The organism is Anoxybacillus sp. PDR2, from assembly GCF_009834045.1.
GTDB lineage: Bacteria > Bacillota > Bacilli > Bacillales > Anoxybacillaceae > Anoxybacteroides > Anoxybacteroides rupiense.
In genome coordinates this window covers 2,213,573-2,328,915 of sequence record NZ_CP047158.1, presented here as the reverse complement: position 1 = coordinate 2,328,915, position 115,343 = coordinate 2,213,573, and the positions used below count along the sequence as shown (strand labels likewise).

The following is a 115,343-nucleotide window of genomic DNA, read 5'->3' as shown; positions in this document are numbered from 1 at the left end:
TGAGTTTGTGGGGCTGATCCCGGTAAGTTTTTTGCTTGTCATTGTTGTGTATGTCCTCTTCCATATTTTCTTAACACGAACACAGACAGGGCGTTATATTTATGCGATTGGCGGCAATCCTGAAGCTGCGCGCTTATCGGGAATTAATGTCGACCGAGTGTTGATTATTGTTTATGCGATTAGCGGTTTCATGGCGGGCCTTGCCGGTCTTGTTATGGTAGGGCGCGTGAATTCAGCTTTTCCTCTTGCTGGACTTTCTTATGAGCTTGATGCGATTGCGGCAGTCATTATCGGTGGTGCCAGTTTTCTGGGGGGAGTTGGTACTGTATGGGGAACATTAATCGGAGCGCTGATTATCGCTGTTTTAAGAAATGGGCTGAATCTCTTGAATGTTTCCGCTGATTTCCAAATGACGGTGATTGGAGCGGTCATTATTGCCGCTGTATTTGTTGATGTGCTTCGCCAACGCAAAAGCAAAAAAGCTTAATTGTTTGCTAATTGGAATGTTGATAAAAGATCATGCTTTCACAAGATTATGAAGTAAAGGGAAATGGGGGAATTTTGGATGAAAAAGAAAATTCGGTTATTCAGCGTAGCCGCTGCGCTCATTGGTATGGTTCTTTTAGCTGGATGCAATAGTGGTCAAGAAGCAAATGGAGGTGAAAATACAGAGCGAGTCGCTGTTGTTTTGAAAACGTTATCAAGCCCTTACTGGAAGTACGTTGAGGCTGGAGCGAAAGCGGCTGGCAAAGAGCTTGGGATCGATGTGACCGTTGTTGGACCCAACTCAGAATCTGAAGTGATGCAGCAAGTGAATATGATTGAGGATCAGTTAAGCCAATCGCCTGGTGCCCTTGTCGTTTCGCCGACACAGCCTGATACAGTCGTCCCGGTGTTAGAGGGGGCCAATGTTCCCGTTCTTCTTATTGACACAGATGCCGATCTTAAAAATAAAACAAGCTTTATAGGTACGGAAAACTATGAGGCTGGATATGAAGGAGGAAAACTGCTTGCCTCCATGCTGCAAAAAGGGGACAAAGCCGCGATCGTTTCAGGTGCGCTCGGAAATACGGCGACAGATGAACGCGTGAAAGGAGCCAAAGCCGCTCTTAAAGAAGCAGGGATCGAGGTTGTTGCTGAACAGCCTGCCGATAGCGATAAAACAAAAGCGATGTCCGTTATGGAAAATATCCTCCAGAAAAATAATGATATCAAAGGTGTATTTGCGGCCAATGATGATATGGCGCTTGGCGTGTTGCGCGCTGTTGAGGCAAAAGGGTTAGATGTTAAAGTGATTGGTACTGACGGAACGCTAGAAGCGGTCGAATCGATTTTAGCCGGAAAGCTTGCCGGTACGATTGCGCAAAGTCCATATGACATGGGCTACGAAGGAGTGAAAAACGCATTAGCCGCCATCAAAGGCAAAAAAGTTGAAAAACGCATTAAAAGCCGCGTTGAGGTGATTACAAAAGAAAATGCACAAGAAAAGCTAGAATTTCTTAAAAAGATAGTAGAGTAGTCCATACGAATGATTTAACCGGCGGTATTCCTTCATGGTAAAATGAAGAAAAAGGACTGTCTAAGGAGTTTGAACTAAATGAAGCCGACGATTTATGATGTAGCGAAAAAAGCGGGTGTCTCGATAGCGACAGTATCGAAAGTCGTGAATAACACAGGAAATATTAGTGACCGAACGAGAAAAAAAGTCATGAAGGTCATGCAAGAGCTTGAATACCAGCCGAGCAGCTTAGCGGCGGCATTAACAGGCAAAAGGACATTTACTATTGGTGTCCTTGTCCCGGATATTGCCAACCCGTTCTTTGCCGAGGTGGCGAGAGCTTTAGAAAATTATGCTCGGGAAACGGGATATGCGATGATTTTATGCAGTACCGATTACCAAAGAAAACGAGAGCAAGATTATCTTGAACTGCTTATGAAAAAACAAGTAGACGGCATTATTATTGCGACAGAGCCAAAAGATTTGAGCGCTTTTCGAAAGCTTCAGTCCAGACATATCCCGTTTTTAATGTTTTCGATCGACCATCTTGCTTTATCTTCGCATGTTGTCACGACGGACGATATTAGAGGAGGATACCTTGCCGGGCGTTATCTGCTGGATAAAGGACATCGCCGTTTGGCGATCATTGCCGAATTAAGCCGTCCGAGCGGACGGTTGAGATTGGAAGGCTTTAAACAAGCTCTTTCCGATCAGGGAATTGAATTAGAAAGCCCATTCATTATTGATGCCATCTCTAAAGTGGAGGATGCCAAGCTGGCATCGCAAAAGCTGCTTCATTTACCAGAAAAGCCTACCGGTGTTTTTGCGACTACCGATTTAATCGCAGTGGTTTTTATGAACGAAGCTCGAAAGCTTTACGTGCAGGTTCCGGGAGACATTTCTGTTATTGGCTTTGATAATACGATACATGCCGAAATTGCTGATCCTGGTCTAACAACCATTGCACAGCCAATCGATGATCTGGCCCGCTATGCGGTCTATAAGCTGCTTGAGTCAATTGAAAAACCAGAAATGCCTGGACATCGGATTATGCTGGCCCCTGCTTTAGTAGAACGGCAATCGGTAAAAGACCTAAATGATCAAAATTCGTGACCTCTTTTGCTTCTCAAATCGTGAATGTTAGAAGAGCAAGGAGCAACAATGAATAGGAAAGCTGCTTTTTGGTTCAGACCCATTTTGCAAAGCAAACATGTGGAGTTCGTTTGGTGCCATAGACAAAATAAAAAAGCTTCCCACCCAAACGAACTCTCTTATCGATGCTTTCTACAATGGATTAGGGATGAAGAACCAGCTTGAAAGGAAGAAGGGATGGACTGTCCAAGCAAGGCGGTTTCTGATGTTTTTAAGGCGAGTGCCTGATGGTAGGCGCACAACCTTGCTTTCAGACTGCTTCATAGTTTCGCGCAGAAAGTAAAGCGCTTAACTAAAAAAGTGAAAAAATCTAGAAAGTGAATGTTAAAAAAATTTAAAATTAACTTGATATTATGCAAAAAATCGTATAATAATAGTAAGTAAAGCGCTTAACTTTATTTCGGGTTAGATGTCCGTATCTTTACTAAGAGAAAGGAAGATTCAGGCGATGGGATTGACGGTAGGAATCATTGGCGCAGGGAGAATCGGCAGATTGCACGCAGATCATTTGCGCTTCATTTCACAAGTTCGAGTCAAGAGTGTTTCAGATGTTGCAATTCATCATCTGAAATCGTGGGCGAAAGAGAGACAAATCGAGGTGCTAACAGCGGATTATCGCCAAATATTAATGGATCCAGACATTGATGCGGTGTTGATTTGCTCTCCAACGAATACACATGCCACGATGATTAAAGAAGCGGCTTTAGCAGGAAAGCATATTTTTTGTGAAAAACCGATCAGTTTTACATTAAGAGAAACAGAAGAGGCACTGGAAGCTGTTGAAAAAGCTCAAGTGAAGTTTCAAGTTGGATTTAACCGCCGATTTGATCCGAATTTTCGGAAAGTCAGGGATCTTGTGCAAAATGGAACGATTGGCGTTCCGCACATTTTACGTATTACATCAAGGGATCCTAAGCCGCCCAGCATGGACTACATCAAGTCGTCAGGTGGGCTTTTTATGGATATGATGATTCATGATTTTGATATGGCGCGCTACATTATGGAAAGTGAGGTGGTGGAGGTGTCTGCTTACGGGGCCGTGCTGGTTGATCCCGCCATCGAAGAAGCGGGAGATATTGATACAGCTGTCGTCACTTTAAAATTTGCCAACGGCGCTCTTGGTGTGATTGATAACAGCCGCCAAGCTGTCTATGGATACGATCAGCGACTTGAGATATTTGGAAGTAAAGGATCGGCATTGGCTGATAACCATCGCCCTACGACCGTTGAAGTCTCTACTTCTGAGCACGTGTCCAAGGATAAACCGCTGTATTTTTTCCTTGAGCGCTATACACAAGCCTATATGAATGAAGTATCAGAATTTGTAAGAGCTATTCTTACCAACCAGCCTGTTATTTGCAGCGGCTTTGATGGCTTACAAGCCCAACGGATTGCCGAAGCGGCAAAAAAATCGTTGGAAGCTGGTATCCCTGTGAAGCTGGAAGCGGTAAATTCCGCTGCCTCTGTCTAATCGTTTTTAGGGACTATGCGAAGAAAGGAGGAAAATAGTATGAATCTACTAACCTTTCATCAAGATCGTCCACTTGATCTCATCGCGGTCGGCCGGTTGTGCATTGACCTCAATGCGAATGAAATCAATCGCCCAATGGAAGAAACACGAACATTTACGAAATACGTTGGCGGTTCTCCTGCCAATATTGCGATTGGCTTTGCACGGCTAGGCCAAAAAACCGGATTTATCGGAAAAATCGCGAACGATCAAATGGGACGCTTCATTTTGGATTATTTGCAGAAAAACGGCATCGACACAAAAGGGATCGCAATCGACCGTACGGGGGCTGTAACGGGTTTAGCGTTTACCGAGATTAAGAGCCCGGAGGATTGCAGCATTCTAATGTATCGTGATAATGTCGCAGATTTGAAGCTTCACCCATTGGATATTGATGAAGATTATATTAAACAATCAAAGGCGCTACTCATTTCCGGTACCGCCCTTGCGCAAAGTCCATCACGTGAAGCCGTGTTTCTTGCATTGGAATATGCCGTAAAGCATGGTGTGACGGTTTTCTTTGACCTTGATTATCGTCCATATACTTGGACGGATGAGGCAGAAACGGCAGTTTATTATAATTTGGCTGCTGAAAAATGTGATGTCGTGATCGGCACTCGCGAAGAGTTTAATATAATGGAAAAATTGTTGAATGGAAAAGAGGCCCATGATCATGATACAGCTTCTCGCTGGTTTTCGTTCCGCGCTAAAATGGTCGTCATTAAACATGGAGGAGCAGGCTCGATTGCGTATACTAAAGACGGAAAATCTTACCGCAGCGGTATTTTTCGCACCAATGTATTGAAAACATTTGGCGCTGGCGATTCCTATGCCTCTGCCTTTATCTATGGCTTAATGAATGGAAGGGACGTTGCCGAAGCGATGAAGCTGGGGAGCGCGTCGGCTTCGATTGTGATTTCGCGTCACAGCTGCTCTGATGCGATGCCCACTCTTCAAGAGCTTCAGCATCATATTGAGACGGCTATTTATGAGCCTGCTCTATCATAGGATCTTTGTTTTGAATATTCGGGAATTTTAAGGGATGAAAGGAAGATGGTATCGCATGAAAATAACTGTAAAAAGCTTAAAAAACTACATCGGCGGGGAATGGGTCGAATCTGTTTCCAATCGAACAGAGGTTGTATACAACCCAGCAACAGGTGAAGAGCTGGCGATTGTTCCACTTTCCACAAAAGAAGAAGTAGACAAGGCCGTTCAAGCGGCACACGAGGCGTTTCAAACATGGTCTCAAGTTCCCGTTCCAAAGCGCGCTCGTCTTCTTTTTAAATATCAGCAGCTTCTCGTGGAGCATTGGGAAGAGCTAGCGCGGCTTGTGACCATAGAAAACGGCAAAAATTACGATGAAGCCTATGGGGAGGTGCTTCGCGGGATTGAATGCGTGGAGTTTGCGGCAGGAATCCCAACTTTAATGATGGGCAAGCAGCTTCCTGATATCGCAACAGGGCTTGAATCTGGCATGTACCGTTATCCGCTTGGAGTAGTTGCCGGTATTACGCCGTTTAATTTTCCAATGATGGTGCCGTGCTGGATGTTCCCGTTAGCGATTGCTTGCGGCAACACTTTTGTATTAAAACCATCGGAACGCACGCCGCTTTTAGCGCAACGTCTTGCCGAGCTGTTTGAAGAAGCCGGTTTTCCTAAAGGGGTATTAAACATTGTGAATGGTGCGCACGATGTCGTCAACGGATTGTTAGAGCACAAGCTGGTAAAGGCGATTTCGTTTGTCGGCTCTCAGCCGGTGGCTGAATATGTGTACAAAACAGCGGCAGCCAACTTGAAACGCGTGCAAGCTCTTTCCGGGGCGAAAAACCATTCGATCGTATTAGCCGATGCCAATTTGGAACATGCGGCCAAACAGATCATCAGCGCCGCTTTCGGTTCTGCTGGCGAACGCTGCATGGCGACTTCGGTTGTCGTGGTGGAAGAGTCTATTGCTGATAAATTCATAGCAAAATTGAAGGTGGAAGCCGATGCGATCCAAATCGGAAATGGTCTTGACAAAGGAGTGTTTTTAGGTCCGGTGATTCGCCAAAGCCATAAAGAGCGCACCATTGGCTATATCGAAAAAGGAATTGAAGAAGGAGCCACACTGGTGCGTGATGGCCGCAAAGACGCCGCTGTAAACAAAGAAGGTTACTTTATTGGTCCGACGATTTTTGAAAACGTTACGCAAGAGATGAAAATTTGGCAGGATGAAATTTTTGCCCCTGTTCTATCCGTTGTACGTGTAAAAAATTTAACAGAAGCGATTGAGTATGCGAATGCATCACCGTTCGCCAATGGCGCTTGCATTTTCACGGATAGCGCAGCCGCGGTCCGTCAGTTTCGTGAAACTATTGATGCAGGAATGCTTGGCGTTAATATCGGGATTCCTGCGCCAATGGCCTTCTTTCCGTTTTCAGGCTATAAGGACTCTTTCTATGGAGATTTACATGCAAACGGTACGGATGGTGTTGAGTTCTACACGAGAAAGAAAATGGTGACAGCTCGTTATATGAAATAACGAAACTATTAAAGGAAGAGATGGGATGGAAATTCGTCTGTGCCATCTCCTCTTTCTTTTCGTTGTTTGTGATCAGCGTGGGATGGATTTTATAGAAGCGAGAGGAGGATTAGAACAGTGGGAACCGTTCGTTTAACAACGGCACAAGCGCTTGTTAAATTTTTGAATAACCAATATATCGAATTTGATGGAAAGCAGCAACGATTTGTAAAAGGCATTTTTACGATTTTTGGCCACGGGAATGTGCTTGGGCTTGGCCAGGCTCTTGAAGAGAATCCTGGCGAATTGAAGGTATACCAGGGACGGAATGAACAAGGGATGGCCAACGCGGCGATCGCATTTGCCAAGCAAAAGCATCGGAAGCAAATGATGGCAGTCACTTCGTCTGTGGGACCCGGAGCGGCGAATATGGTTACTTCTGCTGCTACAGCAACAGCCAACCATATCCCAGTTCTGTTGCTTCCTGGCGATGTATTTGCCACCCGCCAACCGGATCCTGTTTTGCAGCAAATTGAACAAACGCATGATTTATCGATATCTACAAATGACGCGTTCCGCGCAGTAAGCAAGTGTTGGGATCGTGTCTGCCGCCCAGAGCAGCTGATGTCTGCGATGCTGAACGCCATGCGCGTATTAACCGATCCTGCAGACACGGGTGCTGTCACGATTGCGCTTCCTCAAGATGTTCAAGGAGAAGCATGGGATTTTCCTGAAAGCTTTTTCGCCAAGCGTGTGCATCGGGTGGAGCGCCGCCAGCCGTCGATGGAAAGCCTTCACGACGCGGTCAAGCTGATTCGTTCCAAGAAACGGCCTTTGCTCATATTAGGTGGCGGTGTTCGCTACTCAGAGGCCTCGGATGCTTTTGTAGCGTTTGCAGAAAAATTCCATATTCCATTTGCAGAAACACAAGCTGGAAAAAGCGGCGTGGAGAGTAGCCATCCGCTTAATCTTGGCGGCATAGGCGTGACAGGGAATTTAGCAGCCAACACCATTGCTAAGCAGGCGGATTTAATTATTGGAGTCGGTACCCGTTTTACGGACTTTACAACCGCTTCTAAACATTTATTTAGCCACGCAGATATCATCACGATCAATGTTTCCGAATTTCATGCCGCAAAATTAGATGCAGTGAAAGTCATTGCCGATGCCAAAGCTGGACTTGAGGCCATCAGCGCGGCACTAGGAAACTATGTTTCTGCCTATGAAAATGAAATCGTTGAAGCGAAACAAAAATGGGCGAATGAGTTAAACCGCCTTTATTCGGTTGCTTATCGCGAGAATTTTAAACCGGAAATTGCGGGGCATATCGATGAAAAACTGCCTGAATATAAAGAAGCATTTGGCTCCGCCTTAACGCAAACGAGCGTGATCGGAAGGATTAACGAACAGATTGATGATGATGCCATCATTGTAGGCGCTTCAGGCAGTTTGCCTGGTGACCTGCAGCGAATGTGGGTATCGAAAGCTCGCAACACGTATCATATGGAATACGGTTATTCTTGTATGGGTTATGAAATTGCAGGTGCATTTGGCGTTAAGCTCGCTGAACCGGATAAAGAAGTGTATGCAATGGTGGGCGATGGCAGCTTCCTCATGCTTCATTCCGAGCTTGTGACGAGTTTGCAAGAAGGAAAAAAAATAAACATTGTCTTATTTGATAATTCTGGGTTCGGTTGTATTAACAATCTCCAAATGGAAAATGGCATGGGCAGTTTTGCTACTGAATTTCGCAAACGCAATGCCGAAACAGGACAACTTGATGGCCCGATCATCACGATCGACTATGCAAAGGTCGCAGAAGGATACGGATTGAAAACTTACACCGTTCGCACAATGGAGGAGCTGGAAGAAGCGATAGCGGACGCGAAAAAGCAAACGGTCAGCACGCTCATCGATATTAAAGTGTTGCCGAAGACGATGACGCACGGATATGACTCTTGGTGGCATGTCGGTGTGCCCGAAGTATCGGGCAAAGAAGGCATCGAAGCGGCTTACCGAAAGAAAGAAGTCCATCTTCAATTAGCTCGTAAGTATTAAACAATATATGTTCAGATAGAACAATCGACATCGTGGTTATATCGTTTGAACGATTCGAGGAAAACAGGAGGAGAACATGTTTACCGAAAACAAAGTGAAGCTTGCTATTGCGCCGATCGGCTGGACGAATGACGATATGCCCGAGCTTGGCGGTGATATTCCATTCGAACAGTGCATTAGTGAGATGGCGCTTGCCGGTTTTATCGGTTGTGAGGTTGGCCATAAGTACCCGCGTGAGATAGAAGTATTAAAAAAAGCGCTGGATTTAAGGGGACTAAGGATCGCAAGCGCTTGGTTTAGCGCGTTTTTAACCTCTAAACCATTTCAGGAAACCGCAGAAGCGTTTAAAGCCCATCGTGATTTTTTATATGCGCTGGGCGCAAAGGTCATCGTTGTTTCAGAACAAGGGAACAGTATCCAAGGCCAAATGGAAGCGCCGCTATTTGAAAACAAACCGGTGTTTACAGAAGAAGAATGGAGTTGTTTAGTGGACGGTTTACATCGTCTTGGCGACTTGGCAGCGGAGAAAAATATGAAAATCGTCTATCACCATCACATGGGAACAGGTGTCCAAACAACGGAAGAGATAGACCGTCTAATGGGGGAAACAGATCCCAAAAAGGTTTCGCTTCTTTATGATACGGGGCATCTTGTGTTTTCTGGAGAAGATCCTTTACATGTTTTAAATAAGTATATCCATCGTATCCACCATGTTCACTTAAAGGATGTGCGAATGGAGATAGTCCATAAAGTTCGCGAAGGGAAAATGAGTTTTTTGCAGGCGGTCAAAGCGGGGGTGTTTACGGTACCGGGAGATGGCGCGATCGACTTTCAGCCGGTGTTTGCGGCACTAGCTGCCGCCGGATATGAAGGATGGCTGGTGGTGGAGGCGGAGCAGGATCCATCTGTCGCCAACCCGTTGGAGTATGCGTTAAAAGCCCGGCAGTACATTCGAGAAACATGCGGTTTATAAAAGGAGAGGGACCATGACATTAGTCAGGATGAAAGAAATCTTAACTCATGCCGAAGAACATCATTACGGTGTTGGGGCTTTTAGTGTTGCCAATATGGAAATGGTCATTGGGGCCATTCGGGCAGCGGAAGAGCTTCGTTCTCCACTTATTTTGCAAATTGCCGAGGTGCGTCTGAAGCATTCTCCGTTGTCTATCATTGGTCCGATGATGGTAGCCGCGGCGAAAGCGGCCCAAATTCCGGTAGCGGTTCATTTTGATCATGGCTTAACGGAAGAGAAGATCCGCGAAGCACTGGAAATCGGTTTTACATCGATTATGTATGATGGCTCTCATGATGAACTCGAAAAAAATATCGCGGAGACAAAGAAAATGACGGCGCTTGCTCGAAGGTACGGGGCCACTGTAGAAGCGGAGCTCGGCCAAGTAGGCGGAAGTGAAGACGGTTCGGTTGATCTTGAAATATTGCTTACTTCTGTAGAAGAAGCGAAGCGTTTTGTTGCGGAAACCGGAATTGATGCACTTGCCATAGCGATTGGCAATGCGCATGGAATGTATAAAGGGGACCCGTGTTTACGCTTTGATCGTCTAGAGGAAGTTGATCAAGCGGTCGAGATTCCGCTTGTGCTTCATGGAGGTTCGGGAATTTCTGAGGATGATTTTCGCAAAAGTATTAATCTTGGAATCCGAAAGATTAATGTGGCAACGGCAACCTTTCATAACGTTGTAAATGCTGTAAACACTGGTCGCCCTTTTAGCGATTATTTTTCTTATCATGAACGTGTGATTGAAGCAGCAGCTGAAAGTGTGAAGCGCCATATGCGAATGTTTCAAAGTGTCGGACGTGTATAGGAGGTCTGTTGGGCGTATGTATGAAAAACTTGGAGAGTTAAAAGAAGGATATACCATGATTACGGATATGAAAAGCAAGCATCCTGATATGCTACAGGATATCGGGATTTATGTGCTATCTGCTGGCAAAGTGGAGCGGCTTTTTGATGAGGAAAAAGAAGCGGCCATTCTTCTTTTGGAAGGGGATGTCCGTTTGGAATGGAATGGCTTTTCTCGCGAGGTCAAGCGCGACAGCGTATTTACTGAATCTCCTTGGTGCCTTCACGTTCCTAAGGGGATAGAGGTCAAGGTGACAGCGCGGACGAAGAGCGAAGTGCTTGTGCAAAAGACGGATAATCCCAATAGCTTTGAACCGAAATTATATACCCCAGATGATTGCGAAAGTATAGTGGCGGGGGAGGGAGTATGGAACGGAACGGCCGAGCGTGTGATCCGCACCATTTTTGATTACAATCATGCCCCTTATTCTAATTTGGTCATCGGTGAAGTGATTTCGTATCCGGGCCGCTGGTCAAGCTATCCGCCCCATCATCATGATCAGCCGGAGGTGTATTACTATCGCTTCGACCGGCCGGCAGGCTTTGGGTGTGCGATGGTCGGCCCACACGCCTATCGTGTCGAGCATAACAGCTATATAACGATTCCTGGAGGCATGGATCACCCGCAGGCAACCGCGCCAGGCTATGCCATGTATTTCTGCTGGATGATTCGCCACCTAGACCATCATCCTTGGACAGATCGGATCATAGAGGAAGAGCATAAATGGCTTCTTGATCCCCATGCCAAAATTTGGCCGAAAAAATGATCAAACATAAAGCAAATAAGCCTGCGAAGGTTTTGAACCGTTCGCAGGCCTTTTATATTTACGATGCTTTGAACATCATAGAACCGCTTTTACTGAAGAAGCATCTAAACGTTCTCACTACAATTTTAAGCAGTCTTTAAATATGGAATTCTTAAAATTATAGGCAAGTTGATTTTTTGTTATATTCTATTATCTTCCTTTCTGTTCATGGAACTTCTTCGTTTACTTCCATATTATCCGAAAAGCTTCTATTGGCCGCAGGGAATAGCATATATAATGAATCGTTTTAGGAATCAGTAACAAAAGACTCTATCGTTTCCCTGCTTTTAAAACAGCCTACGGCTCTGATATTTCAGAAAGACCGAATGGAAAACGCCGCTGCGAGACAATCAATTTTTTACTAAATCTATGAAAAAAGATTTGTCGTCGACCTCCAATAGCGCACAAACCCCGGGGGATCGACGACACATGGCCAGTCATCAAAAACCCTACAGCCATAAGGAAAAGAAACGATTGATCGAATTTTAAGATAAGTTTATAATAACATTGTATCCATTTTCCAAATGTTGATTTTATCATAATGTTTGGGGTTTTTATCTTAACTATGAGGGATTGAAACGCGGCTGCAAACGGTGAAGGAACCAACTCAGACGATGAGGTTTTTATCTTAACTATGAGGGATTGAAACCCCCGCTATCATTGAATATTTTCTTTCATGATCGCGTTTTTATCTTAACTATGAGGGATTGAAACTCTTGCACACAAAGAAAAATTCACAGAAGAACAATGTTTTTATCTTAACTATGAGGGATTGAAACAACAATTCTTTTGTTTCCCTATCAAAATCAAAGTTCATGTTTTTATCTTAACTATGAGGGATTGAAACTAGGTATCTTCAACTGTATTGACGGAATAAGCATTTTCGTTTTTATCTTAACTATGAGGGATTGAAACTCAAGAACGAAGGGAGGAATGATGGTTGGAACGACAGTTTTTATCTTAACTATGAGGGATTGAAACTTCTTGATATGAAAGGTGGCTTGGAATTCGGCCGCTGTTTTTATCTTAACTATGAGGGATTGAAACACAATCCAACCACTGCCCCATTCACGTTCAGCAATGGTTTTTATCTTAACTATGAGGGATTGAAACTGGGGGATGACGCTTTATAGGTTTTGAAAAAAAGTCGTTTTTATCTTAACTATGAGGGATTGAAACTTTCGAGCACCTTGGCACGAACAAGTACTTTCAGAGTTTTTATCTTAACTATGAGGGATTGAAACGCACCTGCTTCGAAACCTTTATTCCATGCTGCCATGAGTTTTTATCTTAACTATGAGGGATTGAAACGAGGGAAAGCTTGTAAATATTGGCGATGATATCGACGTTTTTATCTTAACTATGAGGGATTGAAACCACCGCTACCAAAAAAGTAGTTTGTTGATATATCCGTTTTTATCTTAACTATGAGGGATTGAAACTCTTCCAGCAATACTTTGAGTAGCAATCGATCTTTTGCGTTTTTATCTTAACTATGAGGGATTGAAACCGGACTCTCCCCCCAGGTTCTAATCCACCATTTCTGTTTTTATCTTAACTATGAGGGATTGAAACACAGTCCAACATCCGTTGTAGTCTTCAGCCAGTTGAGTTTTTATCTTAACTATGAGGGATTGAAACTTAAATACATGAGAGAAAAAGGATTTAAGAACGGAGTTTTTATCTTAACTATGAGGGATTGAAACTTGCAGAGCCGATTTTAAGAGGTGTTCCGTTTAACGCGCGTTTTTATCTTAACTATGAGGGATTGAAACATAGTTGGTCGATTTACAATGAACCCATAAGCTGAAACACAAGGAGGCGATAAATAAGTTATACTGAGGACATGGAGAAGCGGAATCGATATACAGCAGGATGTAAGACGAAGGTCGTACTGGAAGTGCTGAGGGAAGAGCAGACGGCAAATTGAGCGCGATGGAATAATGATTTGTCCCTATCTTGAATTATGTCTTTGCTTAAATAACATGCTTGGACGGCGCGCATCTGCACCGCCCGCTTCACTGTTCATAAAAAAGAATCGCTTTCGTGAACTCGGTAAAGTCGGTTAGATGGTGATCAAGTATTTTTTGCAAAATGGTCAAATTAATCTCCTGGTAGTCGTGAACAGCGATGTTTCTAAATCCGACCATCGCTTTCATTTTTTGTGAAAGAAAAGGAGTGATGATGCCGTGCTGTTCTAAAAGAGAAAAAGCGTCTCGACTGTTTTGGGGGAGGCCTAGCTTTTTCTGTGCGACCATGTGCATCGCCAGGCCGATGCTTGCTTCACATGCTCGTTGGAGATTTAAGATCATAGAGTCTTGCTTCGTGTAGTTTTCTAAATTTTTCGGGTTGTTCTCATATTCTTCGTGAATGCGCTTTATGCACCGCTCGATCACGCTAATTTTATTTAAAATGACATCATTTTTCATAAACCGACCCGCTTTCATTAATGTTTCGCAAGATTTCCGTGCGTTCTTCATTCAATTTTGCGTACATCTTCAAGGCTCTCCATTCATATTCGGCTTTTTTCTGTTCATTTGTACAATAGATGACTTTGCCATTGCTGACCACTTGCGCCTGAAACACGGTGCTTGCTTGTTTGAGGTCCACAAGATCGACGTCCCGGTGCAGCCTGGATGCCAATTCTTGCGCAACCATAAATCGTTCATAATGATCCAATTGTTTTTGGTCGCTGAGAAAAGCGATATCAATGTCGCTGTCTTGATGAACATGTCCTGTAACCGTTGATCCAAACAAATAAATCAAATATGGGGACACTGTTTCGATCAACACTTCAATAATGATTGGCTCGATCTGTTCCGTCAATACCGTCCCTCCTTTTCTTCGTCGCAATCCGGGTCATTTTCTTTCATTATATTACTTTTTATTTCCTGCCTCAAACTTTGCGTAAAACGATAGTTTAACGAAAAATTCTCCTCAAGTTTCTGGCTTAAAAGTGAAGCCCCTTAGTCCGGTGTTTTATCATCTTCCCTTGTTTTGCAATCCCCCTTTAAGTTTGGGAACAATCATTCATACCCTCTTCTCTTGTTTTCTTATATAATGAACTGTAGATGAGCAAATTCGCTAACATAAATTGACAACCAAACAAAAAAGGAGACATGAACCCGATTCCTTGATTAGAATAGATGTGCCACCAAACCATTCACAAGGAGGTTTATGTCTCATGAATAGACTAGCGCATCATCAAGGAATTCACAAGTTTTTCACGACGTTGGGGTTAGCGCTTTATTTCTCGAAACGGTTCTGAAGCATCTCGTTCACATGGTAGATGCGATGATCACGAAAGGTTGTTCAGGAACGTTGACCGATCTTCATCATGAGAGTTTTCATCCGAATCACCGCACGACACTGAGCCATTTTTTCACGAAAAGTCCGTGGGATGAAGAAACATTGCTTCGCCAACTCCGGCAATGGGTGCTCCATCGTGTCGAACGCAGCGCGAAACGAGAGAATCACCCTTTTTTGTTTCAATCGCAACGCCCATATCGCTATAAGAAGGATGGCGTCTAGGCATGCGGCGCCCTCGATGCTGACAAAGGGATGGGAAGGTTGAAAGTCCAGCAAATATGCGGGTAAAAAGTTGCTGTCGTTCGGTTCAAGCATGTGCTTGAGCAAAAAAGTTTTATTTTTGTTTTCCTAGCGTGGCGGTTGGAAATAAAGGAGAGAGCAGACAATAATGAAAGGTGGGGACTTGTCGGTAAAAAATGTGAAACTTTTCTTTTGTTCGTACGTATAAAACAAGTAGCGATACATAAAAGGAGGGGCATCATGAATGGGACTTTGATTGCGACAGCGGCCGCTATGGCTTTTTATGCGGCGGGGTTATTATTCGTTGTCCTGTTTTCTTCTGTGAAAAAGGTACGGACGTTGAAACTGGGGGCTATTCTTTTTGTGGGCGGTTATGTAATCACGGCCGTTATTTTTTATTTTCTGATGCCGACGATTACGGTTCCGAACATGCTGCTGGCGAATTTAATGACGGCCGGCGTGCTCTTGCCGCTGCTGCTCTATGCGGTCCGTCCCGATCAAAAATTTGAAGCGCGCGTGGCCACTCCCATTATGTTTCTTTTTGGCTTGGGGTTGGTTGGGCTGCTGGTGACGTTTGTGTTAGGCTTTACCGCATTGGGGACGGCCCACGAAACCATCACCTACCAAGAAAAAGACGAGGCTGAACCGCTTTCGAAGGAAGAGACGCCGATTGCGGTCGCTCCGGAGTTTGCTAGAAATAAAATTCAAAAAGCGATGAGCGTCGTTCCCAACACGCAATTTTTTGATTTAGGAAAATTGCAGGTGCAAAAAGTGAATGGAGAAGTCGTTTATGTGGCTCCGGTCGAGTTTGCGGGATTTTGGAAATTTTTAAGAGGGCAAGAAACAGCCGGATATTTCACGATTTCCGCGACAGATGTGAGCGGGCAGCCACAGTTTCATGAAAGTCCGATGAAATATACGAATTCCAGCTATTTACACCGCTATATTCAGCGGGTCATTTACAATGAATATCCGCACTATATTCAAAGCGGGGAGGCGCAAATCGAAGTCGACGATAATGGGAAACCATGGTATGTTCAAACAGTATACCGGCCGCTTCATTTTACAAACCGGCCGGATTTTGATGAAATCAAGGTGGTTGTCATCGACCCGGAAACAGGGAAAATGGAAATGTACGATACGGAGAAAGCGCCGGAATTTATTGAAGGCTCAGTTAGTTCCGAGATGGCGACGATGGAAAACCATTATTTTGGGAAGTATGTCCACGGCTGGCTGAATAGCGTGTTTGGGAAAAAAGATGTCAAAATTCCGAATAAATCGGGCACCGAATCAGAAGTGACGCCGATTTTCAACAACAAAGGGGAAATGCTTTATTTTACAGATATGACATCACCTAAAGAAAACATTGATTCGGCTTTAGGGTATACATTGATTGATGCGCGAACGGGCGAACTTGTTTACTATAACGGTGAAAAAAACAACGGGATCATGGATAGTGAAGGGGCAAAACAAATTGTCAATAAAGAATTTCCAGAGAAAAAATGGGAAGGTTCCATGCCTGTTCTTTATAATGTCGACGGCCATCCAACGTGGATCGTCAATGTGCTTGATCCGAATGGTTTGTTGAAACAATATGCCTATATTAAAGCGAATGATTCCGATTTTGCCGTTTTTGGCGATACGGCGAAGGAAACATTGGACGCCTACCGCATGGCGCTGATGCAAGATCCGGGAAATATCGGCGCGACGGAAGAAACGGTAACCGAGCCGGTGGAAGGAGTAGTCAGCCGCGTTTCTGTCACTTCTTCTGAAAAAGGGCAGGTTGTCTATTTCTTACTGGAAAATGACACCACCATTTATATTGTCAATGCGAGCAAGTTTCCGCTGGCTATTTTCTTAGAAAAAGGCGACCGCATTAAAGCAAGGGCACAAGTGTTGGATAATGAAACGGCCACGATCGAAGACTTGACGATTGAAGGATTGACAGGGGCTTCCAGCGCAAGATAGAAAAACCGCAAATTTCTCACAGGTGCTTGTCCGTTTGGATTGCCCAAGCTGGACGGCACCTTTTATATCCGCCCGTGGGCAACAAAAAGGATGGCACTTTGAAAAAACCGAAAAATTCATTGACAGAAAAGTGTTTGCGGGCATTCTTTTTTTCGGCAGATCGAAGGCTTAAACCGTTTAAAAACCTCCTTTTTCCAACAAGCTTTTTAATCGCCGAGGCCGTCCTGATGGTTGATATGATCCCCTTATAGTAGACAGAAAAAAGAAAGCCAATTAATCTGTCTACTATGGAGGGGATTTTTCTATGGGGAAAATACGAAAAACATATGATGCAAAGTTTAAAAAGAAAGCCGTGGATTTATATTTAGAAGAGAGCATGGGATACAAAACGGTGGCGAAAGAATGGGGGATTAGTCCTTCCATGGTACGTCGATGGGTGAAACGCTATGAACAGGAAGGAATACAAGGTCTGGAGGAAACCCGGGGCAAAGCGAAAGGACGAAATAAAGGAAGACCGAGAACTCGCCAGAAGATCCTGAAACGAAAATCAAACGTCTTGAGACGGAAGTAGAAATGCTAAAAAAGCTCTTAAAGATGTGAAAGGGGGAATGGAAGTAGTAACAGCTCACAAGAAGTTCGCGATCATTCAAGAAATGGCCGAGTGTTACGGTTCGATTCAACTATTATGTGAAATAGCAGGCGTGTCTCGAAGCGGATATTACAAGTGGGTAAAACGATAGGAACGCCCTTCTCAGAAGCACTTGGAAGACGAGCAGCTAAAGGAAAAAATCCAAGAGTGCCATGAAGAAGTGAAAGGAATCTATGGGTATCGGAGAGTCCAAGTTTGGCTGAAACGGAAACACAAACGGGATATCCAACCATAAACGAGTACAAAGGCTGATGAGGGAGATGGGAATCCGGACGGTGATTCGGAAGAAACGGCCTTATTACGGAAAGAAAGAGCCTTATGTGATTTCGGACAACCATCTAAACCGAGATTTCCATGCGTCAAAGCCAAACGAGAATTGGGTGACGGATATGACCTATTTAATTTTTAATGGGCCAAAGCTCTATTTGTCCGCCATTAAAGATCTATACAACAATGAAATCGTGGCCTACCATATCAGTCAAAGAAATGACATCAAACTGGTCATCGACACGCTAAAAAAGGCCATAAAAAAAACGGAATGTAAATGGACTCCTCCTCCATAGTGATCAGGGGTTCCGGTATACATCCCATCAATACAACAACCTATTAAAAAGATACAATATAAAGGCCAGTATGTCCAGAAAAGGAAACGGTTTAGACAATGCCTGCATAGAAAACTTCTTCCACCATTTCAAGGCCGAGTGTTTCCATCTGTACGCTTTCCGCACGTTCGAAGAAGTGAAGGATGTCGTACACAAATATATTCGTTTTTATAACCACCATCGTTTCTAAAAGAAATTACACAACCTGAGTCCTTATGAATATCGGACTCAGGCTGCTTAAATGTGCTTTTTTATTCCTGTCTACTTGACAGGGGTCACTTCAATACACGGTTGCTCTTTTTATTTTTTTATAAGGAAGATGGTTTAATAAAGTTTATCAAAGAGAGTGCGTTTGATCTGACCTACAAAGAATCAAACTCTTTGCTTCCAGTTTGTTTTGAAATAGTTGATGGATTGGGATGTTTATTTTCTTTTGGGGAGATGGGGAATGAAAAGTCAATCTGTTATCGGGGGCATTGAGAAGCTTTCGCAGTTGAGTTTAGATTTTCATAATGATCTTATGATTTTTCTTTCAGCACTGAGAAAGGCGAGATCATGCTGGACACATCTTGCTGCGGTTGGCCCAAGCAGATAAATGATAGATAAGAAGGCTGATTCACTGAACAGTTCGATCATGAGGGGTTCGATTGGTTCTGTCAACTCCCTCTTTTTTGCGCGATTATATGATTTTTTTACTTCGAAGGAATGGCAAAATCCCCTGTTCAACTCTATTGGCGGAATGAACAGGGGATGACAAGCTTACAGCGGGATTTTTCTTCATTTTTTCGCTCCGTTTCATTCATTGACTCAGCATCATTTGAATTTGCTCAGGTGTTAAATTATGAATAAATTCAATTGGATCAATCGCTTGAATTCCAAACTCCTCGCATTTTTCCAAATATCGTAGATAAGCTTGTTCATACATTTCCATCTGATGCTGTCCCCCTTTTTGTCGTTTGTTTGCTGTTGTTTAGAGATAGCGGCTCTGTTATTCTTCCTGTTGGCTCATGCATTTTTCGCATTCATATAAATAGGATTCGCGCTGTTCTACAATTTCTTCCCTGCATTCTTGGCATTGCTTTGGCGGTAACGGATGGAATGTTAACATGCTGGTAGCTCCCTTCCTGTTTTCAATTTGTTGATTATATTGTATTATAACAGATATCAAAAATCAATATCTGTTATATAATTAATTTAAAAATTTTTTGCCATCTTGATCTTCAAAACAAAGAGATGCATGAAGTTTTGAAGGACAAATCCCCTGAAGCTTTGTTACTCGTAAAACAAAAGAAAGTCCACATATTTGCTGTCCAGTCTCAAGCCTTAGCAGACACGATCCGTTTTCCGCATTTTTTTGCCGTGTTGAATGTTTGTAAAAAGAGTGTAAGGCTTGTTATTTTTGTTTATATTTACTGTAAATTTAAACATTATTGGAATAAAAAACCTTATAATGGTATCGAAGAGGCCCAGATATATAGGGTCTATAAAACCATGGGGGGAATGGCGATGAAAGCAAAGCAAGCGTTATTACTCAAAGTGGGGGCATCATTATTAACCATTATGCTATTGGGAGCATGCAACAATGAAGAGGATCAACCAGATAATGGAACGAATCAGACAGAAGAAACGGACGAAAATACAGAGCAGTCAGAGGATAATCAATAAACAAACGGAAAAGGCGGCTATTTTCTTTTAGCCGCTTTTTTCATCGAACGATTGAAAAAGGGGGTTCAAATGATCATGGTTAGGTGAAGCGAGGGAACCATCGGCTCAGAAAAAAATTTACAATTTATTCGCATTCCCTCAACATTTCTGTTTTAATCTGAAGATGTAGCACTTTCTTTAAAAAGGAGTTTGACGCGCGATGACAAAGCTTTTACAGCAGGCTTACACGTTGGAATGTCGCATGTTCCGAACCATTAATCGTTATTTTGACTGCCAATGGCTCAATATTTATTTTCGATTGGTTACACATGTTGGCGGCGCCACTTTTTCGATTGCCGCTGTGCTGCTGGCGATGATTTTCTTTGAGCAGGAGTGGCGCATGACGGCGGTTGCCAGCGCGTGTGCTTTAGCCGCCAGTCACATCCCTGTTGCTGTGATGAAGCGCCTCTATCCGCGGCCGCGGCCATACGTTGTTTTATCGGAAGCAAAGGTATATGGTCCGTTAAAAGATCATTCATTCCCTTCTGGGCATACAACAGCTGTATTTGCGATCGTCATTCCATTTGTTTTCGCATTGCCTGTTTTGTCGTTTGGTCTTTTACCGATTGCTTTCAGTGTGGCCATTTCTCGAATTTATTTAGGGCTTCATTATCCTTCTGATGTTTTGGCTGGCTGTTTGCTTGGAACAGCTGCCGGTGCGTTTGCTTTTTACTTGCTTCTTTAAATGCTGAAGAGGAGGGGCTCGCATGAGAGTTGCGCTTTTTACGGATACGTTTGTGCCTGAAATCAATGGTGTGGCGCGGACATTAAAGCGCCTAACCGATTTTTTTGAAAAGAAAAACATCGAATACAAAGTGTTTGCGCCGGAAATCCCAGATTACCCGTTCTTTCATTCCCGCATTCACCGCTTGAGCAGCTTTCGTTTCTTTTTATATCCGGAATGCCGTGTGGCCGTTCCGAATGTATTGCAAATGAAAGCGGAGCTACAAGCTTTTCAGCCTCATCTTATCCACGTTGCTACCCCTTTTAACATCGGGCTTTGCGGTTTGCATTATGCAAAAAAAATGCAAGTTCCCCTAGTCGGATCATACCATACAAATTTTGATCACTATTTGCGTTATTACGATTTACAATTTCTCTCGAATTTTTTCTGGCGCTACATGCATTGGTTTCATCGTTCAATGCAAAAAATCTTTGTTCCATCACAGGATACAATAGAGCAATTAAAGCGGCGTGGCTTTACGAATTTGCATCTTTGGCCACGCGGGGTTGATTGTTCACTGTTTCATCCTTATTATCATCAGCGTGAAGTGAGAGAAAAGTATAACATTGATGAAAAATATCTTCTTGTTTATGTTGGCAGAATAGCGGTAGAAAAAGATGTCCAGCTTTTGCCTGAAATCGCTAAACGTCTGCCGGAATCATTACGGGATCACGTTCACTGGCTGGTGGTCGGCGATGGTCCGTTAAAGGAGGAGATGCAGCAGCGTGCACCAGAACGTATGACCTTTGTTGGCTATTTGCAAGGAAGCGACTTAGCGAAAGTGTACGCGGCGGCCGACTTATTTGTGTTTCCGTCGGCGACGGAGACCTTTGGAAATGTCGTGTTAGAATCGTTAGCGAGCGGTACGGCTGTGATTGGCGCCAACAGCGGCGGTGTGAAAAGCATTATGCAGCACGGAGCATTCGGCTATTTATGTGAGCCGGGAGCGATCGATGAATTTGCGGCTGCCATTGTCCGCTTTCTGTCAAACGACACACAACGAAAACAAATGGAGCTTGCGGGGCGCGCCTATGCACTCACCCAAAATTGGGAGGTTATTTTCGAAAACTTAATTTCTGAATATGAAAAAGTATGGCGCCACCATGCGGAGAGGCTACATGCATAGCGTGTGGGGAGACAAACAAAAGAATAAGTTTATATACTTTCGATTCATTACAAACTCAAGATGTATTGATATCACTAGCGATGTTTATTTTATGTGTTTTCCGCAACTGATCAAGATCAGGGTTAATTTGCCAGTTTGGCTTCATGCACAGAAGGATGACAAGCTTCTGATGAAAGCTGTCGTCGACCTCCAATGCTGCTAAAATCCCTAGGAATCGACGACAGTTTATTTTTATAAAAAATCTTGGCACAATCAGCAATTGCCCCCATTTCTGATTTTCGCTATAATAAAACCAACCATTCCACCCAATGAGAGAAACACGGCAACATCAACATTTTTTTGGGTTTGTATCTTAACTATGAGGGATTGAAACAAATATATCGATGGTTATTTTGAAACAGAAAGAGCGGTTTGTATCTTAACTATGAGGGATTGAAACTCTTCGGGTGTCATCTCTTCCAGCACCTTTGCGTCTTGCGTTTGTATCTTAACTATGAGGGATTGAAACAGGTTTCGTTGGTGATAAGTAGGTGCAAACATAGAGTTTGTATCTTAACTATGAGGGATTGAAACGATCACTTAATTTTGTGTTTAGACATTCAAGCAAAAGTTTGTATCTTAACTATGAGGGATTGAAACTGTGAAAGATGTTCAGCGCCAGGAAAAATTGTGCATCGTTTGTATCTTAACTATGAGGGATTGAAACCGTTTGAAGAAGCCAATGAGTTAGTGAAAAAATACGTTTGTATCTTAACTATGAGGGATTGAAACTCGTTTTGGTCACCGATGAGGATTAACGCTGTACGCCTGTTTGTATCTTAACTATGAGGGATTGAAACCTTTTTCGGTATCCACTCGTACAAGTCGTCGATGTGACGTTTGTATCTTAACTATGAGGGATTGAAACTATTTTTACACGAAAATATAGAAGATGCTTGGGACACGCGTTTGTATCTTAACTATGAGGGATTGAAACGATTACACAAATCTATACTTTGATGCGGAGCAACCGTTTGTATCTTAACTATGAGGGATTGAAACAAAAATCTAACCCATTCGCAATATCACTTTCTCGGGTTTGTATCTTAACTATGAGGGATTGAAACTGCGGAAGCAGATAGAATACTAGAGAGCGGCGAATATAGTTTGTATCTTAACTATGAGGGATTGAAACATGCTAAATGTGAGTTCCTGCGATTCGTCAGATGGGTTTGTATCTTAACTATGAGGGATTGAAACATAAAAATGATTGTTGATTTAGAAGGGAGAATGATGTTTGTATCTTAACTATGAGGGATTGAAACACAGGTGATGCGAATACAACAATATCCGCATTTTGAGTTTGTATCTTAACTATGAGGGATTGAAACAATATGCTTGCGAGGTTATTGAATACCACTCCAAACAAGTTTGTATCTTAACTATGAGGGATTGAAACTCGACGGTAGGGAACAATCTTCGCGAAGTTGGTCAAAGTTTGTATCTTAACTATGAGGGATTGAAATGACATCAAATTGGTCATCGACACGCTAAAAAAGGCTATAAAAAAAACGGAATGTCAATGGACTCCTCCTCCATAGTGATCAAGGATTCCAATATACATCCGTTGATACAACAACGTGCTAAAAAAATACAATATAAAAGCCAGTATGTCCAGAAAAGGAAACGGTTTGGACAATGCCTGCATGGAACACTTCTTCCTCCATTTCAAGGCAGAGTGTTTCCGTCTGTACGCTTTCCGCACGGCCGAAGAGGTGAAGGATGCCGTACACCAATCTATTTGTTTTTATAACCCTCAACGTTTCTAAAAGAAATTAAATAACCTGAGTCCTTATGAATATCGGACTCAGGCTGCTTAAATGTGCTTTTTTATTCCTGTCTACTTGACAGGGGTCTCTTCACCTTTGGAGTGCTTTTTATTTTAAGAAGGTGGCGGGGAAGGGAACGACATTTACGGAAGCGGTATCGAATTCCTCCTTCTCGCATCCATGGTTCGCTGGGGACGTGGATGAAATGCTTGCATAAACGTATGATTTTTGTAAAATATCAACTAGAATGCCATTTGTTTTATGGAAAGGACAACGTCGGGCTTCGATGATGAGGAAGCCTGTTTTTTGTTGGGCGATAGGTGGCTTCAAAAGTGGCATTGGAGGGTGGACATGATGATTGAAGTTCAGCATTTGCATAAATCATTTCGCGTTCATGTTCGACAGGCGGGGTGGCTTGATGCGGTTCGCCATTTATGGAAGCGGCAGTATCAGGTAGTCGAAGCGGTGAAAGATATTTCATTTACCATTCCAAAAGGAGAAATTGTTGGATTTTTAGGCCCGAATGGAGCAGGGAAGACAACGACGATGAAAATGCTGGCTGGGCTGCTTCACCCGACATCGGGAAAGATGAGTGTTGGGGGATTTGTTCCGTTCGAGCAGAGGCCGGAGTTTAAAAAAATGATGAGTTTGGTGATGGGACAAAAAAGTCAGCTGATTTGGGATATTCCGCCCATGGAAACTTTTTTAGTCAATAAGGCGATTTATGAAATCGATGACCGCATCTTTCGTCGGACGCTTGATGAATTAGTGGAGCTGTTGGAGCTGCAGCCGCTGCTAACAAAACAGACGAGAAGCCTGTCGCTTGGGCAGCGGATGCGCTGTGAACTGGCTGCGGCTTTATTGCACCGGCCGGCCATTTTATTTTTGGATGAGCCAACGATTGGCCTTGATGTCCATACACAGGAAAAAGTCCGGCGTTTTATTGCGGAATATAATCGCGAGCACCAAACGACCATTTTATTAACATCGCATTATATGGGAGATGTGACTGCACTGTGTGACCGCATTATGATTATTAACTACGGCCAGCTGATTTATGACGGAGAATTGTCGGTGTTAACGGAAAAGCTGGCGCCATACAAACGGCTTGAGGTTCGCTTTTCTGAAGTGCCGAATGCGCGCTGGGAAGATTATGGGGAAGTGGCAGAAATCGAGGACAGCCGGGTGGTATTGCGGGTTAATCGCGAGAGGGTAGCTGAAGTGTCGGCGCATTTCTTGCAGCATTTCCACGTTCATGATATTAACATTCAAGATCCGCCGATGGAAGAAGTGATTACGCGCGCCTTTCAGGAGGAGTTATCCCATGGTTCGTAAATATGCTGCTCTTTTACGGATGAAGTACATGGAAATGCTGGCTTACCGCCTAGCTACGATTGTATGGATGACCGGGGCTATCACTCAGCCCTTGATTACGATGGCTGTTTGGATCAACATTGATCCATCGCAAAGCGATGCGTTCTTTTTTTACTTTATGGCCGTGATTTTTGTAGAAAGAATGACAAGTGCATGGGATGTTTGGGAGCTCGATCGCGAAATTCGCGAAGGGACATTTTCCAACTATATCATCCGGCCGTTGCATCCGATCCATTGGGCGATTGCGGAGAATGTAGTGTATAAGCTATTGTTTCTTGTTATCTTAATACCGATATGGGCGGGGGCGGCGCTATTTGTGCCGGCACTGCACGTTGAGATATCAGTGAGTCAGCTGTTGTTATTTTTGGCGGCGGTGTTGATGGGCGCGCTGCTTCGTTTCTTGCTTAGCTATACTTGCGGGCTGCTTGGTTTTTGGGTAACAAAAGTTGCGGCTATCTACAGCGTGCTGGAAGTTATCTCTTTATTTTTATCAGGGAGAATTGCGCCATTATCGATGCTTCCACCGCTTTTGCAGCAATGGAGCATTTTCCTGCCCTTTCGTTACATGATCGGTTTTCCGATTGATCTGATCAACCAAGCCGCTAATGGTCATGAGGTGCGCCAAGGCTTTGTGATCGCATCGGTTTGGGCTGTGATATTCATCATGGCGCTTCAATGGATCTGGAAAGCGGGATTAAAGAAAAATCAAGCGGTAGGTGGTTGAGCATGGGCAGATACTGGCGAATTTTCCGCGAATTTTTCCGGGCGTGCTTTGTTGAAGAGCTGGAATATCGCAGCGAGTTTCTCGGGAATCTGATTTCCAGCTTTTTGGGCATTGGGATTGCGATTTTGACTATCAACATCTTTTTTTATCAGACCGATCGGCTTGGGGGATGGACATATGCGGATGTACTTGTGCTGCTCGGCGTCTTTAATACATTGAAAGGCTGGATCGATTTTGCTTTGCGTCCCAATATGCCGCGTTTGCTTGAGCATGTTTGCCGCGGCACGCTTGATTATATTTTAACCAAGCCTGTTGATAGCATGTTTTATGTGAGCTTTCGTCATTTAGTGTTTTGGCGTTTGATTGATGTTGCTCTTGGTCTCGGTCTGATCGTCTATGGACTAGCGGAAAAGCATTATATGCCATCATTGGTTGATATACTCGTTTTTCTTATCACGATGGCTTCGTCGCTCGTATTGATTTATTCGTTATGGATGATGCTGATGACGACGTCGTTTTGGGTGATCCGCATTGATGATTTATCTTTTATTTTTGATTCCTTCTTTGAAACAGCGCGGTTTCCGATCGGCATGTACCGCGGCTGGGTGCGCGTGATTTTGACTTATGTGCTGCCAGCGGCGGTAATTACGAATATGCCGGCTTTATCGTTGCTGGGAAAATGGAATATGGCGACTGCGCTTATTGCTGGATTGCTGGCTGTTGTGTTTTTATGGCTGGCACGTCGCTTTTGGCGGTTTGCATTGCGTTCGTATACAAGTGCAAGCAGCTGAGGAAAGCGCAAGGTAGAGAAAACGGATGGACATAATGGAGCAAAAGATGAAAGGGAGCGCGCATATCGCTCCCTCTTAGTGTTATACTTGTACATAAGTATATATTTAAAGGAGGGGATTGGGATGTGCGGACGTTTTTCGTTGGCGGCTGATATGGAGCAGTTGCAAGCGTTGTTTCATTTTGTTTTTCCTGAACCGCTATCGCCCCGTTTTAACATCGCGCCAAGCCAAGCGGTGCTGACGGTTGTTGAAGAGAATGGGATAAGGATCGGAAAAATGATGAGGTGGGGGCTCGTGCCCGCTTGGGCGAATGATCCGAAAATCGGCTGGAAGATGATCAATGCGAGAGGCGAGACCGTCGATGAAAAAGCGAGTTTTCGTCAAGCGTTGAAACGGCGCCGTTGTTTAATTTTAGCGGACGGATTTTACGAATGGAAAAAGGAAGGGACGAACAAAATTCCGTATCGTTTTACGTTGCGAAATGGTGAGCCTTTTGCTTTTGCAGGGCTGTGGGAAAAATGGGACAAGCAAGGGACGGCGTTGTATACATGTACCATTATTACAACGGAAGCAAATGAATTGGTCAGCCCCATTCATGAGCGGATGCCGGTCATTTTGCCGCCAGAGCAGCATGAAGCATGGCTGGATGCAAAGCTAGAGGATACCGATTATGTGAAATCGTTGCTTAAGCCATATGCCGCGGCAAAGATGAGCATGTATGAAGTAGATTCGATTGTCAATTCACCGAAAAATGATGTTCGTGCATGTCTGGAGCCGATTCATAGTCAATGAGAGGAAGGGAACTTGCACGTTCTTGTCCTTTTAAGGACGAAATGAATGATCTTTGGAAGAGTGTCGGTTGGGAAAATATGTATGATCTTGCCGTTGTCATCGATTCGTGTGATCAAGGTGAACTCTTTTTCGAGACTCGGCCGCCCGACTCTACTAGATGACATTGAGGAAACTTACCTTCGGAAGGTTTGTTTTAGGGATTGAAGCATGGGGGAACGCTAGCGGAAACAGAAGATCCGCCGGCGTTTTTTATTGAAGGAGAAAGCGGGAACGCTTTTAGGAAGAACAAGATAGCAGACAGGACGAACACTTATTGGAGATGCTTTTGGGCATATCTAATCAACGGATAGCTTAACAGCAGCAAAGCAATGATAAACGCGATCACACCCAACCAATGAAAATGCATCTAAAAACAACCTCCTGCTGTCCCCGCCAAGCTCGACCCTACATAATAAAATAGCAGATAAAGAGAAGCTGCTTGCGCTTTATAGAGCCTTGTGCATTTGCCAATCCATGTGCTGGCGATCGAATGGCAGCCAAACGTAAATAGTGAAAGCCCAATCAGCTTTATCGCAACAGAAGGAATAAGGGGAATAGCGGCACCGAGAATGGTCCATGTGACCGATAGACTTAATGTGGGCGCATATCCAGATAAATCGGCTTTTTTTCCCATATAAACAGAGCTGAAGCTTCCGAATAAGTACACCATAAACAAAAATCCAAGCACGGATAGACTTAATGAGTATGGCGGTTCACTTAATAAAAAGCTAATATAGTTGTACAGCGTCACAAACTCTCCCATAAATAAAAAGCCGAGCATAATCAGCGACATCAGCGGTTTATGGCGCAAATGGACAACATAGGCCGCCAAAGCCGTTTTGCCGCTAGACGGCTTTGGGGCAGAATGGCGCGGCGCCGGCAGGATCACGGCGAAAATAACGCTTAATAAAAGCGAAAAGGCTCCTATGGAAAACAGTGCGGTCCGCCATGAAAACCAATCGGTTAATAGCCTGATCGCTATTCGTCCAGCCATGCCTCCAATGCTGGTTCCGCTAAATAAAGCCCCATCGCTTTGCCAATTCCTTCTGCTTGAAATTCCTCCGTAATATAAGCCATTGTTAAAGAGGGGACGTCGGCAGCTGCCATACCGAGTAACGCGCGCGCAAGCACAAGAGAAGGAAAGTGGGAGAGTAGCGTGCTTGCCATCGTTAATAACGATGTTAACAGCAACGAGATGGTCATCACTCTCTTTTTTCCAGCGCGATCCGAGTACTCGCGGCAAGGAGAATGATAATGGCTAATGCACCGGTCGATACAGACATGGCTAAGCTAGCTGAAGCGGCAGAAATGTGAAAGGTTTTTGCGAACAGCGGCAAGAGCGGCTGAGCCGTATATAAGCTGGCGAAGGTGACAAAACCGCCCAAAAACAGCGCCTAGCTTGCTTTGCTAGATTCTGTACTGCCTCCTTGAATGTGTATCAATAGTTCTCGCCTCTTTATTGTTCTTCGATCTATTTTTACTATAATGGTTCGATGGCGAAACGTCTATTTCCATGCTGTGAAAAAGACACACGCCGTGAGGAGACGGCGTGTATGGGAGAAGTTATTGTTTTCGTTCCAGCATCCATTTTGGCTTTCCAAAGCCTTTGAAATTTTGGTCGATCACTTTTTCAAATTCTTTTGATTGAACCACTGCTTGGATATCTTTGACAAACGGTTGATTTAAATCTTTTGTATTCACAACGATGCGATTGCGATAATCATCCGGCATATTTTCTAGGGCAAGAGCGTCATTTAAGTCCATTTTTGCCGCTAAAGCGAAGTTGCCGGGCACCGCCGCCAAATCGACGCTTTCAACTGTCCGCGGCAATTGCCCTGCTTCAATCGGTTTAAATTTAAGGTGCTTGACATTTTCTTTGATATCTTTTTCCGAAACAGTGAGCGGATTGACGGATGAGTCAAGCTGGATCAGTTTTTGGTCTTGTAAGATTAGTAGTGCTCTTGCCAGGTTCGTAGGATCATTCGGAATCGCCATTTCGCTTCCATCCTTGATTTCATTTAGTGATTTAAATTTTTTTGAATAAATCCCCATTGGAGCAGTTGGAACAATAATGACTTCAGAAAGATCAAGATGATGCTCTTTAGCGAATGTCTCCATATAAATTTTATGCTGGAATAAATTAGCGTCTAAATCGCCATTGGCTAAAGCTAAATTTGGTTGAATGTAGTCGCTGAATTCCACTACTTTGACTTTATATCCTTTCTTTTCTAACAGCGGTTTGATCGCTTGGTTGACCATGTCGCTGTATGGACCGGAAGTTGCGCCAATCGTCAGCTCTTTTTTCTGCGTGCTTCCGGAAGCAGCTTCTTTATTGCCGCATGCCGCTAAAAGTGAAAAGGAAAGAAGGCAAATAAGTAAAACCAGTCGTTTTTTCATGTTGAAATCCCCCTTGATTATTTTATCGATTGCGTTGTTTTTTACCGTTTATCGACAAGACGGGCGATGCGTTCACCGCTAAATTGAATGATTTGAACAAGACAAATTAAAACAACGATCGTTGTAATCATCACCGTATTGTCATAGCGATAATAGCCAAAACGGATCGCTAAGTCGCCAATGCCCCCGCCGCCGACAATGCCGGCCATGGCAGAATATCCGACTAAGCTAATCGTTGTAATGGTGATCCCGTGGACGATGCCCGGGCGAGCTTCCGACAGCAGTACATCTTTAATAATCATCCACGGCGTAGCCCCAACGGCAATTGCTGCTTCAATCACTCCCTTCTCAATTTCTCGCAATGAGGTTTCTACCATTCTTGCGAAAAAAGGAATGGCGGCAACCGACAGCGAGACAGAGGCAGCAGTAGGACCGATGGTGGTTCCGGTAATCAGTCTTGTCAGCGGCAGCAGCCCGACGAGCAAGATGACAAACGGAATCGAACGAATCAGATTGACCGCAAAGCCTAGAACGGATTTGACGATGTTATTTTCTAAAAAAAGGCCCCGATCCGTGACGAAAAGCAGAATCCCCAACGGAAGTCCAATAAGGATCGCGATACAAAGAGAGATGGCGACCATATAAATCGTTTCTAAAAACGCTTTGTTTAGTTCAGGAATAAGATCGATAAGAGCATTAAGCAGCATGCGCAATCACTTCCAATCCATTGGTTCTTTCGGAAATATAATCGAGCGCTCGTTCAATTTCTTTGCGCTCTCCTGTCAGCTCCATGATAAAGACGCCGAGCGGGATGTTTTGAATATATTCGATTTTCCCGTGTAAGATATTGCCTTTCACTTTAAAGGTTTGCAACATATCGGAAACGATCGCTTCTTCGGCGCTCTCTCCCTTGAATAAAATTTTCACCATCGTTCCTGTCCGTTTTTGCAACAGATGGTCAGGAACTTCAAATTGCAGGATGCTATTGATGAAAGATTTCGTTAATTCCTCCTTTGGATTGGTAAAAAGCTCATATACCGTTCCTAATTCTATAATTTTTCCATTTTGCATAACCGCGACGCGATCGCATATATCTTTCACTACCTCCATTTCATGGGTAATCAATACAATAGTGATGCCTAATTCGCGATTAATTTTTTTCAACAGTGTCAAAATGGATTTGGTTGTGCTTGGATCGAGTGCCGATGTTGCTTCATCGCACAAAAGGACATTGGGATCATTCGCAAGCGCCCGCGCGATGCCGACTCGCTGTTTTTGTCCGCCGCTCAACTGGGCAGGGTAGGCATCTCGCTTGTCAGACAGACCGACTATGTCTAGCAACTCATTGACTCGTTTCTCTATTTCCTCCTTCGGTTTGTTAGCGGCTTTTAAAGCGAATGCGATATTTTCAAAAACTGTTTTTGAACTGACAAGATAAAAATGTTGAAAAATCATTCCGATTTTTAGACGCGCTTGCCGTAGCTGTTCGCTGTTTAAAGATGTTAAATCAACGCCGTCTATCATAATTTGTCCAGATGTCGGCCGCTCCAAAAGGTTGAGGCAGCGCAGCAACGTGCTTTTGCCGGCGCCGCTATAGCCGATGACGCCAAAAATTTCTCCAGCTTGGATGGTCAAAGAGACGTGATCGACGCCGATGACTTGCCTGTTTTTCGATGTGTAAATTTTAGTTACATCCTTGATTTCAATCATCACTTTCCCCCCTGAGAGTCGAGCTTTTTTAAAAAGAATGGAATTTGCAAAAAGTCTCGCGATGGCTCTTTTCATATGGTAACGAAAATTTTTGCATGGACCTCCATATAAAAGAAAAAACCTCTTTCACTCAGAAAGAGGCATCGGTATGTAAATACCAGACTTATCTTTCAGAATGAAAGCCATTCTGCAGGATGTGGCACCGTTCCCGATTGCGGGAGGTTGCCGGACGTCATTGGGCCTGTTCCCTCGGTCGCTCTTGATAAGCGGTTTGTTTATGGAATTTTTATACTCATCATAATTCCGATAAAGCTGATTGTCAATATCGGTTTTTATGAAAAAAAGATAAAAACGCTTACATTATAGGGAAAATAAGAAAAAATTTTTATTTATAGATGGCCCGAAAGTAAATCTATATTTGTCCACAAAAGGAGAAGAGAGAACGACAAAGCGATCGTCAACTTTTAGGATTTTTTCTCTAAGCTATGAGAGGGCGAATCTGACTTTCTTTCTTGACGATTGACAGTTGCTTATTTTTTTGATAAGTTGAATATGTTAAATCGTAATTATTACGATTTAATGGTGTATCAAATATTTTCAGTTTGGAGGGATCTTAGGCATGAGAGTAAAAGTTGTTTTACAGTGCACAGAGACAGGTGACCGTAACTATATCACGACAAAAAATAAACGAAATAATCCAGAGCGCTTAGAATTAAGAAAATATTCACCACGTTTAAAGCGCTATACGCTGCATCGCGAAACGAAGTAGCGCTTTGCTGAAAATAATCTAAAGGAAGTGATTCTCAAATGAAGCCAGGCATTCATCCTAACTATCAAAAAGTGGTTTTTATGGATGTCAACAGTGAATATAAATTTTTAAGCGGATCGACCAAATCTTCTAACGAAACGATCGTATGGGAAGACGGGAATACATATCCGCTTATTAAAGTGGAAATTAGTTCAGATACGCACCCCTTTTATACTGGGAAACAAAAATTTACGGACCGTCGCGGAAGAGCTGAACAATTTATGAAAAAATATCATTTGCAGCAGCAAGATAAATAATGGAAGGATAAAGCCGTACGAGACCGACCGGGAGCCAATGGTTTTATTGATGAGGGAGAAAAAATTGTTTCTCATAAACTGTTGAGTAAAAAAAGAGGATTTCTATATAAACCCAGTCTGCCTTTCCAGATGCGCCCGTTTAAAATTTTACTGGGATGAATTGATAAGCCGGATTGATATAGCTTATTGGTCATGCGATCCCCTTCGGATCGCTACGGGGTCTGAACAAAGCACAGATAAAAAATAAAGTCGTCGACCTCCAATGGCGTAAAAATCCCTGGAGATCGACGACACATACATTTTGAATGAAACGGTTGTCCGATCAACCATTGCACAAACATGCACCTCTCGTTATAATAAAACTAACAAATCGTTCCAAAAACCAAAAAGCTTAATCCATCAACATTTGTTGGGTTTGTATCTTAACTATGAGGAATTGAAATAATCGATATTTCCTTGTGTCTCTGCCTTCTGTTGACGTTTGTATCTTAACTATGAGGAATTGAAATTAGGGGTTCCGGCCTCCACTGTCTGTACAGCCATAAGGTTTGTATCTTAACTATGAGGAATTGAAACTCGATGTGTTTAAACTAGCAGCAATGATGAGAGAGGGTTTGTATCTTAACTATGAGGAATTGAAACCGTGATCAAGTAGAAATCAAAGGAACAGCGATGGAGTTTGTATCTTAACTATGAGGAATTGAAATTTGCAATGCTAATTGTTGTGTCAACTCGTCATATTGTTTGTATCTTAACTACGAGGAATTGAAACCCGTCCGGATTAGCTATTGAGCTAGAAAATATCCTTCGTTTGTATCTTAACTATAAGAAATTGAAATATCGTGTGGGATGTTAAAGGATTAGCTGAAAAAGAACGCAGAGCCAGTGTATGGTTCTACGTTCTTTTTTATATAACTTAAACGATCGTTACTTTTTTGTTGAAAAAACAACCTATAAAAAATACAGATAGAATATAGATGTATTAAATAAATACAGGATATTTTTTGTTTTATTGTTGACAATATTCAGACAATTAATTATTATGTTTTATATACGATATTTACAAAAACATAATAAAAAGAGGTGCCTGAAAATGGATAGGCAAGAGGCGGTGTATTGCTCGTTTTGTCATTCGGTGGATGTGGCAAAAATGTCTATGTTTGGAACTGCGCAGCTTGTTTCGCAATATTACTGTCATCAATGCAAAAGTGTTTTCGAATGGGTGCGATGGCGGAGGACATTGGATGAAGTAGAGAAAAAGCGATGAAAATCTGAGGGTGCGCTTTGTCTTTTGAACCGCTTGTTAATGGAAAGATTGCTTGTGGAAGGGGGCGAAAGCGGTAATTTTTAATGGATGTTGCAGCATTCATGTGTTCAGTATGGAGCGATGGATGACTAATCTATTTGGAGGGATGGGTATGGCACAAGAAACAGTCACAAAAACAAAAAATTTAACAGTGGTAAAAAACGAAGGGGTGGCGGAAATTCATTTGCACATTAACAAATCCAATTCTTATGATCTCGCCTTTTATCAGGAGCTGAATGCGGCGATCGACGACATTCGGTTTGATCCAAACATAAAAGTGGTTGTGCTGATGAGCGATATGCCGAAATTTTTCTCAGCGGGGGCGGATATCCATTTTTTACGGGCAGCGGATCCACGGTTTAAAACGCAATTTTGCTTGTTCTGTAACGAGACATTAGATAAAATCGCGCGCGCTCCTCAAGTGTATATCGCTTGTTTAGAAGGGCATACGGTCGGGGGAGGACTGGAAATGGCATTGGCGTGCGATCTTCGGTTCATGGGAGAGGAGGCAGGAAAAATCGGACTGCCGGAAGTGACGCTGGGAGTGTTGGCGGGAACAGGAGGCACGCAGCGGCTGGCGCGTCTGGTTGGCTATTCTCGTGCGTTGGATATGAACATTAGCGGGGAGACGGTGACGCCGCAAGAAGCGCTAGAGATGGGACTGGTAAATAGGGTATTTCCACAAGCGGAGACGAGGGAACGGACGTTGGAATATGCGCGGAAGATCGTCAACAGTGCAACTTATGCGGTATCGAATATTAAGCTATCGATTATGAATGGAAAAGAAATGCCGTTAAATGTGGCAATTCGTTACGAAGGGGAGCTACAAAACTTGTTATTCCGTTCGGAGGATGCGAAAGAGGGATTGAGCGCCTTTTTAGAAAAACGCCAGCCAAATTGGAAGGGAATGTAAATGTTTTAGATCACATGTATCGGCCAATCTGGCCGATCTATTTTTTAATTGGCTTTCATCATGCTTGAAAAAATCGGCAAACATTCGTCATAATACATAATAAAGGCGAAAAATTCAAAAAAAGACAGGTGTGAACAGCTATGAAACCAAGAGCGCTCATGTTTACTTTATTTGGGGAGTATATTCAGCATTATGGGAATGAAGTGTGGATTGGCAGTCTCATTCAAATGATGTCTCACTTTGGCATTTCTGAATCGTCCATTCGTGGAGCCGCGCTGCGGATGGTGCAGCAAGAATTTTTTGAGGTGCGAAAAATCGGAAACAATAGCTACTATTCTTTGACTCCAAAAGGAAAGCGGACGATGACGGATGGATTTATCCGCGTCTATTCATTGAAAAACTACAAATGGGATGGCTACTGGCGTATCTTAACCTATTCTGTACCGGAGGAAAAGAGGGAGCTGCGCAATCAAATTCGCAAAGAATTAAGCCTGATGGGGTTTGGTCTTATTTCCCATGGAACGTGGGCAAGCCCTAATCCTGTGGAACAGCAAGTAATGGAATTGATTAGGGATTATCATTTAGACCCATATGTGATTTTATTTACGTCGAGCTCCATTGTATCGCACAGTCATGAGCAATTGATTAAGCGCGGGTGGGATTTTGCGCAAATTGCTAAAGAATATGACCGGTTTATCGACACCTATCAACGAATATATGAAGAATTCCAGCGGCGAGCGTGGAACAATGAGCTGTCTGATCGAGAATGTTTTATTGAAAGGACCAAATTAGTACATGAATATCGTAGCTTTTTCTTTATGGACCCGAGCTTTCCTCATGATTTATTGCCAGATAATTGGAGCGGTACGAAAGCCCGTGAGCTGTTTTTTAATGTGCATCAGCTTTTGGCGGTGCCCGCTATTCGTTATTTTGAAACGCTGTTTGAATCGGCTCCTGACCGTGAGCTGCAATTGAACCGGGAAAAGGCGATCAATCCGTTTATCGGAATGATCTAGCGCATCGTATGATATAGAAGTTGTTTCGCTGAAGGAACTGGATGGACTCGACGGCGGTTGAAATGAGGAAGGCGGATAAGAGAGGGAGGATATTGATGGTGAATATTGAAATAATCCAGGATCATATGTATCGTATTCCGGTTCCTGTGCCATTTCCGATGAAATACGTTTATTGCTATTTATTTCGCGAGGCAGATGGATGGAGCATAGTCGATGTGGGGTTTCATTATCCTGATGCCATCGATACATGGGAAAAAGCATTTCAGCAGCTTCATGTGGATCGCCGGCAGATTCATTCTATTTATTTAACGCATTTTCATCCGGATCACTTCGGATTAGCAGGATGGATGCAGCGGCAGACCGGGGCGCAGGTGTGGATCAGCCGAGAAGATTATGCGATGGCAGAACGCGTCTGGAAAGAAGGGAGCGATCAAGCCGAGCAAGTCGGGGAGGCGTTTAGGCAGCATGGTGTTCCAGATGAATTAGTGAGCCAAATTGAAGAAAGCATGCAAAAACTGGCTCAACACGTTATGCCGCTTCCCTCTCTCTCCATTCTTAATCGCGATGAAGTGATTCTGGGACAAAAGCGATGGAAAGTGATCGAAGTTCCAGGACACAGCGATGGACTGATTAATTTTTACCAACCGGAGTTGCGATATTTGCTTGCGTCCGATCATGTATTGGAACGCATCACCCCCAATATTAGCGTATGGCCGGGAAGCCATCCCAATCCGCTGAAGCGATATGTTTCTTCTTTGCATCGGGTCAAGGAGCTGGATGTAGCGATAGCATTTCCGGCTCACGGAGAAGTGATTCGCTATCTGCGTCAACGAGTGGACGACATCCTGCGTCATCATGAGAAGCGGCTGCATCATATGAAGTCGCTTGCAAGTGAAGGAAAGACAGCCTACGAAGTGGCATTCGCCGTATTTGGACATAAGTCGCTGACGGCCCATCAGTGGCGATTTGCTATTGCGGAAACATTGGCGCATTTAGATTATTTAGTATCACGCGGAGAGCTCCAAAAGGAGAAGCGCAACGGAAGCGTTGTCTATCAATCTGAAGAAAAATAAGGAGAGACTGGCTGCATGGTTGCAGTCAGTTTTTTTATTTGGAATCCATTATATATAGAAGGTTTTATATAAAAAACACGATCGAAAAACAAACGTTATGGATTTTTAGTTGTCATTTGTGATTGTTGAATTAAAGCGTTCCTGCTCTCAATACTGAAATACCGCTATTTTTAAATTTTTATATTTTTCTGATTTTTATGTTGACAATGCGAATTACGTGTATTAATATTATGTTTAACAGACGATAAAATAAAAAACATAATAAGGAGGGAGAAGAGGTGGATCCATCTACTATTCTGAAAGAAAAGGTTCAAAACGGTTTTATTGTAGAAGGATTAGAAGACATGAATGAAGAGTACTTACAAGCTCTTAAACAAACGTTAATCATTGTTGGGGATACGGAATTGTTAAGCATCCCGCCTTTACTTACGGTATATGATCAAGCTCCTACACTAAACAACAAGATTACCGCGCTGGCCATTATGCAAGACGAGATCGGCCATGCTCACATCGCTTACCGCCTCTTAAAAGATTTAGGACAAAATATTGATGATTTACTCTATAAACGTGAACCACATCGTTGGAAAAATCCGTATGCATTTGATTTTGAGCTGTCCAATTGGATTGAGCTAGGAGTCTTTAACGCCTTTTTTGATCGAGCCGGGTATACGCTCCTTGGCGACGCCTTCGAATATACGTCCTATGGTCCTTGGAAACGTGCATTAGTGAAAGTTGACAAGGAAGAGTTGTTCCATCTTAGAAACGGCGAAGTGATTATGAGAACGGCCATGCAGGACCCAGAACTGCGCGAAGAGGTACAAAAAGCCGTTGATTGGATGTTTTTAATGGCCCTTGAATTTTTTGGGGTAGAAGATCGTTTGAAAAGCCGATCAGCGCAGCTTGAATATCGTTTAAAAGGACGAACGAATGATGAATTGCGCCAAAAATGGCTATCTACTGCTGTTCCTTTCTGTGAATCGATTGGGGTGAAAGTGCCTGCTCATTATGATGAACAACAGCAAAAATACGTGTTGGACGTCCCGTTCCCATGTAAATTCGATCCGGTCAATAAAAAGTGGCTAGTTGACCAGCCGGATACATGGGATAACGTGATCAAGCGATTTAAGCAAAGAGGACCGCATAATAAACAATTTGTTGAGCGCATTCAAAAAGGAGCCAAAGAATTAGAGCAATTACGAAAGGATGCGGTGTGATGGGAAAAATCGGGAGCGACACAAAGAAGTATTGGGAAGCGCTGAAGGAAGTGATGGACCCCGAATTTCCAATAAGCGTCGTTGATATGGGACTCATTTATGATATCGAAAAAAATGGCGATGAGCTTCATATTACGATGACATATACCGCAGTTTCTTGCGCATGCATGGAATGGATCGAACAAGACATTCGGCATCGTCTCCTTCAAGAGAACGGGGTTCAGGCAGTGCAGATTAACGTGGTCTGGGATCCGCCATGGACGGTGGATAGGTTGAGTCCTGAAGGGCGCGAAAAATTGAAATATTGGGGAGTGAGTTCAAAATAATGGTGGCTACGAAAAGAAAAACATTTGATATTTTCGCCCGAATTAAGCGCGGAGATCCATTAACCCATATCGGCACTGTTGAGGCAGAAAACGAACATCTGGCCAAAGTCTATGCCTCCTTTACTTATGATGAAGAAGATTGGTCAGAAATGACGGTTGTCGACCGCAGTCAGATTGTTTGGGTGAAAAAGCCTAACTGGTTATTTGCGCAGAAGGAGGGCAGAGTCCGATGAACCATACGCAACGGGAAGTACATGCATTGACGGAATTGCTTGAGACGATCGCCGATCATAAATATGTCCTTGGGGATCGTTTGGTGGAAGTAGGAGTGAGCGGTCCCAATATCGAGGCGACATTAGCGGCGATTGCCATGGCGCAAGGAGAATTAGGGCACGCAAGACTACTATATAACTGGTGTTTTGATTTGCGCGGCATTCGCGGAAAAAAAGCGGAGATTTACGGCCAGACCGGGAAAGCGTTTACAAGTATTGTGAATGTGAACAACTGGATCACGCTCATTGCGGCCTTGTATGCTACGAACCTAGCCATCGATATTGTGTGGCAATCTTTTCTCCAAGCGAATCATCCGGCTGTCACTTCACGTATCCAAAAGCTTATCCGCGAGCAGCAAGATCATTTAATATACGCGAAAAGCTGGGCTTATGAGCTTCGTCATGAACAGGGAGCGATACCAAGTCGTTTTGCACAGGCGTTAAATCATACGGTCAACGAAGTATACGTTTGGCTGACAGAGATTGAGAAAAAAGAAGAATTACAAACAGAAGGGTATTTGCCTATGAATATAAACCTAGCCAATCAATTTAAAGAACATCTAAAGGAAGTGGCGGCGGAATCGCTTGTACAAATGAACTAAGCGAAAACAGAAGCAGGGAGATTTGCGGGAGGTGAGAAGAACGAGGAGAAGCTTAGCGTTTTAGAGCAGCGGGGTACATGCTGTCTTTTACTATAAAATCAATTCTAATAGAAGGAGAGGAGAAGATAAAATGGCGGTAGAAACAAAAACGAAAAATTTAACAGTGGTAAAAAACGAAGGGGTGGCGGAAATTCATTTGCACATTAACAAATCCAATTCTTATGATCTCGCCTTTTATCAGGAGCTGAATGCGGCGATCGACGACATTCGGTTTGATCCAAACATAAAAGTGGTTGTGCTAATGAGCGATATGCCGAAATTTTTCTCAGCGGGGGCGGATATCCATTTTTTACGGGCAGCGGATCCACGGTTTAAAACGCAATTTTGCTTGTTCTGTAACGAGACATTAGATAAAATCGCGCGCGCTCCTCAAGTGTATATCGCTTGTTTAGAAGGGCATACGGTCGGGGGAGGACTGGAAATGGCATTGGCGTGCGATCTTCGGTTCATGGGAGAGGAGGCAGGAAAAATCGGACTGCCGGAAGTGACGCTGGGAGTGTTGGCGGGAACAGGAGGCACGCAGCGGCTGGCGCGTCTGGTTGGCTATTCTCGTGCGTTGGATATGAACATTAGCGGGGAGACGGTGACGCCGCAAGAAGCGCTAGAGATGGGACTGGTAAATAGGGTATTTCCACAAGCGGAGACGAGGGAACGGACGTTGGAATATGCGCGGAAGATCGTCAACAGTGCAACTTATGCGGTATCGAATATTAAGCTATCGATTATGAATGGAAAAGAAATGCCGTTAAATGTGGCAATTCGTTACGAAGGGGAGCTACAAAACTTGTTATTCCGTTCGGAGGATGCGAAAGAGGGATTGAGCGCCTTTTTAGAAAAACGCCAGCCAAATTGGAAGGGAATGTAAAGGGTAGGTTCGTGAATGAGGCCCCGGAAATGGATTGGTTAAGCCTATTTCTGCGGGCTTCCTGCTTCGGTTTCTGCATGGGTCCACTTGATGTCCAATTTTTAAAATAATGGGATGGTGAGCCATGGAATTACGCGGACTAGGGATGCTTTATAATGCAGCGAATTTGTTTATTGATGACCATATCCGTAATGGATTAGGAGAAAAGACGGCGATTTATTATCGCGATCAGCAAATTTGTTATCGCGAGCTTCAGGAGAGAACGAATCAAACGGGGAATATGCTGCGGACACTTGGATATAAATTGGAAGATCGTATCATTATGGTATGCCATGACAGCCCGGAATTTATTTACACATTTTTTGGTGCCATAAAAATCGGGGCTGTGCCAATTCCGGTTAACACGATGATGCAACCGGCTGATTACGAATATTTTTTAAATAATAGCCGCGCCAAAGGGTTGATTATTCACGCCGATCTTTGGGAGGCGCTTCAGCATTTAAAGGAGCGGTTTGTGTTTTTAGAGCATGTGATCGTAATTTATGAAAGCGCTGACATTAAAAGGGGTGGCACTCTTGATTTTTACCGCTTGCTTGATCGCGCCAGCAAGGAATTGGACGTTGCCCCGACAAATAAAGACGATGCAGCATTTTGGCTTTTTAGTTCCGGCAGCACGGGAGAGCCAAAAGGGGTGATTCATTTACAGCATGACATGGAATATGCATTGAATACCTATGCTAAGCAAGTGCTCAAAATCACCGAAGATGATCGTTGTCTCTCCGCCTCCAAATTGTATTTTGCTTATGGGCTGGGCGGAGGCCTGTATTTTCCGCTCGGTGTTGGTGCTTCTACAATTCTTGTGAAAGAACGCCCTTTGCCGGAAATGATATTTGAAGCTATTGAAACGTACAAGCCAACCATCTTTTTCGGTGTTCCGACACTATATGGAGCGATGATTGATTATGTGCAAAAAACAGGGAAACAGTTTGATCTTCGTTCCCTGCGTGTGTGTGTTTCTGCTGGTGAGGCGCTTCCGCCTGCGTTTTATCAAAAATGGAAGGAACTGTTCAATGTGGATATTTTAGATGGGATCGGATCTACAGAGGCGCTTCATATTTTTATCTCCAATCGGCTGGGCGATATTAAAGAAGGAAGTTCAGGAAAAGTGGTACCGGGGTATGACGTAAAGATTATTGATTCGCAAGGAATGGAATTGCCGCCTAACGAAATAGGCGATCTGGTGATTCATGGCGATTCCATTGCTCACGGCTATTGGAATCTTCATGAGCAAAATAAGAAAAAATTTGTTGGAGACTGGTTGTATATTGGCGATAAATACTATCGTGACGAGGATGGATACTATTGGTATTGCGGGCGTTCCGATGATATGCTCAAAGTGGGAGGAATATGGGTTTCTCCGATTGAAATTGAAAATTGCCTTTTACAGCATGATGATGTTTTGGAAGCTGCTGTCGTGAGCATTGAAAATGATCGGAATCTTACCATTCCGAAAGCGTTCGTTGTGCTGAAAGATGGAATAGAACCATCGAAAGAAAAGGAAGAAGAGCTAAAACAATTTGCGAAACAACATTTAGCCCACTATAAGCATCCGCGCGTGATTGAATTTATTGATCAGCTTCCGAAAACCGCTACTGGAAAAATTCAACGTTTTAAATTGCGAGAATTATTGAAGCATCAATAAGAGGAAGGAAACCATTGAAGGGGCGATGGGCATGAAAAGAAATGAATTTCAGCTCCGTGTCAATTTCGGTGATACCGATACAGCTGGAATTGTCTACTATCCTAACTATTTTAAGTGGTTTGATATCGCCGGACATCAATTTTTCCGAAGCATTGGACTGCCGCCTTTAAAACTAATGAAAGAACAGCAAATTATCCTTCCTCTTCTTCAGGCCGATTGTACATTTGAGCATCCATTGTATTACGATGATGTTGTAACCATTAAGACGGAAGTCGAGGAAATTAACCGTAAAACGGTCAAATTAAAACATGAAGTGTTCCGGGGAGAGATGAGAACGGGTTACGGCTTTGAAGTGAGAGGCTGGGTAAAAGAAGACAGCGGCCGCATCTTTGCTGTCCCCATTCCTGATGATGTCCGGAAGCTGCTTGAAGAAGAGGGAATGGGACCGTACGTTCAAGTAAATCCATGGCTTCATGCTTGAGGTGTGCTTGTATTTTTTTAAAAGCCAAGAGCGTTTATCGCCTCCTTGGCTCTTTTTCACTGTGGATAAAAGAAAGCCATATATTGAAAAACGGAGGGAGTCCATTGATAAGAAAAGCGAAAAGAACCGAACTAATAGAAGTGGCTCAAGGCCGCCGCCCCGCTGATCTTGTCATTCAAGGCGGAATGGTTGCGAATGTTTATTCTGGAGAGTTTTTGCGGCAAAATGTTGCCATTTATCAAGATACGATTGCCTATGTTGGGGAGAAGGATGTGGCAGTAAATGATGAAACCATTATCATGGATGCAAGCGGAATGTATGTCTCTCCCGGATTTATTGAACCACATGCTCATCCTTGGGTTTTTTATAATCCTGTTAGTATGACAAAAAAGGCATTGTCTTTAGGCACTACGACGACAGTGAATGATAACTTGTTTTTTTATTTGCACTTGGGAGCTGACGGATTTAAACAATTAGTCCGTGATCTGCAAACAATGCCAGGCAACTTCTTTTGGCTCGTTCGCCTTGTTTCACAAGCGGATTTCCCTGGGGAGCGCGATTGGTTTCAACCAAAAGAAATTCAAGCGTTGCTTTTTATGGATGAAGTCGCCGGGACGGCTGAAGTGACAAGGTGGCCATTATTGTACGAAGGCGATCCATTTTTAATGGAGACAATCGAAATCGCGAAAAAAATAGGGAAAATAGTAGACGGACATACGGCCGGCTGTTCTTATGACAAGTTAAATAGTATTGCAGCCAGCGGCGTCGATGCTTGTCATGAAGCGATTACAGCGAAAGAAGCGCTTGATCGGCTGCGGCTTGGGATGTGGACCACGCTTCGCAACAGTTCTCTCCGTCCGGATTTTCCGGAGATTATTCGTCTTATTACTGAGGGGCAGGTCAATACACAACGAATTACCATGACGACAGATGGGGCTCATCCTAGTTTTATTGAAAAAGAAGGTTTTGTGGACGGATTGATTCGAAAAGCGGTCGAACTTGGAGTGCCGCCGATGACGGCTCTGCAAATGGCAACGATTAATGCGGCGACATATTTGCGTCTTGATGATCAAATTGGAGGAATAGCGCCGGGCAAGCTTGCCGATATTGTACTTCTACCTGACCTAACCACTTTTAAACCGACTTTTGTCATCTCGAAAGGAGCACTTATTGCTCAAGACGGTCAGCTGCTCACGCCATTCCCAGCAATAAAATGGAATAAGTATGCGACAAAGAAGCCATTTTTGTTTCCAAAAGAGCAATTAGCGGATGAACGCTTGTACTGTTATCCACATTTGTCGGCTCACCGCTCTGTTCCTGTTGTTTCGTTTAAAAGCAATGTCATTACAGAACGAAGAGACGTTGTTTTGCCATCGGTGAATGGATATGCGGATCTTTCTAAAAGCGCCGGGCTGCTTTATGCTTCGCTTATTGCCCGCGATGGGCAGTGGGTAGCGAAGGCGATTTTAGATCGATTTGCAGTGAATCTTGATGGTATGGCGTCGACGTACAATACAACAACTGAACTGCTTGTGATCGGCAAATCCCCGAAGGCAATGGCTATTGCGGCGCAGCGAGTGCACGAAATGGGTGGGGGTGTGGTGGTGGTCGACCATAACGAAATTGTCGTCGAAATCCCGCTGCCGTTTACAGGGATGATGACGATTGATGATTCGTTTGAAGCAGCGGTTCGTTACCACGATCAACTGCTGCATGCTCTTCAAAAAAGAGGCTTTCCTTTTCACGATATTTTATATACGCTGCTGTTTTTAACATGTGATTTTCTGCCGGGGCTTCGTCTTATTCCGTATGGTCTATACGATGTAAAGCGCAATGACATTTTGCTCCCGGCACAGCCGTTATCCGACTGCCTCTTGCCGCATTAGCCTGCATTTTTGGTGACTCTTACATGTCGCTTGATTGTGGTCCCTTTCTCATCGGGCGGACTCGCATCAGAAAAAAGGGCGATTGATTATGAAAAAATGGTTAAGACGGAGTCGTCGATCTCCAATGGTGCAAAAATCCCGGGGGATCGACGACATATTTCTAGTAGCCAAAACCCCTACAGCGATCAAGCAAAGAAAGTGTTGATCGAATTTTAAGACAAGCTTATAATAACATTGTATCCATTTTCCAAATGCTGATTTCATCATCATTTTTGGGTGTTTTTATCTTAACTATGAGGAATTGAAACGAGGTAGGAGATTCCTACGCTGTCATCACACGACAAGGTTTTTATCTTAACTATGAGGAATTGAACGGCTCAAAAAAATCTCCCACCTCTGCAATGCGGGTGGGAGAGAGTTGTTAAAGGGGGGGACTTAAAGGTCGAAATCGTTTGGGTTTTTGCCGATTCGTTTGTTTTGATTTAGTGAGTGAATCCGTTCCATTTCTTCAGCTGTCAGTTCGAAATCAAAGATTTCGGCATTTTCTTTTATTCGTTGAGGTGTGACGGATTTCGGAATTGTGACCACTTGATTTTGCAAGTCCCAGCGCAGAATAACTTGTGCCGGTGATTTGCCATATTTATTGGCAATGTCGACCAGAATCGGTTCTTCTAGCAAAACGCCGCGCATTAGCGGAGACCATGCTTCCAGCTGAATCTGATGCTTTCGGCAAAAAGCATGAAGCTCTTGTTGTGTCAACCGAGGGTGATATTCCACTTGATTGACCATTGGTTTAATTTCGCAGTCGGTCATTAAGTTCTCTAAATGATGAATGTGGAAATTGCTCACGCCAATCGCGCGAACAAATCCCTCTTTATAAAGCTTTTCCAAGGCTCTGTATGTTTCTTTATATGTTTCTTTCACTGGCCAATGCACTAAGTATAAATCCACGTATTCAAGCCCAAGTTTGTTTGCGCTTCTTTTAAAGGCTTGGAGTGTTTCTTCATATCCTTGTTCTGTGTTCCACACTTTTGTTGTAATAAACAGCTGCTCACGCGGTATTCCGGATTCTTTGATCGCTTGGCCGACCCCTTCTTCATTTTCATAGAAAGAAGCTGTATCGATGTGGCGATAGCCGATTTCCAGCGCTGTCCGCACTGCTTTGACAACCTCATCGCCGTTTGACACTTTATAAACTCCAAGTCCGAGCCACGGCATTTTTACCCCATTTGATAATAAAGCGCTGTCTGTGATGCTGTTCATGGCAATCCCCCTATCCAAATTTTGTATAAGTTTATTATCTTTGCGTTTGTTTGAAAAAGCAAAACATATGCATCATTCATGGGGTCAATTTTTAGCGCTCTGTTTAAATAGTAGGAAGCAGACATAATACGGCGAAAAAGTGAGCGATTGAACCGGCCAATACAAACAGATGCCAAATGGCGTGATGAAATTTTACCCCTCTCCATACGTAAAAAATAGCGCCAATCGTATACAAAACTCCCCCAGATACGAGAAATAACAGGCCTTCAGAGCTAAGGTTGGCTTCCAGGGGCTTCCAAGCAAAGATGATGAGCCAACCCATTACAATGTAGAGAAGGGTGGAAGTATATAAAAAACGAGTGACAAAAAAGCATTTAAAAACTGTGCCTGCAACCGCAAGCCCCCAGACGATTCCAAACAAAATCCATCCTGTTGTTCCTTTGACGGCCAAAAAAAGAAACGGGGTATAGGTTCCAGCGATGAAAAAGTAAATGGAGGAGTGGTCAAAAATCTGAAATAATTGTTTTCCTTTTCCTTCTGGCAATCCGTGGCTGATGGTGGAGGATAAATATAAGATAAGCATGGTGCTGCCAAATAAGCTAAAGCTAATGACGTGCCACTCATTTCCATAAATAGCGGACATTACAACAAGAATAACGAGTCCGGCGATGCTTAATATCGCTCCAATTCCATGAGTAATCGCATGAACAAATTCCTCTGTTTTTGTAAATGTATGCGTACTAGCCAAACAGTCCATCCCTTTCCATAAAAATATTCTTTTCTATTGTAGCACGAACTGGATGAATGAACCAGTAAAGTCCTTGTATGTTGAAATAGGAAAATGAAAACGGCGTTTAGAGCCATGGTGATGAAAAACAAGCAGAATATTTCTCGAATTTACAACAAGCTATATTCATTAAGATGCAATTGTACCAAAAGGGTTTGAAGCGTTAACGACTCAAAAAAGCCAAATCAAAATTTTAGTTCAACCGTCTATATAGATACCATTTAACGTTTGCACATATATGTTATTTGTATTGCTTCCCAGCGGTTCAAGGCAAGTCTCTGTGGCTTGCCTTTCTTTCATGCCCAGCTTTTTTAGAAACGATAGATCGAAAAGAATGATTCGTTAGCCTTATAACAGACAAGAAACTTTTCGGGCGATAACCGTCTGATGATCGCTAGGAAGAACGACTCTGTTTGGCGCAGCTCTGCTAGTTTCCTTTCATTGGGAAGTAGGGGACTTTGAAAAATAGAAGGAACTGCACTGTATATCGAGAATATATCTAAAAAGGTTCCAGTGTTTTGAGGATAAAATCCTTAATTAGGAAAGGACGTGTTGGAGAGTGTACCATCAGCCGCAAAGCAGCACATGGACAGGAAGGATTGACAGCCGTACGGATCCGCTCAGCTTTCGATTTCATCAGCGTGTGCAACTAAAAAATATAGATGAACTTGAAAAAATGACAGGTGGAAAAGCATTTGCTTTATTAGGATTTCAATGTGATGAAGGTGTCAAACGAAATAAGGGGCGCGTCGGAGCTTATTACGGCCCGGTGGAAGTAAAAAAAGCATTGGCTAATTTGCCATGGCATTTTTCTGACAAGACATTCGTTTTCGATGTCGGCAATGTCGGTTGTGAAGATCATCATCTGGAACAAAGCCAACAGCAACTAGGCGAAGCGGTTCAGCATCTCATACAGCATCACATCACCCCGATTATTATTGGGGGAGGCCATGAAACGGCGTACGGGCATTACTTAGGGGTACGCCAAGCGGCTGGAACGGAAAAGAGCATCGGCATCATTAATATAGATGCTCATTTTGATATGAGGCCCTACGATCAGGGAACGTCATCAGGTACGATGTTTCGCCAAATATTAGATGCAGACCGCCAAGCTGGATATTTATGTCTTGGAATTCAGCCTTTTGGCAATACAGCTACCTTGTTTGAAACCGCTCAGCGGTATGGTTGTGTTTATGTTTTAGAGGAACAGGTGACGTGGGAGAGGATCAAAGAAATATATACGACGATTGAACAATTTATCGAAAAATACGATGTCGTGATGCTGACGCTTTGCATGGATGCGATCAGCGCCAGCGCAGCCCCAGGAGTAAGCGCGCCATCTCCATTTGGGTTAGATCCCAAAATCGCCCGTGCTCTGATCCGTCAGATTGTTGCTCATCCAAAAACGACAAGCTTTGATATTTCTGAAGTGAATCCGACTGTCGATGAAAACCGCAAAACGACTACATTAGCCGCTTATTTGTGCGCTGAGGCGCTTGCGGGGTTTGAGCGAAGGAATTCGATAGAAATCGCTCAGAATTACTAGCGATTTTTACCTTATCATTTTCTCAGCCGTGATCCCATGCATTCTTTCCACAGAAATTCCGCTTAGTATTCCGAAGCTGTTGGTCATTTGGGTTGAACGGACGGTTCTTACTCTTGTAATCGTCACTCCTATTGCCTGTTGGCTTTTATAACCGTACATTCGTGCTGATATCTGTATAGCTTTCTGCCTCCCCCGCAAACAAGGAACGCTAGTGGACAAATGAACTTACCCACCAAGCGTTCTTTATTTGCGCGGGGCTTAGTCGGAAAGCAAATCGGCTTGCCGACTTCAGCAGAAAAGCGGGAAATTCGATATTGTTCATTGGATGATAGCAACAACAGAGGGTGTCTCTTTTAACACTTTTATGCTGCACCCATGGCCTCGCAATCGTGTTTGCTAGGAAAAAACAAAGGGAGGATGAAAAAGCGGATGCAGCCAAAGTCAAAATGGACTTTGGCTGCGATTATCCTCGTTCCCTTTGTTGTTGCTTCAATAAGTCGCGGATTTCGCTCAACAGCTCCTCTTGTTTGGATAACACAGGCTGTTCTTCTATTTTTTCTTGCTTTTTGCGTTGATGCAGTTTGTTTAATCCTTTTACAAGCAAAAAGATGGAAAAGGCAACAATGAGAAAATCAACGATGGTTTGGATAAACATCCCGTATTTTATATTGGCTTTTCCAAATTGAAATGAGAGGCTGCTAAAATCAAGACCGCCAAGCAGTAAACCGAGCAGCGGCATGATCATATCGTTGACAAGGGAAGAAACGATTTTGTTAAAGGCGCCGCCGATAATCACCCCAATCGCTAAATCAACAATGTTTCCACGCATTGCAAACTCTTTAAATTCTTTCCACATAGATAACACCTCATTTTAACAAGTATAACATATTTATAAAAGATTCTAGGAGGAAATTTATGAATGGGAGAAAGAAGAACGGGGTGATGAGGTAAACGAATAGCAATTTAATATAAAATGACTATTTACATATATTTACATTAACCTATAATAATATTGTGGAAAATAATTACAAATAATGAAGGTGTATACCATCTTGTAAGCTCCATACAAAGGGATTGTTCCTATGTTGCTGTTTCCATTAATCAATGAAACTACAGGGGGGGACATGATGAAAAATAAAAAATGGCTTGCTCTTTTATTCGTTTTCTTGCTGGGAGCTTGTTCGGATAAGGAACCATCAGGGCCTGAAGCTAGAGCAGGAGGCTCAAAAACAAGAGAAACAGTAGTAGATTCAGAGCAAACCAACCAGCAAGATGTCCAAAATGGTCATATCACGAACCAAAACGAAAACACACAAACGAATCCATCATTGACTCCAGATGAGCTAAAAAAGCAGCTTCAGCTTAGCATGACAAAAGAAGCGGTGGATGCATTATTAAAGGTTCAAGCAGTACGGGTGGTGGATTCTGAGGGGAGCGGCGTCATCATGCGCCGTTACGATATAGGCTTTCCGAAAACGTATCAGTTTCAAGCGACGAAGGGATCAAGTGGGATGGAGCTTAATGAAATCGATGTAGATGGCGTCAAAACATACAATGGGATTGTCGTATTTGCCACTTATGATAACAAAAACGAAGCTCAGCGCTACTCCATCGTTTATCTTGAACCAGGCAAAATCTATCATTATATACACAATCCAGATTATGAAAAAACAGAAATGATTCAATGAAATTTCTCCCGCCTACACTCTATTTGGAGGCAGAAGACTTCTCGGGGGAGATGTTAAAAAAGAAGGAGACGGTTTTGTTGCGTGATTAGCTAGTAGGTTAATAGAGAAGGGATAAAAGTCAATACACGGAACCGGTTTTATCATCTTCAAGCAAGAAAACCCCACTTCAATGCATAAGGTATAAGTGGGGAAGCATTCTATAAAGCGCGTTATTTTCATCCTTCCGCGGCGACTTTGTTTGATAGATAGAGAGGAAATAGGTCAGCAGATAATAGCTTAGCTCATTTCCTCTTATGTTTCCGTCATGGTGCCGCCATTCACATGTAATACTTGACCTGTGACATAAGAGGAATCATCGGAAGCAAGATAAACGTATGTCGGAGCTAATTCGTACGGCTGTCCGGCTCTGCGCATCGGTGTATCGGTGCCGAAGGTTTTGACTCTGTCAGCTGAAAAAGAGGAAACGATTAACGGGGTCCAAATGGGGCCGGGTGCTACCGCATTGACGCGTATGCCTTTTTCTACTAGTTGCAGTGCTAACGATCTAGTAAACGATACAACTGCCCCTTTTGTTGACGAATAATCCACTAACGACGGTTCACCTTCATAAGCTGTAACAGAGGCCGTGCTCATAATAGAGCTGCCCGGCTTTAAATAAGGCAAAGCTGCTTGTGTGATGAAAAACATAGGAAAAATATTAGTGCGAAATGTATTTTCTAACTGTTTTTTTGAAATGTTAAGAATACTTCGTTGCGGATATTGCACCCCTTGATTTAAAACGAGAATATGCAGCTTGCCAAAAGCATCGATCGTTTCTTGAACAAGCTGATGGCAAAATCGCTCTTCTCTTAGGTCGCCAGAAAGCAGTAAACAACGCCGCCCGTATTTTTCTATATATTCTTTCGTCTCTTTGGCATCCTCATGCTCATCTAAGTAAGCAATGGCCACATCGGCTCCTTCTTTGGCAAAAGCGATGGCTACCGCTCGCCCGATTCCGCTGTCTCCTCCTGTAATAATGGCCACTTTATTTTGCAGTTTACCGCTTCCTTTATAACCAGGATGATCAAAAATAGGCCGGGGATTCATGATATACTCCAAGCCAGGCTGTTTTGGCTGATACTGAGGCGGAAACGCGATCGGCTTCTGTTTGCAGACCGTTTCATAACTGTAATATGGATATACGGGAATCATTTCTCTTTCCCTCCTTACCGTTCATCAACACCCATCGTATGCATATGGTTATGAAAAGGTTCATCAGACTGTTGATGAACGTATTTATCGTTGGTCGCTGATCTCGATTGCCCCCGCATGAATTTCTTTTGTTCGCTTCACGTCTCCACTTGGCGCCGTTCCTTGTTTGCCAAGCGTTTTCAAGCCATTCTGATGTTATGGATAAAATCAAAATGGACTTTGTCGATAACCTGTCATGAATAAAACGACTATAACTATAAATGGAAAAAACATCGTTAACTTGGAATCATAGAAGGCTTGCTTTCTCTCCTTGCTACAGCGGTTCTGTTGTTGATGCCCCATTTCTCGCTGATTGGGACTCTGCTGCCATGACGCGGTTTCGTCCCGTTTGCTTGGCCATATAAAGCGCTTTATCGGCATCGTTATAGCATGTGTGAAACGAATGACTGAGCTTGGCGATACCGAAGCTTGCGGTAACTTTGATGGTTTTTCCTTCATATGAAAAAGAATGGGCTTCGATCGTTTGCCGAAGCTGCTCGGCGATTTCTTTGCCAAGCTGTAAGCCGGTTTGGGGAAGCAAAATGATAAATTCCTCCCCGCCAAGGCGGGCAGAAATATCGGTGATCTTCAGCGTAGCTTGAATAATGTCAGAAAGCTCTTTTAAAATTTGATCGCCTGCAGGATGACCAAAGTCATCATTCACCTTTTTAAAGAAATCGATATCTAAAATAATAATGCAAGCTTCTTGGTTGGTCTTCCCATTTTTAATAGCTTCCGTATTAGCTAGCTCGATAAAATGCATCCGATTGAAAAGACCGGTCAGAGCATCGCGAGTAGCTAAAAATTGCAGCGACTCGTTTTTTTCTTCCAGATTCCTTTGTTGCTCTTGGATGACGTGATTTTGCTTCAGCTTAGACAGATGATTTTTCCAAAGGATCAGCGATATGCCTAATCCCATTCCTGTAGCCGTTACGCTGTTAATTCGAATATGGATCAACAATTCGGGTACATGCTGTGTCCATGTAACCATATAAAAAAATAAAAAGAAAGTGGCTGCATAAACGACAACTGCGATGATAGGCGGGATTAAGAAAATCAAACCGACTCCTATGCAGGCTGTTAGTAGAGGGTTGATATTAGTGGTAACAAGCTGGTCACTTACACAAAGCAGAATGCCAAAAAGCAGATTCAAAAAAATAGACATCGTTTGCATCAAGTAAGCTTTCTTCTCTCCTTCTTTTTCTTGCTTTTTTATTTTAAAGGCAATCAAGCCCAAAATCATATTTGCCAACAGCATAGTCAAATGAAGAGTAATAATAGAGTGATACCAGAGGACAACATGCTGAGGACTTGATGGAACATTAAGTCCAAAAAATGCGATGTGCACGATATTTATGGCTCCCATGATCCAACTTAATAAATACATGCGTTGAATATTGATCACACTGGCTGCTTCTAATAACTTCCTATCAAAGCTAATCAGTTGAAAAAATTTGCTTTTTATTTTGTTGTTCACTTAGCATCCCCTCCCTTTGTCTTAGGGTCTTTTTTACTATCAAATTGTTTTATATTCCGGAATGTGCCTGGATGTTCAATGTAAAACAGGTGGCATACTAGGTCAATGATTCGCTTGGCTAGGCTGAACCAATATCATTTTTGATAGATACGCTTTAGATGCTGGCTGGTCGGATGCCAAGTAGTGAATCATTCATTAGATTAAGATAATAGTACTATTATACCATGTTTTGATGGGGATCGAGGATGGTTTTATGAACAGGATATGAAATTCTTTCATGTAGGTCCAGATGGAAAAAATGACATAAACTAAACCTTTTCATAAAAATGAGTACTTAAATATCCAATATTTTTCTATGTAATCCCCTCATTTTCGCTGAGTTGAAAAAGGGGATTCCTTTTTTAATGATAGTGGTGATGAAACGGGATAAAAAATAGTAATAAGTAAAGGAGGAAGGTAATAAATTAGTTGCAAACGTTTTAATGATGATTGTATACAGTCGACGAAAATGAAGGTGAGAAGATTGAAGCCGCAGATGATGAAGAGAGAAACGTTAAAAAAACAAGTGTATGAATATTTACGGGAAGAAATTATGAATGGACGCATTGCACCTGGCGAACGATTAATCGAGGAGAAAATTGCAAAGAAAATTGAGGTGAGCCGTAGTCCTATTCGAGAAGCCATTCGCTTACTGGAGAAAGATGGTCTTGTTATTGTAAATAAAAGGGGTGGGGTGACGGTATTTCATCCAGATATCAGCCATTTTCAACATCTTTATGAATGCCGAGTGGAGTTGGAACCAGCTGCCGCTTATTATGCAGCGCAGCGAATTACGAAAGAACAAATCAGGATGTTGCGCCAACATTTGCCCTCGAAACATGAGATATGCAGACAATACGAGCTCAAAAAAATCCACGACATGAACGTTAAATTTCATGAAGGAATCATCGAAGCGAGCGGCAATCCTTTCTTAATTAAAACCATTTGTCATCTTAGAGGAATCAACAGCATGTATCGAATGGCGATACTGAAAAGAAATGATCTGCGAGTGGAATTAGCGATCGAAGAGCATTTTAACATATTTGAAGCGATTGCGAGCGGATGTGCAGATGATGCGCGCCGATATATGCGGGAACACATTGAAAGCGATTACAAATTTTATGTCCATCTTTACAGCGAAAGGAAGTGAACGGTTGGATGGTTAAGAAACAGCCATTAGAAGGAATGAAAGTGTTAGAAATGGGAAATTTTGTCGCAGCCCCTTTTGCTGGAAAGATATTGGCTGAATTTGGCGCTGAGGTGATGAAAGTCGAAGAACCGAAGGCGGGAGACCCATTAAGAAATTGGAGGTTGATGCATGGCGATACATCCATATGGTGGTACGTGCAGGCAAGAAATAAAAAATCGATCACGCTTAATTTAAGAGATGCTAGGGGGCAAAAGATTGTCAAGCAGTTGGTTCAAAAAGTAGATATCGTATTAGAAAATTTCAAACCCGGGACGCTTGAAAAATGGGGGCTTGACTACGAAGAGATGAAAAAATTAAACCCATCGATTATCATGACAAGAATATCCGGATACGGTCAAACAGGCCCGTATCGTGATAAAGCCGGATTTGGAAGTGTTGCGGAAGCCATCGGTGGGTTGCGATATTTAACAGGGTATCCAGATCGTCCTCCCGTTAGAACAGGAGTCGCTATCGGTGATTTAACGGCTGGTTTATATGCAGTTATTGGAACGTTAATGGCAGTATATGCAAGGGAGAGGGATGAGGCAAGGCGAGGACAGTTAGTGGATGTTGCATTATATGAATCCGTATTTAGTCTGCTTGAAGGGATGTTGCCTGAGTATATTTTAACCGGAGTAGTACGGGAGCGATCAGGCAGTACCTTGCCCGGAATTGCTCCATCTAACACGTATAAGTGTAAAGATGAAAAGCACGTGGTGATCGGAGGGAACAGCAATAACATCTTTCAAAGATTGATGCAGGTGATCGGTAGGGAGGACCTAGCCAATGATCCGAAGTATGCGAATAACCAAGGGCGTGCCGAAAATGCTGAGTTCATTGATAGCGTGATAGAATCCTGGACAAAACAGCATACCTTAACGGAAGTATTACAAACGCTCGATCGCTCCTCCATTCCAGCAGGTCCTATTTATAGTATTCAGGATATTGTCCATGATGTGCAATATCAAGAGCGAGAGATGTTGTTGCCGCTCGAATTGGATGATGGGCAGGAATGTCTTTTTCCTGGAATTGTACCGAAATTATCAGATACGCCGGGAGAAATGAAGTGGATCGGTCCTAAATTAGGAGAACACAATGACGAAATATATGCTGGCATTCTCGGTTATTCTGTTAAACAGCTAGAAAAACTTAAGCAGGAGGGGGTCATTTGAATTGGAGACTGTCCAAATGATCGATGTAAGCCCTAGAGATGGCTTGCAAAATGAGCGCTATTTTGTGCCTACGGAGAAAAAGGTCAAGTTAGTGGAAATGCTAGTAGCAGCGAACATAAAAAAAATCGAAGTCACCTCCTTTGTTCATCCGCGCAAAGTTCCACAAATGGCAGATGCAGAGCATGTGCTGCAGCTGTGTGAAGGGTTTAGTCATACAGAGCTTGTCGCACTTGTCCCCAATCTTACAGGATTTCAACGAGCTGTCCGAACTCATATATCCGAAATCAATTGGATCACCGCAGCAACGGATACATTTAATGTAAAAAATATCGGTATGAGTATGGAAGAGAATTTTGAGAAATTTAAGCAATTAATAGCAGAAGAAAACGGTAAAGAGAATCTTCAGATCTGCTTTTCAATCGCTGTAAGCTTTGGCTGTCCTTATGAAGGAGAGGTACCACCAAAACAAGTCTTATCACTTGTTGAGCGGGCCGTCCGTGCCGGCGTTCACCGGATCGGCATTGCGGATACGATTGGTGTGGCAACTCCAAAGCAAGTGAAAGAATTACTTGCGGATATATTCAAAATAGCAGGGGATATTCCTGTTGCTGTTCATTTTCATGATACAAGAGGACTGGGTCTGGCTAATGCTTATGCTGCTTATGAAATGGGGGTCAGGATATTCGAAACCGCTGTGAGCGGAATTGGAGGTTGTCCCTTTGCTCCGGGAGCTGCTGGCAATTTGGCAACAGAGGACTTGGTATATATGTTCGAACGAATGGGCATTCATACTGGTATTCACTTTGAAAAGCTATTAGAAGCCGCCGACTTTGCTGCTAGCCTGACCGCAAATTCAGCTTTAGGAAGGGTTAGACATGTGGAAAAAATAAGGAAAGGAAGAGTGTAAGGATGAAAAAGTTATCATTTATACTGAGTATCTGTTTCTTATTATCTATTATTTTAAGCGGTTGCGGCGGCAACACGATGACAAAACAAGCATCAAGCTCTGGCGGAAAAAATGAATATGAACCAGTTACAATCCGATTAGCGTATAATTTGCCTCAAGATCATCATATTTCCATCGGAATTGAAAATTTTGCTAAGAAGGTGACGGAAAAATCAGGAGGAAAGGTCAAAATTCAAGTATATCCGGCTGGACAGCTGTTGAGCGATAAAGAAATGAACCAAGCGATCTTGACAGGCGGAGTGGAAATGGGAGTGAATTCGTCGACATTATGGTCTTCCGTTGTTCCGGCTATGGGAATTTTTGATGTTCCGTATGCCTTCTCAAATTATGAGAAAGCAGGGAAAGCGTTATCCGGAGAGATGAGAGAGAAGTTAAATCAAGCAATGGAAGAAAAAGGAGCCAAAGTGTTAATGTATGCAGACTATGGCTATGCGCAATTTGCCAATAATGTTCGGCCGCTTAAATCTCCTGCCGATTTTAAAGGACTTAAGATTCGTAGTATCGGAGAGATCCCCTCAGAAATGATTAAAGCTTATGGTGCTTCCCCAGTATTTTTAGGCGCGGGAGAGGTGTACACCGCTTTGCAGCGTAAAACGATAGACGGAGCCACATCAGGAACTACGGCGATGCTGCAACGCCATTATGATGAGGTAGCTAAATATTTAACGATTAATAACTATGCCTATTTAGAATTTATTCTGGCGATGAACAAAAACTTTTGGGATCGCCTTCCAGAAAACACAAAAAATCTATTAAGCGAAACGGCTAAAGAAACGGAACAATGGATTCGCGCGCAAGCAAAATCGGAAGATGAAAGAACAGCCAAAGCGTTAAAAGAAAAGGGAATGCAGATAGAAGCCATTTCAGAAGCGGAATTGCCGGAATGGAAGAAAGCAGCTGAACCGGCGCGCGCTGCCTATATCAAACAAGCAGGAGATTTAGGAAAGAAATTGCTTGACAGCATAGAGCATCTTCAATAAAGCGAGCTTTACGTTAAATGGAAAAAGGGAGAGAAAGATCTTCTCCTTTTTTCAGAAGGAGGAAGAAGATGAAGCGTTTCTCATGGGTGTATAAAACGTTTGATCAGTTAGTCTTTGCTGGAGGTATAGCGGCAGGCATCCTTATCATATTGACTACATGTATGACGACGTTTGATGTCATTTCGCGAGCCGTCTTTAATCGTCCAACCATTTGGGCTACCGAGCTGTCCATCTACGCGATTATGGGAAGCTGCTTTTTAGGCTCTGCATATGCTGTTCGATCGTATTCTCATATTACAGTAGATTTATTCATTAATGTATTGTCTGATCGTATAAAAAAAATATTGGCTTATGTCTCTAATGCATTAGGCCTTATTTTTAGCATCATTTTTACGGTTTATGGATTTAAGTATGTATTTGGCACATATCAGCTAGGAACGACATCTGCCTCGTTGTTACGCATACCTATGTATATCCCAGAACTGCTTCTTCCAATCGGAGGCATATTACTTTGCATTGCCTTTATTCTTCAAATAATGGATGGCGGCGTTCAGAAAGGGGGAGGACATATATGAATATTGCCTTTTTTCTCGGTGGAATGGCTTCGTTATTGTTGATCGGTTTACCAGTTGCCTTTGCCCTTGGCTTATTGGCCATTAGTGGAATGTATCTGTTCAACGGCGGAACGTTTTCTTTTTTGCAAATTCCGATCATTTCTTACAAATCTTTAGATGATTTTACTCTTACGGCCTTGCCTATGTATGTGCTGATGAGCCAAGTTTTGGTTGTGAGTGGTGTAGGACGTGATCTGTATGAAATGGCAAGCAGATGGTTCCGGCATTTTCCGGGCGGGTTAGCGATTGCCACATTATTTTGCTGCGCGATTTTTGCTGCTATATCTGGGTCCAGTGTAGCAACGGCTGTTACAGTTGGAGCGGTTGCGCTCCCGGAAATGACCAAGCGCGGATATGATAAAAAAATGGTGCTTGGCTTGCTAGCAGCTGGTGGAACGCTAGGTATCCTTATCCCGCCCAGTGTGCCGATGATTATATATGGGTCTGTAACCGGCGAATCCATTGGGAAATTATTTATGGCCGGTATTGTTCCGGGAATATTGCTAACGATGGCGTTTATGATCTTTGCGTCTTGGAAAACGCGTCACATTAAGGAAGCTCCAGCTACTTGGCAAGAAAGAAAGGAAGCATCGAAGCGCGCTATATGGGGATTGATTTTGCCAATTGTGGTCATTGGTGGTATTTATATAGGAATTTTTACTCCTACCGAAGCAGCGGCGATTGGTGCTATGCTTAGTATTCTTATTTCTATTTTTATATATAAAAATTTAACGATTTCCAATATCAAAACCATTGTATTATCTACAGTTAAAACAAATGCGATGATTTTAATGCTTATTGTCGGTGCGATGCTGCTTGGATATATTATGACCGTACTGCAAATCCCACAAGCCATCACGCAATTCGCTATTTCGCAAAATGTATCACCGTGGGTGATCTTTATTTTAATTAATATCGTATTACTGATTTTAGGTTGTTTCTTAGAAACGATCTCCATCCTGGTCATTACGCTGCCAATCTTATATCCAATTATCACTTCGTTAGGATTTGATCCGATCTGGTTTGCCGTAGTGATGGTGGTAAATATGGAATTAGCTTTGATCACTCCTCCTGTTGGATTGAATTTATTCGTTTTGAAAGGGCTAGATCGAACCAACACGATAGCCGAAATTGTCAAGGGGGTAATCCCATACGCTATTATCATGCTTTTATTTATAGCCGTTTTGTCATTTTTCCCGGAAATCGCAACGTTTGTAGTAAGCGATCGGATGAAATAACTACATCGCGAAGGCGCGTTGTAAGGGACTAGCTTTGTCCGCTTCCTAATATTTGATATATAGAGACCTGTGGTGCTGGTTGGACATATGGCATGCAGCGATGATAGATGGTATCTCTTGATCCCTCTATATTTCTTCCCTATATGAACAGGGAATGATCCGCTTTCGACGGTTGGATGCCCGAACAACAAACTGCTTCACCAAGCGATGAATGGATCTGAAAGCAGTGTTGGTCGGGCTTTTGTTATGCGTTGACATGATAAAGATAGACCTAGATTTTAACATCACCCACCTATCCCACCTCTTCACGGAGTGGAGGTGGGATAGGTTCATTATTTATAGAGATGGTGAAACTCTCTTTGTGTGTTTATAAGCGACGTTTTTCATTTTTTGGACATGATCAATTCCATAGTTTTACTTTTTATGGAGGAAGTTATATAATACCAATTAAATTGATAGAAAAATAGAAATTTTATTTTGTTTTGTTAGGCGATAGAGCAAGGTAACACTTGATGGTTAAGTAGGGTCAAAAATCGACTCGTAGCTCTATTGGTTAGTGGAAACATGGCGTTTTTGTTTCATGTCTATATCTTTCAACGCTAGAGTGCACAATAGGAACAGCAGCAGGCTAACATTCTTATGTAAGGATTTCAGTTTAAAAGGAGAGTAGATAGTATGGGGAAAGATCATGATCGCGAGAATGGGAATGTAGAGGCAATGAGAACGGAGACGCTGGTGATTCACGGTGATGACGATCGAACGAATGATTATACCGTTGCGCCGCCCATTTATTATACAGCAACGTTTCGTGCTCAGGATTCTGATGAGTTTGCCGAAATGGCAGGAACGCCTAGACATCCTCAGTATTATACTCGTTACGGAAATCCGGGTCATCAGCGCGTGGAGAAAATTATGGCGGAGCTTGAAGGAACCGAAACGGCGCTTGTTACGGGATCTGGAATGGGGGCGATTGCGACAGCTGTATTATCTTTAGTGGGCGCAGGGGATCATGTAATTGCTCAGACACGTCACTATATGAGCACGGCGAAGATTATGGATGAATTGCTGCCGCGGTTTGGCGTCCAAGTGACGTTGGTCGAGCAAGCGGATATCCATGCTTTCGAGCAGGCGATCCGCCCTAATACAAAGCTGATTATGGTGGAGACGCCGGCCAATCCGACGCTGGTGCTGACAGATTTAGCAGCGGTAGCGAAATTAGCACGTTCGCACGGCATTCTTACGATCGCTGATAATACGTTTGCCTCACCAATCAATCAGCGTCCGCATGATTGGGGCATCGATATGGTTGTTCATAGTGCGACGAAATATTTAGGAGGGCATCATGATCTAACAGCTGGTGTCATTTGTACAAGCCACGACTTGGCTGAACGAATTTGGCATACCCATATTTCGATTGGTTCTGTGCTGTCGCCGATGGATGGCTGGCTGCTTCTGCGCGGCTTGCGTACGCTCCCGCTGCGAATGGAGCGCATTAACGCCAATGCATTGGCGTTAGCCACATTTTTAGAGCAGCAACCGCAGATTGAGCGTGTGTATTATCCTGGCCTCCCAAGCCATCCGCAGCATGAATTAGCTAAATCGCAAATGCGTGGATTTGGGGCTGTTATTGCTTTCGCTGTTAAAGGCGGATATGAAGAAACGGAACGTTTTGTATCTGCTTTGCAATTGCCATTTAACGCCGTAAGCTTAGGAGGAGTTGATTCTCTTGTGGTTCATACAGCAGCCATGTGGAGCGGCGTTATGTCGGAGGAGCAGATGAAGGTAGCCGGAATTCCTGCTAATTTCGTAAGGTTTTCGGTAGGAATTGAGCATATTGATGATTTGAAAAGCGATATATGGAAGGCATTACAGGCGATTTAACATGATCGGCCGAGAAGCCTCCAACTTTGTAAAGGAGTGTAGGTAGGGGAGGTGTATTCTTTATTTTTACGTAATTTCCGAAAGAAGTCTCCCACCTACTCACTGGGCTGTCGCTCCGTTCCTTGAGGATGGGAGACTTCTTTCGGAACGCTGTTAAAGCGAAACGATTTAATAAGCGGTCCAACCAGAATCAGCTGTAATCACGGTGCCATTGACGAAGCTTGAATCATCAGAAGCAAGAAATAGAGCGACTTTGGCAATTTCCTCTGGCTCGCCGCTCCTCGGATTGGCGTTCATTCCAGCGGTTGCCCGTTCCATCCCGAACGGATTAGGATGATTGATTGTTGTGTCAATGTTCGTATTGACGCCCCCAGGGGCAATTGCGTTGCAACGGATGCCCATATTGGCATATTGAAATCCCACGTTTTTGGTTAAGCCAATCACGGCATGCTTGGAAGCGGTATAGGCAGCTCCAGCTCTTGAGCCGTATAGCCCTCCGATGGAGGCAATGTTAATAATCACACCATGTCCTTTGTTCAAAAAGATCGGCATCGCTCTTCTCATGGTTCGCATCGGTCCAGTCGTATTGACTGCCAAAACTTTTTCCCACAGCTCGTCTGTTAGGTCTGCAATTGGTACGAAATTATCCATAATTCCCGCATTATTGACAAGAATGTCTAACGTTCCATATGTTTGAACAGCTGTGTCAATTAATTGCTGAACATCTTCTTCCTTGGCAACATTTACTGTAACAGCGGTTGCTTCTCCGCCGTTTGCGCGAATTTCCTCCGCCGTTTCATAGGCGCCTTTCTCATTCATATCAGAAACAACGACCTTGGCTCCTTCCTTGGCAAATAAAACGGCGATCGCTTTCCCCATGCCTGATGCAGCTCCAGTAACAATAGAAACTTTATTTTGTAGCTTCACTATAATCCCCCCCCACTATAAAAATAAGAACGTCCATAATAGTATTGTATCATTTTTGAAGTATGAGTTATGAAATAATTGTGAATATTTTGTAAATGATTCTTCGCTATGAAGGATGCTTTTTCTATGATCGCTTTTAAAAGGAGAAAGTTTGTGGGCTGGCTGCTTTTATCATGCAAAAATACAGGAGGGATTCAATGGTTGTCCATATCACATGTGATGTTGAGTTTGGACGAACGTATGAGGGCTGCAATCGACAGCAGCATGCATCCATATGGAGCAATGAAGTTGAAAGGGGCGGAGGAGTATAGAAATTCCGCCTCAATTTTAAACCTATTTGTGAAACGACTGCTTTTACTGCTCTTTCCATTCCAGTAATATCTCTAGCAATTTAAGAATGGTTTTTTGATCCTTAACGCTCATTGCTTGCAAGTGGGTAATGATTTGAGACAGGGTATACACTTGAGAATCTGAATGAGAATGAATGGATCGAAAAAGTTCTTCCAGCGAAATGTCTAGGGCATTAGCCACCTTTTCTATACTCCCTAAAGTAGCATTCTTTTCTCCGCGTTCCAACTGTCCAATATAAGTAGTGTGGAGGTTAGCCATATGAGCTAACTCCTCTTGGCTTAGCCCCTTTTCTTTACGAAATTTTCGAATACGTTCTCCAATGATCTTCGGTAAGTCACTCATTTTACCACCTCTCTAGGTAACAGTAGCCCTAATCTTTAAATTTTACCCAGAGACAATAGATATTAAAATCATATTAGTGATATACTATAGATATTATTGCTTTACAAAAAATGTCGAAAAAAATGGATCGCTTGGTTAATCTATGCAAATGCCTGTTCAGCGGGCATTTATAAAAGGCGGAACAGGGAAACAGAAGGCATAGTCATTAGGGGGTTATATGCTATGTTGAACACAAACGGAGCTATACTAGAAGACATTATTCGCGAGAGAAGGTTTCGTCATGTTTTTCAACCGCTCTATGTATTAGAAAATTGGCAAATATTCGGATATGAGGCCTTGCTGCGCTGCGAGTTTTTTCAAAATCCAGAATGTCTTTTTCAATGGGCCATGGCAGAAGATAAATTGTATGATTTGGATATTTGTTCCATTGATCGTGCTTTGACATCGTTTTATGTGGAACATACCCAATTGTTTGTGAATGCGTATCCTTCTACAATCACTCATCCTTCATTTCCAGATTTTCTTGAAAAAATCAGAAACTGCTCGTTTTCTAATCGCAATATTGTATTGGAAATTAATGAGGCGCAAAAGGTGTCAGATGTAGGCTTGCTCAAAGAAAAAATCCGTTTTTTAAAGAGTAAGAAGTATGCCATTGCTCTTGATGATTTCGGCAAAGGGGAGACGTCTATGCGAACCGTCATGGAGTTGGAGCCGGATTTCGTCAAGCTGGATCGTTTCTATGCTGTCGATTTATCTGTTTCAAAGGAAAAGCAAAACGAAATCCAACTGCTTTTGGAGTTTTGCCAGCCAAGAAATATATATGTTGTTTTGGAGGGAATCGAAGAGCCAAAGGATCTAGCGATGGCCAAAGCATTAGGAATTCATTTAGGACAAGGATATTTATTAGGGAAGCCATCGCCAGTTCGCGGGGTGAACTAAAAGAGGGGAGGGTTTATTGATATGGAAATAATGATAAGCGCAATTTTCGTGTGCCTATTTTTACTTATCTTCTCTCTTATCCTTTTTCATGCCTTTTATAAGCAACAATTAAGAAAAAAGGAAGAGCAAATTCATACGTTGAAGGAATCGGTAACCGATTTGCAGATCAAGCTAAAAGATAAGGAGAAAAGAAAAGCCTTTCGTGTGAAATTGTTTGAGCAGGAATGTCATTTTGAATTGCTTGAATCTGGCAATCAGCCATTAGGAAACCTTAAAAATAAAAAGGGAACAGGACAAATTAATGATATAAGCCGTACGGGTTTACAAATAAGTTGTACGTTGGATTTGCCTGTCCGAAAACAAATTTTTTTACAGATTTATTTTGTTATTGATGGTGAGCCTTTCTCTCTGAAAGGGAGGATTGTGCGGAAGGAAGAGCTGATAAACCATGTAATCTATGGAATAGAATTTGTTGATCTGCATCAAAGAGATCAGCAGAAACTGCATCGATTGATCCAAAGGTTAGAAATTGAAAGGAGAAAAAATGCAGAATGACCGGGCTTTATGATTCGTTTTTCTTCAAGTCATGCGAAAAAACATTTTGATATACAGTTTATTAAGTTGGGAATGTGAAAGCTGTTTCAACAAAACCATTTAATGACGGATGAAGCGAATTTACGCTTCTTTTTTTTGAAACAGCATGATTAGGCATACTGCTTGTTTTTGAAAAAGAAAATGAGGGCATGTTCAAAGGCTGCAGCCATGATCCGAAGTGCAGATGTACAGAAAAGATTTCCTAATTTACGAGTGTGAATGAGATGTTTGTGATTGATTGACAAGACGATAAACATTTGTTTATAATTTAAACAAATGTTTGAGAATGCTGAGGTGCATTCAGATGAATGAAAAAGAGCAACGAATTTTAACACTCATTCGCAAAAATCCATTTATTACACAACAAGAATTAGCTGAACAGCTTAAGCTTTCGCGCTCGGCTGTGGCAGGCTACATCTCTTCGTTAACCAAGCAAGGGAAAATCGTTGGCAGGGCCTATGTGCTTCCAGAACCATCGCGGATTGTATGCATTGGGGGGGCGAATGTCGATCGCAAAGCGCAGTCGCTCTCAACCGTTCGGTTTGGTACCTCCAATCCAGTCACTGTTACGCAAAGCTGCGGCGGAGTCGCGCGAAATATTGCTGAAAATTTAGGAAGGCTGGGCGAATCGGTTTCTCTTTTAACCGTTGTTGGCGATGATCAGGAAGGAGAGTGGCTGCTGGCGACGACAGGTGCCTATGTCGATATGAGCCAGATTGCAAAGCAAACCAATGCTCATACTGGCACCTACACGGCTGTTTTAGATGAAAAAGGAGAAATGGTCATTGCACTAGCTGATATGGCGATTTATGACACGATTACCACTGATTTTATTCAAAAAAGATGGCCGTATATTTCTTCTGCTTCTATTGTGCTATTGGATACGAATTTTCCGAGCGAGGTGTTAACATTTGTGATTGAGCGCTGTCGCGAGGAAGGGATTCCGTTGTGTGTCGCGCCTGTGTCGGCTCCCAAGATGAAAAAGCTGCCTAGCGACCTCCGCGGTGTGACATGGTTGATTGCTAACCGAGATGAAGCGCTCACCCTCGCAGGAATGGAAGGAGAAAGAACAGAAGCGGCAGATGATTACATTCTTTCTCTTGGCGTCGAGCATGTCGTTATCACTTGCGGCGCCAAAGGGATTACGTACAAAACACAGCGCGGAGAGAGCGGGACGATCGCTGCGCCGTCGATCGACGTTGTCGATGTAACAGGAGCGGGCGATGCGTTCGTTTCCGGATTTTTATACGGAATGAATCAAGGAAAATCGTTTGCTGATGCGTGCCGGCTTGGCATGAGCAGCTCCATCATTGCGTTGCAGACGAAGGAAACGGTTTGTTCGAGACTGAATGAACATGTATTGAACCAAACATGCCAACACTATTTTTCATAGGAGGCCAAACAAATGAATGGAAAAGATGTACTTGTACTATCAAAAGAAGTAGCAAAAGCAATAGAAGAAAAGCGACCGATTGTCGCTTTAGAGTCGACCATTATCTCCCATGGAATGCCATATCCGCAAAATGTCCAGACAGCGAAGGAAGTGGAACAGCTCATTCGGGAAAATGGTGCTGTGCCAGCAACGATCGCTATCTTGGACGGAAAAATTAAAATTGGCTTGAATGATGAAGAATTGGAGTTTTTGGGAACAAGCAAAGAAATTGAAAAAGTAAGCCGCCGCGATTTGCCATACGTCATTGCGATGAAAAAGCACGGAGCGACGACAGTAGCAGCGACTATGATTTGCGCGCATATGGCGGGAATTCAAGTGTTTGCGACAGGCGGCATTGGCGGCGTCCATCGCGGCGCTGAGCAAACGATGGATATTTCCGCCGATTTGCAGGAATTGGCGCAAACGAATGTAGCGGTTGTGTGCGCTGGAGCGAAATCGATTTTAGATTTGGGATTGACGCTGGAATATTTAGAAACGCATGGTGTACCGGTCATCGGTTATGGCACGGAAACGTTGCCAGCTTTCTACTCGCGGACAAGTCCGTTCAAGGTCGATTATCGCCTTGATGCTCCAGAGGAAATCGCTGCGTTTATTCAGACAAAATGGGAACTTGGTTTAAATGGCGGACTTGTGATTGCGAACCCGATTCCAAAAGAAGCGGAATTGGAAGAAGCATATATTAATTCAATGATTGCCGCCGCATTGAGGGAAGCGGAAGAAAAACAAATTACAGGAAAAGCCGCCACGCCTTTCTTGCTTGACAAAGTTAAAGCATTAACCGGAGGAAAAAGTTTGGAAGCGAACATCGCCTTAGTGAAAAACAATGCCGTACTGGCGGCGAAAATTGCGGCTCATTTGTGCTTATAAAGCATGAGGTAGAAATTCATAACGGCAAATATAAAAAGCGCTTGCTGCTTAATAGCAGTGGGCGCTTTTTATAGCTTCCGCAAGAGGAGTGAACAGTATCAAAAAGCGAGTGTCTCAACGATCAGAAAAGTTTGCAGCGTCTTTGTACGATAAAACATAAAAAACCGAACGACCGACCGCTTGATAGATCGATGAATGGACGATCAACAACGGTGTTTGGGCGTCCGGCCATCAAAACAGCCTGTTAAACGATTGTGGCTGCTCGCTTGAAAGAGCTATAGATGTCTCGTGGTTTGATTTGGGTATGAAGGGTTGCGGCGGAAACGCTGACGAAGATAGGGAATTACCCAATAATCCACCCCCCATTTTCCTGCATTAAAGCCGGCAACGAGCAAAAAGAAGGTAAGCAGTACCATCTGCGGATTGGTGCTGGTTGTGCCGGAAAACATAAAGGCAAAGTTCATCACGGCTCCCATAAGCGCTGAGAAAGTTGTAAATATGCCAAGGATCAATGCGGCACCAACCAGAATTTCTCCCCATACTACTAGCACATTAAAAAATTCGACATTTGGCAAAGCGACATGCTTTAAAAACGCTGCCCACCATCCTTGGACGGCTGGATGCTCACCTGAGGAGTTAGCGATCGCTCCTTTTAAAAAGCCGGTTGCATCAAACTCGCCGGTTTGCTTTTCCCATCCTGCTGTCAGCCAAGTATAGCCAAGATAGAGCCGTATTAACAGTAGAATGAAGGCTGCGCTGGCCTGCTGTCTTAACCAGTTTATAAACATCCCCATAGTCCCCCTCTATAAGTTTTTATATTTCTTTATTTATATAAATGCAGATTGTTTGTCCAACCTTCATTCGATGGCTGACGGTCAGTCGCTCAATCTGCCTTTATATCATTTTGTTCGGTCTATCTTGACTATTACAGATACAGCTTAACATTTTGATTTTGTATTGATATGAAGTTTAGGCCCGTTTTTCAGTCTTTGTCACCCATATGCGCAAGGATGGCACGTTGGCCGAGTTGATTCAGCCGTCCGTTCTCCACAAATTCTTTATGCTATCTTCAGATGCCATTTATGATAAAAAGATAGTTGTTTATCGTCATGAAGGATCGGTTATTCTAGCTGTGATAGCTTAATAGCTTTATCATAAGTGGGAATAGTTGGCATAGTCAAGAGCTTTTACAGATAAAAGGATGAACATTTATGGATGCGTTTATTTCGTTGAAGGAATGAAAGCTGCCGGTTGAAAACGAACCAAAAAAAGAAGAATCATCGTTTCTATCCTTTGCTTGCCTTTCGTGGTCATTGGAAAGCAGAGGCCAGCGCTTTCTCTTTTCAGCCATCAATCGGTCGTTTGTTTCATCCGAATTATATATAATAGATGTAACGTATCGTATGAACATTTGCATAGATGCGGAGTTTTTCAATCTTCAAGTTAAGTTGTAAATAAGTCTCACTGTTTGGTAAACATCATCAATGGAGCCCTCTTGATTCGTTTTTTAACATATTGATCGAGAAGTTTCCTGTCTCATCACAAAGTGGAGGTGGAAGAGATGAGCGAATGGCGCAAGCATCAAGATTTAGCGGCATTGAAGCAAGATGTGGAGCCGTTTCTTGAGCGTTATGAGGGTGAAAATACTTTGTTGTATCTCTCTTCAAACCGATCAGCACCCTTTTTAGTTTGAAAAAATAAACAATATGGGGGAGAATGATGGCAAAATATATTAGCATTTTTTTTCTTGTTGTAGGTGCGAGCTTCATTTTGTTTATGTTGTTTGGGAGTTTGTTGGATAATGGAGGAGACCCGGCAGAAGGGGCTGTTTATATTTTTGGGACGATCATCGTGCTTTTGCTTTCCTTTATCATTGCTCAGATGTTTTACCTCCTCCATGTTATTCGCAGGAAGCGCTAAGCCGGTGTTGTCTGTCCATGGTTCGAGCATAAAAAAGCAACGTTCGTAAAATTCCTTCAATTTTAAAACTGCTGTTTTTCGTGTTGGTTAGAATACATCATGAATCCCAGTTATTTCCTATCGCTAAAAACACATCCAGCGGAAAAAACGCCAAACGATGTTGATAAATAGCCAATATCCTATAAAAGAATAGGTGTGGCTCCATTGAGAGGTATGAATCAACCAGCCTGCAGCCTCTGCCCCTGCCTCCAAAAGAGCCATCCAAAAGCTTAGAGCGACCGCAAATAAACTTCGTTGCCAAGGCTGTAGCTTGGTCATAATGAAAAGAAAAAGCAGGGAAAAGGCGGAAAGTCCTAGTGTTGTAAAGAGAATATGAATAGGAAAAATCGCAGCCAGCGGACGTTGAGGGAAAGTATACCAGCCTTTTCCTGTGAAGTATAAATCCAAATATGTTCCAAGCCAAGATGAAAGAAGGGCAGAAGCGATATAGGCCCGCTTCGTTTCGGTTCTAAAAAAACTAGAATAAGTGGCTTTTGGCGGTTGCTGCCAGCTCCAATTTTTCGAGCGTTTTACAATAGGCATTTGAGATCTCTCCATTCAACCATTCACTGTTTTTCGCTAAATAATGGACAACGCTTGGGTCTGTGAACCAATCTCCTTGTTCCGCTTCTTGATGCTCGACATTTTTCCAAACATACAAAAGCGGCGGGCTATAAATGCGCGGCTCTCCTTCTGAAATCTGGCAATCTTTTATTCTGCGGCGGTATGGCTGGCCAGGCAGCGATTCACGGACATCATTAAAGAGATGTGGCCAGTAGTCTTTTCTCGTTCCTGTGTGTGGGTGGCGCGATGCCCAACGCACGGCTCTCTCCAATGTATCGTTGTCTTGGAATAATAGAGCATATAGCCGTTTGCCGAGCATGATTCGCTCATGTAGCGACTGAAAGTGATGAATCGTTTCACCCATTAGCACCGTCTGACCTTGTTCATCCTCATACGGAAATAAAATGTGATTCAGGCTGAAAAAGTCCTGGATTTTAAATTCAAGTGCTTCAAAGACTTTTTTTTGAAAGACAGGATGCTGAATGACCCGTTTTTCTAAATAGTTTTGCTCATTAATGACGAGGGCGATGGCAAGGATATATGGATCGTTGTAGCGCCAAAAATGATTCCAAATCGTTTCCATAAATAATGACACATGAAAACATGGTAAAAGATAAAATAAAGGGATTCCTCGTTTTTTACTTTCTTCATACAGCAAAAATTGCGGATAAATATCTTGAAAAATCAACCAGTTGCCTCTTTCTAAAAAAGAAAAAAAAGCTTGCTGCTCCTCTTCTGTCAACAAAGCAAGCAGCCATTCTCCTTTTAAGTCAGTCATATTCCAGCCACCGTTTCGCGAAACCATATGTCCTAAAAATGCCCAATGAATTTCGCGATGCCTCTGATAAAAATCAAGATAGGCAGCGGTTCTTGTAATATTGTTCACATTGCTTATTTGTGTGCGGACGCGAATTTGTCGTAGTAAACTCCTTTCTTCCGCGGATAAATCTTGTTCGGTTATGCGATTGCCTCTTCGTTTTTTCTTTTTCAACTCCATTTGAATAGCGGCGAGAAAGGGAGAAAGGGAAGGAGCTTTCTTCTTGAACCAGCACATGCGAATCACTCCTTCTGTGAATCATTTGGCTTCTATACGAATAAGTATGAAAGAGAAAGCGGTGAGATTACAGGAAAAGGATGGAGATAGGCAATGCCGGATGAACGGAACCGATTGGTCGCTTTGTTAAAACGGGCGCAAGCTTCTGACGGATCATGGCGCCATCCGTTTGAAACAGGTATTTCGACAGATGCTTATATGATCATCTTATTACGTTCTTTAGAAATAAATGATGAACAACTTATCCAATCGCTGGTGGAACGAATTGAAAGCAGGCAGGAAAATAATGGGGCGTGGAAGCTATTTTATGATGAGGGAGACGGAAATGTAAGCGCAACAGTCGAGGCTTATTATGCGTTACTTTATTCTGGTTACCGGCGAAAAAGCGATCCTCGTTTGCGAGCAGCGAGAAGACGGATTTTAGAAATGGGGGGGATCGAAAATGCTCATATGTTTACGAAATTTATGCTAGCTTTGACGGGACAGTATCGCTGGCCACCGTTTTTTCCGCTTCCATTAGAATTTTTGCTTTTACCACCTTCATTTCCGCTGCACTTTTTTGATATTTCGGTATACGGGCGTGCTAATCTCACGCCACTCTTAGTTTTGTTGGATAACAAATACAGCCGGAAAACGAGCAAAAGCCTCAATCTTTCGGAGTTATTGGGAATGCGCGGGGAGGGAGAGGACTGGCGAGAGATGCGTACAGACCGCGGGTTTCTTTCCTATGTGAAACAATCGATTCTTGGATGGCCTGCGCATATTCGCGCGGCAGCGAAGCAGCGCGCGATTCAGTATATGTTGAAACATTTAGAGACAGATGGAACTTTTTATAGTTATTTCAGCGCCACTTTTTTAATGATTTTTGCGCTTCTTTCAGAAGGATATTCCAAAGACCATCCTGTGATTGCTCAAGCCATTGAGGGATTAAAAAATTTTCGCTGCACCATTGATGGACAGACGCACATACAATATACGACGGCACATGTATGGAATACAGCATTAGCCAGCTATGCATTGCAGGAAGCAGGAGTGCCGCCGACAGATGATGCCATTCAAAAAGCGAATCACTATCTGCTTTCTCGTCAGCACTATCGATATGGCGATTGGGCGATACATAACCCATACAGTCCACCGGGAGGATGGGGATTTTCTGATATCAATACGATCAATCCAGATCTTGATGATACGACCGCTTCTTTACGAGCGATTTACCGAATGGCATCAGAAGAAGGAGCGTTTCGTCAAGCGTGGGACAGAGGGATCAGTTGGTTGTTCTCTATGCAAAATGATGATGGCGGTTTTGCTGCTTTTGAAAAAAATGTAGATCGTCGACTATGGCGTTATTTGCCAATCGATGGGGCGGAGTTTTTGCTGTCAGATCCATCAACGGCCGATTTAACGGGAAGAACTTTGGAGTTTCTTGGTACATTTGCACGTTTAACAAAAGATCATCCAACTGTTGCTTATGCGGTAGAATGGTTAATGGATCATCAAGAAAAAAATGGTTCTTGGTATGGGAGATGGGGAATTTGTTATTTGTACGGCACATGGGCGGCGATAACAGGAATGGCTGCTGTCGGGGTTCCTTCCACGCACTCGTCGATGCAAAAAGCGATTAAGTGGCTGTTAAGTATTCAGAACAGTGATGGCGGTTGGGGAGAATCTTGTAAAAGTGACAGCGCTAAAGCGTATATACCGCTAAGGACTAGCACGGCGGTTCATACAGCATGGGCTCTTGATGCGTTGGTTGCCGTATTCGATCAGCCTATTCCTGAAATGGAAGCGGCGCTTCGTTTTTTGCAACAATCGCTCAATAGCAAAGATTGGACGGTCTCTTATCCGACCGGTCAAGGGATGGCAGGGGGATTTTATATTCATTATCACAGTTATCGTTACGTTTTTCCGCTTTTGGCGTTGAGCCATTACGAGAATAAATACGGATCGTTTACTTCGCAAAAGTCTTAACATTATAGAGTGCTCGATTCCTAGAAAGGCGAGCGGCGAATGAAATCAGGCAATAAAAAGAGAGATACAGATTCTCCTAACGGCCGGAGGCGAGTCTGTGGACATGTATACGCTCTCTGAACGATTAGAAAGAAAAACGGATCTTTTTCCGGCTGTTTTGCTCTTTTTACATAGAAAAAATATGGATTTTCCGCTATGATATAAGCTAGCATAACTGAAATCGATTTCATACGTCCCAAAACAAACTCGTTCGATTGGCTGCGATTCAACATATCTAAAATCGCAATGGCGTTTCATGGTCTGGTCGGCTCTATTTGTCACTTTGTTGATGGGGCTTTCCGCTGGAACATCTTTGCGTTGTGATGTCTGATATGTGATAATTCTTAGCACGGGACCCTTTTCGCATGCAGAAGATACTTGACTTCCCATGAAGTGATTGATTGATGACAGCCGCTGTTATCAATGTTCTCTGCTTTTTGACATACAGAGTAAAGGAACATAGGGGGTATCTTGTTTTGTTGATAGCAGCAGAAAAAAGCGAGAATAAGTAGGCTGAGAATGTTATTTACATATATCATTTGGACTCTACATTTATATATTAGGATGCTCGCCTGTCTATGAAGAACGGATTCGGCGACGTATGAAATGGAATGGATGGTGAAGATGGGGGGAACAAAAATGAAACCATTGCCGTTGCATCAGTATGGTCTTTCCGCTAGCCGGCTTGTATTAGGCTGCATGGGGCTTGGCGGTGGATGGAATGAGCACCCGATTACAAAAGAGGATGTGAAGCAAGCGCACGAAGCGATCGAATCGGCCCTTTCGGTAGGCATCAACATGTTCGATCACGCTGATATTTATGCCTTAGGTAAAGCTGAAAGAGTATTTGGTGAAGTACTCAAAGAGCAGCCCGAGCTAAGAGAAAAAATATTCATTCAATCCAAATGTGGAATTCGTTTTAAAGAAAGTCCAAGTGCTCCGAAACGGTATGATTTCTCAGAGGAACATATTCGCCGTAGTGTGGACGGCATTTTAACAAGGCTTGGAGTGGAGTATCTCGACATTCTTCTGCTTCACCGCCCTGATCCGCTTATGGATCCGGAAGAGGTAGCCCAAGTGTTTACGGAATTAAAAGCGTCTGGAAAAGTCCATTGGTTTGGCGTATCGAACATGAGCGCTGGACAGATCCGCTTGCTGCAATCGTATTGTGATATGCCGTTGATCATTAACCAGCTGGAAATGAGTTTAGCGAAAATCGGCTGGCTGGAAACAGGTGTTCATGTTAATCAAGAAGCTGCGAAAGAAAGTGTATTTCCTGAAGGCACCCTTGAATACTGCCGATTGGAAAATATTCAGATTCAAGCATGGGGATCACTTGCACAAGGTGTATTTTCGGGACGATCATTAGAAGGACAACCTCAGTCGATGAAACAAACGGCAGAACTCGTTCAAGAAATGGCAAAGCAGAAACAAACAACACCGGAAGCGATCGTGCTAGCATGGCTGATGGCTCATCCGGCAGGAATCCAGCCTGTGATTGGTACGGCAAATCCAGTCCGTATTCGGGCATGCGCGGAGGCCCTCAATACGACATTGACAAGAGAGGAATGGTATGCTCTCTATGTCAGCTCAAGGGGCCGCGAGCTTCCTTAATTTAGGGGAGTATCAATGAAGCAGTGAAGCGAACAACGGGCAGGAGATCACTTTGTGCTATGTAAGCTCTTTGTTCGTGGGCTGTAATTTAACACATTTACCGAGAAATCTCCCCCTCTAAACGGAGTGGAGACGGGAGGTTCATTAGGTGGATCTTTAACGATCGGTGTCCGAACAACGAACCGCTTCATAGGAAGGAGTCTGAAAGCGTCGTTGTTCGGTTTTTTTATGCGCTCGCGTGAAAAAAGCAAGTGACTGGTTTCTGATTCTTCAAACATGCACCTTTAGACTATAACCAGAATAGTGTATGCGTTTGTCATCGCTTTTGTTTTGGAAAGAGCGAATCCCTTGTGACAGCGACGAAAGACATAGAACCTTTTGGTATTCTTTGTTCATGTTTAGCTACATCTAGCAATAGACCATGGGTGGAAGACAAACCTATTTTTGATATGCCTTTTCATAGTGAAACACATAAGCTGTTTTTCCTGTTTGACGAAGCGGAAGGACCAAAAAGAATGATGCCCCTCTTTGTAATTGGAGATCGAGGTGGCGACTTCGCTCCCTTTTTTTCTTCTCCCTATGGCCTTGCCCCAAGTTTTATTGATGATTGGTGTACTTTTATCGCGAAGTTTTGCTAGCGCCGTGTTTGTGTAAAACATCGCTCCCCGCATTTTACTTATACGTACTAACACGGGTCTCGTCGTTATTTCATTTAAAAAGATAGAGCAGGCGTGTTGGTTATCTAATAAAAACCAATGAACAGCGCCAGATTTCTCCCTTAGCTGCTTTTAGGCTTGTCTTTTTCGTTTATTGCCTAATGATATAAAGGGGAATGGCGAAAATAAAATGAAAAGCGGGAGGAAGGTTCGATAGATGTAGTTGGAACATATGAAAGCGGGACAAACGCCATGAAGGATGCGGTTTTTAAATATTGACAAGAATGTGTCAGACAAAATGATATTTACTTTACATTGAATATGAGGTGTAAGCGCTTTAACATAGAGCTATAGTCATACAACTTAAGTAAGGAGGAAAAACGTATGGAACAGCAAGCGAATTTCCGCGTCAAAATACAGCGGTTCGGTAGCTATTTAAGCGGAATGATTATGCCGAATATCGGCGCATTTATCGCATGGGGAATTATTACCGCTTTATTTATTCCGTCAGGATGGCTTCCAAATGAATCATTAGCGAAACTCGTAAGTCCAATGATTACGTATTTACTGCCATTATTAATCGGTTATACAGGCGGAAAAATGGTTTATGATGTTCGCGGCGGAGTAGTGGGTGCGACAGCGACCATGGGGGTTATCGTCGGAGCGGATATCCCAATGTTTCTTGGCGCGATGATTATGGGACCGCTTGGCGGCTATTTAATTAAGAAATTTGACGGTCTTGTTCAAGGAAAAGTCAAGCAAGGCTTTGAAATGCTGGTCAACAACTTTTCAGCCGGGATTATCGGCGGCGCTTTAACGCTACTAGCATTTAAAGGAGTAGGACCTGTTGTTTTAGGACTAAATAAAACATTAGCGGCTGGAGTAGAAGTTATTATTAATATGAAGCTGTTGCCGCTTGCTAATATCTTTATTGAGCCTGCGAAGGTACTATTTTTAAACAATGCTATCAATCACGGAATTTTAAGTCCGCTTGGTATCGAACAAGCAGCAAAGGATGGAAAGTCGATTTTATTCTTGCTTGAAACGAATCCGGGCCCAGGGTTTGGCATTTTGTTAGCGTACTGGTTATTCGGAAAAGGGACAGCGAAACAATCAGCGCCTGGTGCCGCTATTATCCATTTTCTTGGCGGAATTCATGAAATTTACTTCCCATATATTTTAATGCGTCCGGTGTTGATTTTAGCAGCCATTGCCGGTGGAGTGAGCGGGGTGCTCACCTTCACGATCTTCCATGCGGGCTTGATCGCGGTTCCTTCACCAGGTAGTATTGTTGCCTTACTTGCCATGACGCCGCGCGGAAATTATTTCGGTGTGTTAGCTGGTGTATTAGTGGCTACAGCGGTTTCATTCATCGTCGCATCCTTTTTCTTAAAGTCTGCGAAAGCAGAACAGGAAGATTTGCATGAAGCGACTGAAAAAATGCAACAATTAAAAGGAAAGAAAAGTGAAGTGGCGGCTGCATTGCAAACACAGCCGAAACCGGCCACTTTAGGCGACGTGAAAAAAATTGTATTTGCTTGCGACGCAGGAATGGGCTCAAGCGCCATGGGAGCTTCCATTATGAAAAATAAAGTGCAAAAAGCGGGACTCGATATTGAAGTGACGAATACATCGATCAACCAGCTTCCATCAGATGCGGATGTTGTGATTACACATCAAAACTTAACGAGCCGCGCAAAAGAAAAATTGCCGAATGCCTATCATGTTTCTGTTGATAATTTCCTTGGCAGCCCGAAATATGATGAGCTTGTTCAAATGTTAAAAGAAAGTAAATAGTGACTGGGCAAAAAGATAAGCGGAAGGCTTATCTTTTTGCCACGTTTTTTAAAAATGGCAACAAGTGCAAGGACGAAAATAGTTTTTCAATTTGTTGTTGCTTCTTTAAACAAGGTCTACAATTTTTTTGGTGCGTTCTATACTCCAATAGTTGCTGAAGATGGGAGGTGGCTATCGTGTATATATCAGCAAGAGAAAGAAAAATATTGGATATTTTATTATCTAATGACAAGGGAATCACAGTAGGCGAGCTTGCGGAACAGTTGGATGTCAGCAACCGTACCATTCATCGAGATTTAAAGGGGGTTGAACAAATTTTAACTGAAAGCGGGCTGCGCTTGGTGAAAAAGGCGGGAGTAGGCATCCAAATTATAGGGGAAGAGCATGTCAAAAAAGAACTGCAGGCACACCTTTTTGGTTTATCGCATGCTGAATACACACCGGAAGAGCGGCAAACGATGATTTTAATTGCCTTATTAGAAAATGCTGAACCTGTCAAACTTTTATCTCTTGCACATGATTTAAATGTCACCGTTGCCACGATCAGCAATGATTTGGATAAAATCGAAGGAATGCTTGAAAAAGATGGCCTTTCGCTCATCCGTAAACGAGGATATGGCGTGGAAATCGTCGGATCGGAATCAGCGAAACGAAAAATGATCAGCCAATTATTGCTGCATCATTTGGATGAATCCGAATTTTTGACAATTATGAAGGAATCCATGGCAGACGCAGCAAATGATACATTAAGCGCCATTACGGAAAAGCTGCTTGGTCTTGTTGATAAGAAAAAGCTGTTTACTATTGAAAAGCAAATTGAAATGATGAAGGACGCTCTCCCCTTTACGATTGCGGATAGTTCCTATGTAGCGTTAGTGATCCATCTTGCACTAGCGATTGAACGGATCATGCAAGGAGAAGAAATCAATTTTGAAGCACAGTATCTAGAAACGATCCGGACAACAAAAGAATATGAAATGGCAGAAAAAATTGCCAAATCTTTAGAATCGGCCTTTCAGCTTGTGATTCCTGAACAGGAAATTGGCTATATTACGATGCATTTAATGGGTGCGAAATTTCGCGATCGCCGTGGATATATGCTGGAAGAAGGAAGCTTAGAAATCGGCAGAAAAGTGCAAGAGCTTATTCGTTTTGTCGGCCGAGAGATCGGTGTCGATTTGACGGGCGATTATCCTTTATATGAGGATTTGATCATTCATTTAAAACCGGCTTTATACCGCATCCAGCATAATATGGGAATTACGAACCCATTGCTTGAGAGAATTCGTCAAGATTATTTCGAGCTTTTTGAAATTGTTAAAAAAGGAATGCATGTCATTTTTCTCGACATGGACATTCCTGAAGAGGAAATTGGTTATGTGGTTCTTCATTTTGCGTCTGCGCTGCTCAGGGAAAAGAAAGGTCTGAATGCTTTAGTCGTTTGCTCAAGCGGGTTAGGAACCGCGAAAATACTAGCGACGCGCCTGAAAAAAGAAATACCCGATATTTCAGCGATTGAACAACGATCATTTTTTGAGCTAAATCGTATTGATATGAGCAAATACGATTTGATTGTGTCGACCATTCCGATTTCGGGATTGAGTGAACCGTATTTTCTTGTCAGTCCTATGCTTCAGGAGGAAGAAGCTGTTGCCATTCGGCAATTTTTAAAAAACAAGAAAGCGGTCAGCCGCCAAGAACAGGTGAACGTTTCCAAAAACACGATTCAAAAAATGAACGCCATTCAAACGATGAGCGAAACGATTGTCCAGCTTCTTCATGGATTTACGTTACAGCTTGTACAAGCGCGCTCGGTTCACGAAGTGTTAGAGAGAGCGTGTGGCCGCCTGCAAGAGAAAGGAATCATTCAAGAGGCGGAGCAAGTCCTAACAGAATTAATGCGCAGAGAGCAAATTGGCGGATTAGGCATTCCTGGGACGCCGTTAGCGCTTTATCACACACGCAGTCTGGCTATCTCTGTCCCTTCGTTTACAATGTATGAGCTTGCCCATCCACAAACCGTGATGGGAATGCATCATCAACCAATGGATGTAGAGCGGCTTTTGCTGCTTTTAGCGCCGAGCGATGCTCCAGAAGAAGCATTATCGGTATTGAGTCAAATCAGCTCTCTCATTATTAAAGATGAAGAAAGTGTGCGTTTGTTTTCAAAAGGAACGGCCGAGCAGCTTCATTCTTTTTTAGGAAAGCATTTAGAAATCTTTTTTTATCAGCATCTTCAAAATCGCAAGGAGTGAATGACATTGACTATTTTAAAAAAAGAAAACATTGTTCTTAATGCAGAAGTAGCAAATAAAACAGAAGCGATCCGTTTAGCCGGAACGATTTTAGTAGAGCAAGGCTATGTGGACGAGGTATATATTGAGAAAATGTTTGAAAGAGAAGCGCTGACATCGACATATATGGGGAATTTTGTGGCGATTCCGCACGGAACAGAAGAAGCGAAGCAATTAGTGAAGCAACCTGGTCTTTCGATTGTTCAAGTTCCAAATGGTGTTGATTTTGGAGAAGGAAACATTGTCAAGCTATTAATTGGCATTGCCGGCAAAGAAAATGAGCATTTAGAGATTTTATCGAAAATCGCCATTGTTTGCTCAGAGGAAGAAAATGTGGAAAAGATGATTCATGCGACAGAGAAGGAAGAGATTCTTCAGCTTTTAAACGGGGTGAATTAACGTGTTAGCCGTTCATTTTGGTGCTGGAAATATCGGCAGAGGTTTTATTGGCCAACTACTTTCGCAATCGGGCTATGAAGTCGTATTTGTGGATGTTAACGAGGAAATTGTTCAAAAGCTGCAAGAAAAGCGGCACTATCGGGTCATTATTGCCGGCGAACAAATTGAAGAGCAACACGTTTACCATGTGACAGCACTGCACAGTGTGAAGGATCACGAAGCTGTGCTTCAGCACATCGCCAGAGCAGATTTCGTTACGACAGCTGTCGGGCCGAATGTATTGCCGCTGATTGCTCCTGTGATCGCTGAAGGGATTCGCAAGCGCTTAGAGGTGAATCGAACTCCTGTTCATATCATTGCTTGTGAAAATATGATTGGTGGCAGCAGCTTTTTAAAAGAGCATGTATGGAAAAAATTATCCGAAGAAGAGCAAACAATGGCCAGCCAATATTGCAGTTTCCCGAACTGTGCCGTTGACCGCATCGTTCCAAATCAAAAAAATGAGGACTTGCTTTCTGTTAAGGTGGAGCCATTTTTTGAGTGGGTCATTGAAACGAAGCAAATGATCGGAACCATTCCGCCAATTGAAGGAGTACGCATCGTCGATGAATTGCCTCCTTATATTGAAAGAAAATTGTTTACCGTGAATACAGGGCATGCCCTTGTCGCTTATTTAGGCTATTACAAAAAGTTTTTCACGATTCATGAGGCAATGAAGGACGAAGAGATTTATGCTGACGTGGTGAAGGCGCTCAATGAATCTGGACGAGTACTCATTCAAAAGTATGGATGGAATGCTGATGAACATCAAATATATATCAAAAAAATTGTTCAAAGATTCACAAACTCTGCGATTACGGATGAGGTGACGAGAGTAGGGCGCTCGCCGATTCGCAAGCTTGGTCCGAACGATCGTCTCATCAGCCCTGCCAAACAATATTATGACTTGTTTCATGAGATCCCATCAGGGCTCGTCAAAGGAATCGCCGCTCTCTTGCAATTTGATTATCAAGAAGATACCGAAGCGATGGAGTTGCAAGAGACGATTCGACAAATGGGCATCGAAGGGGCGTTGTCCCGCTACGCAGGATTAGAGCTTGGGCATCCGTTGATAGCGGCTGTTAAGACAGAAGTGGCTATGTTAGCGAAGCAATAAATGGACACATTCCACGATCAGCGATGAGACCGTTGTTTCATCAGTTCTATTGAAAAGCGTGAAAATATAACAAAGAGTTCTCTTGATGGAGAAAAAAGGAAACTATCATCATAAAATCGCGGACCATTTCGCATGTTGCGGAATGGTCTATTTTTCGTTTGTATTTTGTATACCGCAAATAAATGGCTGGAGTCGTTATAAGCAGGGAGCACCCCGCTTGGTCTGTGCGGTGAAATTTAACGGTAAATGCGTTTGGTGTTGGAAACGATTGTGGTTTTTACAGTCTCGACATCTTGCTTGTATAACTCGGCTACTGTTTGCAGCGAATGCTTTAACAATAAAGGAGATGTTTCCATACCGCTGAACGGGCCGACAAATGGCCAAGGTCCATCCGTTTCTAAAAGCAGCTGTTCGATCGGTACAAAGGATAACAGTTTTCAGTCGCGTTCACGATAGCAAACTTCTGGAGTGACGGAAATATAGTAGCCGCATCGGACGATTTGCTTGATAATAGAAACTTCTGCTTTTAGCCAATGAAAATGAGCGTATTTTACGGCATATTTTTGCAAAATAGAAAGAGCGGTTTGGGCGCCTTCATATACCGCATGAAGAGCCAATGGCAAAGAAAGGGAGGAAGCGATTTGCACGATTTGCTCGAAACGCTCGCAATGGTTTTGATAACGTGTGGTCGCGTCTGCCGAGTAATGAGGGAGCCCGACTTCCCCGATCGCTCCCAGCTGTGGGCGTTCTTTTTGTACTAGATGAACCCATTCTTCCCAGTCCTGTGGATGAGGAAGTGGCTGTTCTGGATGAAAGCCAATCGCGGCGTATACGAACGCTGGAAATCGCTGCTTCAGCTCCAATGTCCGGTAGCTCGACGGCAAATCTGTCGAGACTGCAACAACTCCTGAGATGCCAGCTTCTTGCCATGTTTTTATTCGCTCGTCAATTTGATCGTATTGATCAAGATGGATATGGGCATCAATCATAGGGACACTTACTCCTCTGTAAAAGTTTGGCGAAGGAGATGTTTCTATTCCACCCGTCACGTATTTATTGTACCAAGCATCAGAAAGGGTCGCCGAGCAGCTGGTTCACTATATGTGGCAACGATATTAGCTCTTTGCGAGAAAAATCAGGGGTTCGTTTATGAACAGATCAAGCAATGCTGCATCATTGGTATGTCTGCACAAATAATCCGTCTCCTTCTAGCCACTCAGCGATCAGTACATGTTTGTAATCTGTTATTTCCCGGGAACGAAGCTCCTCTAATAGCCATTCTTCGCTTTTTTCTAGTTCGCGTAGCTCGTCCATTAATAGCTGTCCGTCTCGGATAATTGTAGTTGGAATGTGGACAGGCTGTGGCGGGAAGTGAAAATCCTCTTTTTTCGGCTTTTGGTAAGACGATTTTTTTAATATACTGAGCGATCCATCAGCTTCTAAGTAACAAAAAGCAACTTCCCTGATCGAAAATGTTTCATTTTGACGCAGCAGGCTTTGTAATTGATTAAGGGTCAAGCGCGCTTTTTTCAATGCCTCATAGTCGATGATTCCATTGCGAATTAATGCCGTTGGCTTTCCCTCAGCGATGAGGCGAAACGCCAGCCATTTTTGGTTGATATATTCTACGAACAGAAGGAGGGCTCCCCATAAGGTGATTGAATAAATAATGTACCAAATATGCACATGGTCAGCATAGAGCGCATTTCCAAGCAATTCTCCTAATACAATGACGGAAATAAAGGTAAACGGTGTAATTTGATGAATCAGCTTTTTTCCAGCCACTTTTACGACAAGAAATAACAAGATAAATCCGACGATCAATTCCAATGTCAATTCTGTAATCTTCATGATGTTCGCGCCTCCTCGCCTTGTCCATTCTTGCTATTTTCATTATGGGCGAGGTGAGTGCAAATTATGTTGCTTATCTTATTACTCAATGGAAAAGAAGCCGCTTTATTTTTTACAGACTCTGATTTCTATATCGTAGCGCACTGTTTTACTTAAAAATAGAATGGCATGGCTAAACTCCGGCAGAAAAGCGAGGAAATCTAGTTACTGGATCATCCAAACGCCTCACAGTAGCATGATGTTGTTGAATGAGAGAAACAAATAATTGTCAATCTATTCTAAAAAGTGATACAATACTTAAAATATAAAGGGTGTATATGGAGGGATTGAAGTTGAAGCAATTGAGAAGCAATATGATTAAAAAGGGATTTGACCGTGCCCCACATCGAAGTTTGTTAAGAGCAGCCGGAGTAAAAGAAGAGGATTTTGACAAACCATTTATTGCTGTCGTGAACTCCTATATTGATATTATTCCAGGACATGTTCATTTACAGGAGTTTGGGAAAATTGTAAAAGAAGCGATTCGTGAAGCAGGCGGAGTGCCGTTTGAAATGAATACGATCGGTGTTGATGACGGTATTGCAATGGGACATATCGGCATGCGTTACTCACTGCCAAGCCGTGAAATCATTGCTGATTCCGTTGAAACAGTTGTATCGGCGCATTGGTTTGACGGCATGGTGTGCATTCCGAACTGCGACAAAATTACTCCTGGAATGATGATGGCAGCAATGCGCTTAAATATTCCGACCATCTTTGTGAGCGGTGGACCAATGAAGGCGGGGGTGACGAGCGACGGCCGGAAAATTTCGCTTTCTTCAGTATTTGAAGGGGTCGGAGCGTATCAAGCAGGAAAAATAGATGAAAAAGGCTTGCAAGAGCTAGAGCAGTATGGCTGTCCGACCTGTGGATCATGCTCAGGAATGTTTACAGCCAATTCCATGAATTGTTTGGCTGAAGCGCTCGGTTTGGCGCTTCCAGGAAACGGAACGATTCTAGCTGTTGACCCGGCTCGCAAAGAGTTCGTAAAACGCTCGGCTCAACAACTTATGTATTTAATTGAGCATGACATTAAGCCGCGCGATATTGTGACAGAAAAAGCGATTGACAATGCATTTGCGCTCGATATGGCGCTTGGCGGTTCGACCAACACCGTATTACACACACTCGCGATTGCGAACGAGGCAGGGATCGATTATCCGTTGGAGCGCATCAACGAAGTGGCTGCTCGTGTGCCGCATTTAGCGAAATTAGCGCCAGCATCTGATATACATATCGAGGATTTGCATGAAGCAGGCGGAGTGTCAGCAGTGCTTCACGAGCTAGCGAAAAAAGAAGGAACGCTTCATCTTGATGCGCTGACCGTATCGGGAAGAACATTAGGAGAAAATATTTCCGGTTGTGAAGTAACAAACCATGAGGTCATTCGCCCGATTCATCAGCCGCATTCAGAAACGGGTGGACTGGCTGTTTTATTTGGCAATCTTGCTCCAGATGGCGCGATTATCAAAACAGGGGGCATTCAGGGAGGAATCACGCGTCATGAAGGCCCGGCCATCGTTTTTAACTCCCAAGAGGAAGCACTTGAAGGGATTGCGGGAGGACGAGTGAAGCCAGGCCATGTTGTCATTATTCGCTATGAAGGACCGAAGGGAGGTCCTGGAATGCCGGAAATGCTTGCGCCAACATCACAAATTGTTGGGATGGGGCTTGGACCGAAAGTGGCGCTTGTGACGGACGGGCGTTTTTCCGGAGCTTCTCGCGGGTTATCCATTGGACACGTATCGCCGGAAGCAGCAGAAGGGGGACCGCTTGCTTTTGTAGAAGATGGTGATTATATTGTGATCGACATTGTTGCGCGAACGATTGATGTTCAGCTTTCTGAAGAAGAATGGGAGAAGCGAAAAGCGAACTGGAAAGGATTTGAGCCAAAGGTGAAAACGGGATACCTTGCCCGCTATTCAAAGCTTGTCACCTCAGCAAGCACAGGTGGAATTATGAAAATCTAACAAACGGAATAATAGATCACTAAAGCAAAGGTGGGAATTCTCAGCAGAGGAATCCCACCTTCTGTTTTGCTTAAAGATGACAACAAAAATATAGGAAGAATCATCAATTGTCCGACTTTTGGCACTGCTACGTAAGGATAAAAGTCATATATTATAAGAATAAAGGAATATGTATCCATCAAGGAGGAGAAGCAGGTGTGGAAAGCATTATTTCAAAAGGAAATACATTGGATGAAGCGATCCGTCTAGGACTTGAACAGCTGCAAGCCACACGCGAACAGGTTTCTATCGAAATCATTCAGCACGAGAAAAAGCGTTTATTTGGATTATCAACAAAACAAGCGATCGTAAAAATAACAAAAATTTCTGTTGATGAATTAAACGATCAAGACGCTAAAGTATGGATGGAAGATGGCAGGTTGTTTTATCAGCGCTCCTCTTCAGAAGGGCCAAGCATTACGATTGGGGAAGGAGTAAAGCTGTTTCGCAACGGGGAAGAGGTAGACCGTGTGGTTAGCATTAAACAAGGAGATGTATTGGAAGTTCATGCAGAGGAAGAAAAAGTGATAGAGGGGACATGGGATATTACAGTGGATTCCCAAAAAATGCAGGCCACTTTACTCATCGAGCCGACACTACACAAACGCTACGTGCTTTTAGATTTTCCTCCGGCCAAGCATGCGCAGCTAAATGCCCAAATACTTACCGAAGTAAAACCGGTTGTTACGTATGAAGAAATCAAGCAACGGTTAGAGCAGTTGCATATTGTGCATGGAATTCTTGAAGAAAACATCAACGAAGCGCTCCAAGCAACGGAGAAAATCCATGTGGCGATTGCTCAAGGAACGCCGTCTCAGGAAGGAAAGGACGGCTGGGTTGAAGTAAAAGCGGGCTCGAACCAGCCGAAAAAACCGAAGATGCGCCAGGATGGTACAGTAGATTATCGTGAAATCGAAGGAGTTCCGAGCGTTCAAGCGGGTGACGTGATTGCAGTCATTCACCCAGCACAGCCAGGCATTCCGGGAAAAAGAGTAACCGGTGAAGTGATTCCTGTACGCGATACCTTTCCAGTTCATGTTCAACTTGGAAAGGGGGTCGCCATGTCAGAAGATGGAGTGAAGATAATGGCTGTGGAGTCTGGAAGGCCTCAAGTAGTGCAAAAGGGGCGTACGGCTATTGTATCCATGATTCCAAAACTTGTCCATCAAGGGGATGTCGATCTCTCAACAGGTAATGTTCGCTTTAAGGGAGATATCGAAATTATTGGAAATGTTCAAGATGGTATGGAGGTTGAGGCGGAAGGAAGCGTTGTGATTTTTCAAAATGCCAACCGTGCCAAAATTCAGGCTCAGCAATCCATTTTTATCTATCAAAATCTTATAAGCGGAACCGTTATTTCAGGAGAGCAAAAAATGGCGGTTACAGAATTAATGGAGTCACTGAATACGATTCGCCAACAGCTTGAAAGAATGATTGTCACCGTTCAGCAGATCACCGTGATCTCCAATGTGGAAGGTAAAAACATGAATTGGGTGATAGGAAAATTAATCGAAACAAAATTTCAGTCTCTGCAAGCGGCTGTGAAAAAGTACCGAGAGGTTTGCCAAACGAAAAGAGAGCAATTAAGCGAAGCTTGGATTCAACTAGGAGAGCGTTTACATACGTGCATTTTAGTACAAAAAGCATACGAAAGCTTTGCTAAGTTGCTTCGCGACCTAGAAGAGATGATTAGCCAAAATGAACAGCTTTCTGCCGATTCGATTGAATTATCATATGCGTTGAATAGTGTCATTCATGGAAGCGGCGATGTGGTAATAACGGGAAAAGGATGTTATAACTGCAATATTTATGCAGGAGGAAAACTGGTCATTCATGGGGTGTTGAGAGGCGGCGAGGTTTATGCACAAAAGGGGATTTATGTGAGAGAGGTCGGTTCTTCATCTGAAATTAAGACCGTCCTATCAGTTCCTAAAGGAGAAACGATTCAAATGGATCATGTGTGGGAAGGGACCGTCATTCGAATCGGCAAAAAAACTTATACATTTATGGAAGAGAAAAAAGCGGTTTGTGCAAGATGGAATGAAGAGGCGGGCGAGATTCAATTCGAGGCGTAGCTTGCTTTTTTCGCATAAGCTGAATTGATTGTTTTTTTGCTCTCCATCATTGGACGCATAGAAATCCTCTTTGCAAAATGTTTAGCCGCATCTCCAATGTTGTTAGTAGCTTAAGAGGTTGTCTATTGGTGAAAGCGCTCTATATTTGATGGTCTCGACGGTCGGAGGCACGTTCGTGACTTGTCTCGGTCACGCCCCATTGCGGCCGGAAACCAAACAACCAGCCGTTTCTTTTTTGGTTTATGGAAAACCAGTGCGGGAAGGCGAAACTCATTCTTCATCAAGAGTCAATTCCTCTCATTTTCTTGGATTTTGTATTATAATTGGGAAAGAGTTTTCAAGTGGTGAAGCTAAAAAGAAATGGAGGAATGACTCGATGTTCATTGCTTTAGATATGGATGGAACACTGCTTCATTCAGAGGGATACATTAGTCCGAGAAATAAAGATGCGATCAAAAAAGCCCAAGATGCCGGACATATTGTGGCCATTGCCACAGGACGAGCGTATAAAGACGCGTACCTCCCGCTGGAACGGGCTGGTCTTCATTGTCCGATCATTGGCTTAAATGGTGCGATGATTACATTGGAAAGCGGTGCGGTGATGAGCGAGGTTCCGTTGCATCGGCAAGCATTCATCCCCACATTAGAATGGGTGCGAACACAGCCGGATTTATATTGTGAACTTTATACCAACACAGCTGTCTACGTTGGCTTACATAATCGCGAACATCTAGAAGCCCTTGCTTATAAAGTAAGGGAAAAGCATCCTGATTTGCAGCGCATTGTTCAAAAGCAGTTTCAACAGGCGCGTGTGACATATGTAGAAGATATTAGCCAAGTATGGCATGATGATTCATTAATAGTCTATAAGATTCTTATTTTTTCCTTAAATCTCCATTTGTTAAAAGAGGCTTCTTTCCAATTTGCGAAGCTGCGGGATGTGGCGGTTACTTCTTCGCATCCTAATAATATTGAAATCAATCATCAACAGGCGACAAAAGGAGAAGCGATCAAGAAGCTCGCTTCTTATTATGGAATGGAGTTGTCTGATACGGTGGTCGTCGGTGATAGCCTTAATGATCTGCCGATGTTTGCGGTTGCGGGATACCGTGTCGCGATGGGGAATGCTGCTGAGGCAGTGAAGCAGCAAAGCGATTCGATCACAGCTACGAACGATGAAGATGGTGTCGCTTTGATCTTAGAGGAACTTGTACAAAAGGGAAACGTACCGCGCCAACGGCTTGTTTGATGAGAAGAAAAGGAAAGAGCAGTTTGATGATGGTGAAGCCGTGTATGAAAGAATAATGGCAAAATCATGATAAAGAAAGTAGGAAGGATTCCTCCGGTAGATGAAGTGATGGATGGGCTCATTAAAAGTAAATGATACATAGAGAGGAATAAGCAAAGCATGACAAATACTCATTCACATTTATTATTAGTCGACGGTATGGCTCTATTGTTTCGCTCTTTTTATGCGACTGCTCCGAGTGGACAGTGGATGCGAAACAGCCGCGGTGTGCCGACAAATGCGGTTCATGGGCTGATCAGGCACTTATCAGCAGCACTGCAAACCATTCGGCCAACGCATGTCGTGTGCTGCTGGGATATGGGGAGCACCACCTTTCGCACTGAATGGTTTCCCGACTATAAAGCGAATCGTGGCGATCCGCCGCCGGAGCTTGTGCCGCAATTTGATTTGGCGAAAGAAGCCGTCGCTGCGCTCGAAATTCCCAACATCGGAGTATTAGGAGCCGAAGCGGATGATTGTATTGGCACGATTGTCAAGCAATACGGGAGTTTGCTGAACATTTCGATTTTGACTGGAGATCGTGATTTATTTCAGCTTCTTTCTCCGAATGTGTCCGTTTATTTGCTGGCTAAAGGCATCGGTCATTATGAAGTATATACGGATGACCGGTTTTATGAAGAGAAGGGCCTTTTACCGCAGCAGCTTGTGGATGTCAAAGCGCTTATGGGGGATTCAAGCGACAATTATCCGGGAGTGCGCGGCATCGGAGAAAAAACGGCGTTTAAATTAATCCAACAATATGGTTCTATTGAAGGATTAGTCGAAAATCTTGAGCAGTTGACGAAAGCTCAGCAGAAAAAGATTAGCGAGAATTTAGAAATGCTTTATTTATCGCGCAAGCTGGCCACCATCTATTGCGAGATTCCGCTGTCTTTGCGTCTTGAAGAAGCGAAATGGACAGGGGATTTTGTTGGCTTGGAGAAAGTAAAGCAAATGTTAGCATAAGTAGCAGGTTTAATGATGAAGCGACCATTTTCTTTTCTGCGTTAGAGATGTTAATACGTAGGGAAGGCGTAATCATCTGGCGATATGAAGATAGATTAGTGTTTTTGTATGTCGGGACGTTGGCAATGGGTAGATCGAGAACTTAATTTTGACGGTTGAGTGATCGAACCATCCCACTTACAGATCATCCATTTGTCTGTAAGCGGGATGGTTGTCGGCGCTCGCTCTCTCTTTTGATCGGGAGTGGCTGACGGATCAAATTCGCGATACCATGAAAAGCTGTTTCACAAAAATAAAAAAGCGGCCTATAAACCGCTTTTTTGATCATTAAATATGGAGCATATCGGATTCGAACCGATGACCTCTTCGCTGCCAGCGAAGCGTTCTCCCCCTGAACTAATGCCCCGTTATTAAAGCTACGGACAATATTTATAATATCATAAAAGATAGAAATGTCAATGATCGATTTATGAGCAAACAACAAATCATAAGCAACTTCGCCCATATTAAGTGATGTCCCCATTCTGGCATCAGAAAAAAATAAAAAATGACAGAGATAGCCGTTTTTACTAGAACCTTTTTTCATGCACGCCATAACGTGTTATTACATTGTAAAAAGAGGTGCTGGCGTTGTTTAAAAGAAAAAGGCGATCGCTGTCAACGAAGCTGCTTTCCGTTGTTTGCTCTATTATTTTTCTAATGGGAATCGCAAGTGCCTGGTTGGCTGACAAAATTATTGTAGAGAGCAATTTAGCCAACATGGAAAAAGAGCTAAACGGATTTGGCACCATTTTGGCGAAAAATATAGATGAAAAGGTAGTGAAATCTGTTATTCATCAACCGAGCGAAAAAAACCATGATACTTTAAAAGTCAACGAATTAATGGACGAAACCATTCGTAGTACCCATTCCTATGTTGCTAATCTGTATTTCGTTACTTATGAAAATGGCCGTATTGACCTGCCGGTATTTAGCAGCAGCTTACGTTCTGATCGCTTTACATTTGGCTCTGAATATCCAACGGATGAAACGACCTTTCGTACCGCAGTTGTCAAAGCCTATACAACCAAAACGGCACAAACGACCGACATATATACCAATCAATTTGGAAAGTGGAAAAGCGGGGTTACTCCCATATTAGATGATAGAGGAAATGTTTTAGCGTTGTATGGAGTAGATTTCGATGTATCCAAGATTGAAAAAAAGGCATGGCAAGAGACGTTGAATTTCGTCTATTTAATCATTGGTTTTCTATTCACAGCTATTGTTTTAACCTATTTTGTTGTTCGAAGAATCGTTCAGCCGGTGCTAAAGGTTTCCGATTTATCCTCAAGCATTGCCAATGGAAATTTAAATATCGAAGAGCTAGCGGTGCGTTCAAAGGATGAGATAGGCATGCTGGCGGCTCATTTTAACTTTATGGTCCATAATTTGCGGCATATTATGAAAAAGGTTAATCTTCATTCACTGCAGGTATCGAGCGCTGCTGAGCAGCTGACAGCAAGTGCTGAGCAATCGACGATCGCTTCTGAACAAATTGCTCGTATTACACAAGAAATGTCTGCTGGAACAGAAGAACAGTTAAAAAATATAAGGAAAACAGCTCATTCAGCTGATACGCTGTCAGCTACACTTCAGCAAGTAGCACAAAATAGTGAAGAGATGCTGCGAAGTGCACAAAATGCAATGGAGGCGGCTGTTCAAGGAGTTGACTCTATTCGTGTTGTAATGCAGCAAATGAATGAAATCAGTCTTTCTGTAGACTACACTTCAAACATTATGCAACTGCTTGGCGAAAAATCGAAGCAAATCGGTCGGATTGTCGCCTTTATTACTGATATTGCTGAGCAAACGAATCTGTTGGCTTTAAATGCTGCTGTTGAAGCCGCCAGAGCAGGAGAACATGGGAAAGGCTTTTCTGTTGTCGCTGCTGAAGTAAGAAAACTAGCGGAGGAATCCAAAAAATCCGCTTACCAGATTACAAGCTTGATTGATTCGATTCAAACAGAAACAATAGAGGCGGTCCGTTCCGCAGCTATGTGTACAGATAAAGTGAAATTAGGTCTGGATTCAACAGAAAGATTAAAGAATGTTTTTGTTCATATAGAAGAAGCGGCGCAGCTTGCTGTGAATAAAGTGAATCTTGTATCTGCAGCGGTGCGTTCCATGTCTGAAGTCGGTGAAGAAATGGCAGAAAGCATGGAGTATATTAAGGATATTTCTGAAAAAAATGTTTTATCAAGCAGCGAGATTGCCGGAGCAACCGAACAACAACTCGCCGCAATGGAGGAAATTTCATCCGCAGCCCAGTCTTTATCATCGCTGGCCAACGAATTATTAGAAAGTATTGCGATTTTTCAAATGGAGAAAAAATAGCCCTCTTTGACCATATAGATTGCATGATGGAAAAATTTTATTGTCAATGAACGAACATCCCGCGCTTTGTTGAATGTTCTAACCATCTCTGATGGATGATTCAATTTTTCATCAAGCAGCTGCCCATTTGCTAAAGCAAACTATATTCGTGAGTGATGAATGGTCATGAAGGTTTGGAGATATCGGCGGCGGTGTATTTTTTTACTTTCAATAGAATTTAAGCGTAAAGGCGCCGATATTGCTTAGCGTTGAATTTGCCAAAATATTTTCTAAACAACAAGGAGGGGCGCATTATTTTGTTGACATCCGGACAATCTTTAGGACCCATGTCCGGAGAGACAGCTTATGCTGCGACAAAAGAGGCGCTTGATGCCTTTGTGAAAACATTTGTTGTTGAAGTAATGGAAAAAGGGATTACGCAGGGTCCGACTGATTTGGGAGGAATGAACGAGGAGTTGAAACAGCATCTTCTGCTTAACTTTCCGTTCGGACGGATTGGTACACCCCATGATGCCGCGCGCCTTATTCGTTTTTTGGCGAGTGATGAAGCCGCGTGGATCACTGGACAAGTGATTCATTCCGAAGGTGGATTTATTCGTGGATAGTTGCTGCTGCTCTGTTCTTTATTCGTTTCAAAAGAGGAAAAAAGAGGGGCTCCAAAAGGTAGTGACCCTGACTTTTGGGACAGCCCCTGATTAATTGGAGCGATCATTCGCGCACTTGTCCTGCGCCATAGACGAGCGTTTTCGTCGTTGTGATGGCGCGCAGACCCATTGGACCCCGGGCGTGCAGCTTTTGGGTGCTAATGCCGATTTCTGCTCCGTACCCGAACTGTTCACCATCCGTGAATCGCGTCGAGGCATTATGATAGAGCACTGCCGCATCAACAGATTCAAAAAAGCGTTGAACGTGTGCGGCGCATTCAGAAATAATCGCTTCGGAATGTTTTGTCCCATATTGGCTAATATGGCGGATCGCTTCTTCTACGTTTTCAACAAGCTTGACGGCTAAAATCGGTGCTAAAAATTCTGTTCGCCAATCTGCCTCTGTCGCTGGCTGAATAAAAGGATAAGCAGAAGCGAGGACGGCATCGCCGCGCAATTCAACGGCTTGATGGTGCAATGTTTCGATGAGTTCGCCGACGTGCGGCCAATCTTTATGGATCAAGACGGTTTCGACAGCATTGCATACGGATGGACGCTGCAGCTTTGCATTGAGTACAATATCCATTGCCATTTGCTTTTTGGCTGATTGATCGATAAAAATATGACAATTGCCGACACCTGTTTCTAAGACAGGAACGGTGGCATTTTCGACAACCGATTGAATCAACCCGGCTCCGCCGCGCGGGATGAGGACATCTAAATATTCTTTTAAGCGAAACATGCTCCGAGCGGTTTCGCGGCTCGTATCTTCTAGCAGCTGAACCGCTTCTGGGGGAATAGAAGAATGTTTTAGTGCCTCTTGCATGATGGAAACGAGGGCCTGATTGGAATGGATGGCCGATGAACTTCCCCGCAACAGCACGGCGTTTCCTGTTTTTAAGCAGAGTGTTGCGGCATCGACGGTGACGTTCGGCCGCGCTTCGTATACCATGCCAATCACGCCAAGCGGAACCCGGATATGTTTGATTTGCAGTCCATTGGGCCGTGTTTGCTCTTCAATCGTTTCACCAACTGGATCAGGCAAAGCGATCACTTGTTGGATACCAGTGACCATTTGTTTGATTCGTTCCTCTGTTAACTGTAAACGGTCAAGCAAAGCGGGCGACATTCCGTTTGCTTGGCCAATGGACATATCTTTTTTATTTTCTGCAAGAATCCATTGTTTTTTTGCTACTAATGCTTCAGCGATGATGGCGAGCGCTTCATTTTTTTCCGATGACGATAACACGGCTAATGACTTAGCCGCTTGCTTTAACCGCATAGCTTTTAGCAACAATTCATTCATGACGGTGGCCTCCTTTGTCATAAGCATGTCGTTTCTTAATTTAACGTAATGAAACAGACGGGTTTTTTAAACATACCCAGTGATTGCGATGAATGACCTCTGGACGCTGGTGGATAGAATAGCGTCTGGCGGCCTCGCTAGCCCAGCCCTTGACTTTTACTAAGTCCTCAGCTGAGTAGTATACCTGTCCTCTTCCGATCACTTCGCCCTTTGGATTAATCACTTCCACGACATCGAGAGCTTTGAATGCTCCCCATACATTGGTTACACCAACCGGCAATAAACTTTTCCCTTTATGTAAAAGGGCGATTTCTGCTCCTTCGTCAATTTCGATCCTCCCTGCTGGTTGGGAGTGATAGGCAATCCACTGTTTGCGCATTTGCATATGCCCTTGCCGAGTGCCAATATATGTCCCGTCTCCTTTTCCTTCTAAAACATCACACAATTTTCTTTTTCCGCTTCCTGTTCCGACAAAAACGCTGACGCCAAACGAAAGAGCTTTTTGTGCCGCTAGCAGCTTTGATTTCATTCCTCCTGTTCCTAGAGAGGTGCCGATACCGCCAGCCTGCTCGATTAAATCATCTGTTATTTCCGGTAAAAAATGATACTTTTTTGCGGTTCGGTCTGTTTTTGGATTTCCATCGTATAGTCCATTAATATCTGTTAAAATAATTAACGCATCGGCATGTAAAAAACCGCTGACAAGAGCGGACAACAAATCGTTGTCGCCAAATGTTAATTCTTCGACAGAAACCGAATCGTTTTCATTAATAATCGGCAGAACTCCACGATCAAGCAATTCAGAGATGGCGGAAAATAAATTGTGGAATCGTTCCCGACTGTAAAAATCCTCGCGTGTTAAGAGCAGCTGCCCAATGACAATACCAAACGAGCGAAAAGCAGAAATATAGCTTTGCATAAGCAGTCCTTGGCCGACCGCCGCCGCCGCTTGCTTGCCTGCTACTGTTTGTGGCCGAAAGCGGTAGCCGAGCTGAGAAAATCCCGCTGCAACAGCGCCAGAGGAAATTAAAATCACATCATGGCCGAGCTGTTTCAAGTAAGCGATGGCTTCCACGTGATCGAGCAGCTTTTGTTCAGAAAGCTTTCCGTTTGAATCGGTAAGGGAGCTGCTGCCGATTTTTACGATCACTCGTTGTTTTTTCATTTTTTTCCTCCTCACTTTAATTTCACATAAAAAAACGCTTTTTCCCTCCTTATGAAAAGGACGGAAAAAGCGTTCCGCGGTACCACCTTTTTTGGCGCAAGTAAGCGCCCACTTTCGTCCCAGTAACGCGGGAATAACGGCTTATGTTTGCATAAGCGGCCATATTAGGGCAGGTTCAATCAACTTTCCGTGAGGAACCTTCCAGCCTACGAGCTCCACTCTCTTGCACGTTCCATTGATTTACTAGTCCCGTACCGTTATCAGTATCGTTGTTTTTCAGAATTATCTTACGGAACGGCGGATTTGTCAAGATACTATCTGCCGTTTGTGGGGAAAATTTTCATATTTTGTTAGAATAAATCCTTAGTATAGCAGCAAGAAAAGGAAATAGACGAAACGAATCATGCCTGTGAAAAAATAACGGTGGAAGGAGTTTCGTAATTTGCTTTTTCGTCATACATTGTGTGACAAAGGTTCGCCAACTCGACTCTATAAATGACATCCTCAGCCAATGTCAACCTAGTATAAGATAGATAACAAGTTTTTAGAAAGCGCTTACAAAAGATTTTGGCATATCGTATACTAAAGATGAAGGGTTATTACCATATAGGGGGGATTGGTCATGAAATATACAGAGAAGCGATTTGAAACAGCAGCGATTCATCACGGCTATTGTACGAAGGAGCATCTTGGAAGTCTATCTGTTCCGATTTTTCAAACCTCTACCTTTACTTTCGATACGGCGGAGCAAGGAGAAGCACGCTTTGCTGGGCAAGAGGAAGGATTCATTTATTCGCGGCTGGCTAATCCGACAGTCCGGGCACTTGAAGAGAAAATGGCTTATTTAGAAGAGGGAGAGGCTGCCTTGGCGTTTAGCTCAGGCATGGCGGCAGTGTCCGCTGTGCTTGTTGCTTTGACAAAAGCGAATGATCACATGATATGTTCGCAAGGAGTATATGGCTGTACATTCGGTTTGCTGCAGCTAATGAAGCAGAAATACGAAATTGATCATGATTTTTGCCCGATGGAAACAGAAGAGCAAATTCGTCAGCTCATTCGTCCTGAAACCGTGTGTATTTACGTAGAAACGCCGATTAATCCAACAATGAAGCTCATTGATTTGGAAATGGTGGTAAAAGTCGCGAAAGAGCACGGAATAACGGTTGTTGTAGATAACACATTTTGTTCCCCGTATTTGCAGCGGCCGCTTTTGTTCGGTTGTGACGTTGTCATCCACAGCGCAACGAAATACATTGGCGGCCACGGTGATGTCATTGCTGGTATCGCGGTAGGAACGAAAGAATTGATGGCGGAAATCGCTAAAACGACGCAAAAAGATATTGGCGGGGTTCTTTCACCATTTGATGCCTGGCTTTTGTTGCGTGGAGTGAAAACGCTGGCAGTGCGCATGGATCGCCACTGCGACAATGCTGAAAAAATTGTGGAACGCCTTAAACAGCACCCAGCTGTTGCGAATGTATATTACCCAAACGACCCGGACCATTGTAGCTATTCGATTTATAAAAAACAAATGAAGCGCGGCGGCGGCTTAATTTCGTTTGAAGTGAAAGGGACGAAAGAAGAGGCTCAACGCTTGCTCAATGGCTTGCGGCTGATTCATATCGCGGTCAGCTTAGGAGATACGGAGACGTTGATTCAGCATCCAGCCACTATGACACATGCTGTCGTCCCAGAGAAAGCAAGAATGGAAATGGGAATTAGCGACTCTCTCCTTCGCTTATCGGTGGGACTTGAAGCGTGGGAAGATATTTGGAGTGACTTGGAACAGGCGCTTAATCAGCTGTGAAAGAAGAATAAAGCAGACACTTGATGTGCCTGCTTTTATTTCATAGAAAGAGGAAGTGGGCAGTCGAGTTTTCGATTTTAACCACTTTAAACCATCCCTGCATCATCGGCTACGTGTCTTCCTTTGTAAAATAAACGCTGTTCGTTTAAAGGCTTTTCCTTAGCTGTTATCACCTTTGGAATGATTTTCATGACGATTGTACGGCTTCCCATTGAAGAACGGTACGAATCGACGTGATGTTTGGAAAGAGGAGCGGAAAAGTAACCAGGAACATATTTATCAAGCAGCTTTTGCATCGCGGCGGTTGCTTCAGACAAATCGGCAACGATTTCGATCTCCCCAAAAATCATAACACTCATATAACTTGTATCCGTTTTGGCTGGTACCGGATTGACCATTGTTCCAAAATTTTCACTGACAGTAAAACAGATCCGTTTGTTTCGGTTTATTATTTCCATTTTTCTTCCTGATTCAGCTCCATGAATGTATACGGCGCCTTTCCACCAAACGAAATTAAGAGGAACAACGTATGGTTCACTGTTGTCAGTTAATCCTAAATATCCGGTGGTTGCTGACGAGAGAAAGGCAGAAATTTTGTCTTGATCGTTACAGGCTAATAGCGGTCTTCTCATTTCATCCATATTTTTTCCTCCTGTTCCTTTGTTATAATCATTGTAAAAAGCTGCTGTATGGATGCATAGTGGCAGTTTTGGATATTTTTTAGGGGGCAGAGGAGGAGGAAACATGATTGAATTAACCCCGCATTTAGACAGCGAGCGGCGACTTCCGCTTTATGAACAGCTTTACGAATATATCAAAGGCGAAATGGTGAAAGGGCATCTCCAAACAGGTGAGGCGCTTCCTTCCATACGCGTTCTTGCCAAGCATTTGCGCATTAGCCGCAATACGGTGGAAGCCGCTTATGCACAGCTTGTAGCGGAAGGGTATGTTGAAAGTCGGCCGCGGAAGGGATTTATCATCAAAGAATTTGATAAGGATGTATGGATGAAGTTAGAACCGCCGTTTGTGATTCCGTTATCCGTGTCACCTGTATCGAGGTATCGGTACGATTTTCGCTATGGCCATATTGATACGGCCCATTTTCCGCTGCGAGCGTGGCGCGCTTGCCTAAACGAGGCAATGGACGCATCACGGGAGGAATTGCTTTGGTATGGTGAACGTCAAGGAGAAAGGAAGCTGCGTCAGCAAATTGCCCGGTATTTGTTTCAGGCGCGCGGCATTCATTGTTCAGATGAACAGGTGATTATCGGTGCTGGCATTCATCAAATAACAGGACTTCTTTGTCAGCTTTTCTCACCTGAAAAAAATAAAATCGCTATGGAAAATCCATCGTATGACGGTATCCGTGCCGTCTTTATAAACCATCGTTATCAGGTGCTCCCCATTTCACTTGAACAGGATGGTTTACATATTGCGGAATTGGAACAGAGTGATGCCACCGTTGCTTATGTGACCCCATCACATCAGCTGCCACTTGGAATGGTACTGCCGATTGGCAAACGGCAAAAGCTATTAAAATGGGCAGAAACGAGAAATGCGTTTTTGATTGAAGACGATTACGACAGCGAATTTCGATATGAAGGAAAACCGATTCCTGCTCTAAAAGCGCTCGATACGCAAGATCGCGTGATCTATATTGGAACGTTTTCAAAAGTGCTAACGCCTGCCATTCGTGTTTGTTATATGGTATTGCCAAAACAATTGCTTTCCTCGTTTTACCAGATGTTTTCTAGCTATCATCAGCCCGTGGCGACGGTGGTGCAAAAAGCGCTGGCGTTATTTATGGAAAAAGGCTATTTGGAGCGTCATATTCGAAAAATGCGCACTGTATATGCAAAAAAACGTCAAACGCTGATCCATGCGATTTATGACCATTTTGGTGAGCATGCCACCATTATTGGCGAAAAGGCTGGATTGCACTTGCTTGTTCACTTCCATCATGTCATGGATGCCGATCGGCTAGTCAAGGAAGCAAAAGGAAGGGGCATTCACATTTATTCTGTGGCAAAGTATTGGCTTGATTCCCAAACATCTCCTCCGCCTTATATTTTGTTAGGATTTGGTAGCATGACAGAACAAGAAATGATAGAAGCGATACAACTCTTGAAAGACATTGTTCAAGCAACGAGAAAATAAGGAAGAGAACTCGGACAAAATAGAGAGACGGGATGGCCGCTACAATATAGAAGAAAGGAATGAACTTATAGCTGAATGTTGGTTGTCCGATGGTTGAAAAACGTCCCAAACTGCACTTTGATGAAAATGTTATGATGTCCCGTTACATCCATATAGTTGAGTTATATTGAAACTAGCATCGCAGCTATCAGAAGAAGTTTTCAAATTCTTTATCTTTAAGAACGATGCGGTAGGTGAAAGATCCTAAGATGAACGGGAATAGTAAAAAATAATTGACAATTTGCAATGTTAGCGCTATTTTTAACTTAAATATGATGTTAAACACTTATAACGTTATTTAAACGTAATAAGTGTTTAATTTTTATAAAAAATGAAAGCGTTTTAAAGGGGATGAGAAAATGATTTTGCATGATGTTGAGACGTTTTCGAAGTATGAAATGGAAAAGCTGCAGCTACAGAGACTGCAGCAAACGGTTGAAAGGGTGTATGAGAAGGTTCCGTTTTATCGCGGCAAGCTGAATGAACGGAATGTCAAGCCAGAGCATATTCGCTCGCTTGAAGATATCCGCAAGCTTCCGTTCACAACGAAAAAGGATTTGCGCGACCATTATCCGTTTGGATTGCTGGCTGTCGATCTACGTGAAGCAGTACGTATCCATGCTTCAAGCGGTACAAGCGGAAAACCGACGGTGGTGGCCTATACAAAACATGATATTGAAAATTGGTCTGACATTGTCGCGCGCGCCATCGCTACTGCTGGCGGAGAACCGGGTAAAGTGCTGCATAACGCATACGGTTACGGTTTGTTCACCGGAGGGCTTGGCTTGCATTACGGAAGCGAGCGGCTGGGGATGGTGACAGTGCCTGTATCAGGAGGAAACACAGACAGACAAGTGACATTAATTGAAGATTTTCGTCCTGAAGTCATTTGCGGTACTCCTTCTTATGTATTAAACATTGCGGAACGCATGCGCGAGCTTGGGAAAGATCCGCGGCAAACATCATTAAAATATGGCGTTTTCGGGGCGGAGCCTTGGTCCGAGGAAATGCGAAGAACGCTTGAAGAAGCTTTTGCGATTAAAGCTTGTGATATTTATGGATTAAGTGAAGTGATTGGACCTGGCGTAGCCATGGAATGTCATGAAGCACAGGATGGACTGCATATTGCGGATGATCATTTCTACGTGGAAGTCATAAATCCAAAAACGCTTGAGCCAGTCGCGGATGGAGAAGAAGGAGAGCTTGTATTTACAAGTCTTACAAAAGAAGCGTTCCCTGTGCTTCGCTACCGTACCGGTGACATCGCTTCCATTACAAGAGAACGGTGTAAATGCGGTAGAACAACGACAAGAATGTCGCGCGTCAAAGGGCGTGTCGATGATATGCTAATTATTCGCGGAGTGAATGTATTCCCATCCGAAATTGAACATTATTTGCTTACCGTTCCTGAATTAGCCCCGTATTATCAAATTCATCTTGATCGCAAAGGAACACTCGATGTTGTTGAATTGCATGTGGAGGTCAATGAGGAGTTTATTGGAGAAATCAGCGGAGACATTAAGCATGAACGCGTGATGCTGCTGAAAAAACACATTCAGCATTTGTTGAAAAACTACTGTCTTGTGTCGATGAACGTAGAGATCCATACGCCAAAGACACTTCCTCGTTCGGAAGGAAAGGCGATTCGGATCATTGATCGCCGCAAAGAAAAGGCGAAAATATGAAAAATACTCAATTATAACAATTTTCATTATTGAAATATTTATAACGTTATTTTATAATTACGTTAAAATAACGTTATATAATTAGGAGGGTCATATCAATGACTGTCATTACATCGTTTGAACGCTTGTCAGAAGAAGAGAAGCATCAGCGATTTATGGAGCGAATTGAAGCTGGTGAAAAGATTGAAGCAGATGATTGGATGCCGGAAGAATACCGTCTAACATTAATTAAATTAATCTCTATGCATGGAATTAGCGAAATCATGGGCGCGCTCCCTGAAAAAGAATGGGTGCCCAAGGCACCGTCTTTGCGAAGAAAGCTTGGTATTATGGCGAAAGTGCAAGACGAAATGGGGCACGGTCAACTTTTGCTTCGTGTTGCGGAGGATTTAATGGCGCCTCTTGGAAAAACACGTGAAGAAATTATGCAAGATTTATTTAAAGGAGATTTAAAGTTTCATAATGTGTTTCATATGCCTGCGCCAACATGGGGAGACGCTGGCTTAATTGGCTGGCTTGTCGATGGAGCTGCGATTATTACACAAACGAATATGCTTGATGCATCTTACGGTCCATATGCACGCGCTTTAAAACGAATTTGTGCCGAAGAGGTATTCCATGCCCAGCATGGAGAATCGATTATTTTAGCGCTTGCAGAAGGAACGGAAGAGCAAAAGGAAATGATTCAAGGCGCGCTAAATCGCTGGTGGGATGCCCTGCTTATGTTCTTTGGGCCTGACAATGCATCGACAACAGGGACATCGAAGCAAGATATCACCATTAAATATCGAATCCGCACAAAAACGAATGAGCAGCTGCGCCAAGACTTCTTTACGAAATATGTACCGCGCATTTTGTCGCTTGGACTTAAGCTTCCAGATGAAACGATGCACTATGATGAGACGCAAGGAAAATGGGTGTATCGTCAGCCGGATTGGAGCCAATTTAAAGAAATCATTCGCAATAATGGACCGAAATCCAAAGAGCGTCTTCGCCTTCGAGAATTGTCATATCGGAACAACGCTTGGGTTCGCGAAGCGTTAAGCTGTTCATCAGCCGTGTAATGGGGGGATCGTTATGAATCATAACGGAAAAGGCTTTTATCAAGTATTTGAGGTTTTCAGCAGAAAAAACGATACAGCGCCGCTGCAGCATCAATTTAGCCTGCTGGCGCCAAATCATGAAATCGCGCTAGTAATGGCTCAAGAAAATTTCATGCGTCGTGAACCTGTCTCTGATATTTGGGTTGTAAAACGTTCTGACATTCGTCAGATGACAGAGGAAGAAAAAGAAGCGCTAAAACGTCTGGATAATAAGGATTACCGTACGACAAAAGGATATGGATATTTGAAAAAGAAATGGCGGCAATATGAACAGCAAATGTTGGATGAGAAAGAAATTCTGTCATGGAAGGGCGAGATTCAGCGATGAAAATCACGAAACCGGAAGAATTGAAGCAATACCCTGAATATCAAGAAGCGCTTGTGGAGCTATTATTTCAGCTGGCTGATGATGATTTTATTTTGGCGTATCGTGGTTCTGAATGGCTGGGGCTTGCCCCTCATATTGAAGAAGATGTCGCGTTTTCGTCGATCAGCCAAGATACGATGGGGCATGCAGCGATGTATTATCAGTTGCTTGAAGAGATCGGCATGGGCCGCGCTGATGATCTAGCGCATGGGCGTGAAGCATCGGAAAGACGCAATGCGATTTTACTAGAGGAAGTGAACGGACCGGGGCATTATTTACAGGAGCCTCGTTATGACTGGGCGTTTACCGTTGTAAGAAATTACTTCTACGCACAAGCGAAGAAGGTCCGCATTGATTCATTGAAAAACTGTTCCTATGAGCCGCTAGCGCAGGTGGCGATCAAGATCAATATGGAGCTTTACTATCATTTGATGCACTGGAAAACATGGTTTGTTCAGCTTGTCAATGCACAGGGCGAAGCACGCGAACGGATGATTCAAGCGATTGAGAAAGTGATGGACGATTTTGGTGGTGTCTTGTCCCTAGGGAACAAAGGAAGCAAGATGGTCGAATTCGGTTTGATTGACAGCGAGGAAGTGCTAACAGAGCGGTGGATTCAAGCGATGAAACCCGTATTTGAACAAGCCAATCTGACAATGCCAAACGCATTTCAGATGAAGCGCGGAAATGGCCGCAACGGCGAACATACATCAGATTTGGAATCGGCAATCGCCACTTTATCTGAAGTATACAGAATGGATCCTCTTGCCGCTTGGTAATTCATCGATCACTACTACCAAAAACAAGGGAGGTGCTAATAGGATGATCGAGAAAATCAAAACGGCGTTGGACGCGGTTAAAGATCCTGAAATTGATTCCGTCAGCGTTTTAGATTTAGGGATGGTAGAAAAGGTCCAGTTTACAAACGGGGAAGTGGTTGTTCAATTGCTGCCGACCTTTATTGGCTGTCCGGCGCTTGATATTATTCGACAGCGTGTCGAACAAGTTCTTTCCAGTTTAGAAGGAATCAAGCGTGTAACCGTTGAATTTATTAACCATCCGCCATGGACATCGGAACGGATTACAGAAGAGGGTCGTGAAAAATTGAAGGAGTTTGGAATTGCTCCGCCGCCGAAACAAATGGGTCCCAACGGCGAATGGCAAATTGAGTGTCCATATTGCACCTCCACTTATACAATGATGGAAAATGTCTTTGGTCCGACCGCCTGCCGCAGCATTTTTTATTGTAAACAATGCAAGAACCCATTTGAAGCACTAAAACCAATTTCGATATGGATGTAAAAAACGAAAAAAGGAGAAGAGACAAATGGTAAAAATGATCGCGCTTTATAAGCAACCAAAGGATAAAAATGCGTTTGATGAGCATTATTTTGGAACACACGCACCGATTACAGCGAAAATCCCGGGGCTGCGCAAAATGGAGGTAACCAAAATTGTCGGCACGCCAATGGGGGGAGAAAGCGAATATTATTTACTATGCGAAATGTATTACGACAGTCATGAAGCGTTAAAAGAAGCGATGAGAACAAGTGAAGCAAAAGCGTCCGCAAAGGATTTGATGTCATTTGCCGGCGAGCTTGTGACAATGATGATTGGCGAGGAAGTCGGAAATGAGTAAATACGCGCATATTCAAACGTATATCGAGGGCTCGATTGCTGTGATTGAATTGAATCGTCCTCATGTACTGAATGCGCTAAACCGTCAAATGGTGACGGAAATTGTAAAGGCAATGGAAGAGTATGACCGTCATGATGATGTGCGGGTCATGGTCTTAACGGGAAAAGGGCGCGCATTTGCTGCTGGAGCTGATATTGATGAAATGGCGGACGACGATTCGATTACCTTAGAAATGCTGAATCAATTCGCAGAGTGGGATCGTTTAGCATGGATAAAAAAACCGATGATTGCCGCTGTACATGGCTTTGCATTAGGAGGAGGGTTTGAATTAGCGCTGAGCTGCGATCTCCTGCTGGCTTCAGAGACAGCTGAATTCGGGTTTCCTGAAGTCAATATTGGCGTGATGCCCGGAGCTGGCGGCACGCAGCGTCTGACAAAATTAATCGGTAAAACAAAAGCGCTCGAATGGCTTTGGACAGGGGAAAGGATGTCAGCAAAAACAGCCTACGAGCTTGGAATTGTCAATCGCGTTGTGGCACCAGAGCTGCTTTTGGAAGAAACGATCAAGCTAGCCAAAAAAATTGCTCAACAGCCTCCTTTGTCGGTTCGTTTCATTAAAGAAGCCGTTCATAAAGCGGTCGATTATTCCTTATATGAAGGAATGCAGTTTGAGCGGAAAAACTTTTATCTTCTTTTCTCATCAGAAGATCAAAAAGAAGGCATGCAAGCATTTATGGAAAAACGCAAGCCGAATTTTAAAGGAAAGTAAGGAGGGCTGTTCGTTGTACGAAACGATTCGTTATGAAGTCCGCGAGCATGTGGCGTGGCTGATCCTTCAGCGGCCGGATAAGCTAAATGCATTTACGGAGCAAATGAATAAAGAGATTGTCTCAGCGCTTAAGCAGGCCGCTGGTGACGAAATGGTTCGCAGTGTTGTCATCACTGGTGAAGGAAGAGCCTTCTGCTCAGGCGAAGACCTCGCTGGCGTCACGGAAGAATTGGATCACGGAGAGGTTTTGCGGACGCGCTATGCGCCAATGATGAAAGCGCTTCATCATTTTGAAAAACCCGTTATTGCCGCTGTTAATGGCGTGGCAGCGGGGGCGGGAATGAGCTTAGCATTGGCTTGCGATTTCCGGCTCGCTTCCGAAAAAGCAAGCTTTATTGAAGCGTTTATTCATGTTGGCTTGGTTCCTGATGCCGGAAACCTTTACTATTTACCGCGGTTAATTGGCCACGCCAAAGCACTTGAGCTTGCTGTTTTAGGAGAAAAAGTAAGCGCACAAACAGCCTATGAGCTTGGGCTCGTGACAGCTGTGATTCCTGAATCAGAATGGGAAACCGAAGTGCAACGATTTGCGGCAAAGCTCGCGCAAATGCCGACAAAAGCGATTGGATTGATCAAACGTCTTTTGCGCGAAAGCGGGAGCGGTTCATTTGCGGAATATTTGGAAAAAGAAGCGTATGGTCAGAGAATTGCTGGATTGACAGAAGATCATCGCGAAGGAGTACGCGCATTTTTCGAAAAGCGTCCGGCAGTATTCAAAGGAAAATAAGGAAAAAGGGAGCGTGTATGATATGTCAACAGTAAAAGAACAAAAAATGGAAAAACTTGAAATGAAGCGTGAGAAATATCATCTCATTATTAATGGTGAGCGTGTGGAAGGTTCTTCAGGGGAAACGTTTACAACCTATAATCCAGCAACAGGCGAACCGGTGGCGCAAGTAGCCAAAGGAACAAAGGAAGATGCAGAACGGGCGATTCAAGCGGCGCGTCAAGCATTCGACTATGGGAAATGGCGTCATTTTACAGTGAATAAACGGGCGCGTATCCTTAACAAGATCGCTTCTATCATGCGCTCTCGCTTTAATGAGCTAGTGGAGTTGGAGATTTTAGATACGGGGAAATCGCTTTCTGCTGCCCAAGGACAAGTCATGCAGGCGATCGAAGATTTTGAGTTTTATGCAAGTGCAATTGTCGGCCATCGTGGAACGGTCAACAACATGCCAGGAGCATTTCATAACTTTACAGAAAAAGAACCAGTCGGTGTATGTGCACAAATTATTCCGTGGAATTATCCGTTGATGATGGCAGCGTGGAAAATTGCTCCGGCTATTGCTGTCGGCTGCTCTGTCGTTGTCAAGCCAGCTTCATTAACACCATTAACATGCATTGTGCTTGCGGAGATTTGCCATGAGGCAGGGGTGCCGGAAGGTGTTGTCAACGTTGTAACAGGTTCGGGCTCCGAAGTGGGCAATTATTTAGTGGAGCATCCGCTTGTCGATAAAGTAGCCTTTACCGGTTCCACCCCAGTTGGCAAAGATATTATGGAGAAAGCATCGAAGACGCTAAAACGCGTTACATTGGAGCTTGGTGGAAAATCGCCGAACATCATTTTTGAGGATGCGGATCTTGATGCGGCTGTGGACGGGGCTTTATTCGGTATCTTCTACAATACGGGACAATCATGCGAAGCGCGTTCTCGTTTATATGTACATGAAAGCATTTATGAGCAATTTATGGAAAAATTTGTGGAGAAAACAAAGAAATTAAAGCTTGGCAACCCATTTGACCAAGGGACACATGTCGGAGCGATCATTAGCCGTGAACAATTAGAAGTCATTGACGGATATGTTCGTTCGGCACTTGAAGAAGGGGCAACGGTTGTGACAGGGGGGAAAGAAGCAAAGGTTGAAGGATTTGAAAACGGTTACTGGTATGAGCCGACTATTATTACAAATGTCAATCACAGCATGAAAGTAGTCAAAGAAGAAATTTTCGGGCCAGTGGTTGTTGTGATGAAGTTTAGTGATGAAAAAGAGGTTGTCAAGCTGGCAAACGATAGCGAATACGGATTAGGTTCAGCGATTTGGACAAAAGACCATGGCCGAGCGATCCGGGTGGCGAAGCAAATTCAAGCCGGCATCGTCATGATCAATAGTCCATTCTCCGCATTCCCAGGAACGCCGTTTGGCGGTTATAAACAATCTGGCTTCGGACGCGAGCTTTGCATTGAAACGCTTGACTTATATACAGAGACAAAAAGCATCTTGTCATACTACGGAAGCCGTCCGCTCAATCCTTTCGGTTTGTAATGCGCAAATTCGAGCACTTCCATCTGCGGATGGGTGCTCGTTTTCACTTCTATATATAAATACATGAATAATAAGGAGAGGATTGCTATGGTTCGCCGTATTGTCGTCGTCGGCTCAGGAGTGATGGGAAGGGGCATTGCTTATGTCAGCGCAGCTGGCGGCTTTGTCACCATGTTGGTTGATATAAAAGAAGAGCAGCTGCAAAGTGCGAAAAAAGAAATCGATGCGATTTTTGACAAAGCGGTATCGTTAAATAAGATATCGGAAGCCGCTAAACTTGAAGCGCAAGCTCGCTTGTCGTATTCAACAAATTTAGCGGAGGCTGTTCAAACGGCCGATCTAGTGATTGAAGCGGTACCGGAAAAATTAGAGATTAAAAAACAAATTTTCGAAACCATCGATGCGCATGCGCCACAAGCATGTTATTTTGCCACAAATACATCGACGATGAGCCCGACAGAGATTGCTTCGTTTACAAAACGTCCGGAAAAGGTAATCGCCATGCACTTTTTCAATCCGGTCCATAAAATGAAGCTTGTTGAGATTATTCGCGGATTGGAAACAAGCGATGAAACGGCCGAAGTCATTCAGCAAGTGGCTGAACAAATGGGAAAAGAAACGGTGGTTGTGAATGAGTTTCCGGGCTTTGTGACAAGCCGAATTAGCGCATTGGTGGGCAATGAAGCATTTTACATGCTGCAAGAAGGTGTCGGCACACCGGACCAAATTGATAAAGCGATTAAGCTTGGTCTTAACTATCCAATGGGACCATTTGAATTGGCTGATCTAGTAGGCTTAGATACTCGGTTAAACAATTTAAAATACTTGCATGAAAAGCTAGGAGAAAAATACCGTCCGGCGCCGTTACTGGAGCAATACGTTAAGGCAGGACGACTTGGGAGAAAAACAGGAAAAGGAGTTTACGACTATACGAACAAGGAGTAGGAAGGAGAAGAAGCGATGCGAGAAGTCGTCATTGTTGATGCGGTCCGGACGCCGATTGGAAGATATAAAGGAGCGTTAAAGGAAGTTCGTCCGGACGATTTAGGGGCCATTGTGATTCGAGCATTAGTCGAACGCAATCCGGGGCTTCCAGTCGAGGAAATCGAAGAAGTCGTGCTTGGAAATGCCAATCAGGCAGGGGAGGACAATCGGAATGTTGCGCGCATGTCGGCGCTATTAGCTGGATTGCCAATTGAAGTAGCAGGCACAACGGTCAATCGCTTGTGCGGCTCTGGTTTGGATGCTGTCAATTATGCTGCCCGGGCGATTATGGTTGGTGAAGCTGATATAGTGATCGCCGGAGGAACAGAAAGTATGACGCGCGCGCCGTTTGTTATGGCAAAGCCCGATCAAGATTTTCCGCGCGGCAATTTAGAAATGTTCGATACCACGATCGGCTGGCGCTTTATTAATCCGAAACTGCATGAAATGTACGGTACAGACAGCATGCCGCAAACGGCAGAAAATGTCGCAAAGCGGTATGGGATTTCTCGTGAAGCGCAAGATGAGTTTGCCTATGAAAGCCAAATGAAGGCCAAAAAAGCGATGGAAGCGCACCGTTTTGCCGACGAGCTTGTTCCCGTTGTGTATCGCGATCGAAAGGGAGCAGAGATCGTTGTAGATAAAGATGAGCATCCGCGTCCCGATACAACAATGGAAAAGCTAGCAAAATTGCGTCCGCTTTTTGAAAATGGGACAGTCACCGCAGGGAATGCTTCTGGTGTTAATGACGGAGCAGCCGCCTTATTGCTCATGAGTGCAGAAAAAGCCCAAAAGCTAGGCATGAAGCCGCTTGTGAAATATACGGTTTCTGCGGTCGCCGGCTTAGAACCGGCCGTGATGGGGCTCGGTCCGATTTATGCGACGAGAAAAGCGTTGCAGCGCGCCGGTTTAACGGTGAACGATATTGGTTTAGTTGAACTTAACGAAGCGTTTGCTTCCCAGTCATTAGAGTGCATCAAACAGCTTGAACTGAATAAAGACATTGTTAATGTCAATGGTGGAGCGATTGCGTTTGGTCATCCGCTTGGAGCTAGTGGTGCCCGCATTTTAACAACCTTAATTTATGAGATGAAAAAAAGAAAGGTCCGATACGGTCTGGCAACCATGTGTATTGGCGTGGGACAAGGAATCGCTACCATTGTTGAAAACCTGGATGTCTAGTAAAAGGAGGAAGAGCCGTGGCGAATATTTTATTAGAAAAACGTGATTATATCGGATTTGTCACGATTCATCGCCCGGAAGTCATGAACTGTTTTGACTATGCGACACTGGTGCAACTGGGCGAGGTAGTCGATCAAATTTATTTTGATCGTGACATCCGGGTGGTGATTTTTACGGGAGCAGGCGATAAAGCTTTTAGTGCAGGAGCGGATTTAAAAGAGCGCAAAACGCTGTCAGAGACAGAGGTGCGCCGCAATGTCAAGAAAATTCGCGATGTGTTTGATGCGGTGGCCCATTTGCCCCAGCCGACGATTGCAGCGGTAAACGGCTATGCTTTTGGCGGTGGATTTGAACTAATGCTTTCATGCGATTTTCGAATTGCAGTGAAGGAAGCGGTGATGGGGCTTACCGAGGTAAGCTGGGCGATTATTCCGGGAGCCGGCGGAACCCAGCGTTTACCGCGGTTGATTGGCGAGGCAAAAGCAAAAGAGTTGATTCTCACTGCTCGCAAAATAACAGCTGACGAAGCGTATGCATATGGTCTTTTAACAAAAGTAGTGGAAAAAGGAGAGCTGCTGCCAAGCTGCGAGGCGCTAGCGCATGAAATGCTGCAAAATGGTCCCATTGCATTGCGGCAAGCGAAATTCGCCATCCAGCAAGGGATGAACGTCGACTTGCAAACAGGGCTGTCAATTGAGGCGAAGGCGTATGAGCAGACGATTCCGACTAAGGATCGTCTTGAGGCATTAGCAGCATTTAGTGAAAAACGCAAGCCCCATTTTACTGGTGAATAAGAAAAAAACAAACGGGGCTGTCCAATAAGTCCAAAAATAAAAATGCTGAACGAGGAAATGGAAAAATTTCCGTTCAGCATTTTTGTTTGTCTGGTATTGCAGGAAAGTAGCGAGGCGGATGCCCGCCACTTTCAACAGGTTGTGGGCGAGTGCCACGATCCCGAACTCCGTATGTACTTTTGCTAACCCGCGCAGCGAGAAGCGGCGGAACGCGCGATTGCCCTTGATGTGACCGAACACGCTTTCTACCTCGACTTTGCGCCGGGCGTAAATCGCGGATTTCTCGTCATCCTCAAGGGCTCGTTTGGCTTTTATTTTCAGTTCTTCCCATATCGTGTTCCAGTGTACCTGGCGGTTGCCCCTTGCCCTCGTGCAGTTTGGTTTCAACGGGCAGTGGCTGCAGTCCTCACATTCGTAGATTTTAAAACTTTGCTCTAATCCCGATGCGTTTTTCTTCGTTTGATATTTCTTAAATCGTACATAACGACCATTCGGGCAGATGAAACGATCATCCCTCTCCTCGTATTCCCAGTTAGAGGCATGCCGGATGTCTTTTTGGTAGCGTCTCGTCTTCTCTTTCATGTAACTGCTATACGGAATCAGGAAATCAAATCGCGGCTTTCTTTCTTCCCCTAACGCATACAGGTAGTTTTCTTCACTGCCATAGCCCGCATCGGCAATGACGGTTTTCGGCACCGGCAAGCTAGACGCTGCCAGTTGCTCCATATGTGGAATGAAGCAGCGCGTATCGGTCGGGCGTTGATGGATACTGTAAAACAAAATGAACTGGTTTTCGGTGGCCATTTGCACATTGTAACCAGGCTTGAGCTGACCATTTTTCATGTGGTCTTCCTTCATTCGCATAAACGTCGCATCCGGGTCTGTTTTCGAGTAGCTGTTGCGATCGCCAAAAAGAGCTTTCTGCTGCTCATACTTGGCCAGTCGGGGCAGAAAGTCTGCTCGAATTTGTTTAAGCGGTTGTTTCAAGCGGCTGCGCTCTGTTCGCAAGGCTTTTCGGGTTTCCACGTCATCCGTTTGCGCCATTTGTTCGGTAAGAGCGTCCACTTTTTCTTCCAGTACCGCCGCTGTTTCTTCCAGCTTGGCAGGCAGTTCCTCTGCTGCTGGGGACAGATCTTCTCCGGCTTCCTGAGCCGTGAGCGCATGAATGTGCGCCAAGGTCGCCTGTACCTTCTCCCGGAGCTTTTCCTCGAAGCGCAGCGTAGATTTTTTCCACACAAATGAATACTTGTTGGCATCGGCTTCGATCTTGGTGCCATCGAGAAAATAGTTGTCCATCGTGATATAGTTTTCTGCAAGGAGCCGTTGAATCATCGTTTCAAACAGCTCATCCATCAGGGCTTTCATGCGTACGCCGCGAAAGTCGTTGAGGGTACGGAAATCCGGCTGTTGCATGGCCGCCAGCCACATGGCCGGGAGATTTTCACGCAGCAGCTTCTCCATGCCACGACAGGAATAGACCTTTTGGGAATAGCTATACAAAATGACCTTGAGCATCATTTTGGGATGGTAGGAACTGCGACCGCCTCCGGTGTAATGCGCGAACAGTTGCGAATCGGGAATCGCTTCGATCATTTCATCAATCACGCGGGCGACATGATGGGGAGGGATAAACATTTCGAGATCCAAAATCATTTGAGTCTGCTTGTTGTCGTAAGGTTTGAAAGTAGGCGCAAGCTCACGTTTACTTGCAGCAGCCTGCTCCTTTATTTCATCTGGAAAAAGGGAAGGTTGTATGATATAATCTGGAGTAGTAGTCGTTCGATTACTCATAAAAATCGTCCTTTCTGTAAATGTAGTGTGGTAACTCCATTTTACAAGAAAAGACGATTTTTTTGTGATGTTTTTTTGCAACTTGTACAAAGGGGCTGTCCGTCAGTCAGTTTCCACTGACTTTTCGGACAGCCCCGTTTTATCATCAGATGCTTTTTATGCTATTCGTATTGTAAATGTTATAAAAATTTGCTAAAATACTGAACCATGAAAGTGTCGGAAGGGAACCCCTTGCTAAATAGGAAATAAGCGAAAACGGTAGGGACAAAGGGTGTCAAATATGAGCATAAATACACGATCAATGATTTTTACGATTTATGGAGACTATATTCGCCATTATGGCAACCAAATTTGGATTGGTAGCCTGATTCGGCTGCTAAAAGAGTTCGGCCATAACGACCAGGCAGTGCGTGCGGCGATTTCTCGCATGAGTAAACAAGGATGGGTGCAAGCAGAAAAAAAAGGGAACAAGAGCTATTATTCGCTGACACCGCGCGGCATAAAACGGATGGAGGAGGCAGCGAAGCGGATTTACAAAATCCGTCCAGAAAAATGGGATGGAAAGTGGCGCATTTTTGTTTACACGATTCCTGAGGAAAAGCGCTCCCTGCGGGATGAACTGCGAAAAGAGTTGGTATGGAGCGGATTTGGAACGATTTCCAACAGCTGCTGGATCTCTCCGAACCATTTAGAGAAACAAGTATATGATCTCATTGATAAATATCAAATTGAGCCGTATGTCGACTTTTTTATTTCCGAATATGACGGTCCGCACACGAATGCACGGCTTGTTGAAAAATGTTGGGATTTAGAAGCGATCAACCAGAAATACGAAGAATTTATTTCGGTGTACAGTCAAAAATACATCATTGATAAAAATAAAATCCAACGGGGCGAAATGACAGATGCGGAATGCTTCGTAGAGCGGACGAAACTCGTTCACGAGTATCGGAAGTTTTTATTCATTGATCCGGGGCTGCCAGAAGAGCTATTGCCGAAAGAATGGATGGGCAGTCATGCGGCTTCGCTGTTTAGTGAATACTATAAAGAGCTGGCCAAACCGGCAAGCCGCTTTTTTGAAGAAGTGTTCACAAATGGAAATGAATTAATAAAAAAAGATACACAATACGATGTCTATACTCATGAGCTGATGATGGAATAATCTATTGGGCCCAAGCCGCAGGTTTGTCTTGGAGCGTCGATGTTCAGAAGATGATTTGGGGTCCGGTCTTATGAGAATTATCCATAGAAAAAGCACGAAAATGACCTTGTGTCTCAGGCGTGTACGATGCCATTTGCCTTGCTTGTTCACACTCGCGTCTCCGTTTGGCTGCGTCCCTTGGTCTGCCAAGCGCTTTCGACGGAAACGATGGAAAGGAATGGGGAAAATAATAATAGACAAAGTCAAAATGGACTTTGTCTACCATATGAGGCACAAGGATGATCTTGTGCTTTTTTTATTATAGCTGCACCTATTAACGGGAGTGATTTAGCAGTTCGCGATATTCTTTTCCTTTTTGTACATATGTGTCAATGGACAACTGAATAAGCTCTAAATCTTTTTCATTAATTTCGCGGACGATCTTACCAGGCGAGCCGACCACAAGTGACCGTGGCGGAATTTTTTTGCCCGGTGGAATAAGCGTATTGGCGCCAATAATGCATTCTTCGCCAATTTCTGCTCCATCTAAAATGGTTGAGCCCATGCCGATGATGGAGCGTCTTCGAATCGTGCATCCATGTAAAATGACATTATGACCAACGGTTACTTCATCTTCAATGACAAGCGGAAATTCGGCATATAAGTGGCATGTGGAATTATCTTGAATGCTGCACCGCTCTCCAATTGTAATCGGCGCTTCATCCCCGCGAAGCACCGCATTAAACCAAATAGTCGATTCTTTGCCGATTTTCACATCGCCAATAATATGGGCTCCGGGAGCAATAAAGACGGTTTGGTCAACATCTGGGGTTTTTCCGTTATACGAATAAAGCATTTTCAATCTCTCCTCAAATGTGATAAGGTTATGATAAGTATAACATATTTTTAACGGGGAGAGAATTTCATGAATGATATTTGTCGTTTTTTTCATATTCGTTATCCCATTATTCAAGGGGGGATGGGGAATATTAGCAATGCTCAGCTGACAAGCGCGGTTTCCGAGGCGGGGGGCCTTGGAACGATTGGTGTGGGAACGATGACACCTGATGAGGTGGAGAATATTCTTGTGGAAACACGCCAGAGAACCAATCGTCCTTTTTCTGTTAATATTCCCATTCAAGTAACTCCGTATATAGAGGAAATGCTCTCGTTAGTGTTTAAGCACAAGATTCCGGTGGTTTCATTATCAGCGGGAAATCCAGCCCCTATTATTCCGATGCTGAAGGAACGGGGAGTGAAGGTGATCGTGGTGACAGCATCGGTAAGACAAGCGCAAAAGGCTGAGGCTGCTGGTGCAGACGCGCTGGTTGCGGAAGGATATGAAGCAGCGGGAATTAATTCGCATCTCGAATTGACGACCATGACTTTAATCCCGCAAATTGCCCGAGCGGTTCGTGTGCCGGTGATTGCAGCAGGAGGCATTGGCGATGGGAAGGGGTTGCTCGCTGCTTTGGCTCTCGGAGCAAAAGGGGTGCAACTGGGGACCAGATTGATAGCGACCAAAGATGCTCCTTTCCATGAAGATTATAAGCAGCTTGTAATAAAGGCTGGAGAAAATGAAACTGTTATCGTTGGTCGTACAGTCGGCAGAGTGCGGAGAATTATGCGCACAGCCTATGCGGAAAAGTTGCTTGACTATGAAAAGTCAGGAGTTACTCTTGAAGAATTTAACCGTTACACATCAGAGGACTATCACCGCCGTGGAGCTCTTTCTGGTGATTTTGTCGAAGGCTTTGTGAACGCTGGTCAAATTTCTGGATTTATTCAAGATATACCGACTGTACAGGAGCTGTTTGACCAAATGATGAGTGAAGCGAAACAACAATGGAATGAGCTTCGCGAAATGTTTTTAGAACAATAATTTTTATATAGAAAATATAAAAGCGCCTCCATGATGAGGGGCTTTTTTTGTAATGATTCAATTTTTGAGAAAATTATTGACTTTTGATTTTATCGGTTGATAATATTTAATTATCATAACGTTATTTTAACGTTAATAAATATTTTTATGATGTTAATTGTGTAAACGTTTACAATTTAAACGCTTTACATCGCTAAAATATCTTGATAAAACCTAATTTAAAAATGTTTTGATCTAATAGTCTAGCATATTGAAAATGTTATTTTTTTATTACGTTTATAAAACGTCTTATATTATTCTCGTATTATTAAGAGGGGTGGAGAAATGAAACGAGGGATGAAAGTTGGAGATACAGCTGTTGTGGAGGCGGTTGTCACTCCTGATATGTTTGCGCAATTTGAAGGCCATGTCGTTCATCCGGTTTATTCGACGGTTTCGATGGTGTATCACATGGAATGGGCATCGCGAAAAATTATATTGCCGTATCTTGAAGATCATGAGGAAGGAATGGGGGCAGCTGTTTTTGTTAAGCATGTGGCCCCAACTCTGGAAGGATCGACGGTAACCGTTACGGCCACGGTAACGGAGCTTCGCGATCATGTTGTGATGACGAAGGTGGAAGCGAAAAATGGCGAAAGATTGATTGGTGTGGGCGAGGTCAAGCAAGTCATTTTGCCAAAGGAAAAAATTAAGGAGATGCTTCAAGCGACACTACATTCATAGGAGGAAGAGGGAATGAATGCGGTTACAAATGAATGGAAATCCATTGATTTATTTACACAAATGAAGGAGCATGAGCAAGTCATTTTTTGCAATGACGAACAAACAGGCTTGAAAGCGATTATTGCCATTCATAATACGACGTTAGGGCCGGCTCTCGGTGGCTGTCGTATGCAGCCGTACCCTACTGTTGATGCAGCGCTTTTTGATGTGCTTCGCCTTTCAAAAGGAATGACGTATAAATGCATTGCGGCCGATGTCGATTTTGGTGGAGGAAAGGCGGTTATCATTGGTGATCCGAATAAAGATAAAACACCGGAATTGTTTCGAGCGCTGGGCCAGTTTGTTGAATCGTTAAACGGCCGTTTCTATACAGGAACAGATATGGGGACAACTCCAGAAGATTTCGTACATGCGATGAAGGAAACGGACTGTATCGTCGGTGTGCCGCAAGAGTATGGCGGAAGCGGTGACTCCTCCGTTCCGACAGCGTTGGGTGTGATTTACGGCCTGCAAGCGACGAACAAAGCGTTATGGGGAAGCGACGACCTCCAAGGCAAAACGTATGCGATTCAAGGGCTTGGCAAGGTTGGTTATAAGGTGGCAGAGCAGCTGTTAGAAAAAGGTGCCAACCTTTATGTTTGCGACATTAACCAAGCGGCTGTTGATTCGATTGTTTCCTATGCGAAAGAAATCGGCGGCTCGGTAAAAGTGGTACAAGGTGACGAAATATACCGAACCGATGCGGATGTGTTTGTGCCATGTGCTTTTGGAAATGTTGTCAACGACGACACCATTGATGCATTTAAAGTAAGAGCCATTGTCGGTTCTGCCAATAACCAATTGCTTGATGTACGGCATGGTCAGATGCTGCAAGAAAGAGGCATTTTATACGCGCCGGATTATATTGTCAATGCAGGTGGCCTCATTCAAGTATCGGATGAATTATACGGCCCAAATAAAGAACGCGTGCTGCAAAAGACGAAAGCGATTTATTCGACGCTTCTTGATATTTATACACAAGCGGAAAATGAACAACTTACAACGATCGAAGCTGCGAACCGCTTCTGTGAAAAGCGGCTGGAAATGCGAAGCAGAAGAAACAATTTCTTCTCTCATAAAAAGCGTCCGAAATGGGATATTCGTCTGTAAATAATGAAGAAAAGAGGGTGATGGGATGGAACAGCAATTTCCAATGATTCAAGTGATGAATAACGATGGGGAACTTGTAATGACAGAATACCGTGAACAAATCACAAAAGAATTGGCCATGACCTTTTACCGCCATTTAATGCGCACAAGAACGTTCGACCGAAAATGTGTCAGCCTTCAGCGGCAAGGACGAATCGGAACGTATGCGCCGTATGAAGGACAAGAGGCAGCGCAAGTCGGCAGTGCACTCGCGCTAAAGGATGATGATTGGTTGTTTCCGACCTATCGCGATCATGGGGCAACGATGACGTTTGGCCATTCGTTAACCCGCATTTTGCTGTATTGGAGAGGTCGAAACGAAGGGTGCGTTCCGCCAAACGGCAAGAAAATCTTCCCGCCAAGCGTGCCGATTGCGACGCAATTGCCGCATGCAGCGGGTGCAGCGTATGCAGAAAAAAGAAAAGGAACAAAAAATGCGGCCATCGTTTATTTTGGAGACGGAGCGACATCGGAAGGAGATTTCCATGAAGGTTTAAATATTGCCAGCGTCTTTCAAGCGCCCGTTGTCTTCTTCAATCAAAATAATCAATATGCGATTTCTGTGCCGATAACAAAACAAATGAATTCGCAAACGATCGCGCAAAAAGCATTAGCATACGATATTCCGGGTGTTCGCGTCGACGGAAATGATGTGCTCGCGGTATATTTTGAAACACAGAAAGCACTTGAACGGGCAAGAAATGGTGAAGGACCAACGCTCATTGAAGCAATCACATGGAGATATGGGGCACATACAACAGCGGATGATCCGACAAAATACCGCAATCAAGATGAAAGCAAAAAGCGTCGCGAGCTGGCTGATCCAATCCAGCGTCTTGAGCGATTCATGAAACGAGAAGGCTTTTGGGATGAAAC

Annotated in this window: 106 protein-coding genes, 1 tRNA gene, 4 pseudogenes, 3 CRISPR repeat arrays and 1 riboswitch (2 of these 115 running past the window's edge); of the genes and pseudogenes, 85 read left to right on the top strand and 26 right to left on the bottom strand. The window is 43.6% G+C overall.

From position 1 onward, the window contains the following. From GRQ40_RS11130 to GRQ40_RS11085, 10 genes are all read left to right on the top strand, one after another. Positions 1-487: the 3' portion of an ABC transporter permease gene (locus GRQ40_RS11130; protein WP_159720002.1), read on the top strand. 509 nt of this gene lie to the left of the window's left edge; the window shows 487 of its 996 coding nt (coding positions 510-996); its start codon lies off the left edge, out of view; its stop codon occupies positions 485-487. 78 nt (positions 488-565) lie between these two features. After that, on the top strand, positions 566-1,519 hold the full coding sequence (locus GRQ40_RS11125; RefSeq protein WP_159720001.1) for a sugar ABC transporter substrate-binding protein: 954 nt from the start codon (positions 566-568) through the stop codon (positions 1,517-1,519). A 78-nt stretch (positions 1,520-1,597) separates the two neighbouring features. Beyond that, positions 1,598-2,611 carry a LacI family DNA-binding transcriptional regulator gene (locus GRQ40_RS11120; protein ID WP_159720000.1) on the top strand — a complete coding sequence of 338 codons (1,014 nt, stop codon included), beginning with the start codon at positions 1,598-1,600 and terminating at the stop codon, positions 2,609-2,611. Positions 2,612-3,098: 487 nt separating this feature from the next. Further along, positions 3,099-4,121 carry an inositol 2-dehydrogenase gene (gene iolG / locus GRQ40_RS11115; RefSeq protein ID WP_159719999.1) on the top strand — a complete coding sequence of 341 codons (1,023 nt, stop codon included), beginning with the start codon at positions 3,099-3,101 and terminating at the stop codon, positions 4,119-4,121. Between the two features lie 39 nt (positions 4,122-4,160). Next, complete coding sequence (iolC, locus tag GRQ40_RS11110) at positions 4,161-5,168, top strand: 5-dehydro-2-deoxygluconokinase (protein ID WP_159719998.1); 1,008 nt, start codon at positions 4,161-4,163, stop codon at positions 5,166-5,168. A 55-nt stretch (positions 5,169-5,223) separates the two neighbouring features. Next, positions 5,224-6,684: a CoA-acylating methylmalonate-semialdehyde dehydrogenase gene (locus tag GRQ40_RS11105; RefSeq protein ID WP_159719997.1), complete on the top strand. Its 1,461-nt coding sequence runs from the start codon at positions 5,224-5,226 to the stop codon at positions 6,682-6,684. Positions 6,685-6,801: 117 nt separating this feature from the next. After that, complete coding sequence (gene iolD / locus GRQ40_RS11100; RefSeq protein ID WP_159719996.1) at positions 6,802-8,721, top strand: 3D-(3,5/4)-trihydroxycyclohexane-1,2-dione acylhydrolase (decyclizing); 1,920 nt, start codon at positions 6,802-6,804, stop codon at positions 8,719-8,721. Positions 8,722-8,797: 76 nt separating this feature from the next. Continuing rightward, the gene (iolE, locus tag GRQ40_RS11095; protein ID WP_159719995.1) at positions 8,798-9,694 is read left to right on the top strand and encodes a myo-inosose-2 dehydratase; all 897 of its coding nucleotides are present in this window, start codon (positions 8,798-8,800) and stop codon (positions 9,692-9,694) included. A 13-nt stretch (positions 9,695-9,707) separates the two neighbouring features. Then, positions 9,708-10,544, top strand: coding sequence for a class II fructose-bisphosphate aldolase (locus GRQ40_RS11090; protein ID WP_159719994.1), 837 nt, complete (start codon positions 9,708-9,710; stop codon positions 10,542-10,544). Between the two features lie 16 nt (positions 10,545-10,560). Continuing rightward, a complete protein-coding gene (locus tag GRQ40_RS11085) occupies positions 10,561-11,349 on the top strand; it encodes a 5-deoxy-glucuronate isomerase (protein ID WP_159719993.1) in 789 nt (262 codons plus the stop codon). Positions 11,350-11,938: 589 nt separating this feature from the next. Continuing rightward, positions 11,939-13,163: direct repeats of the CRISPR family, unit length 30 nt; unit sequence GTTTTTATCTTAACTATGAGGGATTGAAAC. A gap of 243 nt (positions 13,164-13,406) precedes the next feature. On the opposite strand, the gene GRQ40_RS11080 is transcribed toward GRQ40_RS11085, so the two are convergent. Next, the gene (locus GRQ40_RS11080; protein ID WP_066150379.1) at positions 13,407-13,817 is read right to left on the bottom strand and encodes a type VII toxin-antitoxin system HepT family RNase toxin; all 411 of its coding nucleotides are present in this window, start codon (positions 13,815-13,817) and stop codon (positions 13,407-13,409) included. After that, positions 13,807-14,214, bottom strand: a complete 408-nt coding sequence (locus tag GRQ40_RS11075; protein WP_139788144.1) for a type VII toxin-antitoxin system MntA family adenylyltransferase antitoxin — start codon at positions 14,212-14,214, stop codon at positions 13,807-13,809. Before GRQ40_RS11075 ends, GRQ40_RS11080 begins: the two co-directional genes overlap by 11 nt. A 358-nt stretch (positions 14,215-14,572) precedes the next feature. Here GRQ40_RS11075 and GRQ40_RS11070 point away from each other — a divergent pair. From GRQ40_RS11070 to GRQ40_RS19035, 7 genes and pseudogenes are all read left to right on the top strand, one after another. Next, positions 14,573-14,868, top strand: a pseudogene (locus tag GRQ40_RS11070) (transposase); the annotation flags it as partial. Positions 14,869-15,177: 309 nt separating this feature from the next. Then, positions 15,178-16,905 (top strand): DNA-binding protein, encoded by a 1,728-nt coding sequence (locus GRQ40_RS11065; RefSeq protein ID WP_159719992.1) that lies wholly within the window; start codon positions 15,178-15,180, stop codon positions 16,903-16,905. 304 nt (positions 16,906-17,209) lie between these two features. Next, the gene (locus GRQ40_RS11060) at positions 17,210-17,476 is read left to right on the top strand and encodes a helix-turn-helix domain-containing protein (RefSeq protein ID WP_312856935.1); all 267 of its coding nucleotides are present in this window, start codon (positions 17,210-17,212) and stop codon (positions 17,474-17,476) included. Positions 17,477-17,513: 37 nt separating this feature from the next. Then, positions 17,514-17,645 carry a helix-turn-helix domain-containing protein gene (locus GRQ40_RS11055; protein WP_159719991.1) on the top strand — a complete coding sequence of 44 codons (132 nt, stop codon included), beginning with the start codon at positions 17,514-17,516 and terminating at the stop codon, positions 17,643-17,645. Positions 17,646-17,666: 21 nt separating this feature from the next. Next, positions 17,667-17,789, top strand: a complete 123-nt coding sequence (locus GRQ40_RS19040) for an IS3 family transposase (protein ID WP_159719990.1) — start codon at positions 17,667-17,669, stop codon at positions 17,787-17,789. Continuing rightward, entirely contained in the window at positions 17,776-18,117 is a 342-nt protein-coding gene (locus tag GRQ40_RS11045) for a DDE-type integrase/transposase/recombinase (RefSeq protein ID WP_255458410.1), read from the top strand. Before GRQ40_RS19040 ends, GRQ40_RS11045 begins: the two co-directional genes overlap by 14 nt. Positions 18,118-18,175: 58 nt before the next feature. Then, on the top strand, positions 18,176-18,346 hold the full coding sequence (locus GRQ40_RS19035; protein ID WP_369815609.1) for an IS3 family transposase: 171 nt from the start codon (positions 18,176-18,178) through the stop codon (positions 18,344-18,346). A gap of 609 nt (positions 18,347-18,955) precedes the next feature. On the opposite strand, the gene GRQ40_RS18780 is transcribed toward GRQ40_RS19035, so the two are convergent. Both GRQ40_RS18780 and yhfH read right to left on the bottom strand, forming a co-directional pair. Then, positions 18,956-19,087, bottom strand: a complete 132-nt coding sequence (locus tag GRQ40_RS18780) for a hypothetical protein (RefSeq protein WP_255357516.1) — start codon at positions 19,085-19,087, stop codon at positions 18,956-18,958. A 57-nt stretch (positions 19,088-19,144) separates the two neighbouring features. Continuing rightward, positions 19,145-19,264 (bottom strand): protein YhfH, encoded by a 120-nt coding sequence (yhfH, locus tag GRQ40_RS11035; RefSeq protein ID WP_159719989.1) that lies wholly within the window; start codon positions 19,262-19,264, stop codon positions 19,145-19,147. 398 nt (positions 19,265-19,662) lie between these two features. Between yhfH and GRQ40_RS11030 the strand changes: the two genes are divergently transcribed. From GRQ40_RS11030 to GRQ40_RS10995, 8 genes are all read left to right on the top strand, one after another. After that, on the top strand, positions 19,663-19,821 hold the full coding sequence (locus tag GRQ40_RS11030) for a hypothetical protein (protein WP_156450550.1): 159 nt from the start codon (positions 19,663-19,665) through the stop codon (positions 19,819-19,821). Positions 19,822-20,020: 199 nt separating this feature from the next. Further along, on the top strand, positions 20,021-20,545 hold the full coding sequence (locus GRQ40_RS11025; RefSeq protein WP_159719988.1) for a phosphatase PAP2 family protein: 525 nt from the start codon (positions 20,021-20,023) through the stop codon (positions 20,543-20,545). 22 nt (positions 20,546-20,567) lie between these two features. Next, a complete protein-coding gene (locus tag GRQ40_RS11020; protein ID WP_159719987.1) occupies positions 20,568-21,710 on the top strand; it encodes a glycosyltransferase family 4 protein in 1,143 nt (380 codons plus the stop codon). 343 nt (positions 21,711-22,053) lie between these two features. Next, positions 22,054-23,215: a CRISPR direct-repeat array (repeat unit 30 nt; unit sequence GTTTGTATCTTAACTATGAGGGATTGAAAC). A 114-nt stretch (positions 23,216-23,329) separates the two neighbouring features. Further along, positions 23,330-23,518, top strand: coding sequence for an IS3 family transposase (locus GRQ40_RS19030; protein WP_159719986.1), 189 nt, complete (start codon positions 23,330-23,332; stop codon positions 23,516-23,518). A gap of 354 nt (positions 23,519-23,872) precedes the next feature. Further along, positions 23,873-24,853: an ABC transporter ATP-binding protein gene (locus tag GRQ40_RS11010; protein WP_159720861.1), complete on the top strand. Its 981-nt coding sequence runs from the start codon at positions 23,873-23,875 to the stop codon at positions 24,851-24,853. Next, the gene (locus GRQ40_RS11005; RefSeq protein ID WP_159719985.1) at positions 24,843-25,616 is read left to right on the top strand and encodes an ABC transporter permease; all 774 of its coding nucleotides are present in this window, start codon (positions 24,843-24,845) and stop codon (positions 25,614-25,616) included. Before GRQ40_RS11010 ends, GRQ40_RS11005 begins: the two co-directional genes overlap by 11 nt. 2 nt (positions 25,617-25,618) lie before the next feature. After that, positions 25,619-26,407 (top strand): ABC transporter permease, encoded by a 789-nt coding sequence (locus GRQ40_RS11000; RefSeq protein ID WP_159719984.1) that lies wholly within the window; start codon positions 25,619-25,621, stop codon positions 26,405-26,407. A 123-nt stretch (positions 26,408-26,530) separates the two neighbouring features. Continuing rightward, positions 26,531-27,199 (top strand): SOS response-associated peptidase, encoded by a 669-nt coding sequence (locus GRQ40_RS10995; RefSeq protein WP_080862586.1) that lies wholly within the window; start codon positions 26,531-26,533, stop codon positions 27,197-27,199. 310 nt (positions 27,200-27,509) lie between these two features. On the opposite strand, the pseudogene GRQ40_RS10990 reads toward GRQ40_RS10995, so the two are convergent. The 4 genes and pseudogenes from GRQ40_RS10990 to GRQ40_RS10975 all read right to left on the bottom strand — a co-directional run bounded on the left by GRQ40_RS10990 (position 27,510) and on the right by GRQ40_RS10975 (position 31,345). Then, positions 27,510-28,629 (bottom strand): annotated as a pseudogene (locus tag GRQ40_RS10990) (MFS transporter). Between the two features lie 172 nt (positions 28,630-28,801). Continuing rightward, positions 28,802-29,635, bottom strand: coding sequence for a MetQ/NlpA family ABC transporter substrate-binding protein (locus GRQ40_RS10985; protein WP_080862585.1), 834 nt, complete (start codon positions 29,633-29,635; stop codon positions 28,802-28,804). 41 nt (positions 29,636-29,676) lie between these two features. Then, entirely contained in the window at positions 29,677-30,342 is a 666-nt protein-coding gene (locus GRQ40_RS10980) for a methionine ABC transporter permease (RefSeq protein WP_044741901.1), read from the bottom strand. Continuing rightward, entirely contained in the window at positions 30,332-31,345 is a 1,014-nt protein-coding gene (locus GRQ40_RS10975; RefSeq protein ID WP_066150420.1) for a methionine ABC transporter ATP-binding protein, read from the bottom strand. The genes GRQ40_RS10980 and GRQ40_RS10975 overlap by 11 nt, the downstream gene beginning before the upstream one ends. Before the next feature lie 160 nt (positions 31,346-31,505). Continuing rightward, positions 31,506-31,614: riboswitch (SAM riboswitch) on the bottom strand. A gap of 350 nt (positions 31,615-31,964) precedes the next feature. On the opposite strand from GRQ40_RS10975, the gene rpmG reads away from it, so the two are divergent. The 13 genes from rpmG (at position 31,965) to GRQ40_RS10910 (ending at position 44,126) form a co-directional block, all read left to right on the top strand. Next, on the top strand, positions 31,965-32,114 hold the full coding sequence (rpmG, locus tag GRQ40_RS10970; RefSeq protein ID WP_080862584.1) for a 50S ribosomal protein L33: 150 nt from the start codon (positions 31,965-31,967) through the stop codon (positions 32,112-32,114). Positions 32,115-32,152: 38 nt separating this feature from the next. Continuing rightward, positions 32,153-32,410 carry a type B 50S ribosomal protein L31 gene (locus GRQ40_RS10965; protein WP_044741903.1) on the top strand — a complete coding sequence of 86 codons (258 nt, stop codon included), beginning with the start codon at positions 32,153-32,155 and terminating at the stop codon, positions 32,408-32,410. Positions 32,411-32,823: 413 nt separating this feature from the next. Beyond that, positions 32,824-33,248: a CRISPR direct-repeat array (repeat unit 29 nt; unit sequence GTTTGTATCTTAACTATGAGGAATTGAAA). A gap of 580 nt (positions 33,249-33,828) precedes the next feature. Beyond that, a complete protein-coding gene (locus tag GRQ40_RS10960; protein WP_159719983.1) occupies positions 33,829-34,629 on the top strand; it encodes an enoyl-CoA hydratase/isomerase family protein in 801 nt (266 codons plus the stop codon). A 140-nt stretch (positions 34,630-34,769) separates the two neighbouring features. Beyond that, the gene (locus GRQ40_RS10955; protein WP_159719982.1) at positions 34,770-35,645 is read left to right on the top strand and encodes a PaaX family transcriptional regulator; all 876 of its coding nucleotides are present in this window, start codon (positions 34,770-34,772) and stop codon (positions 35,643-35,645) included. 89 nt (positions 35,646-35,734) lie between these two features. Continuing rightward, positions 35,735-36,718, top strand: coding sequence for an MBL fold metallo-hydrolase (locus tag GRQ40_RS10950; protein WP_159720859.1), 984 nt, complete (start codon positions 35,735-35,737; stop codon positions 36,716-36,718). Positions 36,719-36,996: 278 nt separating this feature from the next. Further along, a complete protein-coding gene (locus GRQ40_RS10945; protein WP_066148484.1) occupies positions 36,997-37,932 on the top strand; it encodes a Phenylacetic acid catabolic protein in 936 nt (311 codons plus the stop codon). Beyond that, the gene (locus GRQ40_RS10940) at positions 37,932-38,258 is read left to right on the top strand and encodes a metal-sulfur cluster assembly factor (protein ID WP_066148486.1); all 327 of its coding nucleotides are present in this window, start codon (positions 37,932-37,934) and stop codon (positions 38,256-38,258) included. The genes GRQ40_RS10945 and GRQ40_RS10940 overlap by 1 nt, the downstream gene beginning before the upstream one ends. Next, positions 38,258-38,491, top strand: a complete 234-nt coding sequence (locus GRQ40_RS10935; RefSeq protein ID WP_044742350.1) for a hypothetical protein — start codon at positions 38,258-38,260, stop codon at positions 38,489-38,491. The genes GRQ40_RS10940 and GRQ40_RS10935 overlap by 1 nt, the downstream gene beginning before the upstream one ends. Beyond that, positions 38,488-39,132, top strand: a complete 645-nt coding sequence (locus tag GRQ40_RS10930; protein WP_080862159.1) for a Phenylacetic acid catabolic protein — start codon at positions 38,488-38,490, stop codon at positions 39,130-39,132. Before GRQ40_RS10935 ends, GRQ40_RS10930 begins: the two co-directional genes overlap by 4 nt. Before the next feature lie 130 nt (positions 39,133-39,262). After that, complete coding sequence (locus GRQ40_RS10925) at positions 39,263-40,057, top strand: enoyl-CoA hydratase/isomerase family protein (RefSeq protein ID WP_159719981.1); 795 nt, start codon at positions 39,263-39,265, stop codon at positions 40,055-40,057. A 124-nt stretch (positions 40,058-40,181) separates the two neighbouring features. After that, on the top strand, positions 40,182-41,759 hold the full coding sequence (locus tag GRQ40_RS10920; protein WP_159719980.1) for a benzoate-CoA ligase family protein: 1,578 nt from the start codon (positions 40,182-40,184) through the stop codon (positions 41,757-41,759). Between the two features lie 31 nt (positions 41,760-41,790). Further along, positions 41,791-42,240: an acyl-CoA thioesterase gene (locus GRQ40_RS10915; RefSeq protein ID WP_159719979.1), complete on the top strand. Its 450-nt coding sequence runs from the start codon at positions 41,791-41,793 to the stop codon at positions 42,238-42,240. 104 nt (positions 42,241-42,344) lie between these two features. Further along, positions 42,345-44,126, top strand: a complete 1,782-nt coding sequence (locus GRQ40_RS10910; protein WP_159719978.1) for an adenine deaminase C-terminal domain-containing protein — start codon at positions 42,345-42,347, stop codon at positions 44,124-44,126. Between the two features lie 435 nt (positions 44,127-44,561). Here the strand turns inward: GRQ40_RS10910 and GRQ40_RS10905 are convergent, their stop codons facing one another. Together GRQ40_RS10905 and GRQ40_RS10900 are read right to left on the bottom strand one after the other, a co-directional pair. Then, the gene (locus GRQ40_RS10905; RefSeq protein ID WP_159719977.1) at positions 44,562-45,389 is read right to left on the bottom strand and encodes an aldo/keto reductase; all 828 of its coding nucleotides are present in this window, start codon (positions 45,387-45,389) and stop codon (positions 44,562-44,564) included. Between the two features lie 103 nt (positions 45,390-45,492). Beyond that, a complete protein-coding gene (locus GRQ40_RS10900) occupies positions 45,493-46,137 on the bottom strand; it encodes a PAQR family membrane homeostasis protein TrhA (RefSeq protein WP_159719976.1) in 645 nt (214 codons plus the stop codon). Between the two features lie 598 nt (positions 46,138-46,735). Between GRQ40_RS10900 and hutG the strand changes: the two genes are divergently transcribed. Then, positions 46,736-47,722: a formimidoylglutamase gene (hutG, locus tag GRQ40_RS10895; RefSeq protein WP_159719975.1), complete on the top strand. Its 987-nt coding sequence runs from the start codon at positions 46,736-46,738 to the stop codon at positions 47,720-47,722. Between the two features lie 463 nt (positions 47,723-48,185). Here the strand turns inward: hutG and mscL are convergent, their stop codons facing one another. Next, positions 48,186-48,578 carry a large conductance mechanosensitive channel protein MscL gene (mscL, locus tag GRQ40_RS10885; RefSeq protein ID WP_159719974.1) on the bottom strand — a complete coding sequence of 131 codons (393 nt, stop codon included), beginning with the start codon at positions 48,576-48,578 and terminating at the stop codon, positions 48,186-48,188. A 271-nt stretch (positions 48,579-48,849) separates the two neighbouring features. Here mscL and GRQ40_RS10880 point away from each other — a divergent pair, with 271 nt between their 5' ends. Beyond that, entirely contained in the window at positions 48,850-49,410 is a 561-nt protein-coding gene (locus GRQ40_RS10880; protein ID WP_159719973.1) for a hypothetical protein, read from the top strand. Between the two features lie 291 nt (positions 49,411-49,701). Here GRQ40_RS10880 and GRQ40_RS10875 read toward each other — a convergent pair whose 3' ends face one another. Then, a complete protein-coding gene (locus GRQ40_RS10875) occupies positions 49,702-50,601 on the bottom strand; it encodes an SDR family oxidoreductase (RefSeq protein ID WP_159719972.1) in 900 nt (299 codons plus the stop codon). A gap of 313 nt (positions 50,602-50,914) precedes the next feature. Next, complete coding sequence (locus GRQ40_RS10870; protein WP_052661037.1) at positions 50,915-52,117, bottom strand: GGDEF domain-containing protein; 1,203 nt, start codon at positions 52,115-52,117, stop codon at positions 50,915-50,917. Positions 52,118-52,631: 514 nt separating this feature from the next. Here GRQ40_RS10870 and GRQ40_RS10865 point away from each other — a divergent pair. The 7 genes from GRQ40_RS10865 to GRQ40_RS10835 all read left to right on the top strand — a co-directional run bounded on the left by GRQ40_RS10865 (position 52,632) and on the right by GRQ40_RS10835 (position 60,197). After that, positions 52,632-53,306, top strand: coding sequence for a GntR family transcriptional regulator (locus GRQ40_RS10865; RefSeq protein WP_231734621.1), 675 nt, complete (start codon positions 52,632-52,634; stop codon positions 53,304-53,306). Between the two features lie 8 nt (positions 53,307-53,314). Continuing rightward, positions 53,315-54,517 carry a CaiB/BaiF CoA transferase family protein gene (locus GRQ40_RS10860; protein ID WP_159719971.1) on the top strand — a complete coding sequence of 401 codons (1,203 nt, stop codon included), beginning with the start codon at positions 53,315-53,317 and terminating at the stop codon, positions 54,515-54,517. A 1-nt stretch (position 54,518) separates the two neighbouring features. After that, positions 54,519-55,424: a hydroxymethylglutaryl-CoA lyase gene (locus GRQ40_RS10855; RefSeq protein WP_159719970.1), complete on the top strand. Its 906-nt coding sequence runs from the start codon at positions 54,519-54,521 to the stop codon at positions 55,422-55,424. Positions 55,425-55,426: 2 nt separating this feature from the next. Continuing rightward, positions 55,427-56,464, top strand: a complete 1,038-nt coding sequence (locus tag GRQ40_RS10850) for a TRAP transporter substrate-binding protein (RefSeq protein ID WP_159719969.1) — start codon at positions 55,427-55,429, stop codon at positions 56,462-56,464. 68 nt (positions 56,465-56,532) lie between these two features. Then, positions 56,533-57,039 carry a TRAP transporter small permease gene (locus GRQ40_RS10845; RefSeq protein ID WP_159719968.1) on the top strand — a complete coding sequence of 169 codons (507 nt, stop codon included), beginning with the start codon at positions 56,533-56,535 and terminating at the stop codon, positions 57,037-57,039. Next, positions 57,036-58,316 (top strand): TRAP transporter large permease, encoded by a 1,281-nt coding sequence (locus GRQ40_RS10840; RefSeq protein WP_044746374.1) that lies wholly within the window; start codon positions 57,036-57,038, stop codon positions 58,314-58,316. Before GRQ40_RS10845 ends, GRQ40_RS10840 begins: the two co-directional genes overlap by 4 nt. A 675-nt stretch (positions 58,317-58,991) precedes the next feature. Next, positions 58,992-60,197, top strand: a complete 1,206-nt coding sequence (locus tag GRQ40_RS10835; RefSeq protein WP_159719967.1) for a trans-sulfuration enzyme family protein — start codon at positions 58,992-58,994, stop codon at positions 60,195-60,197. A 168-nt stretch (positions 60,198-60,365) separates the two neighbouring features. On the opposite strand, the gene GRQ40_RS10830 is transcribed toward GRQ40_RS10835, so the two are convergent. Both GRQ40_RS10830 and GRQ40_RS10825 read right to left on the bottom strand, forming a co-directional pair. Continuing rightward, a complete protein-coding gene (locus GRQ40_RS10830) occupies positions 60,366-61,124 on the bottom strand; it encodes an SDR family oxidoreductase (protein WP_159719966.1) in 759 nt (252 codons plus the stop codon). 354 nt (positions 61,125-61,478) lie between these two features. Continuing rightward, positions 61,479-61,817 carry a helix-turn-helix domain-containing protein gene (locus tag GRQ40_RS10825; protein WP_044746378.1) on the bottom strand — a complete coding sequence of 113 codons (339 nt, stop codon included), beginning with the start codon at positions 61,815-61,817 and terminating at the stop codon, positions 61,479-61,481. 222 nt (positions 61,818-62,039) lie between these two features. Here GRQ40_RS10825 and GRQ40_RS10820 point away from each other — a divergent pair, with 222 nt between their 5' ends. The 4 genes from GRQ40_RS10820 (at position 62,040) to GRQ40_RS10805 (ending at position 65,670) form a co-directional block, all read left to right on the top strand. Then, on the top strand, positions 62,040-62,756 hold the full coding sequence (locus GRQ40_RS10820; RefSeq protein WP_066148520.1) for an EAL domain-containing protein: 717 nt from the start codon (positions 62,040-62,042) through the stop codon (positions 62,754-62,756). Positions 62,757-62,777: 21 nt separating this feature from the next. After that, the gene (locus GRQ40_RS10815; RefSeq protein ID WP_236546264.1) at positions 62,778-63,311 is read left to right on the top strand and encodes a PilZ domain-containing protein; all 534 of its coding nucleotides are present in this window, start codon (positions 62,778-62,780) and stop codon (positions 63,309-63,311) included. Between the two features lie 343 nt (positions 63,312-63,654). Continuing rightward, complete coding sequence (locus GRQ40_RS10810; RefSeq protein ID WP_159719965.1) at positions 63,655-64,743, top strand: carbohydrate kinase; 1,089 nt, start codon at positions 63,655-63,657, stop codon at positions 64,741-64,743. A gap of 12 nt (positions 64,744-64,755) precedes the next feature. Further along, the gene (locus GRQ40_RS10805; RefSeq protein WP_044746384.1) at positions 64,756-65,670 is read left to right on the top strand and encodes a pseudouridine-5'-phosphate glycosidase; all 915 of its coding nucleotides are present in this window, start codon (positions 64,756-64,758) and stop codon (positions 65,668-65,670) included. 275 nt (positions 65,671-65,945) lie between these two features. Here GRQ40_RS10805 and GRQ40_RS10800 read toward each other — a convergent pair whose 3' ends face one another. Continuing rightward, the gene (locus GRQ40_RS10800; RefSeq protein WP_159719964.1) at positions 65,946-66,458 is read right to left on the bottom strand and encodes a DoxX family protein; all 513 of its coding nucleotides are present in this window, start codon (positions 66,456-66,458) and stop codon (positions 65,946-65,948) included. A gap of 773 nt (positions 66,459-67,231) precedes the next feature. On the opposite strand from GRQ40_RS10800, the gene GRQ40_RS18775 reads away from it, so the two are divergent. After that, positions 67,232-67,363, top strand: a complete 132-nt coding sequence (locus GRQ40_RS18775) for a hypothetical protein (RefSeq protein WP_255458134.1) — start codon at positions 67,232-67,234, stop codon at positions 67,361-67,363. Positions 67,364-67,389: 26 nt separating this feature from the next. Continuing rightward, positions 67,390-67,590: a hypothetical protein gene (locus tag GRQ40_RS10795; protein ID WP_044746386.1), complete on the top strand. Its 201-nt coding sequence runs from the start codon at positions 67,390-67,392 to the stop codon at positions 67,588-67,590. A 123-nt stretch (positions 67,591-67,713) separates the two neighbouring features. Here the strand turns inward: GRQ40_RS10795 and GRQ40_RS10790 are convergent, their stop codons facing one another. Continuing rightward, the gene (locus tag GRQ40_RS10790; protein ID WP_172798629.1) at positions 67,714-68,172 is read right to left on the bottom strand and encodes a CBO0543 family protein; all 459 of its coding nucleotides are present in this window, start codon (positions 68,170-68,172) and stop codon (positions 67,714-67,716) included. Further along, positions 68,108-69,247, bottom strand: coding sequence for a DUF2515 domain-containing protein (locus GRQ40_RS10785; protein WP_044746387.1), 1,140 nt, complete (start codon positions 69,245-69,247; stop codon positions 68,108-68,110). Before GRQ40_RS10785 ends, GRQ40_RS10790 begins: the two co-directional genes overlap by 65 nt. Before the next feature lie 93 nt (positions 69,248-69,340). Here GRQ40_RS10785 and shc point away from each other — a divergent pair, with 93 nt between their 5' ends. From shc to GRQ40_RS10750, 7 genes are all read left to right on the top strand, one after another. Then, positions 69,341-71,215, top strand: a complete 1,875-nt coding sequence (gene shc, locus GRQ40_RS10780) for a squalene--hopene cyclase (protein ID WP_159719963.1) — start codon at positions 69,341-69,343, stop codon at positions 71,213-71,215. Between the two features lie 678 nt (positions 71,216-71,893). Next, positions 71,894-72,868 (top strand): aldo/keto reductase, encoded by a 975-nt coding sequence (locus GRQ40_RS10775; RefSeq protein WP_159719962.1) that lies wholly within the window; start codon positions 71,894-71,896, stop codon positions 72,866-72,868. 350 nt (positions 72,869-73,218) lie between these two features. After that, positions 73,219-73,506 carry a hypothetical protein gene (locus tag GRQ40_RS10770; protein WP_159719961.1) on the top strand — a complete coding sequence of 96 codons (288 nt, stop codon included), beginning with the start codon at positions 73,219-73,221 and terminating at the stop codon, positions 73,504-73,506. Between the two features lie 402 nt (positions 73,507-73,908). Then, on the top strand, positions 73,909-75,321 hold the full coding sequence (locus GRQ40_RS10765) for a PTS mannitol transporter subunit IIBC (protein ID WP_066148534.1): 1,413 nt from the start codon (positions 73,909-73,911) through the stop codon (positions 75,319-75,321). Positions 75,322-75,497: 176 nt separating this feature from the next. After that, on the top strand, positions 75,498-77,576 hold the full coding sequence (locus GRQ40_RS10760; protein WP_159719960.1) for a BglG family transcription antiterminator: 2,079 nt from the start codon (positions 75,498-75,500) through the stop codon (positions 77,574-77,576). Then, positions 77,577-78,014: a PTS mannitol transporter subunit IIA gene (locus tag GRQ40_RS10755; RefSeq protein ID WP_080862546.1), complete on the top strand. Its 438-nt coding sequence runs from the start codon at positions 77,577-77,579 to the stop codon at positions 78,012-78,014. It abuts the gene before it with no gap. Between the two features lies 1 nt (position 78,015). Continuing rightward, positions 78,016-79,170, top strand: a complete 1,155-nt coding sequence (locus GRQ40_RS10750) for a mannitol-1-phosphate 5-dehydrogenase (RefSeq protein ID WP_159719959.1) — start codon at positions 78,016-78,018, stop codon at positions 79,168-79,170. Positions 79,171-79,406: 236 nt separating this feature from the next. On the opposite strand, the pseudogene GRQ40_RS10745 reads toward GRQ40_RS10750, so the two are convergent. Both GRQ40_RS10745 and GRQ40_RS10740 read right to left on the bottom strand, forming a co-directional pair. Further along, a pseudogene (locus GRQ40_RS10745) lies at positions 79,407-80,159 on the bottom strand (TatD family hydrolase). Between the two features lie 184 nt (positions 80,160-80,343). Then, complete coding sequence (locus tag GRQ40_RS10740; protein WP_080862543.1) at positions 80,344-81,021, bottom strand: DUF421 domain-containing protein; 678 nt, start codon at positions 81,019-81,021, stop codon at positions 80,344-80,346. Between the two features lie 332 nt (positions 81,022-81,353). Between GRQ40_RS10740 and ilvD the strand changes: the two genes are divergently transcribed. From ilvD to GRQ40_RS10720, 4 genes are all read left to right on the top strand, one after another. Continuing rightward, on the top strand, positions 81,354-83,030 hold the full coding sequence (gene ilvD / locus GRQ40_RS10735; protein WP_159719958.1) for a dihydroxy-acid dehydratase: 1,677 nt from the start codon (positions 81,354-81,356) through the stop codon (positions 83,028-83,030). 197 nt (positions 83,031-83,227) lie between these two features. Further along, positions 83,228-85,144, top strand: a complete 1,917-nt coding sequence (locus GRQ40_RS10730) for a FapA family protein (protein ID WP_159719957.1) — start codon at positions 83,228-83,230, stop codon at positions 85,142-85,144. A gap of 376 nt (positions 85,145-85,520) precedes the next feature. Next, positions 85,521-86,393: a Cof-type HAD-IIB family hydrolase gene (locus GRQ40_RS10725; RefSeq protein ID WP_159719956.1), complete on the top strand. Its 873-nt coding sequence runs from the start codon at positions 85,521-85,523 to the stop codon at positions 86,391-86,393. 159 nt (positions 86,394-86,552) lie between these two features. After that, positions 86,553-87,398 (top strand): 5'-3' exonuclease, encoded by an 846-nt coding sequence (locus GRQ40_RS10720; RefSeq protein ID WP_066148554.1) that lies wholly within the window; start codon positions 86,553-86,555, stop codon positions 87,396-87,398. A gap of 334 nt (positions 87,399-87,732) precedes the next feature. Here the strand turns inward: GRQ40_RS10720 and GRQ40_RS10715 are convergent. Further along, a tRNA-Ala gene (locus GRQ40_RS10715) sits at positions 87,733-87,804 on the bottom strand. Positions 87,805-88,028: 224 nt separating this feature from the next. Between GRQ40_RS10715 and GRQ40_RS10710 the strand changes: the two genes are divergently transcribed. After that, positions 88,029-89,774: a methyl-accepting chemotaxis protein gene (locus GRQ40_RS10710; RefSeq protein WP_159719955.1), complete on the top strand. Its 1,746-nt coding sequence runs from the start codon at positions 88,029-88,031 to the stop codon at positions 89,772-89,774. A 217-nt stretch (positions 89,775-89,991) separates the two neighbouring features. Further along, positions 89,992-90,379: pseudogene (locus tag GRQ40_RS10705) on the top strand (SDR family oxidoreductase); the annotation flags it as partial. Positions 90,380-90,482: 103 nt separating this feature from the next. Here the strand turns inward: GRQ40_RS10705 and GRQ40_RS10700 are convergent. Further along, entirely contained in the window at positions 90,483-91,724 is a 1,242-nt protein-coding gene (locus tag GRQ40_RS10700) for a glutamate-5-semialdehyde dehydrogenase (protein WP_159719954.1), read from the bottom strand. Positions 91,725-91,764: 40 nt separating this feature from the next. Further along, positions 91,765-92,889: a glutamate 5-kinase gene (gene proB / locus GRQ40_RS10695; RefSeq protein ID WP_159719953.1), complete on the bottom strand. Its 1,125-nt coding sequence runs from the start codon at positions 92,887-92,889 to the stop codon at positions 91,765-91,767. A 622-nt stretch (positions 92,890-93,511) separates the two neighbouring features. On the opposite strand from proB, the gene megL reads away from it, so the two are divergent. Then, positions 93,512-94,696, top strand: coding sequence for a methionine gamma-lyase (megL, locus tag GRQ40_RS10690; RefSeq protein ID WP_159719952.1), 1,185 nt, complete (start codon positions 93,512-93,514; stop codon positions 94,694-94,696). 86 nt (positions 94,697-94,782) lie between these two features. Here the strand turns inward: megL and GRQ40_RS10685 are convergent, their stop codons facing one another. Beyond that, positions 94,783-95,328, bottom strand: coding sequence for a pyridoxamine 5'-phosphate oxidase family protein (locus GRQ40_RS10685; RefSeq protein WP_159720857.1), 546 nt, complete (start codon positions 95,326-95,328; stop codon positions 94,783-94,785). Between the two features lie 112 nt (positions 95,329-95,440). On the opposite strand from GRQ40_RS10685, the gene GRQ40_RS10680 reads away from it, so the two are divergent. From GRQ40_RS10680 to GRQ40_RS10620, 13 genes are all read left to right on the top strand, one after another. Beyond that, entirely contained in the window at positions 95,441-96,853 is a 1,413-nt protein-coding gene (locus tag GRQ40_RS10680; RefSeq protein ID WP_236546262.1) for a MocR-like pyridoxine biosynthesis transcription factor PdxR, read from the top strand. A 398-nt stretch (positions 96,854-97,251) separates the two neighbouring features. Continuing rightward, positions 97,252-98,577, top strand: a complete 1,326-nt coding sequence (paaK, locus tag GRQ40_RS10675) for a phenylacetate--CoA ligase PaaK (RefSeq protein ID WP_066148567.1) — start codon at positions 97,252-97,254, stop codon at positions 98,575-98,577. Positions 98,578-98,675: 98 nt separating this feature from the next. Next, entirely contained in the window at positions 98,676-99,641 is a 966-nt protein-coding gene (gene paaA / locus GRQ40_RS10670) for a 1,2-phenylacetyl-CoA epoxidase subunit PaaA (protein ID WP_044746404.1), read from the top strand. Positions 99,642-99,654: 13 nt separating this feature from the next. After that, a complete protein-coding gene (gene paaB, locus GRQ40_RS10665) occupies positions 99,655-100,008 on the top strand; it encodes a 1,2-phenylacetyl-CoA epoxidase subunit PaaB (RefSeq protein ID WP_044746405.1) in 354 nt (117 codons plus the stop codon). Further along, entirely contained in the window at positions 99,984-100,826 is an 843-nt protein-coding gene (paaC, locus tag GRQ40_RS10660) for a 1,2-phenylacetyl-CoA epoxidase subunit PaaC (protein WP_159719951.1), read from the top strand. Before paaB ends, paaC begins: the two co-directional genes overlap by 25 nt. A 43-nt stretch (positions 100,827-100,869) precedes the next feature. After that, positions 100,870-101,349, top strand: coding sequence for a 1,2-phenylacetyl-CoA epoxidase subunit PaaD (gene paaD, locus GRQ40_RS10655; RefSeq protein ID WP_044746407.1), 480 nt, complete (start codon positions 100,870-100,872; stop codon positions 101,347-101,349). Positions 101,350-101,374: 25 nt separating this feature from the next. Continuing rightward, positions 101,375-101,686 carry an EthD family reductase gene (locus tag GRQ40_RS10650; RefSeq protein WP_044746408.1) on the top strand — a complete coding sequence of 104 codons (312 nt, stop codon included), beginning with the start codon at positions 101,375-101,377 and terminating at the stop codon, positions 101,684-101,686. Further along, the gene (locus tag GRQ40_RS10645; protein ID WP_044746409.1) at positions 101,679-102,455 is read left to right on the top strand and encodes an enoyl-CoA hydratase/isomerase family protein; all 777 of its coding nucleotides are present in this window, start codon (positions 101,679-101,681) and stop codon (positions 102,453-102,455) included. The genes GRQ40_RS10650 and GRQ40_RS10645 overlap by 8 nt, the downstream gene beginning before the upstream one ends. Positions 102,456-102,468: 13 nt before the next feature. Further along, a complete protein-coding gene (locus GRQ40_RS10640) occupies positions 102,469-103,242 on the top strand; it encodes an enoyl-CoA hydratase-related protein (protein ID WP_159719950.1) in 774 nt (257 codons plus the stop codon). Positions 103,243-103,264: 22 nt separating this feature from the next. Next, positions 103,265-104,782 carry an aldehyde dehydrogenase family protein gene (locus GRQ40_RS10635; RefSeq protein WP_044746411.1) on the top strand — a complete coding sequence of 506 codons (1,518 nt, stop codon included), beginning with the start codon at positions 103,265-103,267 and terminating at the stop codon, positions 104,780-104,782. Between the two features lie 87 nt (positions 104,783-104,869). Next, the gene (locus tag GRQ40_RS10630) at positions 104,870-105,727 is read left to right on the top strand and encodes a 3-hydroxyacyl-CoA dehydrogenase (RefSeq protein WP_066148576.1); all 858 of its coding nucleotides are present in this window, start codon (positions 104,870-104,872) and stop codon (positions 105,725-105,727) included. A gap of 15 nt (positions 105,728-105,742) precedes the next feature. Further along, on the top strand, positions 105,743-106,948 hold the full coding sequence (locus GRQ40_RS10625; protein WP_044746413.1) for a thiolase family protein: 1,206 nt from the start codon (positions 105,743-105,745) through the stop codon (positions 106,946-106,948). 17 nt (positions 106,949-106,965) lie between these two features. Next, on the top strand, positions 106,966-107,742 hold the full coding sequence (locus GRQ40_RS10620; RefSeq protein WP_066148577.1) for an enoyl-CoA hydratase-related protein: 777 nt from the start codon (positions 106,966-106,968) through the stop codon (positions 107,740-107,742). On the opposite strand, the gene GRQ40_RS10615 is transcribed toward GRQ40_RS10620, so the two are convergent. After that, positions 107,695-109,533, bottom strand: coding sequence for an IS1182 family transposase (locus tag GRQ40_RS10615; RefSeq protein WP_236546260.1), 1,839 nt, complete (start codon positions 109,531-109,533; stop codon positions 107,695-107,697). The genes GRQ40_RS10620 and GRQ40_RS10615 overlap by 48 nt on opposite strands. A gap of 286 nt (positions 109,534-109,819) precedes the next feature. Between GRQ40_RS10615 and paaX the strand changes: the two genes are divergently transcribed. Continuing rightward, complete coding sequence (gene paaX / locus GRQ40_RS10610) at positions 109,820-110,695, top strand: phenylacetic acid degradation operon negative regulatory protein PaaX (RefSeq protein ID WP_183186979.1); 876 nt, start codon at positions 109,820-109,822, stop codon at positions 110,693-110,695. 313 nt (positions 110,696-111,008) lie between these two features. Here paaX and GRQ40_RS10605 read toward each other — a convergent pair whose 3' ends face one another. Further along, positions 111,009-111,530 carry a gamma carbonic anhydrase family protein gene (locus GRQ40_RS10605; RefSeq protein WP_044746478.1) on the bottom strand — a complete coding sequence of 174 codons (522 nt, stop codon included), beginning with the start codon at positions 111,528-111,530 and terminating at the stop codon, positions 111,009-111,011. A gap of 69 nt (positions 111,531-111,599) precedes the next feature. Between GRQ40_RS10605 and GRQ40_RS10600 the strand changes: the two genes are divergently transcribed. The 4 genes from GRQ40_RS10600 to pdhA form a co-directional block, all read left to right on the top strand. Beyond that, positions 111,600-112,556, top strand: coding sequence for an NAD(P)H-dependent flavin oxidoreductase (locus GRQ40_RS10600; protein WP_066148582.1), 957 nt, complete (start codon positions 111,600-111,602; stop codon positions 112,554-112,556). 324 nt (positions 112,557-112,880) lie between these two features. Continuing rightward, the gene (locus GRQ40_RS10595) at positions 112,881-113,279 is read left to right on the top strand and encodes a thioesterase family protein (RefSeq protein WP_044746417.1); all 399 of its coding nucleotides are present in this window, start codon (positions 112,881-112,883) and stop codon (positions 113,277-113,279) included. 12 nt (positions 113,280-113,291) lie between these two features. Continuing rightward, positions 113,292-114,428 carry a Leu/Phe/Val dehydrogenase gene (locus tag GRQ40_RS10590; RefSeq protein WP_044746418.1) on the top strand — a complete coding sequence of 379 codons (1,137 nt, stop codon included), beginning with the start codon at positions 113,292-113,294 and terminating at the stop codon, positions 114,426-114,428. Positions 114,429-114,453: 25 nt separating this feature from the next. Further along, positions 114,454-115,343, top strand: the 5' portion of a protein-coding gene (pdhA, locus tag GRQ40_RS10585; RefSeq protein WP_159719949.1) for a pyruvate dehydrogenase (acetyl-transferring) E1 component subunit alpha. 181 nt of this gene lie beyond the right edge of the window; only the first 890 of its 1,071 coding nucleotides appear in the window; its start codon is at positions 114,454-114,456; the stop codon falls past the right edge of the window.

What these genes read in the sequence shown, in the direction of transcription:
- GRQ40_RS11125 (WP_159720001.1), top strand. Translation starts at nt 566, where the DNA reads ATGAAAAAGAAAATTCGGTTATTCAGCGTAGCCGCTGCGCTCATTGGT.
- GRQ40_RS11120 (WP_159720000.1), top strand. Translation starts at nt 1,598, where the DNA reads ATGAAGCCGACGATTTATGATGTAGCGAAAAAAGCGGGTGTCTCGATA.
- iolG (WP_159719999.1), top strand. Translation starts at nt 3,099, where the DNA reads ATGGGATTGACGGTAGGAATCATTGGCGCAGGGAGAATCGGCAGATTG.
- iolC (WP_159719998.1), top strand. Translation starts at nt 4,161, where the DNA reads ATGAATCTACTAACCTTTCATCAAGATCGTCCACTTGATCTCATCGCG.
- GRQ40_RS11105 (WP_159719997.1), top strand. Translation starts at nt 5,224, where the DNA reads ATGAAAATAACTGTAAAAAGCTTAAAAAACTACATCGGCGGGGAATGG.
- iolE (WP_159719995.1), top strand. Translation starts at nt 8,798, where the DNA reads ATGTTTACCGAAAACAAAGTGAAGCTTGCTATTGCGCCGATCGGCTGG.
- GRQ40_RS11090 (WP_159719994.1), top strand. Translation starts at nt 9,708, where the DNA reads ATGACATTAGTCAGGATGAAAGAAATCTTAACTCATGCCGAAGAACAT.
- GRQ40_RS11085 (WP_159719993.1), top strand. Translation starts at nt 10,561, where the DNA reads ATGTATGAAAAACTTGGAGAGTTAAAAGAAGGATATACCATGATTACG.
- GRQ40_RS11080 (WP_066150379.1), bottom strand. Translation starts at nt 13,817, where the DNA reads ATGAAAAATGATGTCATTTTAAATAAAATTAGCGTGATCGAGCGGTGC.
- GRQ40_RS11065 (WP_159719992.1), top strand. Translation starts at nt 15,178, where the DNA reads ATGAATGGGACTTTGATTGCGACAGCGGCCGCTATGGCTTTTTATGCG.
- GRQ40_RS11060 (WP_312856935.1), top strand. Translation starts at nt 17,210, where the DNA reads ATGGGGAAAATACGAAAAACATATGATGCAAAGTTTAAAAAGAAAGCC.
- GRQ40_RS11055 (WP_159719991.1), top strand. Translation starts at nt 17,514, where the DNA reads ATGGAAGTAGTAACAGCTCACAAGAAGTTCGCGATCATTCAAGAAATG.
- GRQ40_RS18780 (WP_255357516.1), bottom strand. Translation starts at nt 19,087, where the DNA reads ATGGAAATGTATGAACAAGCTTATCTACGATATTTGGAAAAATGCGAG.
- yhfH (WP_159719989.1), bottom strand. Translation starts at nt 19,264, where the DNA reads ATGTTAACATTCCATCCGTTACCGCCAAAGCAATGCCAAGAATGCAGG.
- GRQ40_RS11030 (WP_156450550.1), top strand. Translation starts at nt 19,663, where the DNA reads ATGAAAGCAAAGCAAGCGTTATTACTCAAAGTGGGGGCATCATTATTA.
- GRQ40_RS11025 (WP_159719988.1), top strand. Translation starts at nt 20,021, where the DNA reads ATGACAAAGCTTTTACAGCAGGCTTACACGTTGGAATGTCGCATGTTC.
- GRQ40_RS11020 (WP_159719987.1), top strand. Translation starts at nt 20,568, where the DNA reads ATGAGAGTTGCGCTTTTTACGGATACGTTTGTGCCTGAAATCAATGGT.
- GRQ40_RS11010 (WP_159720861.1), top strand. Translation starts at nt 23,873, where the DNA reads ATGATTGAAGTTCAGCATTTGCATAAATCATTTCGCGTTCATGTTCGA.
- GRQ40_RS11005 (WP_159719985.1), top strand. Translation starts at nt 24,843, where the DNA reads ATGGTTCGTAAATATGCTGCTCTTTTACGGATGAAGTACATGGAAATG.
- GRQ40_RS11000 (WP_159719984.1), top strand. Translation starts at nt 25,619, where the DNA reads ATGGGCAGATACTGGCGAATTTTCCGCGAATTTTTCCGGGCGTGCTTT.
- GRQ40_RS10995 (WP_080862586.1), top strand. Translation starts at nt 26,531, where the DNA reads ATGTGCGGACGTTTTTCGTTGGCGGCTGATATGGAGCAGTTGCAAGCG.
- GRQ40_RS10985 (WP_080862585.1), bottom strand. Translation starts at nt 29,635, where the DNA reads ATGAAAAAACGACTGGTTTTACTTATTTGCCTTCTTTCCTTTTCACTT.
- GRQ40_RS10980 (WP_044741901.1), bottom strand. Translation starts at nt 30,342, where the DNA reads ATGCTGCTTAATGCTCTTATCGATCTTATTCCTGAACTAAACAAAGCG.
- GRQ40_RS10975 (WP_066150420.1), bottom strand. Translation starts at nt 31,345, where the DNA reads ATGATTGAAATCAAGGATGTAACTAAAATTTACACATCGAAAAACAGG.
- rpmG (WP_080862584.1), top strand. Translation starts at nt 31,965, where the DNA reads ATGAGAGTAAAAGTTGTTTTACAGTGCACAGAGACAGGTGACCGTAAC.
- GRQ40_RS10965 (WP_044741903.1), top strand. Translation starts at nt 32,153, where the DNA reads ATGAAGCCAGGCATTCATCCTAACTATCAAAAAGTGGTTTTTATGGAT.
- GRQ40_RS10960 (WP_159719983.1), top strand. Translation starts at nt 33,829, where the DNA reads ATGGCACAAGAAACAGTCACAAAAACAAAAAATTTAACAGTGGTAAAA.
- GRQ40_RS10955 (WP_159719982.1), top strand. Translation starts at nt 34,770, where the DNA reads ATGAAACCAAGAGCGCTCATGTTTACTTTATTTGGGGAGTATATTCAG.
- GRQ40_RS10940 (WP_066148486.1), top strand. Translation starts at nt 37,932, where the DNA reads ATGGGAAAAATCGGGAGCGACACAAAGAAGTATTGGGAAGCGCTGAAG.
- GRQ40_RS10935 (WP_044742350.1), top strand. Translation starts at nt 38,258, where the DNA reads ATGGTGGCTACGAAAAGAAAAACATTTGATATTTTCGCCCGAATTAAG.
- GRQ40_RS10930 (WP_080862159.1), top strand. Translation starts at nt 38,488, where the DNA reads ATGAACCATACGCAACGGGAAGTACATGCATTGACGGAATTGCTTGAG.
- GRQ40_RS10925 (WP_159719981.1), top strand. Translation starts at nt 39,263, where the DNA reads ATGGCGGTAGAAACAAAAACGAAAAATTTAACAGTGGTAAAAAACGAA.
- GRQ40_RS10920 (WP_159719980.1), top strand. Translation starts at nt 40,182, where the DNA reads ATGGAATTACGCGGACTAGGGATGCTTTATAATGCAGCGAATTTGTTT.
- GRQ40_RS10915 (WP_159719979.1), top strand. Translation starts at nt 41,791, where the DNA reads ATGAAAAGAAATGAATTTCAGCTCCGTGTCAATTTCGGTGATACCGAT.
- GRQ40_RS10905 (WP_159719977.1), bottom strand. Translation starts at nt 45,389, where the DNA reads ATGAACAGCATCACAGACAGCGCTTTATTATCAAATGGGGTAAAAATG.
- mscL (WP_159719974.1), bottom strand. Translation starts at nt 48,578, where the DNA reads ATGTGGAAAGAATTTAAAGAGTTTGCAATGCGTGGAAACATTGTTGAT.
- GRQ40_RS10880 (WP_159719973.1), top strand. Translation starts at nt 48,850, where the DNA reads ATGAAAAATAAAAAATGGCTTGCTCTTTTATTCGTTTTCTTGCTGGGA.
- GRQ40_RS10875 (WP_159719972.1), bottom strand. Translation starts at nt 50,601, where the DNA reads ATGATTCCCGTATATCCATATTACAGTTATGAAACGGTCTGCAAACAG.
- GRQ40_RS10860 (WP_159719971.1), top strand. Translation starts at nt 53,315, where the DNA reads ATGGTTAAGAAACAGCCATTAGAAGGAATGAAAGTGTTAGAAATGGGA.
- GRQ40_RS10850 (WP_159719969.1), top strand. Translation starts at nt 55,427, where the DNA reads ATGAAAAAGTTATCATTTATACTGAGTATCTGTTTCTTATTATCTATT.
- GRQ40_RS10845 (WP_159719968.1), top strand. Translation starts at nt 56,533, where the DNA reads ATGAAGCGTTTCTCATGGGTGTATAAAACGTTTGATCAGTTAGTCTTT.
- GRQ40_RS10840 (WP_044746374.1), top strand. Translation starts at nt 57,036, where the DNA reads ATGAATATTGCCTTTTTTCTCGGTGGAATGGCTTCGTTATTGTTGATC.
- GRQ40_RS10835 (WP_159719967.1), top strand. Translation starts at nt 58,992, where the DNA reads ATGGGGAAAGATCATGATCGCGAGAATGGGAATGTAGAGGCAATGAGA.
- GRQ40_RS10825 (WP_044746378.1), bottom strand. Translation starts at nt 61,817, where the DNA reads ATGAGTGACTTACCGAAGATCATTGGAGAACGTATTCGAAAATTTCGT.
- GRQ40_RS10820 (WP_066148520.1), top strand. Translation starts at nt 62,040, where the DNA reads ATGTTGAACACAAACGGAGCTATACTAGAAGACATTATTCGCGAGAGA.
- GRQ40_RS10815 (WP_236546264.1), top strand. Translation starts at nt 62,778, where the DNA reads ATGGAAATAATGATAAGCGCAATTTTCGTGTGCCTATTTTTACTTATC.
- GRQ40_RS10810 (WP_159719965.1), top strand. Translation starts at nt 63,655, where the DNA reads ATGAATGAAAAAGAGCAACGAATTTTAACACTCATTCGCAAAAATCCA.
- GRQ40_RS10805 (WP_044746384.1), top strand. Translation starts at nt 64,756, where the DNA reads ATGAATGGAAAAGATGTACTTGTACTATCAAAAGAAGTAGCAAAAGCA.
- GRQ40_RS10800 (WP_159719964.1), bottom strand. Translation starts at nt 66,458, where the DNA reads ATGTTTATAAACTGGTTAAGACAGCAGGCCAGCGCAGCCTTCATTCTA.
- GRQ40_RS18775 (WP_255458134.1), top strand. Translation starts at nt 67,232, where the DNA reads ATGAGCGAATGGCGCAAGCATCAAGATTTAGCGGCATTGAAGCAAGAT.
- GRQ40_RS10795 (WP_044746386.1), top strand. Translation starts at nt 67,390, where the DNA reads ATGGCAAAATATATTAGCATTTTTTTTCTTGTTGTAGGTGCGAGCTTC.
- GRQ40_RS10790 (WP_172798629.1), bottom strand. Translation starts at nt 68,172, where the DNA reads ATGCCTATTGTAAAACGCTCGAAAAATTGGAGCTGGCAGCAACCGCCA.
- GRQ40_RS10785 (WP_044746387.1), bottom strand. Translation starts at nt 69,247, where the DNA reads ATGTGCTGGTTCAAGAAGAAAGCTCCTTCCCTTTCTCCCTTTCTCGCC.
- shc (WP_159719963.1), top strand. Translation starts at nt 69,341, where the DNA reads ATGCCGGATGAACGGAACCGATTGGTCGCTTTGTTAAAACGGGCGCAA.
- GRQ40_RS10775 (WP_159719962.1), top strand. Translation starts at nt 71,894, where the DNA reads ATGAAACCATTGCCGTTGCATCAGTATGGTCTTTCCGCTAGCCGGCTT.
- GRQ40_RS10765 (WP_066148534.1), top strand. Translation starts at nt 73,909, where the DNA reads ATGGAACAGCAAGCGAATTTCCGCGTCAAAATACAGCGGTTCGGTAGC.
- GRQ40_RS10755 (WP_080862546.1), top strand. Translation starts at nt 77,577, where the DNA reads ATGACATTGACTATTTTAAAAAAAGAAAACATTGTTCTTAATGCAGAA.
- GRQ40_RS10740 (WP_080862543.1), bottom strand. Translation starts at nt 81,021, where the DNA reads ATGAAGATTACAGAATTGACATTGGAATTGATCGTCGGATTTATCTTG.
- GRQ40_RS10725 (WP_159719956.1), top strand. Translation starts at nt 85,521, where the DNA reads ATGTTCATTGCTTTAGATATGGATGGAACACTGCTTCATTCAGAGGGA.
- GRQ40_RS10720 (WP_066148554.1), top strand. Translation starts at nt 86,553, where the DNA reads ATGACAAATACTCATTCACATTTATTATTAGTCGACGGTATGGCTCTA.
- GRQ40_RS10700 (WP_159719954.1), bottom strand. Translation starts at nt 91,724, where the DNA reads ATGAATGAATTGTTGCTAAAAGCTATGCGGTTAAAGCAAGCGGCTAAG.
- proB (WP_159719953.1), bottom strand. Translation starts at nt 92,889, where the DNA reads ATGAAAAAACAACGAGTGATCGTAAAAATCGGCAGCAGCTCCCTTACC.
- megL (WP_159719952.1), top strand. Translation starts at nt 93,512, where the DNA reads ATGAAATATACAGAGAAGCGATTTGAAACAGCAGCGATTCATCACGGC.
- GRQ40_RS10685 (WP_159720857.1), bottom strand. Translation starts at nt 95,328, where the DNA reads ATGAGAAGACCGCTATTAGCCTGTAACGATCAAGACAAAATTTCTGCC.
- GRQ40_RS10680 (WP_236546262.1), top strand. Translation starts at nt 95,441, where the DNA reads ATGATTGAATTAACCCCGCATTTAGACAGCGAGCGGCGACTTCCGCTT.
- paaK (WP_066148567.1), top strand. Translation starts at nt 97,252, where the DNA reads ATGATTTTGCATGATGTTGAGACGTTTTCGAAGTATGAAATGGAAAAG.
- paaA (WP_044746404.1), top strand. Translation starts at nt 98,676, where the DNA reads ATGACTGTCATTACATCGTTTGAACGCTTGTCAGAAGAAGAGAAGCAT.
- paaB (WP_044746405.1), top strand. Translation starts at nt 99,655, where the DNA reads ATGAATCATAACGGAAAAGGCTTTTATCAAGTATTTGAGGTTTTCAGC.
- paaC (WP_159719951.1), top strand. Translation starts at nt 99,984, where the DNA reads ATGGAAGGGCGAGATTCAGCGATGAAAATCACGAAACCGGAAGAATTG.
- paaD (WP_044746407.1), top strand. Translation starts at nt 100,870, where the DNA reads ATGATCGAGAAAATCAAAACGGCGTTGGACGCGGTTAAAGATCCTGAA.
- GRQ40_RS10650 (WP_044746408.1), top strand. Translation starts at nt 101,375, where the DNA reads ATGGTAAAAATGATCGCGCTTTATAAGCAACCAAAGGATAAAAATGCG.
- GRQ40_RS10645 (WP_044746409.1), top strand. Translation starts at nt 101,679, where the DNA reads ATGAGTAAATACGCGCATATTCAAACGTATATCGAGGGCTCGATTGCT.
- GRQ40_RS10635 (WP_044746411.1), top strand. Translation starts at nt 103,265, where the DNA reads ATGTCAACAGTAAAAGAACAAAAAATGGAAAAACTTGAAATGAAGCGT.
- GRQ40_RS10630 (WP_066148576.1), top strand. Translation starts at nt 104,870, where the DNA reads ATGGTTCGCCGTATTGTCGTCGTCGGCTCAGGAGTGATGGGAAGGGGC.
- GRQ40_RS10625 (WP_044746413.1), top strand. Translation starts at nt 105,743, where the DNA reads ATGCGAGAAGTCGTCATTGTTGATGCGGTCCGGACGCCGATTGGAAGA.
- GRQ40_RS10615 (WP_236546260.1), bottom strand. Translation starts at nt 109,533, where the DNA reads ATGAGTAATCGAACGACTACTACTCCAGATTATATCATACAACCTTCC.
- GRQ40_RS10605 (WP_044746478.1), bottom strand. Translation starts at nt 111,530, where the DNA reads ATGCTTTATTCGTATAACGGAAAAACCCCAGATGTTGACCAAACCGTC.
- GRQ40_RS10600 (WP_066148582.1), top strand. Translation starts at nt 111,600, where the DNA reads ATGAATGATATTTGTCGTTTTTTTCATATTCGTTATCCCATTATTCAA.
- GRQ40_RS10595 (WP_044746417.1), top strand. Translation starts at nt 112,881, where the DNA reads ATGAAACGAGGGATGAAAGTTGGAGATACAGCTGTTGTGGAGGCGGTT.
- GRQ40_RS10590 (WP_044746418.1), top strand. Translation starts at nt 113,292, where the DNA reads ATGAATGCGGTTACAAATGAATGGAAATCCATTGATTTATTTACACAA.